The organism is Streptomyces sp. NPDC025833, assembly GCF_055558055.1.
Genome location: NZ_JBVHNF010000015.1, coordinates 1 through 111,188 on the forward strand (window position 1 = coordinate 1; position 111,188 = coordinate 111,188).

Consider the following 111,188-nt stretch of genomic DNA (forward strand, 5'->3'; position numbering starts at 1 on the left):
GGTCCGGCAAGACCGCCCCTGACGTTCCAGCAGCCCACTACACTCCCGGCGATGCCTGTGACCAGGCAAGATAGCGAAACGCTGCTGGAGTACTAATCCGGGGCCTCATCGGACTGCTGGACGGAGCTGGTGAACAGCAGCGAAGCCCACGCGATGTCATGGCCGGATCTGGAACAGGCACTGCTGCAGGCTGGCACCCCGCGCCGAGCCGGAACGGCTCGCAACGGGCGGCTGGTGGGGGCCTTCGGGCGAGTGGCTGAATTGCCACGATCTGGAAGCAACTCCCCGAAGGCCCCGTCCGTTATCGTCCCGGCGTTGGCCCAGCAGGAGTCCCAGTCGCCGTCTACGTTCGTCCAGTGCCCGTAGACCTTCGCGAAGTCCTCCCTCGTACCGCAGGAGACGCGGTCGATCGCGGAGGCCTGCGGTACGGAGACGGCGGCGAGCGAGACCGCCGCTGCGGTGGCGGTCAGGGCGGACAGTGCCACCCGCTTGAGTACCCTCCCCGTCCCGCCCACGCCGCGGCCCGGCCCCTTCAGGCCCGGAACTGACCGCCTCCGAACAGCGCACTTTCTTCGCCGACATGCGCCGGACGCCGTCGACCACACGGTCCGATGGCCCCCCGTCAGCGGCTCCTTCCCCGGTTGTGGGTTCCCGTGGATCGCGGTGAGGGGGTGGGGGTTCGTGTGACGAGGAGGGCGATGTCGTCGGTGTGGTCGCTGCCCATGCCGGCGAGGAGTTCGTCGCAGAACGTGTCGGGGTCTTCGCGGGCGAGGGCGGCGGCGTGCTGTCGTAGGCGGGTCAGGCCGTGTTGGAGGTCTTCGCCGCGGCGTTCGATGAGCCCGTCGGTGTACATGAGCACGGTGGAGCGGGCGGGCAGGGTTTCCGTGGCGTGATGGCGCGGGAGGGTGGGGTCGACGCCGAGCAGGAGGCCGCGGCCGCCTTTGAGGTAGCGGGTGTCGCCTTCATGGGTGACCAGCAGGGGCGGTGGGTGCCCGGCGCTGGAGTAGGTGATCGTCCACCCTCCCCGGTCGTCCTCGTCGAGGAGGGCGTACAGACAGGTGGCCGTGGCTTGCGGATAGAGGGCGTCGTGCGCAAGATCGAGGCGGTGCAGGACTTGCCCCGGCGGCTCCTGGCGGTCGCAGCCGATCCCGCGGAGCATGTTGCGCAGCTGGCTCATGGTGATCGCGGCGCGCAGGTCATGCCCGGTGACGTCCCCCATGATCATGGTGGTGCTGCCGTCGGGCAGGAGGAAGCTGTCGTACCAGTCGCCGCCGACTTCTGCGGTCGTGGCGGCGGGTGCGTAGCGCGCGGCCATCCGCAGCGGACCGGTCTGGGGAAGGGTGGGCAGCAGGGAGCGCTGGAGGCGTTCGGCGATGTGCTGGGTCTCGCGGTGCAGCCGGGCGTTGTCCACGCCCAGGGCGATGCGGTGGGTCAGGTCCTCCACCATGGCGAGGTCGTCGTGGGTGAGTGGGTTGCGGTCGGCGGAGCGGGCGATGGTCAGGGCGCCGAGGACTTGCCGGCGGGCGCGTACGGGGGCGACCACGGCGGTGTGGGTGCCGAGCTGGTCGAACAGTTCGAGCTGACGGGCGTGCAACGGGTCGGCAGCCTTGTCGGGGCTGGGGATGTCGGCTTCGGTCACCAGCAGGGGGCCTGCGCCGGCGAGCGCGCGTGCGAGTGGGCCGACCGGTTCTTCGGGGACGTCGGGCAGCAGGCCGGTCAGACCGCCGACCGGCAGTATGTTCGGATTGCGGTGGACGACGCTGATCCTGCGGGGTCGGCCGTCGTCGTCGAGCAGGTCGACCGCACACCAGTCGGCCAGTTGCGGCACCAGGATGCGGCACACCCGGCGGACGGCAGCATAGGAATCGAGCGTGCTGGTCATGGCGGTGGTGGTCTCCGCCAGGAGTGTCAGCCGGTCCAGGGCCCGCTGAACCACCTGGTCCACCTCGAAATCGTCCATCCCCCCTTCCTTCCCTCCAGGCCCGCGACGAAGGGCCCGAGACGGCTGCGGCTTCCCCCGACGCCCCTGACGGTTTCCTCCACGGGGACCACACGGGGGCTACGCCGGCCACGGCTTGCGCCGGCCCTGCACGGCGATCTCGGGCCACTGGCCCGGCACCCCGGTTCGACCAGCAGCCGGCCGCTGCCGTCTGTCCGAGACCGAGCGGAATGCCGGGCGGCTCCCCGAGGGCGCCGGGCCGTCACCGTCACAAAGTGCTGTAGGTGCAGGAGCCCAGGGTCAACTTGCCTGCGCTGTCTTCGCTGATGGTGCCGCAGGTCGCTCTCACGTTGTACCAGAGGAGGATGCGGGGCTGGCCGAGGGGTTCGGGGGTCAGAACGCCGAGGACGTCGAAGTCGAAGGTGTATGGGCTTCCACTGTTGGTGTAGCCGGGACACGCACTGCGACTCGTCATGACAGTGGGGGCGGGAGGCAGCCCGGCAGCGAGGGTCAACGTGTTACCACTCGAGCAGTGCACGCTGGTTGCCGCACTGGCCTCGGGAGCCGCGACAGCGACAGCGGAGGCGGCCACGAGAGCGCAGACACCTGAGGCGGCCGCCTTGCGTAGAGCCTTCGTGATCATCAGTACTCCGTCCTTCGGGATTGTTGCACCGAACCCGAGATCCTCCTGTACACGTCAAAAATTCACCAGGTGACGCCCTCCGAATACGACAAAGTCATTACGGCGCGCACCGGAGGCCCGACGGCCGGACGCAGCCCTAGGGCGCGCCATGCGGCAGCCGGCCGGTGCGCGCGGCGCGGCCCCGGCCGGCTGGGAAGCCGGCCGGGGCCGCGGACGGGCACGTGGTCGTGGAGGGCGGTCGCCTACGCGGCGAAAGGCACTGCAGGGCTTCAGCCGGACGATCGTCCCTGCAGGCGATAGGTGAGGCCCGGGGACACTGTCCCCTCCACAACCACGCCCTGCACAACACGGGCCGCCCGGCAGATGTTCCCGCCTCCTCCAACATCACCCGCCGGAGTGCCGAACCGCGCGCCGAGACGCGCGGCCGGCGTCGTCGCGCCGGTCGAGCTGGGCCCCGGGCGGACGTCCAGCCTCCGCAATCGGGTGTCAGGTGCTCACCGGCGGCCAGGAGGCTGCACGGTCGGCGGCCAGGACCTCGATGGTCTCGGGTTCCAGGCCGGTCGGCGATGGCCCGCAGAGCAGGCATCTTGACGGCACTCGGGATGGCCGGCGGTGACGGCGGCCCGGTTTGCCGCCCGTGCCCGCGGTCAAGCCACCGTCCTCCGGCCGTCTACCGGAGCGGGCGTCCGGATACGGCGCCGTCGGGGTCGTCGAGGAGGGCGATGCGGGTGGTGATGCGTTTGCCGGCCGTCGCGCGTTGTACGTCGAAGTGCTGGACGACGGCCATGACGATCTCCAGGCCGTGCTGCCCGATACGGCCGGCGTCCGCGGCCCGGGCGACGGGCAGGTGCGGGCTGGAGTCCCACACCACGACCTCGACCATGTCGCCGAGGATCCGCAGATCCAGCAGCACCGGTCCCGGAGCGTACTTGCGGACGTTGGTGACCAGCTCGCTGACCACCAGCCGGGTCAGCTCGACGGCGCGCTCGGAGACGGGCAGGCCGTGCTCGGCCTGGACGCGGGTGAGGAAGCCGGCGGCCAGGTCGCGGGCCCGGGCGATGTCGCCGCCGCCCCCGGCCAGGGCGACCGAGGTCTGCGGAGACCGCTCGTAGGGGGCGATGTCGTCTTCGCCCACGGGCACGGTCTCCATGGTGGCCGCCTTCACTGTCCGTTCATCCCGCATCCGTTTACCCCGTCACGACCAGCTGACGCCTGATCCGCCCGCATCGGTTGCGTCACACCGGGGCATCACCCGGAAAAAGCAGGGCGGTGATCCGGAGGGGAATCCGGTTGTGCCAGGATCACCGACATGGCTGAGAGACACGTGGCGGACGACAAGAACACCGGGCGGACGGCCGGGCTGTCAGTCGTGGCCGCCACCGCCCCCGACGGCACCCATGTGCTGACCGTGGCCGGGGAGATCGACCACCACACCGGCGACACCCTCCGCCAGGCCCTGAACGTCGCCGGCACCCCCCACGTCGTGCTGGACCTGCACCAGGTCCCGTTCATGGACTCCAGCGGCATCAACATCCTCATCGCCGCCCACCGCACCCTGAGCGGGGCCGGCGGCTGGCTGCGCCTGGCCAGCCCGGCAGACCCGGTGAAGCGCGTCCTGCAACTCGTCGGGGTCGACACCGTCATCGACTGCCACGACACCCTCGACCACGCCCTCGGCAACTGAGCAGCCGCCGCTCCCGACCAGACCGTCCCGTCGCATGCCACCGAGCACAGTCCCGAGCTGCAAAAAGCCAGGGACGGGTGACCCCACAGGGCGAACCCTGGCCTCAGCGCCCTCCACGGACTTGCCCGGGCGCGCCAGGCGGTCCGGCTTTCACTTCTCTGCGGAAGCGGAATCCTCTTCGGTTCGGTGCTCCGGCGGTGGGGGGAACAAGCGGTTCTCGAAGAGGTCCAGGGCAAACATCATCAGTGCCAGTGTCACCGGCACCAACAGGGCAAGGGCGATCACGATGCCTCCTGACCGAGTGGTGGGAAAGCGTCGCCGCTGCACAGAAGCAGAGCTCCAGCATGGGCCGAACGGGGGAACCTCGCATCTGCGGCACCGGGCACGCCCGGAGCCTTGTGCGGGGCCGTGAGAGGCGTGGGTCACGCCAGTGCGGCCGCCGACGCGAGGAGCCCGGCGCGAACGAGATCGGGCTCGCGGGTGAACACCTCGGCCCAGCAGTAGGCGCCCGGGGTGGCCGTCGCCTCGAAGCCCTCGTGGACGCCCGCCTGTCACACCCCGCACACGACCCCGCCGAGCGCCCGGGCCAGGCACATCGTGGCGAGGTCGGCGACCCGCATCGGCTCCATCGGCACCTCGCCGCCGTTCTGCCGGATCCGCCGCGCGGTGGCCGCGGCGTCCGGCGAGGCGAAGTACAGCCGGGACCGGCCCTCCTGGGCGGGCGCGGGCGGGACGATGGCCGCGACGGCCCGGCCGCCCGCGTACGCCTGCGTGCGGTCGCCGTACTCCGGCGACGACTCGCCGAACGTCCGAACGTCCAGCCGAGGACCTCGCCGTAGAATCTCTCGGCTCCCTCGACGTCACCGAACATCGCGTCGGCCCAGCAGCGCGTTCCCTCGGGGGACACCGCCATGGTCGACGCCCTCTCGCTCGGCCGGACCGTCCCGCCACCTCACGCTAGCCAGCCCGGGCGCGGGCCGCGCGCCGCATCCGGACCGCCGTAAACCCGGCCGCCCTGGGGCGCGGAGGCGCGACACCGGCGTGCGCTCCCCGCGCCCTCCGTCGGACACCCTCATCGCGGTGTTTACGCGACGCGGTGATCGAAACCGCCCCCTTCACGCTGTACCCGGAGATCACACGCCCTGTTTGGCTGGTCCGAGCGCACCCGCACCGTGCGCACCGCCGACCGTTCCACACCACCCCCGTCCGCCTCTCCGCAGGAGGGAACGTGTCCACTCCGGACATCGCCACCGGTTCCGCAGTCCACGAACCGGAATCCGGACCCCCGGCAGACGCCGCGCTCACCAGCCTGAGCACCCGGGCGGCCCGTCAGCTCGCCACGACCACCAAGTCCGAACCGCAGATGCAGGCCATCAGCTCGCGCTGGCTGCTGAAGACCCTGCCGTGGGTGGACGTCCGGGGCGGCACCTACCGGGTCAACCGGCGCCGGCAACTGCGCACCGGCCGCGGCCGGGTGCACTTCGAGCAGAACGGTGCCGACGACGTCCGGGTGGTCCCGGAGACGCTGACCGAGCTGCCCGTCCTGCGCGGTTACAACGACGTCGACGTGCTGCGGGAACTCGCCTCCCGCTTCCGGCAGCGGGAGGTGCGCCCGGGCCAGGTGCTGTTCGAGGCGGGGCAGCCGGTCACCGAGGCGTACCTGGTGGCGCACGGGCGCTTCACCCGCTACGCCGTCGGGAAGTACGGCGAGGAGGAGGTCGTCGGCGTCGTCACGGGCGGGGACCAGCTCGGCGACGAGGCGGTCGGCCAGTCCGATCCGCTGTGGCTGACCTCCGTCCGGGCGGAGACCGCCGGGGTGCTGCTGGCGCTGCCCTGGGAGACCGTGCGGGAGTTCACCGACCGGGTGCCCTCCCTGGCGGCCCACCTCGCGGCCTACACCGAACGGCAGGGCCGGCCGGTGAACCGCAGGGGCGAGGCGGAGCTGCCCCTCCAGGCGGGCCACGTGGGCGAGCCCACCCTGCCCGGCGGCTTCGTCGACTACGAGTTCGCCCCGCGCGAGTACGAGCTCTCCCTCACCCAGACCGTGCTGCGGGTGCACACCCGGGTGGCCGACCTCTACAACGAGCCGATGGACCAGACCGCCCAGCAGCTCCGGCTGACCGTCGAGGAGATCCGCGAGCGGCAGGAGTGGGAGCTGGTCAACAACCGGGAGTTCGGGCTGCTGCACAACGTCGACTACGGCCAGCGGATCAGCACCTTCACCGGACCGCCGACCCCGGACGACATGGACGAGCTGCTGGCGATGCGGCGCGGTACGAAGGTCTTCCTCGCCCACCCCAAGGCGATCGCGGCCTTCTTCCGGCAGTGCAACAAGCGGGGCCTGGTGCCCGGCACCGCGAGCGTCGGCGGCCACGAGGTACCCGCCTGGCGGGGCGTGCCGATCTACCCGTGCGGCAAGATCCCGGTCACCGGGAACAACACCAGCAGCATCATCGCGCTGCGCACCGGGGAGGCCGACCAGGGCGTGATCGGGCTCTACCGGACCGGCATCCCCGAGGAGCACCAGCCGGGGCTGAACGTCCGCTTCATGGGCATCGACGGCGCCTCGATCGTCAAGTACCTGGTCACGGCCTACTACTCGCTGGCCATCCTGGTGCCCGACGCGGCGGGGATCCTGGAGAACGTCCAGCTCGGCCGGACCGCCGAGTGACGGCCGGGCACGTCATGAGCGCACCGACCCCCGCCTACCGGCTGCCCGGACCGCCCGACGTGGCCGGGAGCCTGCGCAGGGACCGGCGCACCGGGACGATCCCCGGGCTGCGCCACCGCCCGGCCGCACCCGCCGACCCTGCGAAGGCCGCGGAGGTCGACCGCCGGCTGGAGACCTGGGCCCGGGGCCTCGACCTGTTCCCCGAGGCCTGGAAGGGGGACTTCTCCGGCTTCCGGTTCGGCCGGGCCGTCGTCCTCCAGCACCCCGGCGCCCTCGATCTGGAGCGCCTGACCGTCGCGGGGAAACTGCTGCTCGCCGAGAACGTCGTCGACTCCTGCTACTGCGAGGAGGACGAGGGCCGGGGCGGTGCGCGCAGCGGTCTGGGCGGCCGGCTGATCCTGGCCCAGTCGGCGATCGACGCCTACCACGGCATCCCGGAACTGGAGGAGGAGTGGCGCCAGGGCGTACGCGCCGACGGCCCGCTGCGCTCGTACCACTTCGCCCTGGCCGACTACGCCGCGTTCGCCACCCCGAGCCAGACCGGCCGGTTCGTGCACGACATCGCCCGGCTGCACCTGGGCTACCTGGCCGAGGCCGCCTGGGCCGAGACCCGGCACACGCCGCGGGTGTGGGAGTACCTGGTGATGCGGCAGTTCAACAACTTCCGGCCCTGTCTGTCGATCGTCGACGCGGTGGACGGCTACGAACTGCCCGAGCAGGTCTACGCCCGGCCGGAGATCCAGCGGATCACGGCCCTGGCCTGCAACGCGACGACCGTCGTCAACGACCTCTACTCCTTCACCAAGGAGCTGGCCAGCGACCCCACCCACCTCAACCTGCCGCAGGTGGTCGCCGCCAACGACCGCTGCGGCCTCAAGACCGCCTACCTGAGGTCCGTCGAGATCCACAACCGGATCATGGAGGCGTTCGAGGAGGAGTCCGCCCTCCTGGCCGGCACCTCCCCCCTCGTGGAGCGCTACGCCCGGGGGCTCGCCGCCTGGGTGTCCGGCAACCACGAGTGGCACGCCACCAACACCCACCGCTACCACCTGCCCGACTACTGGTGACCGCAGCACCGCCCAGGAACGACACACCGTCACCCGCGCAAGGAGGAGTCACCGTTGACGACCGTGCCCGCCGCCCGTACCGCCACCGTTTCCGTACCGGCCCAGTCCACCTACCAGAACCGCGTGGCCGACTACTGGAACGCCGAGGAGAACCCGGTCAACCTCGAACTCGGCAGGATCGACGACCTCTACCACCACCACTACGGGGTAGGGGCGGCCGACCGGTCGGTGCTCGACGAACCGGACGGCGCACGGCGCCGCGAGCGCGTCACGGCCGAACTGCACCGGCTGGAGCACGCCCAGGCCGAACTGCTCGCCTCGCACCTGGGACCGCTCTCCCCCGCCGACCGGGTCTTCGACGCCGGCTGCGGCCGCGGTGGCGGCAGCGTCGTGGCGCACCTGCGGTACGGCTGCCACGCCGACGGCGTCACCCTCTCCACGAAGCAGGCGGACTTCGCCAACGAGCAGGCCCGCGCACGGGGCATCGACGACAAGGTCCGCTACCACCACCGCAACATGCTCGACACCGGGTTCGAGACCGGGGCGTACGCGGCGTCCTGGAACAACGAGTCCACCATGTACGTCGAGCTGGACCTGCTGTTCGCCGAGCACGCCCGGCTGCTGCGCCGGGGCGGGCGCTACGTGGTGATCACCGGCTGCTACAACGACACCTACGGGCGCGCCTCCCGCGAGGTGTCCCTGATCAACGCGCACTACATCTGCGACATCCACCCTCGCTCGGAGTACTTCCGCGCGATGGCCCGCAACCGGCTGGTGCCGGTCCACGTCGAGGACCTGACCGAGGCGGCCATCCCGTACTGGGACCTGCGCAGGGAGGCGGACCACCTGGTCACGGGCATCGAGGACACGTTCCTGTCCGCGTACCGCAACGGCAGTTTCCAGTACCTGCTCATCGTGGCCGACCGGGTCTGACCCGGCGCGGGCGGCACCGGCCGGGAGCCGGTGCCGTCCCGCTACGCGCCGGCGTACGCCTGTTCCAGCGCGGCGGCGTCCAGCTTGCCCATGCCCAGCATGGCCCGGGTGGCGCGCGCGGCCTTCTCCGGGTCGGGGTCGCCGACCATGTCGACGAACGGGGCGTAGACGACCTGCCACGAGACGCCGTACCGGTCCTTGAGCCAGCCGCAGGAGCCGCCCTCGCCGCCGTCCTCGGTGAGCCTCGTCCAGTAGTGGTCGATCTCCCGCTGGTCGGCGCAGAGGATCTGGAAGGAGACTGCCTCGTTGAACGAGAATTGCGGGCCGCCGTTGAGCGCGACGAACCGCTGGCCGTTTGCCGTGAAGTCCACGGTGAGCACGGAGCCGGCCGACCCGGGCCCGTCCTCGGGCCACCGGACGACGCGCCCGATCCGGGAGTTCTCGAAGACCGACACGTAGAAGTGCGCGGCCTCCTCGGCCCGGCCGTCGAACCAGAGGCACGTGGTGAATCCGTCGGTGGTCATGAACGCCTCCCGGGGCGTGGAGCAGCGGGTGGAACACGGTCGTGGATGTCGACCGGTCCCGGGCGCGAAACTCATCGGTCCGGTCACCTGACCCACCGGACGGCCCAACCCCCGCCCGTTCCGGGTGCGCGCACGGCGGGCGGCCGGCTCCCAGCGGGGAGCCGGCCACTCGCACCGCGGTATCCGCCGGGCGGGTCAGGCGGCCAGGCAGAGCCCCCGGTGGGGGCGGTGCGGCGCGGCGGCGGGCAGGCGCCGTCCGGCCGTCCGCCGGGTCAGCTCGCCGTTCGCCAGCGACAGCAGGTCCCCGAGGCCGAGGCCGAGTGCGCGCGCGGCGGCGGCGAGGACCTCCGAGGACGCCTCCTTGCGGCCCCGTTCGATCTCCGACAGGTAGGGCAGCGAGATGCGGGCCGCGTCGGCCACGTCCTTGAGCGTGCGCTCCTGCGCCCGGCGCTCGCGGCGCAGCACCTCGCCGACCAGATCGCGCCACAGGGGTTCCCTGGGCGCGGATTCGGGTTCCGGGGCCGCCGGCCGGGCGGTCGCGGGCCGCAGGGGGATCACTCGTGCTTCGTCGCTCACCGGGTCGGTCATCCCGTCAGCCTAGGAGCGCGACGGCGGACCCGGGCAGGGCCGCCGCGTTCGCCCTGAGGGAACTCCCCCGGCGCCCCGCCCTCGAACGGCTGTTTTACGCCACCCCGGTGACCTGGACGCATGCGCCACGTCACCGGGGGTACCCGCCGGGTGAACGGTTCTGAACAGAGGTGGCATGACTCGCCGGACGGCGGGTATGCGCGGGAACGCGTCCCGCACGGGGGCGCGGGCAGAGAGGCCGTAGAGGCACACGCCGAACCGCGACTTTGGTGAGAGAGGGCCGAGAGGGAATGGAAACCGCCGCCGGGATCCGGCCGGAAACCGAGGCCGCCGAGCAGACCGAGCAGGGGTGGACGACGGGCGGGGACGCACTGCCCGGCATCGCGGACCCGGCATCCGTCGCCCCTCGCGACGCGCGGGCCCTGTCCCGGCAGTTCTTCCGCCGGCTGGCCGAGCTGGAGGAGGGCACGCACGAGTTCCAGTACGCGCGCAACACGCTCATCGAGATGAACATGTCGCTGGTGCGGTTCGCGGCCGGACGGTTCCGCGGGCGCGGCGACGACATGGAGGACATCGTCCAGACCGGCATGGTCGGCCTGATCAAGGCCATCGACCGGTTCGAGCTGGCGCGCGAGGTCGAGTTCACCTCCTTCGCCCTGCCGTACATCGTCGGGGAGATCAAGCGTTTCTTCCGGGACTCCACCTGGGCCGTGCACGTGCCGCGCCGCCTCCAGGAGCTGCGGGTGGAGCTGGCCAGGGCGCGCGAGGAGCTGTCCAGCCGGCTGGACCGGGACCCGACCGTCGCCGAGCTGGCCACGCTGATGAACCTGACCGAGCACGAGGTGGTCGAGGGCCAGCTCGCCTCCAACGGCTACAACTCCGCCTCCCTGGACGCCGCGCTCACGGGTGACGGCGGCGAGGACGGCGAGGCGGTGCTCGCCGACTTCATCGGAGTGGAGGAGGAGGGGCTGCGGCTCGTCGAGGACTTCCACGCGCTGGCCCCGCTGATGGCGGAGCTGAGCGACCGCGACCGGCAGATCATCCACCTGCGGTTCGTGGAGGAGGCCACCCAGGCGGAGATCGGGGAGCGCCTCGGCTGCTCCCAGATGCACGTCTCCCGGCTGATCAAGCGGATCATCACCCGGCTGCGGCAGGGGATGCTGGGCGAACTCGGCTGCGCCTGATCCGGCGGGCGGTGGGGCCCGGCGCCGTCAGCGGCCCAGGGGGAAGAGCGCCCGCACCCGTTTGCCCACGGGCACGCGCTCCACGGTGACCTCCGCGGCGAGGGCGTGCACGATCTCCAGGCCGTGCCGCCCGACGCGCTCGGGATCCTTCGGGAACCTGCGGGGCAGGGCGGTGCTGCTGTCGTAGACGGACACGGCGACCTCGGTGGCCGTGCCCTCCAGCTCCAGGATGTACGGGCCGCTGCTGTGCCGGTCGGCGTTGGTCACCAGTTCGCTCACCATGAGCAGCAGTTCCCCGTCGGCGCCGCGGTCCGCGGCGGCACACCATTCGGTCCGCAGCTGCTGGAGGAACTCCGCCGCGAAGGCCCGCGCCTCGGCGATGCATCCGGGTGCGCCGGTGTAGTGAGCCGCGCGCCGCAGCGGCTCCACGGGTACGTCGAAACCAGCCGGTATCACTGCCCCGCCCAGGTGCTCGGTCATGCTGTCTCTCTCGGAAGGCCCGGTCCACCGGTCACTGTTGCACCTGTCCTCGTACCCCGGGCCCGGCCCGGCAGTCCACCGAATGCGTTCGCCGAGCGCGCACGGTGACGATACTCACGGGGACGGCCCACCCGGCGGGCGGGGCGGCCTGCCGGTGCCTAGCGTGGCAGGGGTGAGCCCTCCGTCCGACTTCGTGCGGCCCGCCGCCCGCCACGGCTGGCCCCAGGCCGTGGCCGCCGTGCTGACCGGGCTGGCCGTGATGGTCCTGGTGGCGGGGCTGGGGCTGTGGGCGGCCGGTGCCGCGGACCTGCCGTCCGGCGCCTTCCCCCGGGTGGTGGCCGCGACCGTGGTGGCGGCGATCGGCGGCAGTGTGCGGCTCTCCGGCGACGCGGGGGTGTTCGCCCGGACGCAGGCCGCCGTCACCGTGCTGCCGCTCTCCGTGACGCTCGCCGGCGCCCTGGTGATCGGTGCCGGGTTCCTGCGGCCGCTCAGGCACCGGGCGGTCGCCTCGGCCGGGGAGCTGGCAGGCTGGGCGGGCCGTGTCGCGGTGCCGTGGCTGGTGGTGCTGGTCGGTCTGGCCTTCGCCGCCCGGCAGACGTTCGCCGTGGACATGGGCAGCGGCACGCTCAGCGACCTCACCGGCCTGTTCGGCATCCGGCCCCGGGTCGGGTTCACCACGGACGTGCCCGCGACGGTCCTGTTCGGGCTGCTGTGGCTGGCGGGCGTCCTGGTGCTCGCGCTGCTGGTCGCGCGGGGCGCGCCGCTGCCGGGACGGCTGCTGTGCCACCAGGAGTCGGTGCGTCCGGCGGCGCACGCGATGATCGAGCTGCTGCTGGCCTACGTCGTCGTCGGGCTCGTCGCCGCCGTGGTCACGGCCGTCACCCGCGGACACGTCGCCGCGGTCTGCGCGCTGGTCCTGCTCGGCCTGCCCAACCTGGCCTGGCCCGCCTTCACCATCGGTACGGGGGCGACCTGGGACGGCCGCGTGCAGGGCCCGTTCGGCCTGCCGATGCCCCATGTCCTGGACGCGGTCCTGCGGACCCCGGACGTCTCCGCGGTCAACCTGCGCTCGCTCACCGAGCACGACGGCCGGATGTGGTGGCTGGTGGTCGTGGACGTCGTCCTGCTGCTCGCCGTCGCCTTCCGGGCGGCCGTCCGCTCGCCGGCCCGGACCCGGCCGTGGCGGCACGCCGTGCGCCTGGCCGTGGCGACGGCCGCGACGGTGCTGATGATCTGCCTGACGGGCCGGATCTCGGCGCACTACGGGCTGTCGCTGCTCGGCATCGGCGACCTGGGCGGCGGGCTGTCCGGCGAGGTGTTCCTGCGGCCCCGGCTGTGGCAGGCGCTGGGTCTGGGCGCGCTGTGGGGGCTGGTGGCCGGCTTCCTGACCGGCCTGCTGGCGGGACCGGTGCGCCGCGCCGGCCCCGTGGAGGCGTCCCGGCCCCGGCACGACCGAGCGGCAGGCGCATAGCAGGACGGACCGGGCTACCGCCGCATCACGGCGGGTTCCTGCCGGCGCAGCAGCCGGGCCACCACGACGCCGTAGAACGCGGCCAGCACCACGAGCATGGCCACGTCGAGCAGCCAGACGCCCGTCTCGTGCCGGAACAGGGGGTCGGCGGACTGCTTGCCGGGCGCGATCCGGGACAGTCCGACGGTGCCCGCCATGGCGCCGAGCGCCCAGCGGGAGGGCACGAGCCACGAGAACTGTTCCAGGCCGGGCACCCCGTGCAGGCTGAGCAGGGCTCCGCAGAAGACGACCTGGACGACGGCGAGCAGCACCAGCAGCGGCATCGTCACCTCCTCCTTGCGCACCAGGGCGGAGACCAGCAGGCCGAGCATCATCGCCGTGAACGCGAGCAGGGCCACGGCCAGCGTGATCTCGACGAGCGGCGGCAGCAAAACGCCCCGCCCGCCCGGGGCGTTGAGGTCGACGCCGAGCAGGGCGACCAGGGTGAGGACGACGGCCTGGGCCACCGTGATCGTGCCGAGCACCACGACCTTGGAGGTCAGGTAACCGGATCTGGGCAGGCCGACGGCCCGTTCCCGCTGGTAGACGGCTCTTTCCTTGACCAGTTCGCGCACCGCGTTGGCGGCGCCGGTGAGCACGGCGCCGACGCACAGGATGAGCAGCGCGTTCATCGCCGTGTTCTGGGTGAGCGTGTCGCCCGCCAGGGCGCGGGCCATGGCACCCATCACGAACGGCAAGGCCACCATGATCAGCATGAAGGTGCGGTCGGCGCTCAGCACGGCCGTGTAGCGGTGGACCAGCGTGGCGACCTGGGCGCCCCAGTGGCGCGGGCGGGGCGGCGGCACCGGGGGGACGGGGACCGGGCCGGGGTGGTGGGGCTGGGTGGTGGCCTCGGTGACGTAGCGCCGGTGCAGCGGTGAGTCCCGGTACTCCCTGGCCCAGTCGCGGTCGCGGTCCCGGTCGAACGCCTCGAAGGCCTCCGGCCAGGCGTCGAAGCCGAAGAAGGCGAGGGTGTCGCCGGGCGGCCCGTAGTAGGCGACCTTGCCGCCGGGGGCGAGGACGAGGAGCCGGTCGCAGACGTCGAGGCTGAGCACGCTGTGGGTGACCACGACGACCGTGTGGCCGTCGTCGGCGAGGCCGCGCAGCATGTGCATCACCGAGCGGTCCATGCCGGGGTCGAGGCCGGAGGTGGGCTCGTCCAGGAAGAGCAGCGAGGGCTTGGTGAGCAGTTCGAGGGCGACGCTGACGCGTTTGCGCTGGCCGCCGGAGAGGGTGTGCACGGTCTGCTCGACGCACTCCTCCAGGTTCAGCTCGTGGACGACCTCGGCCGCCCGGGCGCGCCGCTCGGCCGGGGCGGTGTCCTCGGGGAAGCGCAGCTCGGCGGCGTAGGCGAGGGCGGCCCGCACGGTGAGCTGGGGGTGCAGGATGTCGTCCTGCGGGACGAGACCGATGCGCTGGCGCAGTTCGGGGTAGTCCCGGTAGAGGTCACGGCCGTCGTACAGGACGGTGCCGCGGTCGGCGGGCCGCTGCCCGGTGAGGGCGTTGAGCAGCGTGGACTTGCCGGCGCCGCTCGGTCCGATCACCGCGAGCAGGCACTTCTCCCGCACCGGGAAGGAGATGTTGTCCAGCAGGACCGCCCGGCCGCGGTCGGCGGTGACGGTGAGGTCCTGCACGTCGAGGCGGACCTCGCCGGTGTCGACGTACTCCTGGAGTTCGTCGCCGACCAGGCAGAACGCGGAGTGCCCGATGCCGATGATGTCGCCGGGCCCGACGAGGCCGAGGGTGACGGGCAGGCCGTTGAGGTAGGTGCCGTTGTGGCTGCCGAGGTCGGCGATCTCGTAGGTGCCGTCCGCGTGGGCGCGCAGCTCGGCGTGTTCGCGGGAGACCAGCAGGTCGTCGACGACGAGGTCGTTGTCGGGGGCGCGGCCGATCCGGACGGTCCGCGCGGGCAGCGGGCGGACGCTCGCGGGCCGGCGGAAGGTGCCGGTCAGCTCGGGCTGGGACACGGCGGCGGGCCGGTCCGCGGCCGGTTCCGGGGCGTCGGCCAGGACGGCGCGGGGGCCGTCGGCGGGATCGCCGAAGCGGATCACACTGCCGGGGTGGACCGTGCACCGCCGGACGCGCCGGCCGTCGGCGTACGTGCCGTTGACGCTGTCCCGGTCCTCCACGGTCCAGTGGCCCTCGGGGCAGCTCAGCAGGGCGTGGTGCCAGGAGACCCGGGCGTCGTCGAGGACGATGTCGCTCAGCGGGTCGCGTCCGACCAGGTACTCGTGGCTCGGGGTCATCACCGTGGCGCCCGTCTCGGTCTCCAGGACGAGCTCGGGTGCAGTCGGTAGGACCGGCCGCTCAGCCATGCCGGAAATTCTACCGATTCGTCCACCTGTGTGCGCCGCCCGGGGGTGGGGCCGCGGCCGCCGGTCAGGCGACGGGCAGGGCGAGGCCCGGGACGGTCCGCTGCATGCGCAGCGCGTCGACGGACTCGGCGAGCAGCTCGTACTCGGTGGTGTCGTCACGGGTGGCGATCCGCACCAGTCTGCCGGCGGCCAACTCGTCCGCGACCCGTTCCTGCTGCGCGGGATCGCCGCACCAGGCGCGCAGTACGGCCGGGACGTCGGGGACGGTGGCCGCGACCGGGACGAGCGACCTGGGCGGGAGGTGCCCGGTCCCGGGCTGCGGATCGAGGCGGTTCGCGATCCAGCTCGCGCGGTCGCGCAGCCACCACAGGGCGAGGGGCAGGGTGGGCGCCCGGTAGGTGCCGAGGGGGACTCCGACGCGCCGTCCGCCGCAGGTGCCGTACGCGGTGACATGGCACAGGAATTCGTCGTGCATGACGCCCACTCCCCGTCGTGCTCGTTCGCTCGCCGGCCGGCCTCGCTCTCGGTGCGGCTCATGTGCGGTGCGTGACCGGAACCTCGCTGGAAGTGAAGGCCTCACAGTCGAGTATGTTCATGGCTGAATCACTGTCACCACGTTTTTCCGGCCAGTCTGTTGGCATATTCCGGCGGCCGGCTGGCCGAAAGACCGCGCTCCGGCCCATGACCTCGGGGGTAATCGACCGGCGCCGCCGCACGGGGCAAGGTGGTCGCACCGGGTCACCGAGGACCGGAACCCGGATCCCGACAGGCACCGACCCCTCGATGGAGGCCGATCACCCATGTCCGAGAGCACCGACCGTTACGAGACCGCCGTCCGCCGTTACTTCGACGCCTGGAACGCCGCCGGGCCCGAGGAGCTGGCGAAGGCGGTGGCCGCCGCCTGGACCGAGGGCGGCGGGTACACCGACCCGCTCGTCGACGTCAGCGGACACGAGGCCGTCGCCGCCGTGATCGGCGCCGCCCACGAGCAGTTCCCCGGGTTCGTCTTCCGGCCCACCGGTTCCGTCGACGGCCACCACGACACGGCCCGCTTCTCCTGGGAACTGGTCGCCGAGGCCGACGGGTCCGCCCCGGTCGCCGGCTCGGACGTGCTCACGCTGGACGCGGACGGCCGCATCCGCTCCGTGCTCGGCTTCCTCGACCGGGTGCCCGCGCAAGCGTGAGGGCGCCCGGCACGGGTCCCCGCACCCGCCGGGCGTGCGGCCGACCGGTCGCCCGGCCGACGGTACGCGAGACCGGCCGCGGGGACCGGCCGTACGCAGCCGTCACCCGTGGCCGCAAGGCCGCCATGCGCCCGACGGGAACGGGACGGCCGCCGAAGCCGCCGGACGGTCGTCGGGAGCGGGGGGCGTCCGTAGGCCTTCGGCCCGGCGCCGTCCGGCGCCCCACGGCCCCCCGGCGGCGCCGGACGCTCCCCCGCGGCCGCGTCGGCGGGTCGGGCCGTCAGGCGCTCCGGCCCGCGCGCTCGCCCCGGGGACCACGCGGGGAGTCCCCGGGGCCGGCGCGTGTCTACGGCCTGACGATCGCGTCGATCCGGGCCAGTTCACCGGCGTCGAAGTCCAGGTTGCGGACGGCCGCGACGCTGTCCTCGATCTGCCGCGCGCTGCTCGCTCCGACCAGGGCGGACGTCACCCGCCCGCCGCGCAGCACCCAGGCCAGCGCGAGCTGTGCCAGGGTCTGGCCGCGGGACTCGGCGATCTCGTCGAGCGCGCGCAGCCGGGCCACCAGGTCCTCGGTGACGGCGTCCGAGTTCAGGAACGGGCTGTCGCTCGCCGCCCGGGAGTCCTCCGGGATGCCGTCGAGGTAGCGGCCGGTGAGCAGGCCCTGCTCCAGCGGCGAGTAGACGATGGAGCCCACCTGGAGTTCGTCCAGGGCGTCGAGCAGGCCCTCGTCCTCGGGGCGCCGGTCGAGCATCGAGTAGCGCGGCTGGTGGATGAGGAGCGGGGTGCCGAGGCCGGCGAGGATGCGGGCGGCCTCCCGGGTCTGCTCCGCCGAGTAGTTGGAGAGCCCCACGTAGAGGGCCTTGCCCTGCTGCACCGCCGAGTGCAGGGCGCCCATCGTCTCCTCCAGCGGAGTGTCCGGGTCGGGGCGGTGCGAGTAGAAGATGTCGACGTGGTCCAGGCCCATCCGGGCGAGGCTCTGGTCGAGCGAGGACAGCACGTACTTGCGCGAGCCCCATTCGCCGTACGGGCCGGGCCACATCAGGTAGCCGGCCTTGGTGGAGATCACCAGCTCGTCGCGGTGGCGGGTGAAGTCCGCCTTCAGCGCCTCGCCGAACGCGGACTCGGCGGCGCCGGGCGGCGGGCCGTAGTTGTTCGCCAGGTCGAAGTGGGTCACGCCGAGGTCGAAGGCGCGGCGGAGGATGGCCCGCTGGGTGTCGACGGGCCGGTCGGGCCCGAAGTTGTGCCAGAGGCCGAGCGACAGGGCGGGCAGCTTCAGTCCGCTGCGGCCGGTGCGCCGGTAGGGCATGTCGGCGTAGCGGTCGGGGTGTGCGGTGTACAACGCGACTCCAGAGGGGTGGGCACACGGTCTGCCCGTCCACTCTTCCCCCGGCCGCGCACAGTGGTCCAACAGGAGAATCCGATGGAATTCAGCGGATAGGCTTCTGAATCATGGAACTGCGCCATCTCCAGCACTTCGTCGCGGTCGCCGAGGACCAGCATTTCACCCGGGCCGCCGAACGCCTGATGGTGTCCCAGTCGGGGCTGTCGGCGTCCATCCGCGCGCTGGAGCGCGAACTGCGGGCGCCGCTGTTCGTCCGGACCACCCGCCGGGTGACGCTCACCGAGGCCGGGCGGGCGCTGCTGGCGGAGGCCGAACGGATCCTCGCGCAGGTGCGGGCGGCGCACGAGGCCGTCGCCGCGGTGCAGGGGGTGCTGCGCGGCACGCTCTCGCTCGGCACCGAGCAGTGCATCGCCGGGGTGCACGTGGCCCGGCTGCTCGCGGCGTTCCGGGGGCGGCACCCGGACGTGGAGATCCGCCTGCGGCAGGCGGGGTCGGGGGCACTGGCGGAAGAGGTCGCGGCCGGACGTCTCGACCTGGCCTTCGCCTACCGCACCCAGGCCGACACCGACCAGCTCAGATCGGTGTCGCTGGCCGGCGAGCCGATGACGGTGCTGTGCCATCCGAGCCACCGCCTCGCCTCGGCCCCGGCGGTGCTCGGGCCCGGCGACCTCGCCGGGGAGGTCTTCGTCGACTTCCACCCCGACTGGGGTCCGCGCCGCACCACGGACGCCGCGTTCGCCGCGGCCGGGGTCCGGCGCACGGTCGCGCTGGAGGTGAACGACGTGCACAGCCTGCTGGACCTGGTGGACGAGAACCTCGGGATCGCCGTCGTACCCCGGCACTTCCGGCACAAGCGGCCCTCGCTCACGGCGCTGCCGCTGAAGGCGGCGGCCGCGGTGGAGTACGAGACCGTGGCCCTGCTGCCGCCGGACCGCGCCACCAGCCCCGCCGCCCGGGCGCTCGTCACGCTGCTGGAGACGGAGGGCGGGACCGGGAACCCGGTACCGCCCCCGCAGCGGCCCGGAACACTGTGAGCCGGGGCGGGCCGGCGGCGTGGGCCGGCCCCTCGGGAGCCGGATTCCGGACGCGTGAGCGGCGCCGGTTTGCGATGGTGGACGGTATGCATGCCAAGGACATCCTCATCGAAGGCTTCGGCCGCATCCGGGAAGAAGTCCAGGCCGCCCTCGACGGCCTCGGCCCGGACGGACTGCACCACCGCCCGGCACCCGACGCCAACTCCGTCGCCTGGCTGGTCTGGCACCTCACCCGCGTCCAGGACGACCACGTCGCCGACGCCTTCGGCCTCGACCAGGTGTGGCTCGCGCAGGACTGGGCGAAGCGGTTCGGCCTCGACCTGCCCCGGCAGGACACCGGCTACGGGCACAGTCCGGCGGAGGTCGCGAAGGTCCGGGTGGAGTCGGCGGACCTGCTGACCCGGTACTACGACGCCGTCCACGAGCAGACCCTGGAAGCCCTGCGCTCACTGGCCGCCAAGGACCTCGAACGGGTCGTGGACGAACGCTGGGACCCGCCGGTCACACTGGGGGTCCGCCTGGTGAGCGTCCTGTCCGACGACCTTCAGCACGCCGGACAGGCCGCCTACCTCAAGGGACTGGTTCAGAGCGCGGCCGCGTAGGCCGGCAGGACGACGTCCTCGATGAGGGCCTTGCGCTCGTCGAACGGGATGAACGCGCTCTTGAGGGCGTTCACCGTGACCGTGCGCAGGTCCTCGACGCCCCAGCCCGCCTCCTCGACCAGCAGGGACATCTCCCGGGTCATCGTCGTCCCCGACACCAGGCGGTTGTCGGTGTTGAGGGTGACCCGGAAGCCGAGGTCCTTCAGCGCGGTGATCGGGTGCTCGGCGATCGAGGTGGCGCAGCCGGTCTGGAGGTTGGAGGTGGGGCACATCTCCAGGGCGATCCGGCGGTCGCGCACCCAGGAGGCGAGACGGCCGAGCTTGCCGTCCACGATGTCCTCGGTCAGCCGCACGCCGTGGCCGATGCGCTGGGCCCCGCACACCTGGAGCGCCTGGTGGATGCTGGGCAGGCCGTGCGCCTCGCCGGCGTGGATGGTGAACGGCACGCTCTCGCGGCGCAGGTGCTCGAAGGCGTCGAGGTGGTCGGCGGGCGGGAAGCCGTCCTCGGCACCGGCGATGTCGAAGCCGACGACGCCGGCGTCCCGGAAGGCGACCGCCAGGTCGGCGGCCTCGCGGACCCGGTCGAACATGCGCATGCCGCACAGCAGGGTACCGACCTGGACCGGCGTGCCGGCGGCGGCCGCCTTCGCCATGCCGGCGGCCAGGCCCTCCTGCACGGTCGCCACGACCTCGCTCGGCGACAGGCCGCCGTTGGTGTTCAGCTCGGGGGCGTAGCGCACCTCGGCGTAGACGACGCCGTCGGCGGCGAGGTCGAGGACGTACTCCTCGGCGGTGCGCAGCAGGCCCTCGCGGGTCTGCATGACGGCGAGGGTGTGCTCGAAGGTGGCGATGTAGCGGACCAGGTCACCCGAGTTGGCGGCCTCGACGTACCAGGCGGCCAGTTCGCCGGGGTCGGTGGTGGGCAGCCGGTGACCGACCGCGGCCGCGAGCTCGACGACGGTGGCGGGGCGCAGGCCGCCGTCGAGGTGGTCGTGCAGGACGGCCTTGGGGAGCCGGCGGAGGGTCTCGGTGTCGATGCGGCGGGGCGCGGTCATGGCAGGGCGTTCCTCGGCGGGTGGGTCGGGACGGGTGGTCCGGAAGTGGTCAGGCGGCGGGCTGCAGCAGGTCCCAGCGGTTGCCGTACAGGTCCTGGAAGACGGCGACCGTGCCGTACGGCTCGTGGCGCGGCTCCTCCAGGAAGGTGACGCCCGCGGCGGTCATCCTGGCGTGGTCGCGGGCGAAGTCGTCGGTGTGCAGGAAGAAGCCGACGCGCCCGCCGGTCTGGTCGCCGGCCCGGGCCCGCTGCTCCTCGCCCTTGGCGCGGGCCAGGAGCAGACCGGTGCCGTGGCCGTCGCCGGGCTCGACGACGACCCAGCGGGAGCCGTCGGGCCGCGGGACGTCCTCGGTGAGACGGAACCCGAGGGCCTCGGTGTAGAAGCGGATGGCCTCGTCGTAGTCGTGGACCACGAGCGCGACCAGGGCGACACGACGCATGGCGACCTTCCGGTGGAGCTGGTTAGCCGGTGAGGTTATACGTAAAACTCTCCGGACGCCAGTCCCGTTCTACGCGCGTCACATACGGGTGGGGCGGAAGGCGGCACCGGCCGTGCGGACGGGCGGGACCCGCGGGGGACGGCAGGCCTTTACGCGCCTTTCGCGCGGCCGACGGCGGCTCGGGAACAGGGGCGCGCGCACACCGCCGCTCCCCTGCGGCGAAAGGGGTCCGGTCCGGGTTTCGGGGGGACGCGATACTCCGCCGCCCCTCCCCCGTCAGCCCTTACGGCGCGGGCGGGCCCGCTCGCGCCTCACGGCCCGGCGTCGCCCTGCGCGACCTCGACGCGGTGGTGGGCGTCCACCGTCCCGGTGATCGCAGGACAGGGCGGCGCAGGCGACGAGGAGCAGGGCGGCCGGCGCGGGCGGCCCGCGGGGCGGCCAGCAGGGCCTGGACACGCTGCGGGACGGGGCCGGTGGTCGCCCCGGGCGCGAAGCCGGGGCGCGCGGAGCGGGCGTCCCGTCCGGCGAGGGCCGCGCGGGCGACGGCCCGGGCGGCCAGCCGCCGGTCGCCGCGAGCCGGATCGTCTCGCGGACCCGGCGCAGCGCGGGGTGGCAGTGGGCCGCGAGTTCGGCGGCGGCGAGGGCGTAGTGATGGCCGCCCGCGTTGTGCGCGCGCTCGTGGGCGAGCAGCACCCGCCGCTCGGGGCCGTCCAGGGCGCGGAGCATCGCGGTGGTCACGACGACCCGGTGCGGGCGGCCCGGCAGGGCGTACGCGTCGGGGCGCGGCGACTCCACCACGCACAGGTCACCGGCGGCGGGCCCGCGCCGAGCCTCCGCGCGGGCCGCGCGGAAGACGCGGGTCTGGTCCGCGACCGAGCGGACGAGGGTCCCCCCGCACACGGCGAGCGCACTGGCCGACGCGGCGGCGGCCGGGACCACGAAGAGGTCGGAGGCGGTGCGCAGCGGGTGGATCAGCTCGCCGAAGGCGGCGAAGAACGGCAGCTTCAGCAGACCGAGCAGCAGGAACACGCCGAGCGCGGTGGCCGAGCAGCCGGCGAGCAGCACCGTGCAGACGGTGACGGACCACAGGGCGACGACCGGGGTCAGCCGGTCCAGGGCCCGGCGGGCCAGGGACGGCAGCGCGAACGGCAGCAGCAGGGGGAGCAGGAGGAGCGCGGTCATCAGCCGTCGGTTTCGAGCAGGTGCCGCAGGACGCGCTCGTCGTCGGGGTTGAGCTGGGCGACGAAGCGGGCCAGAACCGTCTCGCGGTCGCTGTCCCGGTCCAGCTCGGTGTGCATCCGGCGGGCGGTGAGACCGTGGGCGTCCTGGACCTCCCGGACGGGGAAGTAGGCGTATCCCCGGCCCTGGCGGCGCCGGTCGACCACACCCTTGTCGTGCAGGCGGGTGAGGATGGTCGTCACCGTGGTGCGGGCGAGTTCCGTGCCGAGGCTCAGCTGGACCTGGCCGGGGGTCTGGGGCTCGGCGGCGGCCCAGAGCGCGGCCAGGACGCTCGCTTCGAGCTCACCGGCCGGCCGGCGTTCGTCCTTGGCGTCCGTCATGGGGACGTCCCTCACCCCGTCTCGTCTGCTGTCCGGGAGTACCCCGTCTACAGGATTGTAGTTGGCCGGGTGGGGAGGTACGGGCGGGGTGGGTACGGACGCCTGGCGGACCCGTCCGGGCGGGGTGGCTACGGACGCCTGGCGGACCCGTCCGGGCGGGCCCGAGCGCCGCACACCGAAGCCGCGCGGGCGGACCGGCGCTCACCGGCTCGGCGGAAGAACCGCGAGAATCCGCGGTATGACCCTCACCCCGCACCCGCTCGTCGCCACCGCCCGCCGGCTCGCCGCGGACCTGCTCGCCCCCGAGGCCGAACGGGTCGACCGGGAAGGCGTGCCCGCGAGCCACATCGAGGCGGTGAAGCGGTCGGGGCTGCTCGGGGTGGCCGCACCGGCGGACCACGGCGGCGCGGGCGCGCCGCCCGCCGTGCAGCGTGTCACCGCGGAGATCCTGGCCGGGGCGTGCTGCGCGACCTGGTTCGTGCAGACCCAGCACCACACGCCGGTGCAGACCCTGGCGCGGGGGGACGGCCCGGTGCGGGAGCGGCTGCTCGGCCCGCTGTCCCGCGGTGAGCTGCTGGCCGGGGTGGCGTACGCGCACCTGCGGTCGTACCCTCGCCGCCCGGTCCGGGTCAGCCGGGAGGGCGGCGGCCTGCGGTTCGACGGAACCGTCCCCTGGTACACCGGCTGGGGGCTGAACGACGTACTGCTGCTGGCCGGCGCGACCGACGCCGGCGAGGTGGTGTTCGCCTTCGTGGAGGCCCGCGAGCAGCCGGGGCTGCGGGCGTCGGAGCCCCTGCGGCTGGCGGCCCTCACCGCGTCGCGCACGGTGTCGCTGGAGCTGGACGGTCTGCGGGTGCCCGAGGAGGCGGTGGCGCTGCGCGCGCCGTACGAGCGGTGGGCCGCGGGCGACCGGGCCAGGACGGTGGGCACCGGCCCGGCGGTGTTCGGCGTGGCGGAGGCCGCCCTGTCCCTGCTGGACGGCGAGCCGGCCGACTCGCTGCGCGCCCGCCTCGCCGACGTCCGCAACCGGGCGTACGCCTTGGCCGACGAACCGGCACCGGACGGCGCCGGGGCGGGGCCGGAGTCGTTCGACGCGTGGGCGCGGGTACGGCTCGGCGTGCGCGCGGAGGCGTTCGAGGTGCTGCGCGCGGCCACCACGGCGGCGGTGGTGGCCGGCGGCGGCCGTGCGCTTGCCCTGACGAGCCGCGCCCAGCGGCTGGCCCGCGAGGCGCTGTTCCTGCTGGTGCAGGGCCAGACGGCCGAGTCACGCGCCGCCCACCTGGGGGTGCTGGCCGGGGCACAGACCGGTACGGGAGGACGCCACGGGTGAGACCGGTGGGACCGGCGGGCCCCAGGCGACGGCCCCGGTCACGCGGTCGGCGCACTCCGGGCGGGCGGCCGTGCCCCGGCCGGCCCGGGCGGCGACCGGTCGGGCCGGCGTCCAGCACGGGTGAGCACGAGCACGGACGGGTACGGCGCCCGCGTGACGCTCCGGGACGCGACGGCCGGGCTCAGGCGCGGCCGTCCTCCTCCTGGCCCTCGACCACCACCAGGAACGCGTCCGACGCCAGGTCCATCACCACGGTCGCCCGTTCCCCCTCGGCACGCCGGGCCGCCGCGAACTCCTCGGCAGGCCACGACCCGCGCGGGGCCCCGGCGGGAAAACGCTCCAACACCTTCGCACTCATGGCGGCGGCCACCTCCTGTGTCCCGGAACGCGGACGGAATGACGGAATGTACGTGTTGTGCTGATCCTGCTGCCCCCGATCGGCGCAGACATGTCACCGTCCGGGCCCCCGCTCCGCCGCCGTTCCGGTGAGGAGCGCATCCGGGGGCGCGTCCCGGCGGGAAGTCCTCCCCGAGGGGGGCCACCGACACGAAGGACCTGTTCTGCGATGAACCACGACGACTCGGCGGGCGGGCTCCGCTGCCTGGTGACCGGCGCCACCGGCTACATCGGCGGCCGGCTGGTGCCGGAGCTGCTGGAGGCCGGGCACCGGGTGCGCTGCCTCGCCCGCTCCCCCGGCAAGCTGCGCGACCACCCGTGGGCCGGGGACGTGGAGGTGGTGCGGGGCGACGTCACCGACGCCGGCTCGCTCGCCGATGCCATGCGGGACGTCGACGTGGCCTACTACCTGGTGCACGCGCTCGGCAGCGGCGGTGACTTCGAGGAGACGGACCGCCGGGCGGCCCGCGTCTTCGGGGAGCAGGCGAAGGCGGCCGGGGTGCGGCGCATCGTGTACCTCGGCGGTCTCGCGCCGGCAGCGCTGCCCGAGGAGCGGCTCTCCCCGCACCTCAGGTCCCGGGCGGAGGTCGGCCGCATCCTGCTGGCCTCGGGCGTGCCGACGGCCGTGCTGCGGGCCGCCGTCATCATCGGTTCCGGCTCGGCGTCCTTCGAGATGCTGCGGTACCTCACCGAACGCCTGCCGGTGATGGTCACCCCGAGCTGGGTGCGCACCCGCATCCAGCCCATCGCGGTGCGCGACGTACTGCGCCTCCTCGTCGGCAGCGCCGGTCTGCCGGACGACGTCAACCGCTCCTTCGACATCGGCGGGCCGGACATCCTGACGTACCGGGACATGATGGCCCGGTACGCGCGCGCGGCGGGCCTCCCCCGGCGGCTGATCGTGCCGGTGCCGGTCCTCACCCCGGGTCTCTCCAGCCACTGGGTGGGGCTCGTCACGCCCGTCCCGGCGTCCATCGCCCGGCCGCTGACGGAGTCGCTGCGGTACGAGGTGGTGTGCCGGGAGCACGACATCGCCCGGTACCTGCCCGATCCGCCGGGCCACCCGCTCGGTTTCGACCAGGCGGTACGGCTGGCCCTGCGCCGGGTGCGGGAGGCGACGGTGAGCACGCGCTGGTCGTCCGCGTCCGTGCCGGGCGCGCCCAGCGAGCCGTTGCCGACCGACCCCGACTGGGCGGGCGGCAGCCTGTACACCGACCTGCGCGAGACGACGGTGGACGCTCCCGTGCCCGCGCTGTGGCGGGTGATCGAGGGGGTCGGCGGGGAGCACGGCTGGTACTCCTTCCCGCTGGCCTGGAGCCTGCGCGGCTGGCTGGACCGGCTCGCCGGCGGGGTCGGCCTGCGCCGGGGCCGCCGGGACGCGGAGCGGCTGCGGGTGGGCGACTCGCTCGACTTCTGGCGGGTGGAGGAGATCGAGCCCGGCCGGCTGCTTCGGCTGCGGGCGGAGATGCGGCTGCCCGGTCTGGCCTGGCTGGAGATGTACGCCGAGCCGGACGGCGAGGGGCGCAGCCGGTACCGGCAGCGGGCCCTGTTCCACCCGCACGGGCTGCTCGGCCACGCGTACTGGTGGGCGGTGTCGCCCTTCCACGCGGTGGTCTTCGGCGGTATGGCCCGCAACATCGCCCGGGCGGCGGCCCGGGAGGCACCCGCGTCCGGCGGCTGAGCCGCAGGTCCCCGAACCGACCGCACCGCGGTCCCGGCGGACGCGCGCCCGCCGGGCCTGAACCGCCCGCAGCGGGCTCCCCACGGCACCGGCCCGCCGGAGCACGCCCGCCCGACCGACTCACCCGTCCGGCCCGCATCCGCCGCGCCCGTCGCGCCGGAACCGGTCAGCGTCCGCACCTCTCGCTCCGGAGCCACGCCATGTCCGTCTCGGTCGTCCTGTTCACCGCCGACCTGCGTCTGCACGACCACCCGCCGCTGCGGGCCGCACTGGAGGGCCGGCGCCAGGCCGTCCCGCTGTTCGTCCGCGACCGGGCGGTGGACGCCGCCGGCTTCGCGGTGCCCAACCGGCTGGCGTTCCTCGCCGACTGCCTGCGGGACCTGGACGCCGGGCTGCGCGAGCGCGGCGGGCGCCTGGTGGTGCGCCACGGCGGCCTCGTCGAGGAGGTGTGCAAGGTGGCCGCCGAGGCCGACGCCGACGAGGTGCACATGGCGGCCGACGCGAGCGGCTACGCCCACCTGCGGGAGCGGCGGCTGCGGCGCGCGCTGGAGGCCGACGGACGGCGGCTGTACGTCCACGACTCGGTCACGGCCGCGGTGGGCCCCGGCGTGGTGACCCCGGCCTCCTCGGACCACTTCGCCGTGTTCACGCCGTACTTCCGGCACTGGTCGGGGCAGCGGCTGCGGGACGTCCTCGACGCGCCCCGGTCGGTGCGGGTGCCGCCGGGCGTCGGGTCGGAGGCGCTGCCGTCCCGGGCCGGGCTGCCCGGCGTCTCGCCGGGGCTGGCGGAGGGCGGCGAGCGGGCGGGCCGGCGGCGGCTCACCGCGTGGCTCCGCTCCGGCCTCGCCGCGTACGAGGACCGGCACGACGACCTGGCCGGTGACGCGACCTCCCGGCTCTCGCCGCACCTGCACTTCGGCACGCTGTCCCCGGTCGAGCTGGTCCACCGGGCGCGCGGGGCGGACGGCCCGGGGGCGGAGGCGTTCGTACGGCAGATCGCCTGGCGGGACTTCCACCGGCAGGTGCTGGCCGCCCGGCCCGGCGCGGCGTGGACCGACTACCGCACCAAGCACGACCGCTGGCGGTCCGAACGCACGGCCCGGGACGACATCGAGGCGTGGCGGGCGGGCCGCACCGGCTACCCGGTGGTCGACGCCGGGATGCGCCAACTGCTGCACGAGGGCTGGATGCACAACCGGGCCCGCCTGCTCACGGCGAGCTTCCTGGCCAAGACGCTGTACGTGGACTGGCGGATCGGGGCCCGGCACTTCCTGGAACTGCTCGTCGACGGCGACCTGGCCAACAACCAGCTGAACTGGCAGTGGGTCGCGGGCACCGGCACCGACACCCGCCCCAACCGGGTGCTCAACCCGGTCACCCAGGGCAGGCGGCACGACCCCGAGGGCGCGTACGTCCGGCGCTGGGTGCCCGAACTGGCGGAGGTCGCCGGGGTCGCGGTGCACGAGCCGTGGCGGCTCGGAGCGGCGGACCGGGCGCGGGCCGGCGCGTACCCGGACCCGGTCGTCGACCTGGCCGAGGGGCTGGCCCGTTTCAAGCGGGCCCGCGACCGCGGCTGAACCGGCCCCGCCGTCAGCGGGGCCCGGCGGGCGGCGCGGCGCCGTGGGCGGCCGCCAGGAGGTCGACGGCCTCGGCGAGGGTGGCCGGGCGGAGCATGCCGGGGGCGGGCCGGCCCGACCAGCCGGGGCCGCCGAGCAGCATCAGCGGCCTGGCCCGGGCGCCCTTGACGCCCCACTCCACGGCGGTGACGTGCTCGGCGAGGGGCAGGCAGGCGGTGGAGCGGGCCTGCGACCACAGCACCACGGCGGCCGGGCCGAGCCGCCGTACCGCCGCGAGGAGCGCGTCGGCCGGGACGGCGGCGCCGAACATGCGGGCCGGGACGCCGAGCCGGCTCAGCGCGGCGTTGAGCGCCTCCAGCGGCAGGGTGTGCTGCTCGCCGGGGACGCAGGCCAGCAGCACGGGCGGGGCCCCCGGGGCCGCGGCGGGCGCGGGCGGCCGGGTGTGCCGGCGTAGCGCGGTGGACACGTGCCAGGACAGCAGGTGCTCCACCTCCACGTACCGGTCCTCGGACGAGGCCCACTTGCGGCCCACGGCGTGCAGGGTCGGCGCCATCACCTCCTGCCAGGCGACCACGAGCCCGTAGCGGGTCACGGCGGCCTCCAGCCGCTCCTCCAGTGCCACGGCGTCGAGCCGGACGGCCGCGCGGCCCAGCCCCCGGCCCTCCTGCCGGGCGGCTCCGAGGGACGGGGCGCCCGGGCCGCCCGGTGCCGGGCCGCCGACCGGTGCGGGACCGCCGGCTGGCGCGGGACCGCCGACCGGTGCGGGTCCGGCCGCCGGGCGGACCGGCACGGGCGCCGCCGCGGGCGCGTCCGACCACGTCACCGGGTACGCCCGCGCGGTCCGGGCGGCCTCGGCCGGCGGCACCCCGGACGCGGTCAGCCGGCACATCGTCTCCAGCACCGTCACGTCCTCGGGGGTCCAGCGCCGGTGCCGGCCGTCGGTGCGCGCGGCGGGGCCGATGCCGTAACGGCGGTCCCAGGAGCGGAGGGTGGTGGGCGAGACGCCCAGCCGGCGGGCCAGCCCACCGGTCGTCAACGCCGGTTCGGTCGGTCCGGGCCGGTGCTGCCCGGGAGCTTCGCGCACGTCCATGGAACGACAATACGACGCAGAAACGGTGCGAGTTGTCGCCGAGATGCCGTGGATCACACGATCGGAAGGACCGGGGCGAGGCCCGGCGGGCAGCGGTCCACCGGCCGGGCGGCCCGGGAAGGCGCCCGGGCGGGTCCCGGTCCGCCCGAGCGGCGGGCCCGACGGGGATGGCCGGCCCGCCGCGAGGGACGGGGTCCGCCGCGCCGGTGGGATCCGCGCCGCCCGGCCGGAGCCGCCCGTAGCGAAGGAGCCGCCGCGATGAGCCCGAACCCAACCGCCGTCGTCGAGACCCGCGCCGCGCTCCCGGCGAGCCGGTCCGGCGGGGCGCCGTCCCGGCCCGGCGCGGGGGAGCCGCCCACCGACGAGTACCTCATGCGGGAACTGGCGGCCGGCGACGACGCCTGCCTCGCCGCCGTCCACCGCCGCTGGTCCCGCATGGTGCACGGCCTGGCCTGGCGCACGCTGGGCGACGCCGCGGAGGCGGAGGACGTCACCCAGCAGGTGTTCCTCGGCGTCTGGCGCGGTTGCGGCGGCTACCGCTCCGAGCGCGGGACCGTGGCCGGATGGATCGCCGGCATCACCCGCCGCAGGATCGCCGACGCCCTCTCCGCCCGGACCCGCCGGGGCGAACTGGTCACCGCCGCCGGGGCGGTCCTGCCCCGGGAGGAGACGTCCCCCGGCCGCCCGGAGGCCGTCCTCGACCGGGTCCTCGTGCACCAGGCGCTGTCCCGGCTCCCCGCGCCCCAGCAGCGCGTGCTGCGCCTGGCCTACTACGAGGACCTGACGCAGACCCAGATCGCGGAGCGCACGGGGTGGCCGCTGGGCACGGTCAAGAGCCACGCGCGCCGGGGCCTGCGCCAGTTGCGCCACGACCTGGAACGGCAGACCGGAGCGTCCCCGCTCTACACATAAAGGTGAAATAAGAGCAAACTGGACTGTGCGGCGCTCACCGCGCACCGAAACCGGACGCGGTCCGATCCGCTCAGCCGAAGGAGACGACTCATGGCCAACCTGCACAGGGGTGACATAGCGAGCCACCCCGATGTCTCCGAAATGCGGGACCGGTACGCCCGCATGCTCGGCGGTCGCGACGTGGCGCTCGTGGACGGGCCGGTGTTCCTGCTCGGCCTGTACTGCGCCGCCTCCCCGTGGATCGTGCACTACTCGGCCGCCCAGCCCTCGCTCGCGGTCCACAACCTGATCATGGGCATCGCGATCGGTCTGCTGGCACTCGGCTTCACCCGGGCACCGGAGCGGATGTACGGCCTGAGCTGGGCCATGTGCGCCCTGGGCATCTGGATGATCATCGCTCCGTGGATCGTGGGCAGCGCGCCCGGCACGGGCGTGATCATCAACAACATCGTCATCGGCGCCCTGGCGCTGGTACTCGGGCTGGTCTGCGTTGGCACGGCGGCCAAGGCCGCCCCCCGGTCGTAGCGGCCGCGCCCCGGACCGCGGGGCGGCACCCAGGTCATGCGAGAGGAGACCGAGGAAGGGAAACAGGAGACGGCGGGCCGGTCCGTGCGGACCGGCCCGCCTCCCGCCCGCCGCGGCCCGGCGGCCGAACCGCCGGCGCACACAGCCTCACAGGGCCGACCGAGCCACCGGGTGACGGCGTGACCGGCCGACGCCGCCCCGAACGGCCGCGCACAGGTCAGGGAAGCCCGCCGCCCCGGCTCGGCTCCAGGAGCGGCGCGGCCGGACCGTACTCCTCGCTGACCTCCTTGGCGCCGAAGGGCCACACGCGCTCCCGCCGCGCCCAGACCAGGAACGCCACGCAGCCGAGGGCCAGCCAGGCCAGGGACCACTCGACGGGACGGCGGCCCGGGGAGTTCTCGTCGGCGTACCCGTAGATCACGCACCAGCCGGCGAAGGCGACGACGCTCGGCAGCGGGTAGAGCCACATGCGGTACGGGCGGGGCATCGTCGGCCGGCGGGCGCGCAGGACGGTGAGCGCGACGATCTGGGCGAGGGCCTGGACGAGGACCATCACCGTGGTGAGCAGCTGGATCAGTGTCGCGAGGTCGGTGTGGCGGCCGATCAGGAAGCCCACGGCGGTGATCACCCCCATGGTCGCCAGGCCCAGCACGGGGAAGCGGTGCCGGGGGTGCAGTCTCCCGTACGGCCGGAAGAAAACCCCGTCGCGGGCGGCGTCGCAGGGCACCCGGGAGCCGCCGAGCAGCCCGGCGAAGACCGAGGCGAAGGCGGTGACCAGGATCAGCACCGTCACCGTGGCGGCCCAGCCGCCGCCCCAGGTCTCCGCCAGCACCGCCGAGGCCACCGAGGTGGCGGCGATGTCCCCCGGGTCGGTCATCCGGTGCCAGTCGACGACCCCGAGGGTGCCGATCTGGAGCAGCAGGTAGATCGCCATGATGCCCAGGATCGAGAGGACGACGGAGCGCGGGAGGGTGCGGCCCGGGTCCTTGATCTCGGCACCCATGTAGGCGGTGGTGTTGTAGCCGAGGTAGTCGTAGACGCCGATCGTCAGGCCCGCGGCGAAGCCCTGCCAGAAGTGGCCGCTCGTCGGATCGAAGGCGTGCGCCGGGTAGGAGAAGGCCCGGTGGGGGCTGAAGCCGGTGGCCGCGGCGGCGATCACGAGCAGCACGGAGGCGATCATCACCGTCCACATCACGGCGGTGATCCGGGCGATGTGCTCGATGCCGCGCCGCAGCAGGAACACCACCAGCGCGATGACGCCGAGACCGGTCAGGTCGCCCGCGGTCCGCCCCAGGCCGGGCGCGAGGTAACCCAGGTACTGCACGAAGCCGACCACCCCCGTGGACATGATCAGCGGGATGAAGAGCATCGCCGTCCAGACGAACAGGAACGGCATCAGGCGGCCGGTGCGGTACTGGAAGGCCTGGCGGAGGTAGACGTAGCTGCCGCCGGAGCCGGGCATGGCGGCGCCCAGCTCGGCCCAGACCAGCCCGTCGCACAGCGCCAGCACCGCGCCCGCGACGAACCCGGCGACCGCCTGCGGGCCGCCGAACGCGGTGACCATCAGCGGGATCGTGACGAACGGGCCGATGCCGCACATCTGGCTCATGTTGATCGCGGTGGCCTGGAACAGGCCGACGCGGCGGACGAAACCACCCGCGGGTGGCGGACTTGCGGACATGGGGACTCCTGACGCGACGCTCCGCGGCACCGGACGGGGCCGGCAAGGCCGACCAGGCCAAGGAGCATTACCAGGGGCGTCAAGCATGCGCCGGCGACGCACGGGAATGGCGGAACACTCGCGAACGACGCCACCGAGCGGCCCGGCCGGCCCCGGAGCCGACGGCGGCCGCGCGGCGCCGACGAGCGGCTCCGCCGGACCGGCTGCGCGGTCCCGGCGCCGCCTCGCGCCCCCGACCGGCCCGGGACACGGGCCCGCCGAAGCCCACGGTCTCCAACGCCCTGGCCTCGACGGCGGCGGCCGGTCCGGTGCGCGAGGCCGGCACGGACCTCGTGGTGCTCGGCGGCGGGGCCGGGCAGGGCGTCGGCCCGCCGCCGCGGCCGGTGCGCGAGCACGTGCGCGCACCGGCCTCGCCGCGCCCCCCGGACAGCGCCGGGCCGACTGGGCGAGGACGCCGTCCCGCCGGGCGCGGTGGCCACCGTGCCGGACACGGCCCGCGACCTCGTGTTCGAGCGCCGGACGGCCGCAATCTGACGGACCGACAGGTCGGCCCGGCCACGGTCGTTGACACCGCATACGGCGGTCTCTAGCGTGACCGAATTGGTAAGGTTTCCTAACGTATCGCGGCTGGAGACCCCGTGTTCCCTCGCCCCCTCGCCCGCCGGTACACCACCACGGCCCTCGTCCTCGGCCTGATCATCACGCTGACCTCCGGCGCCTGGACCGGGGAACGGCGGCCGGCCGCGCCGGACGGGGTCACCGAGGCCACCCGCGTCCCCGGCACCCCGGGCGCGCGCACCCCGCTGGCCGGCTTCGCCGTCCGCTCCACGGCCGAGGTGGGCGACTCCGCGGCGGCGGTCTCCTCCCCCGGCTACCCGACGGCCGGCTGGCACCCGGCGGGCCCGCGGTCCACGGTCCTCGCCGCGCTGCTCGCCGACGGCGTCCACGCCGACCCGTTCCACTCCACGAACCTGCTGCGGATCCCGCGGAAGGACTTCGAGGTGCCCTGGTGGTACCGCTCGGACTTCACCGTGGAGGACACCGCCCGGCGCACCTTCCTCGACTTCAGCGGTGTGGTGTCGGCGGCGGACGTCTACGTCGACGGGCGGCGGGTCGCGTCCGCCGCGGACGTCAGGGGCGCATACACCCGCCACGAGCTGGACATCACCTCCCTGGTCCGGCCGGGCAGGAACACCGTGGCCTTCCGGATCCACCCCAACGACCCGGACCGGGACCTCACGATGGGCTGGCTCGACTGGCTCCAGCCGCCGCCCGACCGGAACATGGGCCTCGTCCGCGACGTGGTGGTCCGCCGGTCCGGTCCGGTCTCGCTGCACGACGCGCACGTGGTGACCGCGCTGGCCGTGCCCTCGCTCGCCACGGCGGACCTGACCGTGAAGGCCCGGGTCCGCAACGACACGGGCAAGCCGGTCACGGCGACCGTCGGCGGCGGCATCGGCGCGACACGGTTCCGCACGACCGTGCCGCTGGCCGCCCACGAGACGAGGACCGTCGCCTTCTCCCCCGCCGGCACCCCCGGCCTGCGGCTCACCGGGCCGAAGGTGTGGTGGCCGGCCGGGATGGGCGGACAGCCGCTGTACGGCCTCGACCTCACCGCCACGGTCGCCGGCGCCACCTCGGACACCGCGCACCGGACGTTCGGCATCCGCGACGTCCGGGCCCCGCTGAACTCCGACGGCGCCCGCCGGTACCAGGTCAACGGCCGCCCGCTGCTGGTCAAGGGCGGCGGCTGGTCACCCGACGAGTTCCTGCGCTGGGACCGCGGCTACGCCGAGGACCGCCTGCGGTACGCCGCCGACCTGGGCCTGAACACCCTCCGCCTGGAGGGCCACCTGGAGCCGGACGAGTTCTTCGACCTGGCCGACCGGTACGGCGTGCTCACGATGCCGGGCTGGGAGTGCTGCGACAAGTGGGAGGGCGAGGTCAACCCCAGCGGCTCCGGGAAGAAGTGGGACGCCGCCGACCACGCCGTGGCGCGCGCGTCCATGGCCGCCGAGGCCGCCCGGCTGCGCGACCACCCGAGCGTGCTGTCCTTCCTGATCGGCAGCGACGCCGCCCCCGACGCGGCGATCGAGAAGGGCTACCTGGACGCCCTTGACGCCGCCGACTGGCCCGCCCCCGTGCTCCCCGCCGCGTCCGACGCCTCCTCGCCGCGGCTCGGCGCCTCCGGCATGAAGATGACCGGCCCCTACGACTGGGTGCCGCCCGGCTACTGGTACGCCAAGCGCGAGGGCGGCGCCACCGGCTTCAACTCCGAGACCAGCGCGGGTCCGAGCATCCCCACCCTCGACACGCTGCGCCGCATGATGACCCCGGCCGAGCTGGACACCCTCTGGAAGGACCCGGACGCGCGGCAGTACCACCGCTCGCCGTCCGCCACCTTCGGCACGCTGCGGATCTACGACCGGGCCCTCGCCGCACGCTACGGTCCCCCGACGGGCCTCACCGACTACGTGCGCAAGGCGCAGCTCGCCCAGTACGAGAACGTGCGCGCCCAGTTCGAGGCGTACGGCCGCAACGCCACCGACCGGGACCGGCCCGCCACCGGGGTGGTCCACTGGATGTTCAACAGCGGCTGGACCTCCCTGCACTGGCAGCTCACGGACCGCTACCTGGACCAGAACGGCGCCTACTTCGGCGCCAAGAAGGCCAACGAGCCGCTGCACGTCCAGTACTCCTACGACGACCGCTCGGTCGTCGTGGTGAACAACCGGTCAGGCCCCGCGCGGGGCCTGACCGCACGGGCCACGCTGTTCGACCCCGACGGCACGCGGCGGTACGACCGGACCGTCACGGGCATGACGGTCGCGGGCGGCGGCGCCCACGGCCCGGCGCTCACCCTGCCGTCCTCGGTGGCCGGGCCGGCGCGCACCCACCTGCTCCGGCTGGTGCTGACGGACGCGGACGGCCGGGAGGTGAGCCGGAACGTGTACTGGCTCTCCACCGTCCCCGACACCCTCGACTGGAACGGCACCACCTGGTACTACACGCCGACGACCGGGTACGCCGACCTCACGGGTCTCGCCTCGATGGCCCGGACCCCGGTGTCGGCGGCCGCCGTCACCCGCTCGTCGGGCGGCACCTCCACGACGACGGTGACCCTGCGGCACGCCGGCCGCGGCAGGACCCCGGCGCTGCTCACCGACGTCCACCTCGTGGACACCCACGGCAGGCCCGTGCTGCCGGTGCGCTGGTCGGACAACGAGGTGAGCCTGTGGTCGGGCGAGTCGGTGACGCTGACGGCGACCTGGCGGACGGCCGACCTGCACGGCGGGGCGCCGGGGGTGCGGGTCTCCGGCTGGAACACACCGGAGCGGACGGTGCCGGCGGCCTGACCCGCCGTACGGCTGCGGGGGCGGGCCGGTGCGGCCCGCCCCCTCGGGGTTCGGCCGACGTCGGGCACCGTGTCGTCGAGTCGCCGCCCCGGTCCGCGGCCGCCGGTTCCCGCCGTGTGTCAGTTCCCGTACAGGTAGGGCGTCGTGGTGCCGAGCGCGTGGAAGCCGAGGCGCTCCAGGACGGGACGGCTCGTGGGCAGCGCGTCCACCTGGAGGTAGCGGTGGCCGTGGGCGGCGGCGACCCGGGCGCGATGGGCGACCAGGGCCCGGTAGACACCCCGGCCCCGCCAGGCGGGCACGATGCCGCCGCCCCACAGCCCGGCGAACGGGGTGCCGGGCACCAGTTCGACGCGGGCGGCACCGACCGGTTCGGTGCCGGCGAGCGCTACGACGGCGACGACCGTGCCGGGGGCGTCCGCCAGGCGGGCGAGCAGCCGGTGCCGCAGCGCGGTGCCGTCGGTGCCGAAGACCGTCTCGTGCACGCCCACGGCGAGGTCGACACCGGCCGGGTCGGCCGCCTGGACGAGGCGGACGCCGGGCGGGGGCCCGGTGCCGGACGCGATGCCGGCCGCCTCCGCGACCATCAGCGTCTCCGGCGGCTCGGCCCGGAAACCGGCGGCGCGCAGCCGGGCGCCGAGGTCCCCCGGCTCGTCGTGGGAGTGGAGCTTCCACTCGAACTCCCGCCCCAGGCCCGTGAAGTGGGCGATCTGCTCCTTGATCGCCCGGTCCGCGTCCCGCGCGTCCAGGGCGGACCAGAGCACCCCGTTCCAGCCCGGTGGGTCCGCGACCTGGCGCACCACGGCACCGGCCCGCTCGACCCGGGCGCCGGGGCCGTCGGGGCGGGCGCCTTCGCGCATCTCGCGGTCGTACAGGGCGAGGACGGTCGCGTGATCCATGGCTCCACTCCAGCACGGCCGGCCACGCGGGCCAAGGGGATTACGGCCGCGTCCGGTGGGGCCGGCCGGGGCCAGGCGGTCCGGGCGGCGGCGTCGGCACCCCTCGGGTCACGGCGGTCGCGGATGCCGGCCGCGGTTGCCGGACGAGCGGCGGTGCGGGTCCGGGAGCGGTCAGCGCCGCGGCAGCCCGGCGGGCCGCGACCCCCCTGGACCCGGGCCGGCGGCACGCCGTTGCCTCAGGGGCAAATCCGCTGGCCGAGTGGGGCCCGGTGGCCGTAACCTGCCCGGCCGGAGATCATGAAGCGCGGAGGTGGACCGATGGTACGGGACGACGAGCTGCGGTATCTGCGGCGCTGTGTGGAACTGGCGCAGGAGGCACTGGACGCCGGGGACGAGCCCTTCGGGTCCGTGCTCGTCTCGGGGGACGGCACGGTGCTGGCGGAGGACCGGAACCGGGTGGCGGACGGGGACCACACCCGGCACCCCGAGTTCGAGCTGGCCCGCTGGTCGGCCGGGCACCTCACACCCGAGGAGCGGGCGGCGGCCACCGTCTACACCTCCGGCGAGCACTGCCCGATGTGCGCGGCGGCGCACGCCTGGGTGGGGCTCGGCCGGATCGCGTACGCCGCCTCCTCGGAGCAGCTCACCGGCTGGCTGGCCGAGTGGGGCGTGCCCGCCCCGCCCGTGCGCACGCTGCCCGTACGGGAGGTCGCCCCGGGTGTGGCCGTGGCCGGACCGGTACCGGACCTTGCGGACGAGGTGCGGGAACTGTTCCGCCGCTGCTACGCGGGGCGTGCCGACCGGGCCTGAGCGTCAGCCGAGCTCCAGCGTGGTGACGCCGAAGACCCGTTCCCGGGCGTACGCGCGCACCGGGCCGGTGTACATGCGGGCGGTCTCGAACGAGGGCCGCAGGCCCGCCGCCTCGGCGATGGCGGTCGCGGCCTCGTTCGGCTCGGGCACGTCGATCGCGATCTCGCGGCCGGCCACGTCGGCGGTGAGCGCGGCGAAGAGGGCCCGGGCGTCCTCGGCGGTGTCCGCGAAGAGGGGGCCGATGCGCAGGGTGTCGTGTCCGGGGCGGATCACGCCGTAGCCGGTCACGCGCCCGCCGTCCTCGCGGACGACGGCGCGGTGGCCGGGTCCGGTGAGCCACTCGGCGAGGAACCGGGGGCGGTCGGCGGGGTGGCAGGCGCTGTCGTAGGCGGTGAGCGCGGTCAGATCGGCGGGCCCGGCCGGCCGGACACCGGCGGGTTTCCCGGTCGCGGGGGCGGCGCCGGTGAACCGGACGGTGCGGTGGGCGAGCCGGAAGCCGGACTGGCGGTAGTTGTCCTGCTGGGCGACGACGCCGTCCAGGCCGACGGTCCGGCTCCCGGCGTGGGCCAGGCCGGCCTTCCAGGTGGTGAGGCCGTGCCCGTGGCCGCGCAGGTCGGGGCGGACGAGGTAGCAGCCCAGGAAGGCGAAGTGGGAGCCGTGGTTGACGACCGAGACGGCCGAGACGGGTTCTCCGCCGATCCGGCCGAGGAAGAACCCGTCGGGGTCCTCGGCGAAGAACGCGGGCCCGTCGGACAGCCCGGGGTTCCAGCCCTCCGCCGCCGCCCATCCGCTGATCACCGGCCAGTCGGCGAGGGTGGCCCGGGTGACGACCAGGTCGTGGGGGGCAGCAGGGGTCATCGGTGCGCTCCGTTTCCGTCGGCTTCACTCGGGGTCGTGCCGTCGTGCCGTCGTGCCGTCGCACGGCCCCTGCGGCATCCTCGCGGATCGACGGGGGCCGTGCGAAGCCCGTAAGGCCGCAGGAGTACCGCGAAGTCCGTTCCCGGCCAGGTGAGTTCAGCACACCTTCGTGCCGACCGACCGCCCGCCCCGCACACACGGTTCCGCCGCCGGAACGGGCGTGCGTGGCCAGGCGGGCGGCTCGCGACGGGGGTGGCCGCAAGGAGGCGGCAGGCAGTCCTCCACGCCGGAGAATCCTGCGCGGGCCATCTCCCCGGCGCCCGTGGCCCAGTCCGGGAGGTTCTCCTGGCCGGGCCGGTGGCTGTGCACCCGCTCGGCGCCTGCGCGGGGTACGAGGTGTCGGCGCCGGTCCGTCGTACGGCGGGTCGGCCGGGCGCCGGCAGGCCGGGCGATGCGCCGGGCGGGGGTCGCCGGTGGGGCCGTCGTGCCGGACGATGCGCCAGGCGGGAATCGTGCCGACGGGACCGCCGGGACGACGGAGTGACGACCCCCGTGGAATGGCATCCCCGCCCGGTGGCCCGGCCCCTCCGGGTGACGGTCCGGTGGGGCCGGGCGGGGCCGGGTCAGTAGGTGCGGCCCGGGCGGACGCGGCGGTACAGCACCGCGCCCGTGAGCAGCAGCGCCGCGCTGCCGGCGAGGGCGGGGGCCGTGAGGCCGGCCCCGGTGTGGGCGAGTGTCGCCGTGGCCGGGTGTACGGCTTGGGGCCGGGGTCGCGGGTGGGAACGGGGGTGCTCCGGGGGCTTCGGGGCGCGGGGCTCCGTCACCGGGGTGCGCGGCGGCACGCGCGGGTGGTCCCGCGGCCCGTTGACCGACTGGTTGCCGAAGACCGGGTTTCCGACGCCCACCACGTTGACGCTGTTCCCGGTGACGTTCACCGGCACGTGCACCGGGGCCTGGACGGTGTTGCCCGAGAGCACCCCGGGCGAGCCCACCGCGCTGCCGTGGGCGTGGGCGCCGCTCTGCGCGGACGGTCCGCCGTTCTGCGCCGCGGCCTCCGCCCCGGCCCCGCCGGTGTTGGCGCAGGCGTTGCCCATGGCCGGGTTGAGCAGTCCGACGACGTCCACGGTGTTGCCGCAGACGTTCACCGGCACGTGCACCGGGACCTGGACGGTGTTGCCGGAGGCCACTCCGGGCGAGCCGGCCGCCACTCCCTCGGCACCGGCCCCGTCGGCCGCGAAGGCGGCGGACACCGGGAGCGCCACGACCATCGCGCCGGACGCCGCGGCGACGGCGATCACACCGTTTCGGGTAGCCCGTCTCATAGGTTCCCTGCCTTCCTCACTTCGTCGCGAGCATGTGCCCGCCACACGTAGAACGCGGGCGAACCGTGAGAGTTATGGCCTGTCGGGCCTTCACCCCATCGAGCGCATCGGGGTCGAACTGACTGTGAAGTCGTCGGATGATCACCATGGTTCCGGCGGCGGATGGTACGGCAGGCGGTGCCGGGCCGCTCGCCCGCGGGCGGGCCGTCCGGAGGCCGCTTATGGTGAGCCGAGGGCGCCGTCCCCGGTCCACGGCGGGCGTCCCGGGAGGCGATCGATGCTGACCATGCTGTCCACGCGGTCCGCCGTGCGGCGCTGCGCGGGTGTGTCGGCCCTGGCCCTGGCCCTGCTCGGCGCCGGGCTGCCCGCAGCCGCCGCCGACCGGCCGCAGCCGGAGCTGTCCCGCTTCTACCGGCAGCAGCCGGTCTGGGGTGCCTGCGCGGGGCCGGACATGCCGGAGGACCTCCAGTGCGCGAAGGTCACCGTCCCGCTCGACTACGCGCGGCCGGGCGCGGGCACCCTCGACCTCGCACTGGCCCGCTACCGTGCCACCGGCCCGTCCCGGGGTTCGGTCCTGCTGAACTTCGGCGGCCCGGGCGGCGCCGGCATACCCGGGCTGGCCGCCGAGGGCAGACGCTTCATGGACCTGACCAAAAGCTACGACGTGGTCACCTTCGACCCGCGCGGCGTCGGCCGCTCCTCCCCCGTGACCTGCGGTGAGGGCGACGACGCCGGGGCCACGGGCACACAGGCGCACGCCGACCTCGGCCACCCGCAGGAACTGCTCCGGCAGTTCCGCCGGGCCGCGGACCAGTGCGCCCGCCACTCCGGCCCGGTGCTGCCCCACATCGGCACCGTCAACGCCTCCCGCGACATGGACGTCATCCGCCAGGCGCTCGGCGACGACAAGCTGAACTACCTGGGCTTCTCCTACGGCACCCGGCTCGGGGCGGTGTACGCGGCGCAGTTCCCGGGCAAGGTCGGGCGGGTCGTCCTCGACGGCGTGGACACCCTGACCGAGTCCACGGCCGAGCAGGGGCTGGCGGGCGCCGAGGGGCAGCAGGCGGCGCTGGACGACTTCCTGGACTGGTGTACGACCGACCTCGGCTGCCCGTTCGGGCAGGACCGGCGCGCGGCCGGGGACGAGGTCGTACGGCTGGTGCGCGCGCTCGACGAGCACCCGCTGCCCACAGGCCTCGGCGGCTCGTTCACCGGTCAGGACCTGGTGGGCGCGATCGGGCAGGCCCTGTACGGCAGGGAGCTGTGGCCCTCGCTGGCACGCGCGCTCGGCTCGCTCGTCGAGGACGGTGACGCCCGGCGCGCCCTGGCCTTCGCCACGGGCGGCGTCGGTCTGCCCCGCGGCCGGCACCGGACGGACGGCGGGCTGGTCGACGCCGAGGACGTCCCGTCGGACAACCTGCCGGCCGCCCTGATGGCGATCAACTGCGCGGACGACCCGGACCGGCCCGACGCGGCACGGCTGTCCGGGGACCTGAAGGACCTGCGGGCCGCGTACGACCGGGCGTCACCGGTCTTCGGCCGCTACCGGCTCACCCAGTTGCCGAGTTGCTACGGCCGGCCCCGGGGCACCGACTTCATCCGCGACCGGGTGAAGGACGTGCACTCGGCGAAGATGCTCCTCGTGGGCACGCGCGGCGACCCGGCGACCCCCTACCGGTGGACCGTCGAGACCGCCGCCCGGCTCGGCCCGTCGGCGGTGGTGCTCGACAACAGGGGTGAGGGCCACACCGGTTACACCTCGTCCAGGTGCGTGCACCGCAAGGTCGACGACTTCCTGCTCTACGGCTCGCTGCCGCCGAACGGCAGCTCCTGCCCGGCGGACACGGACCGTGCGGGCCTCGCCCCGGACGGCGCCGGATGACCGTCCCGCCGCGTTTCCGCCCCACGGCGCGGACCGGTGCCGCGGTCCCGCCGGCCGGCCGCCCCGCGGCGTGCACCGCGCCGCGCACCGGTGATCCAAGTGGCGCGAACCGGATGACAGCCGCGAAACAGGGCAACCTCCCAGGCGTGCCGCCCGTCGCATCGGGCAGGCGCCCCGACGCAGCCGTAACCGTACGCGACCTCGACAGGGGGACACCCTCATGCGTTTCCGCGCCGCCATCGCCGTACCCACCGCCTCGGCCGCCGCGGCGGCCCTGCTGCTGACCGCGTCGCAGGGGCAGGCCGCCACCGGCCAGGCCCGCACCGCCCGCTGCGCCGAGCAGGCGCTCACGATGCGGGCGAAAGCCGCGGCCGGCGACCCCACGGTGCTGCGGGTCTCCGTCACCAACCGCGGCGCCCACGCCTGTACCGTCGACCGCGCGCCCACGGTGACCTTCGGGAACCTGGACGGGGCCGCGCTGCCCGTACCGCAGGGCACGGGCACCCACCGGCTGGCGGCGGGCGGCACCGCCCACGCCGACGTCCGGACCATCGCCGACCCGGCCGACCCCGAGGCCCGCCGGGTCGGCGCGGTCACGGTGGCGGCCTCGACCACGCACTGGGGCCGCTCCTTCACCGCCCGGCAGCTCGGCACCGGACGGCAGGTGTCCGTCTGGGAGCCGGTGACCACCAGGTGGCAGCCGTCGGCGGCGGCCGCGGACCGGGCCGCCGGCCTCGGCTGACACCCGGGCCGGGCGGGGCGGTTCAGCCGAGCGCCAGCTCGGGCGCGTACAGGTCCAGCCACCGGGCCAGGTCCAGGGTCCGTTCCAGGTCGCGCCGGGCCGCCTGCGTACTGACCGGCTCGGCGCGTTCGGCGGCCGCCCGGACCCGGTCCCGGTCGACCAGTTCGAAGACGGGGTGGTCGGGCCGCGTGAGCACCTCCTTGACCTGCGCCTGAAGGGCAAGGGCGTACCGCGGGTCCTGCGTGGACGGGTACGGGCTCTTCACCCGGTCGTACACCGACCGCGGCAGGACGTCCGCCGTCGCCTCCCTGAGCAGGCTCTTCTCCCGGCCGTCGAAGGACTTCAGGGCCCAGGGCGTGTTGTAGACGTACTCGACCAGCCGGTGGTCGCAGAACGGCACCCGGACCTCCAGGCCGACGGCCATGCTCATCCGGTCCTTGCGGTCGAGCAGCATGCGCACGAAGCGGGTCAGGTGCAGGTGGCTGATCTGCCGCATCCGGAACTCGAAGTCGCTCTCGCCGTCCAGCCGTTCGATGCCGGCGACGGCGGCGCGGTACCCCTCGGCGACGTAGCCCGCCAGGTCGAGGGACTTGGCGACGTCGGCGCGCAGCACGCCGGCGTCCTCGCCGAAGTGCCGGCCCATGGTCGTCAGCCAGGGGAAGGTGTCGGCGCGGCGCGCCTCCTCGTCGAAGAACTGGAGGTAGCCGCCGAACACCTCGTCGGCGGACTCGCCGGAGAGTGCCACCGTCGACTTCTCCCGGATGGCACGGAAGAGCAGCAGCAGCGAGGCGTCCATGTCGCCGAGGCCGGAGGGCAGGTCCCGGGCCCGGATAACCCGGTCGCGTACGGCGGGGTCGGCGAGCGCTTCGGAGTCGAGCACGATGTCCTGGTGGTCGGTGTGCGCGAGCCGGGCCACGTCGTGCACGAAGGGCGTGTCGGGGGTGCCGCGCAGCTCGTCGGCGACGAAGTGCTCGGCCTGGTCGGCGAAGTCGACGGCGAAGCTGCGCACCCGCTCGCCCTGTTCGGCGAGTTGGCGGGCGGCGATCGCGGTCATCGCGGAGGAGTCGAGCCCGCCGGAGAGCAGGGTGCAGCGCGGCACGTCGGCGACGAGCTGGCGGCGCACGATGTCGTCGAGGAGCGAGCGCACGGTGGCGATCGTGGTGTCGCGGTCGTCGGTGTGCGGGCGGGTCTCCAGCCGCCAGTACACACGGCTGGACAGGCCGGTGCGGTCGACGGTGACGACGGTGCCGGGCTCCACCTCGCGCATGCCGTCCCAGATGGCGTGCCCCGGAGTCTTGATCATGACGAACAGCTCGCGCAGGCCGTCCCGGGTGACGCGGGGCCGGACCAAGGGGTTGGCGAGGATCGCCTTGGGTTCGGAACCGAACAGGACGCCGTCGGGGGTCGGGTGGTAGTAGAACGGCTTGATGCCCATGCGGTCGCGGATCATCACCAGCTTGCCGTGCCGGCCGTCCCAGACGGCGAACGCGTACATGCCGTTGAGCCGCTCGGCGACCGCGTCACCCCACTCCAGGTAGCCGTGCAGCACGACCTCGGTGTCCGAGTCGGTGGTGAACCGGTGACCGCGGTCGGTCAGTTCCCGGCGCAGTTCGGTGAAGTTGTACGCCTCGCCCGAGTAGACCAGGGCGATGCTGCCCTCGGGGGTGGCCACGGACATCGGCTGCCGGCCGCCGGGGAGGTCGATGATCGCGAGCCGGCGGTGGCCGAGGGCCGCGGGGCCCTCGGTCCAGGTGCCGCGGTCGTCCGGGCCCCGGCAGGCCATCGTCTCGGTCATCGCGTGCAGGGCGGTGGTCTCGGCCGAGAGATCGCGGTCGAAGGAGACCCATCCGGTGATGCCGCACATGCGCTGCCTCCCGCCTCCGGCTGCCGACGGGTCCCCCGCCCACCTGCGGTTTCCCGATGGGCGGACGACCGGCCGCAAACCAGTTGTATCGAGCACCTATATGTCGAGCGTCCGCCAGGCACCCGGCCGAGTCAACGCGGCGGTGCCCCGGAAGGGCCGTACGCCCCACGGTTTCGGCCGTGTTTTGCCTCGGCGAAAGCCGTGGAGCGGCCCGCCACCGCGGCACCGGCGGCGGGAACCGGTCACGGGCAAAAACTTCGCCAAGCGGACCGTGTCCCACGGCACCGCGATCCGAAACGCGCCGGGCGCGCGGGCCGGCCCGGCCGCCACCTCGCGGCGCGTACGCGGCGACGGCACGCGAGCGCCCCGCCCGCCAGGCACACGCCAGCCTGGGGGAGGTGGCCGACGGCCCGAGTGCGCGCACCCGGGACGCCCCGGCCCGTGGGCCCCCGGGGCCCGCGCCCCGCACCCCGGCCGCGTCACGCTCCCAGCCCTCACGACCGGCCGACCGGCCGACCGGTCCCCGGTCCCCCATTCGGCCGACCCGCAGCCCTCGCACCCGGCCGCCCGCGGACTTCGCGCCCGACCGGCACGCGGGCCGGCACCCGCCGGACCCGACGGTCGGCGCGCCCTCCTGCCGGCCAGGGCGGATACGGCCGGACCAGCCCGCACCTCGCGGCGCGGAGCACCGTCCGGCAGGGGAGCGCGGCGGCCGGGACGAGAGGTCCGGATTACCCCGAATGCCGTAGTGGTGATTCCGCCCTATCGTTCTGTCATGGAGCACGCACTGAGTCCCGCGACCCTCGCCGAACTGCGGCGCCCGCGCCCTTACCCGGCGGTCTCCGTACTGACCCCGACGCACCGTCGGGAACGGGGAAACGGCCAGGATCCGGTCCGGCTGCGCAACGTGGTCACCGAGGCGCGCAGACGCCTGGAAGCCGACCCCGCCGTCACCCGCGAGCGGCGTACCGAGGTCGCCGCCCAACTCGACCGGGCGCTGGCCGAGGTGGACCTGACGCACGCCGAGGACGGCCTGGTGATCTTCGCCGCGCCGGGTGAGCACCAGGTGTGGTCCCTGGCCCGGACCGTCCCCGAGCGAGTGGTCCTGTCGGACACCTTCCTCACCCGCAACCTGGTCGCCGCGCAGGCCGCGGAGCGGCCGTTCTGGGTGCTGTCCGTCTCCGCGGACCGGGTCACCCTGTGGAGCGGCGGCGACGACCGCGTGGTGGAGGACCGTGCGGGCGGGTTCCCGCTGGAGCGCAGACAGGAGAACTTCGACGCGGAGCGCCAGATGCGGGTCGGCGACCAGCCGAGCACCTTCCGCGACGAGGGCACCCGCCAGTTCCTGCGCGAGGCGGACACCATGCTGAGCACGGTCCTGCGCGACCATCCCCGGCCCCTGTACGTGACCGGTGAACAGGCCGCGCTGTCCCTGCTGGACGAGGCCGGCACCGCGGCCAGGACCGCCGTCCAGGTCCCGCACGGCGGACTCGCCCACGCCGGTCCCGAGGCGGTCTGGCAGGCGCTGCGGCCCGTGCTGGAGGCCGAGTCCCGCAAGGACACCACGGCCGTGGTCGGGGAGCTGACCTCGGCGCGCGGTCACCGCACCTTCGCGGCCGGGCTGGACGAGCTGTGGCAGAACGCGCGCGAGGGCCGGGTGCGGCTGCTGGCGGTGGAGGAGAACTTCCGGGCCACCGTGCGCGACTTCGGCGAGCACCTCGTACCGGCCGACCCCGGCGACCTGGACGCCCGCGACGACATCGTGGACGAGATCGTCGAGCAGTGCCTGGAGACCGGCGCCGAGGTGCGCTTCGTGCCCGACGGCGCGCTGGGCGACGCGGACGGCATCGCCGGGGTGCTGCGCTACTGACCGTGACCAGGCTCCGGGTCCGGGCCCGGAGCCGGCCCGCGGTGCCGAGGCGGGCACCCGGGGCTCGGCCTCCCCCGGCGGCGTACGCTACGGCGTGATCGTCACCGGGCGGGAGCACGGCCGTGGGTGATCAGCTGGGTGTGGCGGTACTGGGTGCCGGGCACATGGGCGCCGACCACATACGGCGCCTCGGCCAGGTGGTGAGCGGCGCCCGGGTGGCCGCCGTGGCCGACCCCGACGTCGAGCGCGCGAAGGAGGCGGCGGCCGGGCTCGACGGCGTCCTCGTGCACACCGATCCCCCCGCCGCGCTCGACGCGCCCGGCGTCGCGGCGGTCCTGGTCGCCTCCCCCGGCCCGCCCACGAGGAGGCGCTCCTCGCGGCATTCCGCCGGGGCCTGCCCGTCCTGTGCGAGAAGCCCATGGTGCCGGACCCCGCCGGTGCGCTGCGGGTCGTGGAGGCGGAGGCGCGGCTCGGCCGCCGGCTGGTCCAGGTCGGCTTCATGCGCCGCTTCGACGCCGAGTACCGGCGGCTGAAGACCCTGCTCGACGGGGGCGGTCCGGGCCGGCCCCTGATGCTGCACCGCACCCACCGCAACGTCCCCTCGCCCCGCGACTTCACCAGCGCCATGCTGATCAGCAGTTCCGTCTCGCACGAGATCGACACGGCCCGCCGGCTGCTCGGGCAGGAGCTGACGGCGGTCACCGTGCTGCGCCCCGCGCCGTCCGCGGGCGCCCCCGACGGCCTGCTCGACCCGCAGTTCGTGCTGTTCGAGACCGCGGGCGGCGCGCTGGTCGACGTGGAGTCCTTCGTGAACTGCGGCTTCGGCTACCAGGTGCGCTGCGAGGCCGTGTGCGAGCGGGGCGGCGCGCGGATCGGCGACGGGCACACCATGGTGGTCACCACGGCGGGCCGGACCGGCGAGGAGGTGGCGCGCGACCATCTCGTCCGCTTCGCCGACGCCTACGACCGGGAGGTGCGGGCGTGGGTCGACGCGACCCGGCGGGGCGAGGTCACCGGCCCGGACGCCTGGGACGGGTACGCGGCCTCCGCCGTCGCCGAGGCGGGCCTCCGCGCGCTGGAGAGCGGCGTCCGGACGACGGTGGACCTCGCCCCGCGCCCGCGGCTGTACGCCGCGGCCGGCCGCTGACCCCGGCGCCCCGCCGGGCTCCCGCCCGCTCACACCCCGCCGAACAGGGCGCTCAGTCCGCGCTCCACCACCGCCGACACGTCCTCCTGGCCGCAGGGCACCGCTTCGTACGTGCGCACCAGGAAGCGGCCCAGCGTCGCGGTGCGGAACAGCAGCAGCGCCATGCCCTGCGGCGAATGGAACTCCAGTACCGTCCGCGTGCGTCCGTACGGCCATATCTGCACGTCCCCGTGCCCGGCCGGGGCCCGCAGTCCCTGGTCGAGCAGGGACCGCGCGAACGTCCAGGTGACCTCCTCGCCGTGCAGGGCCGCCTCGGCCGGGAAGTCCAGGAACACGGCCAGGGGGTCGCCCCCGGTGTAGCGCAGCGTCGCCTGCACCGGGACCTCCCGGGCCCCGGCACTGATCAGCCTGGCCAGAGTGGGTTGTTCGATGGTGATGTCCATGCTCATAAGGAGTGCGCGGGCACCTTTCGCATGCCGCGAATTCCGGTCAGAGTTGGGCAGGTACCGGCCGCTCCGCCGCACCATGGCACAGACATGCGTCGAACGTACGCCTGAACGCCCGGGCGGAGCGGGCCCGGACGCACCAACTCGTGTACTGCGCCTACGACTTGGCGGCACGTCCGGCTACGTCGTTCGTACCCCCGGATCACCCCGGGAAGACTCTGGCATATGCCCGAAGCACCACCGTATCGTGTGTTGCCAAATCCCTTACAGAGCGTCGCGGGCTGTGCAAGAGTCGTCACGGTCCCCCGCCGGTCCCGCCGTACCCACCCCCCCGTTTCGGAGTGCGTCATGCCGTCCCCAGTCTCCGCGGGCCGCCCGGCCGCCCAGCCGTCCGGACGCGGCTCGGTCGAGGCGCTGATCACGCAGACGCGGCGGCTCAAGGGCGACGTGGACGCCGTGCGGCGGGACGCGCGGAGCGACGCCGCGGACCCCCGGGAACGCTGGCAGCGCGCCCTGTGCGACCTCGCGCTCCACCAACTGGACGACATCGACGCCCACTTGGCCCAGTTACGGGACGGCCCGCCGCCCGCCCCGGCCGAGCCCGCGCCACCGGACGACCGCTCCGGACCGGCGGATGCCGCGGACGGCTCGCTCCTCAGCCGCGTCGGCAGCGCGGAGTGGAACCTGCTGACGGACGAGGCCACCTGGTCCTCGGAGCTGTACCGGATCCTGGGCCTAGACCCGGACGGCCCCGCCCTCACCCTGGACGAACTGCCCACCGTCGTCCTCGAGCAGGACCGGCCGGGACTCACCGCGATGGTGACGGACTGCCTGGTGGACGCCAAGCCGATCGACGGCGAGTTCCGCGTCGTGCGGCCGGACGGCGGCTCGCCGCGGACCGTGCACATGATGGGCGAACCGGTGCTCGGCGCCGACGGCGGCACGATCTCCATGTGGGCCGTGCTGCGCGACGTCAGCGAACTGCGCCGCAGCCAGCGGATGGTACGCGAGACCCGTGACTCGCTGCACCACCACCGCCGGCGGGAACAGACCGAGCACCGGATCGCGGCAGAGCTGCGGGAAGCCGTGCTACCGCCCTGGCACGGCTCCCTGCGGCTCCCGCACGAGGGGCCGGCGGCCCTGGAACTGGCCGCCCACCGCCTCCCGGCCACGAGCACCACCCCGATCGGCGGGGACTGGTACGACGCGCTCGAACTGGCCGACGGACACACCCTGCTCAGCGTGGGCGACCTCACCGGAGAGGGCATGGCCGTCGCGACCGCCACGGCGATGCTGCTGGGCGCCGTACGCGGCATGGCGATGGCCGGCCAGGAACCCGGTCAACTGCTCACCCTGCTCAACCGGTTGCTCGACAACGCCGTGCAGCCCGCGCTCGGCAGCGCCGTCTGCTGCCGCTACAGGCCCGACACCCGCGCCCTCGTCTGGGCGCAGGCGGGACACCCCGCCCCGCTGCTGTACCGCGACGGGACGGGGCACGTACTGGGCACCCCGGACGGCGTCCTCCTCGGCGCCTCCTCCGGTGCCGTCTACGCACAGTCCGCCGTCACCCTGCGACCGGGCGACCTGGTCCTGCTGCACACTGACGGACTCCACACGGACGGACCGCACATGGACGGACCGCACATGGACGAACCGCACACGGGCGGATGGCACATGGAGGGACCGCACACCGGCACACCCCCGGCGGGCCGCGACCGGACGGCGGCCGTGGACCTGCTGCTCGGCCTCGCCCCGCGGTTCGACACGTCGAGCACCGCCCGGGACTGCGCACGGACGGTCGTCGAGGAGCTGGGCGCGAGGGGGCGCGCGAACGACGCGTGCCTGCTCGTCGCCAAGGTAACCGCCTGACCCCGCCGGCCCGGAACAGCACGTGTCCGGACCCTCCGCAGCCATGCCCGGGCGAGCCCGCCCGACCGGAGTGCGCACGGACCCCTCAGGTCTGCGCGCTGTCGCCGCCCCCCTTGCCCCTCGGCCTCGGCAGCGCGAGCATGATCTCCTCCCGCAGCTCGTGGATCTTCGGGTACCCGGCGTACTCGGCGGTGAGCCGGTACATCTGCCGCAGCCGGTCCCAGGTACGGCGCGAGGAGTTCGAACCCATCGACATCAACGCCAGCCGGGCGTAGCGGTCGGCCTGTTCGGGATCGTCGGCGATGAAGCAGGCCGAGGCCATCGACAGGTGGTCGAAGATCTTCGACCGCTCCCGCCCGTCGACGCGCAGGGCGAGCGCCTTCTGAGCGTAGTGCTGGGCGTGCGCCGCCGCGGCCGGGTCGGACTCCGCCAGCGTGCGGTAGGCGAGCGCCTGCATGCCGTACAGGTCCTCGTCCTTGAAGGTCTGCATCCAGTCCGGCGGTTCCACGTCCTGCCGGTCGGAGACGAAGAGGTCCTCCGCCCGGCCGAGCGTGCGGCGCATCGCCTGGCCCTTGCCCATCGACGCCTGTGCCCAGGCCTCGATGGTGTGGAACATCGCCTTGGTGCGCGGCTGGAGCCGGTCGCCGGAACCGGACTGGGCGAGCTTCATCAGGTCCAGGGCGTCGTCCGGCCGGCCGAGGTGCACCATCTGGCGGGCCGCCCGGGACAGCGCCTCACCGGCGCGCGGCCGGTCACCGCCCTCTCTCGCGGCGTGGGCGGCGATGACGAAGTACTTCTGCGCCGTGGGCTCCAGGCCGACGTCGTGCGACATCCAGCCCGCGAGGACGGCGAGGTTGGCGGCGACGCCCCACAGGCGCCGCTGGAGGTGGGGTGGATGGTGGTAGGCGAGCATGCCGCCCACCTCGTTGAGCTGGCCCACGACCGCCTTGCGCTGCAGGCCGCCGCCACGGGCGGCGTCCCAGGCGCGGAACACCTCGACCGAGCGCTCCAGCTCCTCGATCTCCTGGGATCCGACGGGGGCGGCCTCGTACCGGTCGAAGCCGGCCGGGTCGGCGCGCAGGGGGTCGTCGAGGACAGGGGCGTCGGCCCGCAGGGCCGGGTCGGTGTGCAGCCAGTCGTGCATGGAGCTGCTGAGTGTGGATCCCGCGGCGAGCACGGCACCCGCGCCCACCAAGCCGCGTCGGTTGAGCATGAGGTCCATTCCCGTGAATTCGGTGAGGACCGCGGCGGTCCGCTCGGGCGGCCACGGCACGCCGTCGGGATGTTCCTCGATCCCGTCGCCCTGCCGTTTCCCCGCACGCCCGTGCCGCACCAGACCGAGGTCCTCCATGGTCACGACACGGCCGAGACGCTCGGTGAACAGAGCCGCCAGCACCCGCGGCACCGGATCGCGCGGGATCTCTCCCATGTCGATCCACCGCCGCACCCGGGAGGTGTCGGTCGAGAGCTGGGGGTGGCCCATGGCCGCCGCCTGCCGGTTGACCAGCCTCGCGAGTTCGCCCTTCGACCAGCCGGCCAGGCCGAACAGGTCCGCAAGGCGGGTGTTGGGTTGTCCGCTCACGTCAAGCCCCCAGGTTCTCGGCTGAGTTGACAGTAGCCCCGTGCAGGTTGCCGGGCGACTATTCGCCAGGGTTCGCCAGGGTCCGCCAGATGGTGTGCCACCGGCCATCGGGTGTCAGGTAGGAACGAGCCACCCCGACCCGGGCGCCGGCTCCATATGGCGGCCCCATAGCGGCATATGACGGGCACATTCCCCAGGGTGTGTCCGGGCGACCGGGCCGGGTGGGCGCACGCTCCGGAACCACGCCCGCGGGTCACGCACCCGCGAGCACGGGTTCGGAACGCGGACGTACAGGCAGGCACAGCAGGCACACGAAGGGATCTGTATCTCCCATGTACGCAGCATCATCCTCCGTGTCCGCCCCGCCCCGGCCGCTGCTCCCCCGCCCCGCGGGCGGTGGGCCGTACCTCGACCCGGCGGCGCGCCCGGGCGGTACCGTGCTCGGCGCGGGCCGGCCCCGGCGGATCCCCGGCCAGCCCGGGGCGCAACCGCTCAGCGGACGGCTCGACCTCTCCGGTCCCCAGGGCGCGCAGCTGCGCGCCGCGCTCGCCTCGGTGCACCGGATCTGCCCGGAGTTCGCCCCGGTCCAGGTCCTGCGGCGCAGCGGGCGGTCCGTCCTCCTGGTCGGGACGACGGGGCGCAGCACGGCCGTCGCGAAGTGTCTCCTGGACCACTCGGCGGTCCGGGCGGAGCGGAGCCGCCAGGAAATAGCCGCATACCGCTCGTTCGTCCGGCACCGGCCGCCGGTCCGGGTGCCGAGGCTGATCGCGGCGGACCCGGACAACTGCACCCTGGTGATCGAGCGGATGGCCGGCCGTACGGCTTCGTTCCAGCGGCACCCCACGGAGGCGCCGCCGCGCGCCGACATCCGGGCCGCGCTCGGCGCGGTCTGCCGGGTCAACGCCTGGCGGCCCCCGGCGGGCACCTTCGGCATGCCGCTGGACTACGCGGTCCGGATCTCCCGGTACCACGAGCTGGGCCTGCTCACCGACCGGGACCTCGGGGACCTGCGGAAGCTGCTGCACGGCATCGCCCACGAGGTGGGCCGGCAGGGGATGCTCCAGTTCTGCCACGGCGACGCACTGCTCTCGAACTTCCTGCTCTCACCGGCCGGTCCGGTGCTGGTGGACTGGGAGCACGCGGGCTGGTACCTGCCGGGGTACGACCTGGCGACGCTGTGGCTCGTCCTCGGGGACGCGCCGGTGGCCCGGCGGCAGATCAGCCAGATCGCCCAGTCGGCGGGCCCGGCCTCCCGGGACGCCTTCCTGGTGAACCTGATGCTCCTGCTGACCCGCGAGATCCGCACCTACGAGACGGCGGTGCAGCGGTCGATGCACGACACGGCCTCGGCGGCACCGGGGACGGCCCACCCGGGTGCCGTGCCGTCCGGCGAGGAACAGCGGCTGTTGCTTAGGCGGTTGCACGACGACTGCCAGATGGCCCGCAAGGCCGTCCGCGCGGCGGTCGGCACCCGCTGACGGGGACCACGGCCCGCGGTACGCCCCGGAGCGGCGGCGCACCGCGGGCCCCCGGGTGTCCGGGCCCCTTCCACCGGTGTCCGGCGAGGTCACTGGTGTACGCCTGTGACGCCGCGCAGGCCCGCGCGCCGGCGGCGCGAAACCCGCCGTGAAACCCTCCCTGACGTGGCAAATCCCTTTCGCGACAGCATCATTGACGGATCGTCGGCGAGCCGGTACCACTGACCCAGCTCCGCGCCGCACGCCCCGCCACGCTCCGCCCGTCACAGGAGGCCGCATTGCGAGGACCCGCCACCGACCCCACGTCCGCCACCGGCCCCGGACGACTGCGGCGCACCGCCGTGCCGCTCGCCTCCGCGGCCCTGCTGCTCCCCCTGCTCGGCACGACGCCGGCCCACCCCGCCCCGGACGCCTCCGCGCACCGCCTGCAGGACGCCTTCGCCACCGCGGCGGCCGACTACCACGTGCCGCAGAGTGTTCTGCTGGCCGTCTCCTACCTCCAGTCCCGCTGGGACCGGCACGCCGGCGCCCCGAGTGTGACCGGCGGCTACGGCCCGATGCACCTCACCGACGCCCGTACGGCCATCGCCGCGTCGGAGCACTTCGCCGACGGGACGGAGGACGCCCGCGGTGACACCGCCCGCCCCGCGCCGCGCCCCACCGCCGGGGTGCCGGCCGAGTCGGCGGTCCCGGCCCGGCTGCGGACCCTGCCGAGGGCCGCGGATCTGACCGGTCTCCCGGCCGACGCGCTGCGCACCGACCCGGCGGCGAACGTGGCGGGTGGCGCGGCGCTGCTCGCCGCCACCCAGAAGGAGCTGGGCGAGCCGCTGAGCACCGACCCGGCCGCCTGGTACGGCGCGGTGGCCCGGTTCTCCGGCGCCGACGACACGGCGACCGCCGCCGCGTACGCGAACGACGTGTACGAGGTGCTGCGCACCGGCGAGGAGCGCACCACGGACGACGGCCAGCGGGTGACCCTGGACGCCCGGCCGGGGCTCGCCGCCGACACCGGCACGCTGGGGCGGGCCGGGCTGCGCACCCTGCCCGCGGACGGCACCGAGTGCCCGAAGTCGGTCTCCTGCGAGTCCGTCCCGGCGCCCTACGCCGAGTTCGGGACCGACGACTACGGCAACCACGACCTCAGCGACCGTCCGGCGTCGCAGCGCATCAAGTACATCGTCATCCATGACACGGAGGGCGCCTGGGACGGGGTCATGAACCTGATCCAGGACCCCACCTATGTGTCGTGGAACTACACGATTCGCTCGACCGACGGTCTCATCGCCCAGCACGTCAAGGCGAAGGACGTGGCCTGGCACGCCGGCAACTGGGACGTCAACGCACGGTCCGTCGGCATCGAGCACGAGGGGTTCCTCGCCTCACCGGACGCCTGGTACACGGAGGCGATGTACCGCTCCTCGGCACGCCTGGTGAGGTACCTGGCCCGTACGTACGGCATCCCGCTGGACCGCCAGCACGTCCTGGGCCATGACAACGTCCCCGGCCCGACCGCGTCCACCGTCCCGGGCATGCACACGGACCCCGGCCCGTACTGGGACTGGCGGCACTACTTCCAGCTCCTCGGCCACCCGTTCCATCGGGCCGGCGGCAAGCACGCCGGGATGGTGACGGTCCTGCCGGACTACGCCGCGAACCGGCCGGTGTACACGGGCTGCGTCACCAAGGGGCGGCCGTGCGCGGAGCACGGCTCCGGCGAGGTGCGGCTGTACACGGACCACGACGTGACCGCGCCGCTGGTCAAGGACATCGGTCTGCGGACGGAACCGACCGACGGGGTGAACGACCTGTCCTCGCGGGTCTCGACCGGCCAGCAGTACGCGGTCGCCGGCCGCTGGGGGGACTGGACCGCCATCTGGTACCTCGGGCAGAAGGCGTGGTTCCGCAACCCGGCCGAGGAGCCGACGGCGGTGCCGGCGAAGGGCGTCCTGGTGACCCCGCGGCACGGTCTGGCGAGCATCCCGGTGTACGGCAGGGCCTACCCGGAGAAGGACGCCTACCCGGCGGGGGTGCCGGTCCAATCGGTGGTGCCGCTGCCGTACACGATCCCGGCCGGGCAGCGGTACGTGGCCGGTGACCTGATGCCGGGCGAGTACTACTACGCGGTCACCTTCACCCCCGACTCGCACCGGGTCGTGGTGGGCAAGGACCTGTACTACGAGATCCAGTACGGTCACCGGGTCGCCTTCGTCCGGGCGGCGGACGTGTCGTTCGGGGGCTCCGCCGGCTAGCGCGTCCCGGGGCTCAGCCCTGCTGGAAAAGCTCCGCCGGGAGCGGCTTCAGCAGGGCGTACAGGTCGTCGGTGATGGGGCGGTCCCAGGCCGCGATGGTCACGAGGACGCCGTCGCTGCGGTCGAACTGCACGCAGGAGATCCGGCTCTCGGAGAGCTTCAGCCGCCGCACGATCAGGAGGTTGTCGCCCTGGAGCACCGGCGTGTCCTCGGCGCCGACGACGGTGATCTCCTCGTCGTTCTCCAGTGCCAGCAGCAGCTGGCCCACCTCGAAGGGGATCTCACCCTCGGCGACCTCCCGGGCCGGGGAGCCCTCGGGGAGGTTGCCGATGATCATGGCGGGGCCGCGTCCGCCGAACAGGTCGTAGCGCAGGAAGACACCCTGGCAGGTGCCGTCGGGGGCGGGCAGCAGGCCCGCGCCGAGATTGCCCGGCCAGTCGCCCGGGTCCATGGCCAGCACGTCGAAGTCGGGTCCGGCAGGGGTCGCGCTGCGGCGGCGGAGGAACGACATGCGGCCATGGTACGTGCCCGTGCCCCGGTGGGTGACCTGCGGGCGACCGCTCAGCCCAGCGGGCAGTCGGCGAGCAGGGCCGCCGGGTCGGCGCCGGCCGGACGTGCCACCGTACGGTCCGCGGGCGGGCGGCCCGCCCCGGAGATCCAGCGTTCCAGGGCCGTGAACGCGGAGCGGTGGCAGGGCACCATCGGGCGGAGCCGGGCGGGGAAGACGTCCGCCAGGGAGTCGGTGTGGGTGCCGTCCTCGATGCGGTAGTGGCGCAGCAGGGAGCCGCGGCCGGCCCGGTGGACCATGCGGGCGTAGACGTCGGAGTCCTCGCCGATCGGCAGCAGCACGTCGAGGGTGCCCTGGAGGGTGATCAGGGGCTTGCCGATGCGTCCGGTGAGGCCGATGCGCTCGACCGCGCGGTGCACCGCGGCCGGACGGGCCGCGTAGTCGTAGTCGGCGTCGCAGGCGGGTGTGCCGGAGGCGCAGTACGGGGTGCCCGCCTCGGTCGCGCCGTCGTAGCCGGGGTCGACCTCCTCCCGGTAGATGCGCTGGGTGAGGTCCCAGTAGACCTGGTGGTGGTACGGCCACAGGAACTCGGATCCGGCCGGGAAGCCCGCCCGGTGCATGGCCGCCGCGGCCTCGGCGGCTCCCGGGCCGCCGGCGGCGTAGGCGGGGTAGTGGCGCAGGGCGGCCGGCAGGGGGGTCAGGAGGTTGGGGCCGTCGGCGCGCCAGAGGGTGCCCTCCCAGTCGACTCCGCCGTCGTACAGCTCCGGGTGGTGCTCCAGCTGCCAGCGCACCAGGTAGCCGCCGTTGGACATGCCGGTGGCGAGGGTGCGGGCCGGGGCACGGTGGTAGCGCTGGGTGACGACGGTGCGGGCGGCGCGGGTGAGCTGGGTGAGGCGGGTGTTCCATTCGGCGATGGCGTCGCCGGGCCGCCGGCCGTCACGGAAGAAGGCGGTGCCGGTGTTGCCCTTGTCGGTGGCGGCGTAGGCGTAGCCGCGGGCGAGCACCCAGTCGGCGATGGCCCGGTCGTTGGCGTACTGCTCGCGGTTGCCCGGGGTGCCTGCGACCACCAGGCCGCCGTTCCAGTGGTCGGGCAGCCGGATCACGAACTGGGAGTCGTGTTGCCAGCCGTGGTCGGTGTTGGTGGTGGAGGTGTCCGGGAAGTAGCCGTCGATCTGGATGCCGGGGACTCCGCTGGGCGTGGCCAGGTCCCTGGGGGTGAGTCCCGCGAAGTCGGCCGGGTCGGTGTGCCCGGAGGCCACGGTGCCGGCGGTGGTCAGTTCGTCCAGGCAGTCGGCCTGCTGGTGGGCGGCGCCCGGTACCCGCAGGCGCGCCTGTCCGGCGCAGTGGGCGTCCGGTGTCCCCGGGGCGGCGGGTGCCGCGGTGGCCGGGGTGACCAGGAGCGTGCACACGGTGGCGAGCGACAGCGCGCCGAGGGCGGCGCGCCGGGCCGGCCGGCCGGGCGGTGACGAGGGGCGGGGCGGGCGGTGGGACGGCATGCGGTTCCTCCGGCGGGTTGGGGACGCGCTGGAGGCTAGGGCGGATGTGGTAGCTCAGAACATGTGTGGGGCCGCCATGATGACGGCCCGTTAGTGGGTGTCGGCCACCATGGCGACCTGGTCCGGTGCCGATTCCGCGCCGTCCGCGCCGTCGGCGTCATCCGCGTCAGGGGCAGCTCGCGTCCGCGAGGGTGTAGTAGCCCGTGGGTGCTTCCTTGAGGGTGTGGGTGACGAACGTGTTGTACAGGCCCATGTTCTGGCCGGAGCCCTTGGCGTAGGTGTAGCCGCCGCTGGTGGTGGCCCGGCCCGCCTGCACATGGGCGTAGTTGTCGGCCGTCCAGCAGGCGGCGGTGCCGCCGCCCGGGCCGGGACCGCCCGGGTCGGTGGTGTCCAGGCCGAGGAACCGGGCGATCCAGCGGCTGGAGCAGATCGAGTCGAGGAAGTAGGGCGCGCCGGTGGCGCCGCAGTTCTCGCCGCCGGTGCCGGGGTCGACCGGGGTGCCGTGGCCGATGCCGGGAACGCGGTCGACCTCGACGGCGACCGTGCCGTCGGGGGCCAGGTACTGGTCCTGGCGGGTGGCGTCGGGCCCGATGGTGCGCGTGCGCGTGGGGGTCTGGGACAGGCCGTGCAGCGCCGTCCACTGGTCCCGCAGTTCGGTGGCGGCGCGCGGCACGACGGTGGTGTCCTGGTCGCCGTACCAGACGGCCGTCCGCGGCCACGGCCCGGTGTACGACGGGTAGGCGTCCCGCACCCGGCGGGCCCAGTCGGCCGGAGCCAGGTCGACGCCGGGGTTCATGCAGACGTAGGGGCTGTTGTCCCGGGTGCAGTCGTAGGGCAGGCCGGCGACGACCGCGCCCGCGGAGAAGACGTCGGGGTAGGCGGCGAGCACGACCGCGGTCATCGCGCCCCCGGCGGACAGACCGGTGACGTACACGCGCCGCGGATCGGCGCCGTAGGCGGTGACGGCGTGGTCCGCCATCTGCCGCACGGACAGCGCCTCACCCTGCCCGCGCCGGTTGTCGCCGGCCTGGAACCAGTTGAAGCACCTGCTCGCGTTGTTGGCGGTGCCGGTCTCGGCGAGCACCAGCAGGAAGCCGTCCTCGTCGGCCAGTTGCGGCAGCCCCGAGTTGTCGGCGTAGACCTGGGCGCTCTGGGTGCAGCCGTGCAGGGCCACCACCACCGCCGGGTGGGCCGGCAGGGTGGCGGGGCGGTACACGTACATGGTGAGGGCGCCCGGGTTGGTGCCGAAGTCGCCCACTCGGGTCAGCGCCGTGGCGGCACGGGCCGCCGGTACGGGGCCGGCGAGCACGGTGCCGAGGAGCACGGCGACGAGGGCGAGCAGGCGGGGCAGGAGACGGGGCCGGGGCGCCGGGCGGCGCGGCGGACCGGTGGGGGGCGGGGCTGCGGGTTGCTCGCTGGACGGCGGCTGCGGCATGGCGGCTCCTCGGATGGACACACGGGTCCCGGCCGCTCCGGAGACATGGCGCCGGGAGTGGCGGAACCTTAGGTTCGGGTGTGTCCGGGCACCATGGCGCGGCGCACCACAACCGACGGGGCGTCAGTCGGTCCCCGACGGATTGCGGAGTGCCGCGCGAGCTGCTAGCCGGCGTCGCCTTGGTCCTCCGCCGCGGCCGGCGGCACCACGGCGACCGGGCAGGCGGAGTGCAGCAGCACGGCCTGGGTGACCGAGCCCATCATGCGCGCCGGGGACAGCAGCCGCCGCCGGTGCCGGCCGACGACGACCAGTTCCGCCCCGCCGGAGGCGGCGACCAGGTGCCCGGCCGCGTCCCCGGGCAGCGCCTCGGCGTCGGCGCGGACGTCCGGGTGCCGCTCGCGGTGGGGGGCGAGGAAGCCGTCGGCGAGGGCGCGGGTCTCGTCGGCCACGGCGTCCTGGTCGACGGCGGGCGGCATCGGCTGGCCCAGCACGGACCAGGTCTGCACCGGCCACGGGTAGGCGGCGATCACCTGGAGCCGGGCGCCGCGCCGGGCTGCCTCGTCGAAGGCGAAGGCGAGGACGTCCTCGTCGGGGCTGTCGGCGTGCAGGCCGGCGACCACCCGCGGTCCGGGCTCGGCGGGCCCGTCCCCGTGGACCTCCCGGCCGGGCCGGGGCACGACCACGACCGGGCACTCGGCGTCCCGGGCGGCGGCGAGGCCGTTGGAGCCGAGCAGCAGGCTGGCGAAGCCGCCGCGGCCCCGGGAGCCCAGCACCAGCAGCCGGGCGTCGCGCCCCAGTTCGGGCAGGACGGCGCCCGGTACGCCCTCCAGGGCGACGTACTCCACGGCCGCTTCCCCGGTGCGCTCGCCGATCCGGGCCCGGGCCTCGTCGAGCACCGGGTCGCCCTCCGCCTCGGGCGGCGCGGCGACCAGCACGTCGGCCTGTCCCCAGGCGGCGTACTGCCGTACGTGCACGACGCGCAGCGGTGCCGCGCGGCGGCGGGCGGCGTCCACGGCCCAGTCCAGGGCGCGCAGGCTGTCCTCGGAACCGTCGACCGCGGCGATGACCGGCTCAGCGCTCATCCTTCTCACCTCCGGAACACGTTCTTCCCCTTGCCGGGGCCAGCCTCTCCCGGGCCCGGCCCCGGCAGGGCGCTGTCGATCTCGTGTCCGGAAATCCGCCCGCGACACCCCCGGTGCGGACGAGCCGGGTGCGGCCGGAGCACCCTAGGTGAGGTCGAACTCGCCCTCGCGCGCGCCGGAGACGAAGGCGCCCCATTCGGCGGGGGTGAAGATCAGGGAGGGGCTCTCCGGGCGGTCGCTGTTGCGCATCGCGATGAAGCCCTCGACGAAGGCGATCTGGACATCGCCCAGACCACGGCTGCTGGACTGCCACTCGGCCCTGCTGAGGTCCAGCTCGGGCTTGCCCCAGCCCATGAGCGGCTGCTGCTGGATGGTGCTCTCGGCCACGTCCGTGCTCCTCCCGGTTCGTCGTGCGCGGGCCAGCCTAGCGACCGGTTCCCACGGCGGACAGGGCACGCGGGGGGCGATCCTTCCGGCGGTCCGGCCGCCGCGTCCTCGGGCCGTCCGTCAGGCGCCTGGGGGTTCGCGGCCCGCGAGCCACATGGAGTGGAACCGCGAGCCGCCGCCGTGGGCGTGCCCGAGGACCCCGCGAGCCCGCTCCGGCCGGTGTTCCCCGGCCCGGCCCCGCACCCGGAGGGCGGCCCGGCGAAACGGATCACACCGGAGGCGCCGGTGGAGTCGGCGGACAGCACCCCGCCGGACCTGTCGACCGGCAGGTCACCGTCGAGTCGGGTCGCCCCGGATTCGGTTGCCCCGGTTTCTCCTGATGGGCGTGGGCCGGCAGCGCGACCTGGGACAGCGGGATGGCCAGTCTGGCGCCACGGCCGGCGCACGCGAAGACGAACAAACAGTCTCCACAAGACAAGCGGAGGGCATCGTCGCAGCCCGGCGGCGGACCGGCCAACGTGTTTCCCACCCGCCGCGCGACGCCTTGCCGGCGCCGACGGTGTCGGTGTCGGCCCCCGTCAACTCGGCGTGCCGGGGGGCCTACCGGTCGAGGAAGGCGAGCGTGCGGCCGACGAACCGTTCCGGATCGTCCAGCCAGGGGTAGTGGCCGGCGCCGGGCTGGACGGCCGGCTCGGCGTTCGGGAAGACCTCGGCGGTGCGGCGGGCGAGGGCGGGGGCCGGCTGGATGTCGAGGGCGCCCGCGTACACGAGGACCGGCGCACCGAACCCGGCGAGCGCCCGCCGGGTCTCCTCCGGGCGGAAGGCCCCCGCGGCGAAGTACCGCTCCCCCGCCGCCTCGTTGGTCTGTTCAAGCTCGGCGCGGGAGTGCGCACGGGCGGTGTCGTCCCAGCGGCCGTGGAAGAACGGCAGGAACACGTCGTCGAACTCCGCCTCGCCCGCCGCCCAGGCCCGGAAGGCGGGGAACGCCCCGGCGAACCAGGGCTCGTCCGCGCGCAGACGGGCCGCGGCCAGCCGGTCCTCGGCCGTGGCCCGCAGCCCCAGAGCGGCCGGGTTGGGGGTGATCAGCAGCAGCCGCCGTATCCGGTGGGGATGACGGGTGGCGTAGAGCATCGCCAGGGCGGCGCCCGCCGAGTGGGCGAGCAGATCCATGTGCTCCAGCCCCATGTGGGCCCGCCATGTCTCCACGTCCTCGACCATGCGGTCGCAGCGGTACGTCGCCGGGTCCGCGGGAACCTCCGATTCCCCGGTGCCCCGGAGGTCGAGCAGGGCCAGCCGGCGGTGCGCGGTCAGCCCGCCGAGGTCCCCGAGGTAGGCGGAGGCGCGCATGGGCCCGCCCGGCAGGACGGCGAGGGGCTCCCCGGTTCCACGCAGGTGGTAGGCGAGCCGGGTCCCGTCGGTCGCGGTGAAGGTCGGCATGCGGTGATCATCGCGGGCCGCGCCGCCGGGCCGCAACGGCTCTCGCACCGCTCCCGGGAAAATCCCGCACACCCCTTGCCCAGGGGCTCCACCGCCTGCGTTACTGGCCCTGAGCACGTCGACCGAATGATCGGTCGCCCGTAATGTAGGGATCGTAAGGAGGACGCCCCGATGGCGGACGCGACGGACCTGCTCGACGCGGGCGAACGGCTCGGGCCCGAGGAACTGCGGACCCTCCAGCTCGAACGGCTGCGCGCCTCGCTGCGGCGGGCGTACGAGCACGTGCCGTTCTACCGCGAGTCCTTCGACAAGGCCGGCGTGCGCCCCGAGGACTGCCGTTCGCTCGCCGACCTGGCCCGTTTCCCCTTCACGGTCAAGGCCGACCTCCGGGCGAACTACCCGTACGGCATGTTCGCCGTGCCCCGGGAGCGGATCCGCCGGCTGCACGCCTCCAGCGGCACCACGGGACACCCCACGGTGGTCGGCTATACGGACAACGACCTTTCCATGTGGTCCGACATGGTGGCGCGGTCGATCCGGGCGGCCGGCGGCCGGCCCGGCGACGTCGTACATGTGGCCTACGGGTACGGGCTGTTCACCGGCGGCCTGGGCGCCCACTACGGCGCCGAGCGGCTGGGCTGCACGGTCGTCCCGGCGTCCGGCGGCATGACCGCCCGGCAGGTCCGGCTGATCCAGGACCTGGGGCCGTCCGTCATCATGGTGACCCCCTCGTACATGCTCACGCTGCTGGACGAGTTCGAGCGGCAGGGCGTGGACCCGCGGGCCACCTCGCTGCGGGTGGGGGTGTTCGGCGCCGAGCCCTGGACCGAGCGGATGCGGCGGGAGATCGAGGAGCGGTTCGCGATCGACGCCGTCGACATCTACGGGCTGTCCGAGGTGATCGGCCCCGGTGTCGCCCAGGAGTGTGTGGAGGCCAAGGACGGCCTCCATGTGTGGGAGGACCACTTCTACCCGGAGATCGTGGACCCCGTCACGGGCGAGGTGCTGCCGGAGGGTGAGCGGGGCGAGCTGGTGTTCACCTCGCTGACCAAGGAGGCCATGCCGGTGGTGCGGTACCGGACGCGGGACCTCACGCGGCTGCTGCCGGGCACGGCCCGGGTGTTCCGGCGGATGGAGAAGATCACCGGGCGCAGCGACGACATGGTGATCCTGCGCGGGGTCAACCTCTTCCCCACCCAGATCGAGGAGATCGTGCTGCGCACGCCCGGGGTGGCGCCGCACTTCCAGCTGCGCCTCACCCGGCAGGGCCGCCTGGACGCGCTGACCGTCCGGGCCGAGGCCCGCCCGGACGCGCCGCCGGAGGTGCGTGAGGCCGCGGCCCGCGCCATCGTCGCCGGGGTCAGGGACGGCATCGGGGTGTCGGTGGAGGCGGAGATCGTGGAGCCGGAGTCGCTGGAGCGCTCGGTGGGCAAGATCCGCCGGATCGTGGACCTCCGCCCGCGGGAGGCCGGATAAGCCTCCGGGCAGGACCCCGGCAGGAGTGCCCCCGGCAGGGGCACCCGGCTACAGGCGGGTACGGCGCGGACACGCGAGAGCGGCGCGGACACGGACACCTTGATCCGAGGGCGAGCCATGGGGGCCACGCGGAGCCCGGGAGCCGAGTCCCCGAGCCGGGGCGGTGTGCCCGGCCGCACCAAGCACGCCCCACGCCTTACTTCACACGTGCCGCACGCCGTGACCGCCGACCCGATGCCGTCGTACACCCCGGCTGTCCCGCTCGGCCGAGCCCCGCCCCGCCTGCGGGTCGCTCAGCGTGGGACTGCCTCCGCCGCGGCGTCCGGCCGGGCGCCGAACCGGTCGCGCAACTCGCGCTTGAGGATCTTGCCGCTGGCGTTGCGCGGCAGCGCGGGCACGAACAGCACCCGCTTGGGCGCCTTGAACGGTGCCAGTCTCTCCCGCACGTGCGCGACGAGCTGTTCCTCCGTGACCTCCCCGCGCGCGACGACCACCGCCGTGACGGCCTCGATCCACCGGTCGTCGGGCAGGCCGATCACAGCGGCCTCGGCGACCGCCTCGTGGGTGTACAGGGCGTCCTCGACCTGGCGGGAAGCCACCAGCACGCCACCGGAGTTGATGACGTCCTTCACCCGGTCCACGATCGTGAAGTAGCCCTCGGTGTCCCGCACCGCGAGGTCGCCGGAGCGGAACCAGCCGTCGCGGAACGCCTGCGCGGTCTCCTCGGGCTTGTCCCAATAGCCCTCGCACAGCTGCGGTGAGCGGTAGACGATCTCGCCGGGGGTGCCGTCGGGCACCTCCTCGCCCTCCTCGTCCACCACCCGCGCCTCGACGAACAGGACGGGACGGCCGCAGGAGTCCATCCGGCCGTCATGTTCGCCGGGGGCGAGGACGGTGGCCAGCGGGCCGATCTCGCTCTGCCCGAAGCAGTTGTAGAAGCCGAGCCGCGGCAGCCGTTCGCGCAGCCGCCGGAGGACCGGCACCGGCATGACCGACGCGCCGTAGTACGCCTTGCGCAGCCCGGACAGGTCCCGGGTGGCGAGGTCGGGGCGGCCCGCCAGGGCGATCCAGACCGTCGGCGGGGCGAACAGGCTGTCCACGCGGCCCGCTTCGACCAGGTCGAGGAGCCGGTCGCCGTCGGGTCCGTCGAGGATCAGGTTGGTGGCGCCGACGGCCAGGTAGGGCAGCAGGAAGACGTGCAGCTGTGCGGAGTGGTACAGCGGCAGGGAGTGCGCGGGCCGGTCCTCCGCGGCGAGATCCAGTGCGGTGATCGCGCTCAGGTACTCGTGGACCAGTGCGCGGTGCGTCATCATCGCGCCCTTGGGAAGGGCGGTGGTTCCCGACGTGTAGAGGAGCTGCACCAGGTCCTCGGCGCGGGGCTCGGGGCCGTCGTGCACCGGCGCGGTCGCCAGCCGGGCCAGCAGGGAGTCCGCGGCGTCGCGCAGGGGAAGGGTGCGTACGTCAGCGGGGAGCCGGTCCGCCAGGCCGGGGTCGGTGAGGACCAGGGAGCTGCCGGACTGGCCGACGAGGTAGGCGAGGTCGTCGCCGGTCAGGTTGTGGTTGACCGGCACGTGCACGAGGCCGGCCCGGGCACAGGCCAGGAAGCCGATCAGACAGGCGTCCGAGTTGTGGCCGTAGGAAGCGACCCGGTCGCCGGCGGCGAGCCCCTGTGCGAGCAGGACGCTCGCCGCCCGGGATACGGCGTCGTCGAGTTCCGCGTACGTCCACACGCGGTCGGCGTACTCGACCGCGATCCGTGCCGGGGTGCGCCGGGCGCTGCGCCGCAGCATCCCGTCCACCGTGCTGCCCTGTCCGTGCGTCATGCCCCATGATCCTGGGCCCGTCGCCGGAACAGGTCAAGCGTCCGGACACCCCGGTCGCCCCATGCTTCCTCGTCCCAGCCGTCGTGGGGCATCGGACAGGAGGCCGAGGTGGTCCAGGAGCGCGCGCCGACCGCTCTCGGTGAGAGCGACGGCGCGGCCGGTGCCGATCCGAGTGATCCAACCGGAGCTGAAGGCGTGGTGGCACATGGCCGCACCGACGGCGCCGGCCAGGTGAGGGCGGCGTTCGGTCCAGTCCAGGCACGACCGGACGGGCGGACGCCGTGTGGCGGGTGGCAGCGCGATGCCGAGGTCGGCCAGCCAGGCGATCCCGTCGCCGGTGAGCGTCGGCGCCTGCTCCCAGTCCAGCAGCCCCCGGTCGGTCATCGCCTCGGTGATGGCGACCCCGAGAGCACCCGCGAGGTGGTCGTAGCACGTCCGGGCGCGGGCCAGCGCCCGGCTCCGGCTGACGGCGGGCAGTGAGCGTGGCGGAGTGACGCGGCGGGGCGCCATGGCGGCAAGGGTCTCGATCAGTCGGGCCGTCTCGGGATCGGCGAGGCGGACGTAACGATGCCGACCCTGACGCTCCTGGGCGAGCAAGCCTCCGCCGACCAGGAGGTTCAGGTGTTCGGTCGCGGTCGAGGCGGCCACCCCGGCATGGCGTGCCAGCTCGGTCGCGGTCCATGCCCGACCGTCCAGGAGGGCCAGGCAGAAGCTCGCGCGGGTGCCGTCCGCCAGGAGTCCGGCCAGAGCGGCCAGGTCCGGGCCTTCCGGGCACACATCATCGTTTCTCATCGTCGTCCATCATCCACCGACGATCCTTCGGCGACGGCCGAAGTGTCCTCACTCTACGGTCGGCTCTCATGAACACCGCGACACCCGGCATCACGCCCAGCAACACGTCGGCCGCCCATGTGGCCATCGAGCCCAGCGTCCTGTACTTCGGCACGCCGGTCGTGTTGCTCTCGACGGAGAACGACAACGGCTCCTTCAACCTGGCGCCGATGTCGTCGGCCTGGGCACTCGGCCAGGTCATCGTCCTCGGTCTGGGCACCGGGGGACAGACCGCGCGCAATCTCCTCAGCCGGCCCGATCTCGTGGTCAGCCTCCCCGCGCCTGCCCAGTGGCCGGCGGTTGAGCGGCTGGCGCCGCTGACCGGACGCACCCCGATACCCTTGGACAAGCGCGGCACCCACCGTTTCGAGCCGGACAAGTTCGCCGCTGCCGGCCTGCGGCCTGAACCCTCCGAGCTGGTCCGCCCACCCAGGGCCGCCGAATGCCCCATCCAGTTGGAGGCCCGCGCCGCACGGGTTCAACCCGATGCCTCCGGGGCGTTCCTCATCGTCGAAGCCCATGTGCTCAAGGTCCACGCCGACCCGCGTATCGTCGTCCCTGGCTCCCAGCACATCGACCCAGCCGCGTGGAGCCCGCTGATCTACAACTTCCGCCACTACTACGGACTGGGCCCTGAACTCGGCCACAGCTTCCGCTCCCAGACACCCCGGCAGAGCCACTGACCGGCCTCGCGGCCGGTAAACGGTCAGGACCCGCACCAGGTCCTGCTGCTGCCGCCGTCACCGGACGATTGGCCACCCGAAGATCACCTGGCCCGCCTCGTCGCCGACCTGGTGGACCAGGCGCTCGACCTCTCGCCGATCCTGGCGGGCCACACCGAGAAGCGCGACTTCCCGCCCTACGACCCGTGGCTGATGGTGCGCCGGGCTGATCCACGGCTACACCACCGGCGTCCGAGGCCAAGGTGCGGACCGCCGACGAGGCACCGGCACCAGGAGCAGCACCCCCGACCGCAGGGCTCCGCTTCTCTGTCCGTGACCCTCACACACCGACACCCGCCGTCTTCGACAGCTCCAGATGCTCGCCCCGGAACCGCCTGCGGAGTGCTCGGTCATGTGTGACCAGGATGACCGCGCCGGGGAACGCCGTCAGCGCCTCTTCGAGTTCTTCGACGAGCGCCGGTGACAGGTGGTTCGTCGGCTCGTCGAGCAGCAGGAGGTCGGCGGGCTCCGCGACCAGACGGGCCAGGTCCACGCGGCGGCGCTGGCCGTACGACAGCTCGCCCATGCGCAGTCCCAGTTGGGCGGGTCGGTAGAGCCCGAGGGCGAGCAGCGCGTCCGCGTGCTCGTCGGCGGACCCCACCCGGCCCGACCCGAACGCCTCGGCCACGGTCAGGTGCGGCGGCCACAGCGTCTGGTCCTGACGCAGATGCCCCACGCGGCCCTGCACCCGCACCGAGCCCTCGTCGGGCCGCAGTTCACCGGCGATCAGCTTCAGCAGCGTCGTCTTGCCGGCGCCGTTGGGGCCGGTGACGAGCAGTCGGCCGCCGCGACCGAGGACCAGGGAGGCCAGGTGCAGGCGGTCACCGACGCGGACGTCCGTCAGCTGCAGGGCGCACGGCGGTGCGGGAGTGGTCTCGGCGCTGTCCGCGACAGTTGCCGATGTCCCCAGTCGTGCCGTGAACGTCAACGGGGCCGGCGGTGGTGTCACCGGCTTCGCCGTCAGCCGTTCAACGCGCTCGCGGGCGTTGCGGATGCGGGCCATCGCGCCGTGCGCCCGGCCCCGGGCGCGGAAGCCGCCGTGGCCGAAGTTGGCCAGCGACGCCTTGCGCGGGATGGCGTCGAGACGGGCGGCGTGGCCGGCGGCCAGCCGCGCGTTCCGAGCCAGCTCGGACCTCCACTCCTCGTACTCCTGAAGCCGGCGGCGGCGCTGCGCCGCCTTCGCGATGCGGTAGCCGGTGTAGCCGTCGCCGTAACGGGTGACCTGCCCGGCCTCGACCTCCAGGACCGTGTCCGTCAGACGTTCCAGGAAGACTCGGTCGTGGGTGACCGCGAGCACCGTGCCGCGGTGCGCCCGCAGTTGCTCCTCAAGCCATTCGAGGGCCTGATCGTCCAGGTCGTTCGTGGGCTCGTCCAGGAGCAGCAGCTCCGGTCGGCCTGCGAGCACCCCGGCCAGGGCGAGGCGTGAGCGCTCGCCGCCGGAGAGTGCGCCCAGCCTGCGCTCGCGAGGGAGCGCGGGCAGGCCGAGGTGGTGCAGTGCGACGTCCACCCGGTGGTCGGCGTCGTAACCGCCACGGGCCTCGAAGCGCGCCAGAAGCGTCCCGTAGCGGGCAAGAGCCTCCGGATCCTCGTTGTCACCGAGCGCCTGCTCCGCCCGGTGCAACTCGGCCTCCAGAGCACGTAGATCGGCGAGGGCCAGGTCGACGGCGTCCTGGACGGAAGCGGTCGCAGGCAGGGGAAGGACCTGGGGCAAGTAGCCGACGCCGCCGGCCGCGGTCACGGCAACTTCACCGCTGTCCGGTCGCTCCTGCCCTGCGACGAGCCTGAGGAGCGTGGACTTGCCCGCACCGTTGTCCCCGATCAGTCCGGCCTTCTCGCCCGGCTTCAGCGTGAAGGAGACGTGGTCGAGAAGGACGCGTCCGGGGTAGCGCTTGGTGACGTGACTGAGGGTGATTTGTGAGGTGTGCATGATCAGGGTCCTCCTGGCCGTACAGGCATGAGCCCGGGCCGGATCGGGATGTACGGACGCACGGCTGGGCGCGGGGACGGCGGAGCGGTGCTCTACGCGGTCGGCGCCGGTGATGTCACAGGGAACCCATGGGCAGGACAGTACGCCGGCATGGGCACGATGACAAGACGATACGTCTCGCCTTGTTAAATGGGCGCGGTCCGTTGTCCTTCCGAAGATCCGTTGTCCTTTCGACGTGGTCCAGGCCCGTCGACGGCCATGACGTAGGACCAGCCTCGACCCTCCAGTGCGAGCCGAAAGGAGACACTGCGGCCGCAGCCGGCATCGGCCACGGTCACCGGCACCGCCAAGCCCTGTCCGGCCGGGCGATGCACCAGTCCCAGCGCTAGACGCGTCTTGGACACATGCCCGGCCTTCTTGGGGACCCCGGCCCGCAGGCGTCGACCGTCGCCGTGCGCCCATTCCCCGAGCAGAAACGGCTCCCACTCCAGCGGGCACGATGCCGTGTGGTGGCGGCCTGAAAGCTGACCACGGCCTGGCAGTAGTTGGCGGAGTTCGCCGGGCGACCGCCGCCCTGCATGCCGCCGGCGCACTGACCGGCTCCGGCGTCTCGGACGGACCGATGCCTTGGCGTCCCAGCGCGGCCAGGCCCCGCCGGGCCGGGCACAAAAGCGAGCCGGGCGGGAGCCGGGCCGGGGCTCCCGTGCAGAGTCGGGCGCGCTGCTCACGCCTTCCAGAGCGCCCCGGGCCGGACTCACGGGCGAGTCGGCCCCGATCCCGGTGGGGCTTCAGGTAGCAGTAGCAGTGAGAGAGGCTCGGCATGCATGTATTGCATCGCTCGATCCAAAACGGCTAGGGTGGCGCCATGGCCCGACCGCGGATGTTCAACGAGGACCGGGCCCTGGACGCGGCGATGCGTACGTTCTGGGAGAAGGGCTACGAGGCCACTTCCACCCAGGATCTGTGCGAAGCCACCGGGCTGGGGCGCAGCAGCATCTACAACACGTTCAAGAGCAAGCGCGACCTGTTCGAACGTGCGCTGGCCCACTACATCGACACCACGACCACCGCCCAGATGGTCCTCCTGGAGGACACTCGCCACAGTGCGGCCGATCGCATCCGCGCCCTGTTCGCCGTGATCATCGACGGCGAGACCGAGGGCCGGGCCGGCGGCCGCAGTCTGGGCTGCCTGACCGTGAACACCACGGTCGAACTGGCCGCCCACGACAGCCGGACGGCGGGACTGCTGGAGCGCGACACGGCCCGCAGGCTCTCGATGCTGCGCGCGGTGATCGAGGAGGGCCGCAGGGACGGCAGTATCACCTCCCGGCGGGACGCCGGAGCGCTCGCCCGCTTCATCAACGCGGCGATCGGCGGCATGCGCATCTCGAGCCAGGGCGGCGCCGACCGGACCGCGCTGGAGTCGATCGCCGAAGTCGCTCTCGACGCCCTGACCCACTGACCCGCCCTTCGCCCCACCCGGACGAAGCCTGTCCATGCCCACGTTTTGAACTGATCAATACATAACTCGTCGTCATCACGTCATCCGGCGCCCACGCCGGTCGGCGTCGACCCTCAAGGAGACGGAACCGTGCCTCGCGCCGTATACGTCCTGGCACTCGGCATCTTCGCCTTGGTGACCAGCGAGTTCGTGGTCGCCGGACTGATGCCCCAGATGGCCGACGGCCTGAACGCCACCGTTCCGCAGATCGGATACCTCATCACCGCGTTCGCGGTAGCCATGGCGGCCGGGGGGCCCGTCCTCGCCATGGCGCTCATGAGACTTCCGCCACGGACGGCGCTGATGGTGCTGTTCGCCATCTTCCTGGCGGGCAACGTCCTGGCTGCCACCGCGACCGGCTACGCCACGATGCTGGCCGCGCGGATCATCACCGGCATCGCCTCCCAGGCCTTCTTCGGCGTGGGCATCTCCCTGTGCGTCCAGATCACCCGCCCCGAGATCCGCGGCCGCGCGATCGCCGTCGCGATGAACGGCCTGATGCTCGGCACCCTTCTCGGACTGCCCCTCTCGACCCTGGTCGGCGAGCGGTACGGCTGGCGCGCGGCGTTCTGGACCATCACCGCCATCACCGCGATCGCCGCCGCGACCACCCTGTTCGGCGTGCCCCGCATCGAGGGCGCCGAGGGCGGCGGCGGCTTCCGGCAGGAGGCCGGCGTCTTCAGGAAGCCCAAGCTGTGGTTGGTTCTGTCGACCAGCACGCTCATCATCGGCGCCACCTTCTCCGCCTTCAGCTACCTCAACCCGATACTCACCGACCTCAGCGGCTTCTCGAGCGGCACCGTCCCCGTCCTGCTGATCGCGTACGGCGCCGCCACGGTCGTCGGCAACAACGTCGTCGGCCGCTTCGCCGACCGCCGCACCGTCCCGGTCCTCGCCATCGGCCTCGTCCTCAACACCGTGTTCCTGGCCGGCCTCGCCCTCCTCGCCGACCTGCCCGGACCGGCCGTCATCTGCATGATGGGCATCGGCCTGGTCGGCGTCACCATGAACCCGGCCATGGCGACCCGCGTCCAGCGCACCGGCAATGCCGGCCCGCTGGTCAACACGGTCCACTCCTCCTTCATCACACTCGGCGTCATCATCGGCTCCTCCGTCGGCGCCGTCGTGATCGACACCTGGGGCCTGCGCGCCCCGCTGTGGCTCGGTGCGGCCATGGCCGTGGCCGGCCTGGCCACCGTCCTGCCCGACCTCGGCCGCCGTTCCACCCCTCACGGCGTTGCCTCCGGAGGCTGCCCGAGCAAGGCGATGGTGAGGCCGGACAGGTGACGCAGGGGGCGGTTCACCCAGTAGGTGCTCGGGCAGGGCGGCTGGGACATGCGCGGCCGGTACGGAGAGGCCGACCGCGTACGGCCGCCGTACGATCACCGGTGTCTTCCCCGCAACCGGGTCATGTCAAGGGTTGGAGCTCCCGGGCACCCCGGCCGCGCCTTGCTCAGGGCTGAGCCCTTCCACAGCGAGGCGGAAGAGGCGGTCGGCCTGGGTGCCGGGGTCCTTGTGATGCTCGGTGGCCAGGGCGATGCCGACGGCGAGGGTCAGCAGGTCGTGAAAGGTGACGTGCGGTGCGACCGCCTTGTCGCGGATGGCCCGCTGGAGCAGAGGAGTTCCGGCCGCTTCGATTCTGCTGCCACAACTGTTCGGGGAGGGTTCTTCGGTGGGGGGCTCGTAGCTGAGGACATGGGCGAAACCGCGGGCCGAGACGGCGTAGCGGACGAAGGCGTGGAACCACTCCAGGAGTGCGGTGCGGCCGTCCTCGGCCGCACTCAGCCGGTGGGCGCGCTCGCACAGGCCCTCGATGCGCGCCTGGAAGACGGCTTCGAGCAGGGCCTGACGGGTGGGGAAGTGACGGCGCACGGTCGCGGAGCCGACGCCTGCGGTGCGGGCGATCTGCTCCTGGGATGCCTCGGCGCCGTGCGCGGCGACCTCGGCTTCGGCGACGGCGAGGATGCGCTGGTAGTTGCGTCGGGCGTCCGAGCGCTGACCGGTCATGATCTCCTCATTGCTAAACGGCGGGCCCCGCCATATCTTAGCGGCATACCAAAACGGCGGGCCCCGCCGTTTTGTCTCTCCGGTCTTCAGAGGAGCAGCAACCATGCCCGGCAGCAGCGATATCGTCCTGGTCACCGGCGCCACCGGCCGGCAAGGCGGGGCCACGGCTCGCGCGCTTCTGGCCGCCGGAGTGCCCGTACGTGCGCTCGTACGCGATCCGTGGTCGAAGCCCGCACGGGCGATCGAGGCGCTGGGCGCCGAACTGGTGCGGGCGGATCTTTCCGACCGGGCCTCCCTCGGCCCGGCGGTCGAGGGGGTCCGCGCGGTGTTCTCGGTGCAGATGCCGCCCATGACCGAGACCAGTGTGGACTTCGCGAGCGAACTCGCCCAGGCCACCAACCTGATGGAGGCGGCGAAGGCCGGAGGGGTACGGCAGTTCGTACAGTCCTCGACCAGTGGAGTCGGTGAACACACCCGGGTCGCCGGCTGGGCCGAGGGCCGCTGGGCGGCGATGGCGGACTACTTCCACACGAAGCAGGCGATCATGGAGGCGGTGCGTGGTGCGGGTTTCGCCCGCTGGACGGTGATCAAGCCCGCCTTCTTCATGGAGAACCTGCCCATGCTGGCGCCCAAGGGGCCCCGCGGGGGACTGCTGACAGTGCTGAAGCCGCGCACCGAACTGGCACTGGTGGCCGTGCGGGACATCGGCACGGCCGCGGCGCACGCCCTGCGAGATCCCGACCGGTTCCACCAGGTGGAGCTGGAACTGGCCGGTGACCTGCGCACGATGGAGCAGATCGTGCAGACCTTGTCCGCCGCCTGGCGCGTGCCCGTGACCGCGCCTTCCATGAACGTGGCAGAGGCCCTCGACGCGGGGATGCCGAAGTGGGCAGCCGGACACGAGTGGAACAACGTGGTCCTGCAGCCCGCCAGGCCCGAGTTCGCCCGGGAGTTGGGCATCCCGCTCACCACCTTCGCCGAGTGGGCGGATGAGCAGTTGACACCTGTGTCCGGCTAGGGGTGTCCGGCGCTGTCACCTTCGCCCGCGCCCGCCGGGGCCCGCGCCGTGGACGACCGGTTCCGGCTGGAGGTGAGGGGGCAGGAGCGGCGCCGGGCGGACCTGGACGACGACGCCACTCGGAACAGGACCGGAGCGGCACACAGCGGGTACCGGCCCGGGCACCCACCGGGGCGGCCGGCGGTGCGCCGGGCTCCGCGCGGTGGCGTCCGGGGACACCCACCCGGTACGGCTTTCGCACGGGCTGGTGGGCCGACCGGCCCAGTGCGGATCGTGGCCGCGCGGATCCCGGCGCACCATGGTGACCGAATTCCGGTGTGCCGCAGAAGGTGATCGTGTGACGACTTCCCCAGAGCCCGACCCGGGGTCCCGCTCCGGCTCGCACGTGATGGTGCGGCGGGGCCCGGGCTCGACGTGCTCGCGGACGGAGATGGCATGGATCGTGCTGGTGCTGCTCGCGACGGCGCTGCCGGTGGCCTGGTGCGGCTTCACGGACTTCCAGGAGGCCCTGACCTTTCCCGGCTGCGTCACCGGAGCGGCCCTCATGCTGGCGGCCCTCATCATGGTCGTGGGCGCCGCCGCGGTGGTGGACTGCTTCGTCCGGGGGCCGGTCTCCAACTTCGGCGTGGTCGCGCTGATCAGCACCGGCGTGGCCTTGCTGACGAACGTCCTGCTCGCTCTGCAGATCTGGAACGACGGCGAATTCCTGGTCTTCAAGATCCTGACCATCGTGCTCAGCGTCGCCTCGGCACTGACTGTCTTCCAGGTGTGGCGACGACTGGACGAGCTTCCCGCTCCCAAGCGGGTGGCCGCGGCACTCATCGTCTCCACGGTCGTGGCGGTCGGCAATTTCGGCTACCAGTACCTCTTCCAGCCGTACCGGCGGGATGCCGCCCCACTCGTGCAGCTGAACGTGGGGAAGGCGGTGCTCAGCGCGGACCGCAAGGCGTTCTCCGTGCCGGTGGACATCAAGCTCGTGAACCACAGCGACGTCAGCTTCTACGTGCTGGGCGCCGAATTCCATGCCATGGGCGAGGACGTGACGGTCCGCGGCACCGACGTGTCCCAGTCGAAGTGGCGGCAGGAGGTCGAGCAGTGGACCAAGTACCGGGAGAAACACCCGCTGACCCGCCGGGAGGTCTACCAGCCCGGCAAGCTGGTGGTGGCGCAGCCGTGGGTTCCCGCCGGCAACTGGGTGGAGGCGGGCGACGAGTCGCTCACGCGAACCGCTGTCCAGCTCCCCGTGAACACGGAGTTCGACAAGCTGACGTTCTACGCCACCCTGAGTCTCGCGCGCAAGGACCGGCTGGTCATGGGGACTTTCGGCAATCCGCAGTACTCCTGGCGTGGTGCCAGGCTTCCCGAGTGGGTGAGGAAGAACAAGAACGGATACGACACCATCGTCCAGCAGGCCGAGATGAAGGAGAACAATTCCGTCGACCGTTTCACGCGGAAGACACGCCGTGTCACCACCTATTGGCGCTTCGGTCCGCACGGTGTGGACGCGGCGCCGGTCATCGCGCCGGTGGGCGAGGAGGACCGCACGTTCTCCGAGGAGACGAACCGGGAGGTGCGCGGCCGCTACGGTCTCATCGACGTCCTGGCCGGCCCGGTCGAACAGACACTGGACGAGATCAGGAGCCGGCGCTGACCGGTCGCTCCAGCCGCACCACCAGGGCGAGGGAGCCGTTCACACGCTCCCGGGAGTACGGGTCGCCCAGGCCGGGCCGCCCCTCCCGCACGGCCCGGGCACAGCGGTGCGATCTGCCACCGAGGGCAGTAGGAGGTCAGACACGTCCTTGCCTCCAGCGCTTGGCGTGGCGCGGCTGGGAGTGGGTGCCGCGGGTGAAGGCGCAGGCCAGACCGAGGAATTGGAGCGCGGCGCAGACGATGATCGTCATGTGCAGGGTGTCGGGGCGCATGGTGGCCATGAGGATGCCGGCGACCGGGTAGGGCATGAGCAGGATCAGCACGGTGACGGACAGGGTGCTGCCGAACACCTCGGCGGGGATGAGGTGGGAGCGCAGGGTGCGCAGTACGACGGCCAGCACGCTGTCGCCGGCCATGAAGACGGCGATGAGGACGAGGTAGGCCGGGTAGGAGTCGGCGTACGCGACGAGGAAGCACGACACGATGGTCACGGCGGCGGCGCAGCGGCCCACTCCGGGCAGTCCCCAGCGGTCGATCGCTGCGCGGCTGGCGGCGACCGCCAGCAGTGAGGCCGCGGCCGCGCAGGACCACACCATGCCGACCGAGGCGCTGGACCGGCCGAGTCGCTGCACGACGATCACCGGGGTCGCCGCTTCCAGCAGGCCGAGCGCCAGGTTGGACAGGGCCAGTCCCGTCACCAGCCATGCGAGTGCCGGAAGTGTGCGCAGGGTCGTCCAGCCGGTGTGCCATCCCCGGGCGGCGGGCGTGGTCGACTCCCACGCCTGCGCGGGCGGTTGGCGCACGCGCGGGGTGATGGCGGCCGACAGCACCGACAGCGCGCCGATCGCGGTGAGCATGCCGCCGGCGCCGCCCCATTGCAGCAGGAGACCGCCTGCCGCGGGGCCGGCGAGGGTGGCTGTCTGGTCGACGCCCAGCAGGACGGACTGGACGCGGTGTGCCGCACGGCCGGCGTCCCGGCTGGCGACCGCGCCGGTGCTCTCGGCGGCGATGTAGCTGAACTGGGTCAGGCATCCCGCGCACGCCGCCAGGAGCATGACCAGGCCCGGGGTGGTCCTGTCGTCCGCCGCCGCCAAGGCGGGTACGGCGAGGGCGCAGACGAGGGCCCGCGCCGCGGCAGCCAGCCGGAAGACCCGAACGGGCCCGAATCGGTCGACGGCCAGGCCGGCCAGGGCGAACGTGCACAGCCGCGGCGCCCACGCCATGACGAAGGCGATTCCGGTCAGGGACGACGAGTGGGTCGCACCCAGTACCAGCAAGGGGATGCCGTAGGTGGCCATGGACGAGGCGAGGGCGTCTGCGAGGCGCGGCAGATAGACACCGCGGACCCGGCCGTGGGTCACGGTGCGGGCGTGCCGGGGCCCGACGGGCCGGACTTTCGTGGATGGCAAAGGAACGTGCTGTTTCTGTGAACCGTGGCGGCGGTCATGGCGACCCGGGCGGGAGGTGGCGCACGTGCCGACCGGGTAGGTCGGCCTGGATGAACTCCGTCCTGGGGAGACTGGGGTGGCGGGATGCCGTACGGAGGCGGCGGGCGGGGTCCGCACTCCGTTGGGTGGAAGCGGACCACCCGGCGCCAGGTGGTCCGCAACCAGCAAGCGGACCCGTCGCCTGACGCCGCGCCACCGGTCGGCACACTCCGATCAGCGTGATCGACTCACCAAACGTTACTCCGAGTAAGACGTGGTCACGTACGCCGAGTGGAAGGCGCCGGTGAAAGAAGCCACTGCGGGATGATTCCTCCCGCAGTGGCACCGGACCCGAGCCGCACCGCCCCGCTCCCGCACTCCCCCACACCGGCCAACCGCCGGGCACGACCGGCAGGCCGGTGAAGATCCCTTCGCCGGCCAACACCGTCGTACCGGCGGAAGTGGGCATCAACCATCGGCCAGCTGCTGGATGGCCTTCCGTGTCCGACCGGCTCCGTCCTCGGCCATCATGTGTTTCGCCGCCCTTGCGGCGGCTCGGCCGTGTGCCCGCTGCCTCACCACTCGGTCGATCTGACGCGGGAGCAGTTCCGGCGTGGTCAGACCGTCACCGCGGCCCGTGTCGTCGAGCGCCCGCCGGGCCCTCTGCCCCGTCGTCGGGAGGAGTACCTCCTGCTGCGTGAGCGCGTCGTCAGGCACCTCGGTCACCTTCCGGAGCCCTCCTGAGGGGGCTGGGACCGGCCCGGGGTGGCTCGGTGCGCCTGCCGCCGGGTCGTCGACCGTGTCGCCGAGGTCGGTCAGGTGCGCGGTGTCGCGGGCGTCGGCTCGCCGTCCGAGCGGGTGCTGGACGGCCTGCCGCACGCCCGCCGAGCTGGTCGAGGCGGTGCGTGCGGCCCACGCGGCCGGTGCCCGGGTGGCCTCGCTGTGCACGGGCGCCTTCATCCTGGGCGCGGCAGGACTGCTCGACGGGATGCGTGCCACCACGCACTGGGCCCACACGCGGGAACTGGCCCGGCGCCACCCGGCGGCCGCAGTCGATCCGGACGTCCTCTACGTCGACAACGGCGACGTCCTCACCTCCGCGGGCAAGGCCGCCGCCATGGATCTGTGCCTGCACCTGGTCCGCCTCGACCACGGCTCGGCCAACGCCAACAAGATCGCCCGGCGCCTGGTCGTCCCGCCCCACCGCGACGGCGGCCAGGCCCAGTTCATCGCCACCCCCCTCCCCGCCCCGGGCAACCACCCCCTGGGCGACCTCCTCCCCCTGGGCGCTGGAGCGGCTGGACCAGCCGCTGACCGTGGAGGACCTGGCCCGCCAGGCCCGCATGAGCTCACGTCACCTCGGCCGCCACTTCAAGCACCTCACCGGCACCACGCCCCTGCAATGGCTCCACGCCCAGCGCATTCGCCACGCCCAGGAGCTGCTGGAGACCACCGACGCCACCGTGGACACCATCGCCGCGGCCACCGGCATGGGAACCGCCACCACCCTGCGCCGCCACTTCCACCGCAGCGTCGGCGTCCCACCCGACACCTACCGCCGCACCTTCCGTCCCTGACGGAGTACCAGGGCCCCGGGGGCCGGTCGGACAGCGCCACGGCAGGTGCCGTACGAAGCGGTGGACGAACGCGGCCCGAACCCGGTTCGCACGCGGATGACGGCGCCGGCGAGCACGCCCGGCAAGCTCCGCCGGGCCCGCGTGTTCGGCCGTCGGCTCGGTGTCACCGGGGCAGTCGGTCCGGTGTGGTGACGAGGTCGTCCCAGTGCAGTGTGCGCTCGCACCAGCGTCGCAGGAGCACCTGGTCGTGGCCGACGGCGAGCAGTCCGGCGCCGGTGGCGGCGCGGTAGTCCTCGACGGCCGCCACCAGGGCGGCGGTGGTGGAGGCGTCCAGCATCGCGGTCATCTCGTCGCAGATCAGCCAGCGCGGGCGCAGGACCAGGGCGCGGGCCAGGCAGGCGCGTTGGAGCTGGCCGTCGCTGACCTCATGGGGGCGGCGGCCGAGGAGGTCCGGTGTGAGGCCGACGGCTGGGCCCAGCTCGGCCAGGCGCCGCGGTATCTCGTCCCGGCGACCGGTGGCACGCAGGGGCTCGGCAATCAGGTCGGTGAGCCGCAGCCGCGGGTCGGCGGAGAGGCGGGGCTGCTGGAAGACCACGCCGACGGCGGTGCGCTGAGCGCGTGGGGCGCGGTAGCGCCAGCCGCGTACGGGTTCGCCGTCGAGGGTCACGGTGCCGGCCTCGGGACGGTGGAGCAGGGCCGCGACCCGGGCGAGGGTGGACTTGCCGCAGCCGCTGGGGCCCAGCAGCCCGGCGCTCTCGCCAGGGTTGATGGCCAGGGTGGCGTTGCGGACGACGGGGGCTCCCCTGTCGTATCCGGCGGTGATGTCGTGCAGTTCAAGCACGGAGGTCCTCCGGTACATGCGGGTGGTGGCAGGCGATGCCGTCGGCCGGCCGGGGAAGTGCGGTGCAGGCGGCGGTGGCCCGCTCGCAGCGTGGGGCGAAGGCGCAGCCGTCGGGGAGGTCGCCGAGTTCGGGCGGCATGCCGGGGATCGGGGTGAAGGCGCGGTCGGGGAGGGCTTGCAGGAGGCCGCGGCTGTAGGGGTGGCGGGGGCCGGACGAGCCGAAGAAAGCTTTCGCTTCGGTGAGTTCGACGATCCGGCCCGCGTACATCACGGCCACGCGGTCCGCGATGCGCTCGGCGGCGGCCAGGTCGTGGGTGATGACGAGCAGGGCCCGGTGGCCGGTGTCGACGTGGCGGCGTAGTTCGTCGACGGTGTGGTCGACCAGGTCGCGGTCGAGGCCGGTGGTGGGCTCGTCGGCCAGGAGCAGAGGCGCGTCGCCGACGAGGGCGAGGGCGGTGGCGGCGCGCTGCGCCAGGCCGCCGGAGAGTTCGTGCGGGTGGCGGTCGAGGTGGCCGACGGGGAAGGCGGCGCGTGCGGCGGCTGCCTCGGCCGCGGAACGTACGGCTGCCCGGCCTCGCGCACCGGTCAACGCGGCGACGGTCTCCTCCAGTTGGGAGCGGACGGTGCGCACGGGGGTGAGGTGCGCGGCGGGGCTCTGCGGGATGAGGCCGATCAGGCGGCCCCGTACCGTCCGCGCCAGTGTCCGTTCGCCGGCGGCGAGCAGGTCGAGGTCGCCGAGCCGGGCCCGGCCCGCGACCTGGGCGTTGGCGGGCAGCAGGCCGAGCAGGGCGGAGGCGAGGACGGACTTGCCGCAGCCGCTCTCGCCGATCAGGGCGAGACACTCGCCGGCCGCCACGTCGAAGTGCGCGTCGGTGACGGCGGCGATCCGCCGGCCGCCCGGCATGAGGAAGCGTGCGGACAGCCCGCGTACCGAGAGGACCGGGGTTCGGTCGGTCACAGCATCAGCTCCGATCGGCGGCGGGGGTTGATCCGCTCCCGCCAGGCTCCGGCGAGGCCGGCGATGGCGAGCGTGGGGACGATGACGAACAGGCCCGGGAAGAGGGTCGGCCACCACTGCCCGGCGAGCAGCGAGCCGCGCGCGCCTTGGATGAGGTTGCCGAGGCTGGCCATGTGGGTGGGCAGGCCGAGCCCGAGGAAGGACAGTGCGGATTCGTGCCACATGGCGTGCGGCACCATCAGCACGGCGGCCAGCGCGGCCTGGGGCAGCACGGCGGGCAGCAGGTGCCGTACCGCCACCCGCCACCGGGACGCGCCCCCGGAGACGGCGGCGTCGAGGTGGGGGCGCGAGCGCAGGGACAGCACCTCGGCGCGGACGATCCGGGCGGTGGACAGCCAGTGGGTGAGCGCGACGGACACGATCACCGGCCACACCCCGGGCCGGAACATGGCCACGATGAAGATGCCCAGCAACAGGTGCGGCACGGACGAGAACAAGTCGACGACCCGCATGAGACCGCGTTCGGCCCAGCCGCCCAGCGCCCCGGCGACCGCCCCGACGGCCGTGCCGATCACGGTCGCCGTGAGGGCCGCAGCGACCCCGACCAGCAGGGACACGCGCAGCCCGTAGACGCAGCGCAGGAGGAGATCGCGGCCGAGGTCGTCGGTGCCGAAGGGATGCTGCCAACTCGGTGCCAGCAGTTTCGAGGACAGGTCGACGGCCTGCTGGTCGAGCTGCACCAGCGGTGGCACGAGGAGCACGGCCAGGACGGTGGCGGCGGTCAGGGCCGCCGAGACGCGGATGCGTACGGTCCTGGTGGAGCGGCGGCTCGTGCCGTACGACCTCCAGCCGGGCCGGGCCGTCGATTCACCTGTCACGTCACCGGTGGCTTCACATGTCATCGAACTTCACCCTTGGGTCGAACAGGCCGTAGAGCAGGTCGGCGAGGAGGTTGCCGACGAGGACCGCGGCGGTGGCGAGCGTGGTGAGCGCGGCGAGTAGCGGGAAGTCGACGGCGGTGGCCGACTCCACGGTGGCCGCCGCGATACCGGGCCAGCTGAAGACGCTCTCCACCAGCAGGGCTCCGGTGATGAGTTCGGGGACGCGGGAGCCGATCAGGGTGAGGACGGGCAGCAGGCCGGAGCGCAGGGCGTGGTCGAGCAGGACCGTTCGCTCACTCAGACCCCGTGCGCGGGCTCCGCGTACCGGGTCCTCGGCGAGGGCGTCGCCGACGCCCTGGCGGACGTACAGGATGAACCAGGGCAGTTGGGAGACGGCGAGCACTGCGGCCGGCAGTACGAGGTGACCGGCGACCTGAGCGGCCGTGACCTGCTCGCTCGCGGTGTCGGTGAGACCGCCGGCCGGAAGCACGCGCAACTGCAGGGCGAACAGCCAGACGGCCAGCAGGGCCAGCCAGAAGACGGGCGCCGCCTCCAGCGAGTAGGCCAGCGAGGTCACGGCCCGGTCCAGTACCGATCCCGGGCGCCGGGCCGCCAGCACCCCCAGCACCGTGCCCGCCAGTACGGCCACCGCGAACGCGACCGCGCACAAGAGCGTTGTCCAGGCGAGGCGTTCGCCGATGACCTGGGCGACCGGCTGCCGCATCACGCTGGACCGGCCGAGGTCGCCGCCGAGCGCGGTTGTCAGCCAGTGCCACCAGCGGGAGGTGAACGGCTGGTCCACGCCCAGGTTCTCCCGTAGCCGCGCCAGCGTCTCGGCGTCCGCGCCGAGGGCGGCCGTGCCGGCGTACGCCTTGACCGGGTCGAAGGGTGAGGCGGCGGCGATCGCGAAGACGCCCAGGGTCACGACGAGCAGGATCGGGGCGGCGAACAGCAGCCGCCGCCCCGCCAGTCGTGCCATCGCCGTCCAGGGAAGGGAGGGGCTCACTTCTTCGGCTGCCAGGCTTCGAGGTTCCACCACGGGCCGGAGGCGAAGCCGTGCTCATGCGGCTCGGTCTGCGTGGTCAGGCCCTCCCAGCGGTCGGCGAGGACGTACACGTGGTCGATGTGGGTGAGGAAGGTGTAGCCGGGGTTCTTCACCAGTTCGCGCTGGAGGGTGTCGTAGGCGGCCTTGCGGGTCGCGGTGTCCGGGCTGCGGCGGCCGGTGTCGAGGGCCTTGTCCACGACCGGGTCGTCGTAGCGGGCCATGTTGTTGAAGCCGTTTCCGGCGAGGGAGGAGTGCAGGATGGTGTAGAGGGCGTAGTCGGGGTCGCCGCTGCTGCCGAACCCGGCCAGGACCGCGTCCGTCTTCATGCGCGGCTCGATGACCTCCCAGGTGGCGCTCTCCACCGTCACCTCGATACCGGCCTTCTTGGCGTCGGAGGCGTAGGCGAGGGCGTGGTCCTGGCGGACCTTGTCGCCGGAGGGGTAGAGGAGGGTGAACGAAGCCCGCTGCCCGTCCTTGGCCCGGATGCCGCCCTCGCCGCTCTTCCAGCCGGCCTCGTCCAGGATGCGCCTGGCCCCGGTGAGGTCCTGCCTGCGCTCGATGCCCTGGGCGAACCAGGGGTCGTCGACGGGCAGCGGCCCGTACGCCGGATGCCCGGCGCCGTCGAGGATCTTGTCGACCATGGCCTGCCGGTCCACGGCCGCGTCCAGGGCCCGGCGGACGGCGCGGTCGCCGGTGACCTCGTTCTCCTGGGGGAGGGCGACCGCGCGGAGGTCGTACGTCCTCGCGTCGTAGGTCTTCTTCGCCTTGTCGTTCTTGTAGGCGGCGGCGAGGTTGGGCGGCAGGACCGCGCCGTCGAGGTCGCCGGACCGCAGTCGGGTGGCCCGCACGTCGTCGTCCTTGACGATCGCCATGGTCACCTTCTTGACCTTCGGCGCACCGCCCCAGTAGTCCGGGTTGGCCTTGAAGGTGAGCTTCTCGCCCTTGCTCCAGGAGGCGAGCAGGTAGGGGCCGGTGCCGATCGGCTCGGTGTTGAAGGCGCCGGTGTTGGGGTCCTGCCCGCCCGCGACGTGTTCGGGGACGATGGGCAGCACCGTGCGCCCGGCGAAGGGCGCGTACGGGTACTTGAGGGTGAAGACCACCTTGTCACTGCCGTCCGCCCGCACGTCCTTGATGGCGTCCAGCTCGCTGCGGTTGGTGTTGTTGGTCTTCGGGTCGAGGATCGTGTCGTACGTGAAGACGACGTCGGCCGAGGTCAACGGCTCCCCGTCGCTGAACTTCACGCCCTCGCGCAGGGTGTAGGTGTAGGTCAGGCCGTCGGCGGTGACCTCGGGCAGGGCCTTCGCCAGCGCCGGTCTCAGCCTCAGGTCGCTGTCGCGGGCGAGCAGGCCGTCGAAGACCTTCGAGTTGCCGTCCTTGCCGTATCCGAGCAGCGGACTGAACGTGTCCGGCTCGGTGGCCACCGCGATCACGACGGAGATGGCCCCGTTGCCGCCGCCTGTGCTGCTGCCGGGGGCCGAGCAGGCGGCGACACCCGTGAGCATCGCCGCCGTGGCGGCGGCTGTCCGTATCCGTCGAACCATCATGAACCTCACGCTCTTACTGCCACAGGATAGCTGTTGCATACTACTTGCAGTAAAGCTTCCCGGATTCGCTGAGCGGCCGTTGACGACTCCGGCAACCGATCGCTTGCCAGGGCAGTGCGCCCACGGCAGCCAGACTTCTGGGCGGACTTCCACGCCAACCCCCCACTCGAGATCCTCCGCTGCCGCGCCTGACGTCAACCGACCACACAGCGCGCCGGCCCGGCCTCTGGCACCAGCCCGGACAGGGATCGGGCACGCACCCGGTGCGCGAAGGTGAGCAGGCGGACGTGACGGCGTCCGTGGGCCGGCGGTTCGTCGACCGCGGCCCGCTGGTCGACCTGAGCGCGCACCCGGGCCACGGAGTGCTGCGGGTGCGGTAGCTCGGGTTCGAGATGCCCGCGTGTCTTCGGTGGTGGTGCCGCAGGTCACCGCAGGTTGCACCGAAGGCCCGTCAGGCCCTGGCGCGCACGGGTCGCGCACACGGGACGGTGCCCTGACAACTTCCTACAACTCCCTGTAACAATAAGGGAGTTGACTTGGTCGGGGCGGGGCTGGAATGAGACGGCACTGTGCCGGGCCGGTGAGGGCGGGGGACCCGATGAGCGAGCTGCACGTCTACTGGATGCTGTGCGCGGTGCTGGCGGTCGGCGCGGTGCTCTCCCCTGTGCTGCGCCCCCACGGCCGGGTCAGACCCTCCCTTGCCGTGGCTGTCGCCGTGCTGGGCGCGTCCACCATGCCCCAGTTCCTGGACGCCGGACACGTGTGGGCGATCGCCGGCTGGGCGGTGCTGAGCTGGTGGCTGTTGCGGGTCGTCGTACCCGTGGTCGGGAACATCCTGGCCGATCTGCTGCTGGTACCGCTGATCGGCCGGCGCCTGACACCCGAACAGCTACGGCAGTCCGCGGCCGCTTCACTGCCCAAGGCCGACGGGGTGCTGCTGGGCGTGTGGCCGAACCGGATGATCATTCTGACGTTCCTCGCACCGGCCCTGCCCCGCCACCGGCGGCCGGTGCTGCTGCGCTCCGGCTGCCAGCTCTGCTTCGTGGAGTGGATGCTGCACACCGCACTGGACGAGACGGACGCGGCACAGACGGTCCGCGCCTACCGCGAGACCCTCGCGGCGGGCGTCAACCGCCTGCTGGTCCTGACCCACGAGGTCACCAGCGGCCGTTGGAGCGCCTCACTGGAACCCGTCAGCGGCGTACAGGCGGCACCGAAGGTCGACTGCCCGGCACACCAGGTCGAACCGGTCACCTAGACGGCCCGTTGCCCGGAGGGCCGGTGGTCATAGCGGGTCGCGGGCCGCCGCCACTGCCTGCCGGACGTCTGGGTGACGGCGGGCGAGGCAGGCGTCCCGGCGGGCCCGCCGACCGCCCCCGGCAGCGGCTCGCGGTGGTCACGGCGGAAGCGCCAGGAGACGGGCCCGGCCGGGCCGTGTTCGCGTAGCTCCCCCTTACGCGTTTCCCAGGTTGAACAGCACGGTCGCGGCGGCCGGTGCGGCCCGGCGAGCCAAGTGGCGCATGCCGGAATCCCGTTACCGTTTCAGCACCCTCCTGGCCGGAGAGGTGAACCGCGGTCCGCTCTCGCGGGCGGCGGCGGACACCACCCCATCCCTGGATGCCCGGCCCGGCCGGTCGCGGAGCTCTCGTAGCCGGGCTGCACGGTCCCGCTCCACCGTCACGACGGCAGTGAGCCGGACGGCATCGTTCGAGGCGCCGACGGTCACAAGGCGGCGGTGGGCCGACCGGGCGGAAGGCGAACCGATTCGGCAATCCCTTTCGGAGGACAAAGCGCCTACTCCCCTCCCCAGCGGGGCATCACCGGCACTGACCTCAACCGTGACTCGACCGCGAGAAAGGTATCTCCGTGTCTCTTCGCTCCGCCACGGCGGCCATCGGTGCCGCCTGCAGTGCTCTCGCTCTGCTCCTGGCCGCACCCGGCTCGGCCTCCGCGGCAACCGGCCAGTTCCGCTACACCTACACCACCACCGAGGGGTACGAAGCCGTCGGCTTCCTGAACAGCCCTCCCAGTGGCAAGTGCGTCAACCTGCGGGGTCCGGCCTCCGAACCCGGTTCGGTCAGCCGGGCCCCCAAGAACCGCACCGACGCCACCGCCACGGTCTTCCTCGGCGCCGACTGCGAAGGCGACACCTTCTACACCCTGCCCCCGGGCGCGGGGGCATCCGACCGCCTGCTGCTGCGCTCCGTCGTCTTCTCCTGACCCCCCTCGCCACATGGCTCCGATCACCGCCTGAACGATCCGAGCCCGGCGCGGCGACCAGGCGACAGCTCGGCTCGCCGCGGTCGGGCCGGAGCGGCCCAGGCCTGGAGCGTCAACTTCGCTGGTGGCTGATTCACTCTGCACGAGGGCGAGCGAGGGAGCCGTGGCGGGGCCATTCGGCCATGCCGCGTCGGGTGGGAGTAACGCGCGGAGACGGATGTGGCATGGGCGGCACGCCGGTCCGGTGCGGGCAAAGGCATGCCGGGGCAAACCTGCTCCACGGGATTGACCGGTCCCAGGCCTCCGGCACTTTCCCGGTTCTCGCGCACGCGCTTTGCTACTGCCGTTCACGGCTCCGCCACGGCGCGCCTTACCGCGGCCTGTCGGCGGTGCGTTCCGGCGATGTCGACGCGAGGACGAACCATGGCCACACCTCCTGTTGTCCCGCTCAGGGTTGCCCTGGTCAACGGCGACTTCGAGCAGCCCGTCGTCAGCAACTGGGAGCTCCTGCCCGATGCCTCACAGACGCAGGCGCCCAGACGGGTTCCGGGCTGGCTCACCACGGCCCCCGACCACATCATCGAGCTGTGGCGGTCGGGCACCAACGGTGTGCCGGCAGCCGAGGGCGCCCAGTTCGCCGAGCTGAACGCCAACCACTTCTCCACGCTCTACCAGGACCTGCCGACCACGCCCGGAACCAAGGTGTACTGGCGGCTCCACCATCGCGGTGTCAGCGGGGAGGACACCATGGCGCTGGACATCGGCGCTCCGGGATCCGTGGTGGAGCAGAGGCGCTTCACGGACGGCCGCACCGCCTGGGGTCACTACACCGGCGCCTACACCGTCCCGGCAGGCCAGACACTGACGCGCTTCGCGTTCCGTTCCGTCTCGGCCGCCGGCGGCAGCCGCTTCACCGGCAACCTGCTGGACGGGGTCTTCCTCGACACAGCTCCCCACGTGCTGCTCGCCAAGACCGCGATCCCGGCGGGGCCGCTGGAGGTGGGCGACGTCCTCACCTACCGCATCACCGCGAAGAACGAAGGCGGCGGCGCGGCCGAGAACCTCGTACTGACCGACACCGTCCCGGAAGGTACGACGTTCCTGCCCGGTTCCCTGCGTATCGTCGACGGCCCGAACGCCGGACCGAAGAGTGACGCGAGAGGTGATGACCAGGCGTACTACGACGCCGCGGCGAACCGGGTCGTGTTCCACCTCGGCAACCGCGCCACCGCCGCGGCAGGCGGAAGCCTGCCCAGCACTCAGACCCAGCCCGCGGGGACCACGGTGGAGTACCGGGTCACCATCGACCGGGCCGGCGGCGGCAAGCAGATCAGCAACACCGCCACCGCCTCCTACGAGAACCGGCTCGGCGCCACGCCGGAGCCCGTCACGTCCACCTCGAACGAGCAGGTCACACAGGTGAGACCGGCTGCTGACCTGACCGTGGCGAAGGCAGCCGACACCACCACCGTCACCGTCGGCCAGACCGTGACCTACCGCATCACCGTCCTCAACACCGGCCCGAACGACGCCACCGGCGTCACCCTCACCGACCGGCTCCCCGACGGCCTCGTCTTCGTGTCCGCCGAGGGCACAGCCGGAAGTTACGACCCGGCCACCGGGCAGTGGGCCGTGGGCGACCTGGCCGCCGGCACCGCCGGCACCCTCGTGCTGCGGGCCAAGGCCACCACGGCCGGCCGGATCAGCAACACCGCCACCGCCACCGGCAACGAAAAGGACCCCGACACCGCCGACAACACCGACGCCGTCACCGTCTGCGTCGAGCCGGCCCCCTCGTGCTGCGACCCCTGCTCCACCGAGAAACAGCCCCCGGGTTCGTGCGACCCGCGCGTCGGACGCCCCTGACCGAGCTGGAGGACCACCGACGATCCCGGATCGCGCACCGATGAGTTTCCCGCACCGCGCCGGTCCATACGCCGGACGCCCACCGACGGAAGGCTGAGCCATGCGGAAACTGATCTACGGCATGAACCTGACCCTGGACGGCTACATCGCCGCGGCCGGCGACGACATCGGCTGGAGCGGACCGCCGAGCAGCGAGCTGTTCCAGTGGTGGCTCGCCCACGAGCGGGCGAGTGGCCTGTCGCTGTACGGGCGCAAGCTCTGGGAGGCGATGAGCTCCTACTGGCCGACAGGCGACCAGCAGCCCGACGCCACCCCTGCGGAGATCGAGTTCGCGCGGAACTGGCGGGCCACGCCGAAGGTGGTGTTCTCCTCGACGATCGACAAGGTCGACTGGAACGCCCGCCTGGTCACCGGCGACGCGGTCGCCGAGATCACCCGGCTCAAGGCCGAGGACGGCGGCCCGATGAACATCGGCGGCGCAACGCTCGCCGGGGCGGCCGTGCGCGCCGGGCTGATCGACGAGTACGTGATCGTCGCCCACCCGGTCCTGGTGGGCGGCGGCACGCCGTTCTTCACCGCGCTGGACGGCTGGGTGAACCTGCACCTGGTGGAGACGCGGACGTTTCCCGGCGGCGTGGTCATGACCAGGTACGAGACGAGGCGCTGAGCGGCTTCCCACCGTCTCATGGCCTGGATGGGTGTCTCCTCCCACCGCCGACGGCGGCCACCGGTGGCCCGGCTGAAGAGCCGAGCCGGCTTGGATCGGACAGATCTCGGGTAAGGACGGGGCGCCGAGGGCGAGCCCGGGGTCAGGGCGTCGCCGGTGCACGGCAGGTACCCGGGTGCAGGGTGTCCGAGTATCGACTGCGCTGTTCCTACGGCTCGTACGCGGTGGTGAGGAAGTCCCGGACGAGGGGGCCGGCCTGGGCGCGGAACTCCTCGAAGTAGGCGTGCCGGGCTCCGGGGATCAGATGGAGTCGGGCGTTGGGGATGCGGTCGGCGAGCAGGTGTGCGTTGGCGGTGGGGTTGAGCAGGTCGTCGCTTCCGTGGACGACCAGGGTGGGTGCGCTGATGTCCGGCAGGACGTCCCAGGCATCGTGCCGGTTGCTGGCCGCGAGGTGCTGGCGCCGGGCGTGGGCAGGCATATCGGGGTCGCCCAGGGTCTGGTGCGGGCCGGGATGGGAGGCGAGCCATCGGGGGGTGTACATCAGGTCCAGCAGGGCCTGTCGCGCGGCTCCGGGCTCGGGTCGCGCCAGTGCCTGGCGGACGTCGCTGCCCCGTTCGACGCTGTGCGGGCCGCCGGGTGAGGTGCAGCCGAGAACCAGGGCGCCCACCCGGTGGGGGTGGCGGGCCGCGAGCTGCTGGGCTACCCGTCCGCCCATGGACGTGCCGTAGACGTCGGCCCGGTCGATGCCGAGGTCGTCGAGAACGGCGATGACGTCCTGGGCGAACAGGACGGTGCTGTAGGGGGTGTCGGGCTTGTCGCTGTCGCCGGTGCCGCGGTAGTCGAGCGTGAGGGTGCTGCGAGCGGGATGGAAGTCGGCGCGAGACGCGTCCCACCAATGGTGGTTGTTGGCCTGGCCCGCCAGCAGGACCAGCGGCGTCCCCTGGCCCCGGAGCTGGTAGACGATGCAGGTTCCGTCCGGTGTCAGCACGTGTGTCATCGGCTTGCTCCCTCCCGCGTGGGAGCGGTGCGGTCTGGTGGGATCGTACCTCCGGGTGCCACCAGCGTCCGGTTTCCTCGATCAGCCGGAGAACGGACTGCATCACCGGTATCGGGTCCGGACGGTCTGTTGCCCGGAGGGCCGGTGGTCATAGCGGGTCGCTGCCACTGCCTGCCGGACGTGCCCGCCCTGTCCGTGACCGGCCGCCCGGACGCCGGATACGCCGCGCGTTCGCCGCCGAGGTCACATGCACGGACATCGCCATGGCACGGGATGCTGAATGACACCCCGTAGGCGGTCGTTGGGGTGCGCCGGCCTGGTCCGCCGGGGGGGGCGGCCACCCGGGCCGGTGCGGGATGAGCGCAGGGGTATCGCGACAGCCGCCGCCCAGTCACCCGGAGCGGTGAGCGTACCCGGTGCGTGCTCGTGAAGATGGAACACGGGCGCGGGATGCCTGAGTGGGCCGGCCGGACGACGGGAGACCCCGCGCTGATGCTCCGTCGGATCGCGCCCCGTTGACACGCCCCCCGTCCGACAGGAAAGTTTCACCCGCAGGGCAAGCCCCGAAAGATACTTTCAGGCGGGAGGCCGCGCATGACGGACGACCTGGCAGGCAGACGAGCGACCGGACCGACCCGCCGCCGGCTCGTGGTGGGCTCGCTGGCCGCGGGCGGCGCGCTCGCCCTCGGCGCGCTCCCGGCGGGACCGGCCGCCGCCGCGCCCACCGCCGGCCACCGCACCACGCTGCGGCACGGCTCGCCCGAGAGCGCCGGGCTGCTCCCCGGACAGCTGCGGCAACTCGTCGCGGACGCCGAGGCGTTCCTCGGCCCCTCCCCGAAGCACCCCTGGTACGCGGGTGCCGTCCTGCTCGCCGGGCGCGGCGGCACGGTGGCGCTGCACGAGCCGATCGGCATGGCGGTGCGCTACTCCGCGTACGACGAGAAGACCGACACCGCGGTGGAGTTCTCGCCCGGCCGGCAGCTCCCGGCCACCCGGGACACCGTCTTCGACCTGGCCTCGGTCTCCAAGCTGTTCACCTCGGTCCTCGCCGTGCAGCAGATCGAGCGGGGCGCGCTGGACCTCTCCGGGAGGGTCTGCGCGTACCTGCCGGACTTCGGCCGCGCGGGCAAGCAGGAGGTGACGGCCCGCCAGCTCCTGACGCACACGTCGGGGTTCCGGTCCTGGATCCCGCTGTACGACGCGCCGACGTACGAGGGGAAACTGGAACTCGTCTGGAACGAGCCGCCGCTGCACCCGCCGGGCACCGCCTACCTCTACTCCGACCTGAACCTGATCACCCTCCAGCTCCTGCTGGAGAAGATCACCGGCCGCGGGCTGGACACCCTGCTGCACGACGAGATCACCGGGCCGCTCGGCCTGGACAGCACCCGCTACAACCCGCCCGCCTCCTGGCAGCCGCGCATCGCGGCCACCGAGGACGCCCGGCGGCCCTGGTCGGGGCTGGACCGCGGGCTGGTGTGGGGCGAGGTGCACGACGAGAACGCCTACAGCCTGGGCGGTGTCGCGGGCCACGCCGGGGTGTTCTCCAGCGCCTGGGACCTGGCCGTGCTCGGCCGCACGCTGCTCAACGGCGGCGCCTACGGCCGGGCCCGGATCCTGCGGCCCGAGTCGGTGGAGCTCATGTTCACCGACTTCAACACGGCCTTCCCGGGCGACGAGCACGGTCTCGGCTTCGAGCTCTACCAGCACTGGTACATGGGCGCGATGGCCACCCCGCGCACGGCCGGCCACACCGGCTTCACCGGCACCTCGCTGGTGCTCGACCCCACGACCGACTCCTTCCTCGTCGTCCTCGGCAACTCGGTGCACCCGGTGCGCACCTGGCGATCCGGTTCGGCGCCCCGGGTCGCGGCCGGCAACCGTCTCGCCCGGGCCGTACCGGTCCGCCCGGCGCGCGGCCGTACGGCCTGGTTCGCGGGCATGGCCAATGCCACGGCCGGCACGCTCACCCTCCCGGCGCTGGACACCTCCCGCGGTCCGGCGCGCCTGCGCTGCGCGCTGTGGTGGGACACCGAGCCGGGGTCCGACCTGGTGGCCCTGGAGTCCTCGGCGGACGACGGCACCACCTGGCAGCCGGTGCCGTTCAGCACCGTCCGCGCCGGCGAGCACCCCGAGGACCGTCCGGCGGGGACGGTGACGGGCTGGTCGGGCCGGGTCTGGTACCGGGTCTCCGCCGCCCTGCCGGCCGCCCCCGGGCTGCTCCTGCGCTGGCGGTACGGCACCGACAAGCTGTACGTCGGCCGGGGCGCGTACGTCGACGCCCTGCGCGTCGAGGCGGGCGGTGCGGTGCTGTTCGACGGGGCACGCCCGGCGGACACGGCACGCGTCACGGCGGCGGGCTGGCAGCCCTCGGCCGACTGAGCCGGCGGGGGCGGCGGTCAGGTGTCCCGTTCCAGGACCGCCATCGCCGCGTTGTGCCCCGGCACCCCGCTCACCCCGCCCCCGCGCACCGCGCCCGCCCCGCACAGCAGGACCCGGGCGTGCCGCGTCTCCACCCCCCACGGGCCGTCGCCGGGCTCCGCGTACGGCCAGGACAGGGCCCGGTGGAAGATGTGGCCGCCGGGCAGCCGCAGGTCGCGTTCGAGGTCGAGCGGGGTCCTGGCCTCGATGCAGGGGCGGCCGTCGGCGTCGGTGGCCAGGCAGTCCGCGAGGGGCTCGGCGAGGTGGGTGTCGAGCTGGGCGAGGGTCGACTCCAGCAGCGTCTCGCGCACGCCGTCGTTGTCCCGGTCGAAGAGCCGGGCCGGGGTGTGCAGGCCGAAGAGGGTGAGCGTCTGGCAGCCGCGCCCGGCGAGTTCGGGGCCGAGGACGGTGGGGTCGGTCAGGGTGTGGCAGTAGATCTCCGACGGCGGCACGGCGGGGAGCCGGCCGGCGGCGGCCTGGGCGTGCGCGGTGGCCAGTTCCTGGTAGCCCTCGGCGATGTGGAAGGTGCCGGCGAACGCCTCGCGCGGGTCGGTGCCGGTGTCGCGCAGCCGGGGCAGCCGCTCCAGCAGCATGTTGACCTTGAACTGCGCGCCCTCGGCGGGTTCGGGCGCAGGGTCGCCGGTGAGGGCGGCCAGTTCGTGCGGGGAGGCGTTCACCAGGACGTACGGGGCGGCGGCGACGCCCTCGCCGTCGCGCGTGCGGTAGGCGACCTCGGCGTGGTGCCCGTCGGTGTCGATGCGGACGGCCTCGTGCCCGGTCGCGAGGACCGCCCCGGCCGCGCGGGCCGCCGCGGCCAGCGCGTCGGTCAGCGCGCCCATGCCGCCGACGGGCACGTCCCAGGCGCCGGTCCCGCCGCCGATGACGTGGTAGAGGAAGCAGCGGTTCTGCACCAGCGTGGGGTCGTGGGCGTCGGCGAAGGTGCCGATGAGCGCGTCGGTGAGGACGACGCCGCGGACCAGGTCGTCGGTGAACGCCTGCTCGACCGCGACGCCGAGGGGCTCCTCGAACAGCGCCCGCCAGGCGGCCTCGTCGTCGATGCGGCGGCGCAGTACGTCCCGGGTGGGCAGCGGTTCGGTGAGCGTCGGGAAGACGCGCTGCGCGATCCGGCCCGTCATGGCGTGGAAGCGCTGCCAGGCCGCGTACTCGCGGTCGCCGCCGGTCAGCCGGGCGAAGGCCTCCCGGGTCCGCCGCTCGCCGCCGCCGACCAGCAGCCCGGTGGCCCGGCCGCCCCGCTCGACCGGTGTGTACGAGGAGACGGTGCGGGAGCGGACCCGGAAGTCCAGCCCGAGATCGCGCACGATCTTCCGGGGCAGCAGGCTGACCAGGTAGGAGTACCGGGACAGGCGCGCGTCCAGTCCGGCGAAGGGGCGGGTGGAGACGGCGGCGCCGCCGGTGTGGTCCAGGCGCTCCAGCACCAGCACGGAGCGTCCGGCGCGGGCCAGGTAGGCGGCGGCGACCAGCCCGTTGTGGCCCCCGCCGACGATGACGGCGTCGTACCTTCGGGTTCCCTCGGTGGCAGACATGGTTCTTCGTAACACGTGCGGATGGGCCTGGGAAGCAGGGCGTCCGCAGGGTGCTCCGCCGGCCCTCCGGCGCGATCGGAGAGGCGGGTGTGCCGTGGGCGCCGCGCGCTACCGCGCCGGTCCCGGTGGTGCCGGCCGCGTGTCCGGGCCGAGCCGCGCCATCGCGCGCAGGATGTGTTTCGGCGGGAGCTGCCAGCGCAGCCGGGCCGGTACCGCGCGCAGCAGGGTGCCCGTGGCGCGCAGTCTCCGGGTGACGGCGGCCGGCGCGGGGGCGGGCCTGCCGTACAGCTCGTGGGCGTACGGCGGCAAGGCGGCGTACGCGAGCCGGGCCACCCGGCGCCACAGCAGGGCGCGCGCCGGCAGCAGGAGGGGGTGCGTGGGCGGGCGGAGCAGGAAGTCGTCCACCGTGCGGGCCCCGGCGCCCGCGGCCAGGTCCGGCCGGACGCGCTCGAAGTACGCGGCGAGCGCGGCGCGGTCCGCGGGCACGGCCCCGGGGTCGAGACCCACGAGCCGGGCGCTGACGCGGTGTTCGGCCACGTACCGGTCGGCCTGGGCGTCGGTGAGCGGGTAGCCGGAGCGGCGCACGACGTGCAGGTAGGAGTCGATCTCCGCGCAGTGCACCCACAGCAGCAGGCCGGGCTCGTCGACGCCGTAGCGTTCGCCGGTGTCCGGGTCGGTGGCGCCGAGCATGCTGTGGATCTTCCGGACCCGGGCGCCGGCGCGCTCGGCGGCCTCCGCCGTGCCGTACGTGGTCGTGCCGACGAAGTCCGCGGTGCGCAGCAGCCGCCCCCAGGCGTCGCGCCGGAAGTCGGAGTTCTGCAGCACCCCGCCGACCGCCCTCGGGTGCAGTGCCTGGAGGTACAGCGCGCGGATGCCGGCGACCCACATCATCGGGTCGCCGTGCATCTGCCACGTCACCGAGCCGGGGCCGAAGAGCCCCGGGTCACCACGCGTGCCCCTGTCGTCCACACCGGCAGTGTGGGCGGCCTCCCCGCCCACGGGCAAGGCCCGGGCCGCGCCGGCCGGTCAGCGGCGTGCCCGTGGCATGCCCGGGCCGAGCAGACCCCCACGAGTACGTCCGCACCCTCGGCACGGCACCCTCACCGCGCGGGCCTCATTCGAGCACCTCCAGGAAGAGCGCGCAGGCGCCGGCGCAGTCCCGGCAGGTGGCCGCGGCGGACTCCGCGCCCGGGTGCCCGTCGAAGGCGCGGGCGCACTCCAGGCAGACCGAGCGGCACCATTCCACCCGGACCCGCATCTGCTCCTCGTCCTGCCGGCTCTCCTCGCACAGCGACCGGCAGGTGGCGTCGCACACCTCGGCGCACATGATGCCGAGCCGGCGCACGCGCTCCTGGTGCTCGGTGCCGTCCGGGTCGACGAGGCTCGCCCGCACGGCGCAGGTCCGGGCGCACTCCGTGCACGCCTGGGCGCAGGCGAAGCGGTCTTCCAGGAACCGGTACAGCTCCTGCTGCGATGTCGGCGGTGTCACACCGTGCGGGTAGCCGGGGCGGGCGGGCACAAACCCGTCACCGTACCGCACATCCGACGAATCGTAATGTCCGGATTGGTACGATTTTAGAAGGGTATATCTGTTCTATGGACACCGCATCGATGCAGCTGGCCGCGGCGAGCGGCCTGATGAGCCTCGTTCTGTTCATCGTGGCCGTCGGCCTCCTCGCGCTGCTCGCCGGCGGCTTCTGGATGAACTCCCGCGTCAAGTACCGCGAGTCCCCCCGGCCCAAGCCCGAGGAGCAGACCAAGATGCCGCCGGGCGGCCCGGTCCGCGAGGTCCGGGAGAACAGGGAGTCCGCGGACGTACCGCAGGTGGAGAAGGGCGAACGCCCCCTGACCCCCTACGACCTGTCCAACATGGACTCCAGGCCGAGCGAGTCGACCGAGCGCCCGCGCTGGAGCAAGGGCTCCAGCGGCTCGTTCGGCGGCGGCGGACTCGGCGCCCACTGATCCCTCCCCGACCCCATCCGGCACCCCGGCCCGCGCCGGACCGCCGCACGCCCCTAGGAGATCTTCCGGGCGGCGTCCAGGCGGCCGACGCGGGCCACGTTCTGCCGGTCCTCGGGGTCCTGGCTGGGCCCGGCCGCGAACCATGCGTCGAGGATCTCCCGCAGCACCGGCTCGGAGGTCAGCCGCAGGCCCAGCGCGAGGACGTTGGCGTCGTTCCAGCGGCGCGCGCCGTCGGCCGTGACGGCGTCCGTGCACAGGGCCGCCCGCACGCCCGGCACCTTGTTGGCGGCGATGGACGCGCCGGTGCCGGTCCAGCAGCAGACCACCGCCTGGTCGGCCGCGCCCTCGGCCACCTCGCGGGCGGCGGCCTCGGAGCACACCGCCCACCGGGCGTCGGCCCCGGGGCACAGCGCGCCGTGCTCGCGGACCTCGTGGCCGAGGCGCCGCAGTTCCGCCACCAGCAGGCGGGCGACGGGTTCGTCCATGTCGGAGGAGACGGAGATCCGCATGCCCGGAGCGTAACCCCTGGCCGCCGGCGCGGGCAGACCACCCGGGCTTGCCGGACGGCCCCCGCGGGGACCGTCCGGCAGCGGCGATCACGACGGGACGGGGTCAGGGGTGGTCGGGCTGCTGTGCCGGAGGCACCCCGCCGCCCTCTCCCCCGCCCTTGGCGCCCTTGTCCGAGCCGTGCGGACGGGCACCGGCGCCCCGGCCGGGCGACTGGCGGGCCTTCAGCTCGCCGCTGTCCTGCGGGGTGGCGCCTCCCTTGTCACTGCGCCGCTGTTCGGGCTGCTGCGGATTGGACATGCGCCGGACTCCCTCCGGGTGGTGCGTGTTCCGTGCGGGGTCCGGGTTCCCAGGGCGGCGCGGGTGACGCACGCCGCGGCCGGTGCCCGCCCGCGGCACGGCCCGGCGGCCGGGTCAGCGCTCGCCGCGGGTCAGCGCCCGGTGCAGGTGCTCCAGGGCGTCCAGCAGCACCGAGCGGTGGTACCAGCTCAGCCAGGCCGCCGTGTCCGACGCCAGCCGGGCGAACGCCTCCGTCTGCGCCGCGCCCGGCCGGCGGCCCGCGTCGGGCCAGTGCAGGCTGATCACCCCGGTGCAGGAGCCGGCCGAGGAGACCACCGGGACGCTGTGCACGGCCCGGGCGCCGACGGTCAGCAGGGCCCGGCGGCACTCGTCGGAGAGCAGCGGGTCCGTGGCCACGTCGGCGACGCTCACCTGACGGCCCCGGGTGCGGGCCGCCGCGTCGGCGGTGCCCTCGCCCCGGCCGCGCACGAGGTGGTCGAGGAAGGTGTCGTCGCAGCCGTGGTGGGTCTCCAGCGTCAGCACGTTCACGGCCGGGTCCACGAACTGCGCGTACCCGGCGGGCGCCCGGCCGACGGCCAGCGCCTCGTACAGGACGGCGTCGAGCATCTGCCGCCGGCAGCGCGGGTCGCGGCCGGCACGGGCCAGGATCCCGAGCTGCGGCACGGGCAGGGTCCGGCGGCCCGGGAACCACACCTCGCCGCTCGGGGGCCGGGCCACCACCACGGCCGAGACCAGGACCCGCAGCGGCACGTTGAACCGCTGCGACGCCTCGCGCAGCACCCGGAACGCGCTGCCGGGGTCCGCCAGGCCGTAGCGGACCATGAGCGCGCCCTGCGCCATGCCGATCACCGGCGCGGTGCGCACCCGGGCCCGCAGGGCGAGGACCTCCTTGTGCAGGTCCTCGTACGTGGGGCGCAGCGGGTCCGCCATCTGCGAGCGCCAGGCGGGCAGTTCCTCGGCCCGGGAGGCGGCGCGGGCCAGCTCGCGCAGCGCCTCGTCCAGGGTGGCGTACAGGCGGACGCCGGACAGGCGGGCCAGGTGTACCGCCTCGCGGACCCCGGGCCGGGCGCGGACGATGATCAGGTCGGGGCGTCCGGTGCGGGCCCGGGTCGTCTCGCTGAGGGTGCGGAGCACGGCGGCGCCGCCGAGCTGCACGTGGGCCATGTCCAGCACGGGGTGCAGTCCGGCGCTGTCGGCCCGGGCCAGGTGGCCGCGGAGCTCCTCCGACCAGGCCTCGGCACCGTGCGCGTCGAGGCTGCCGGACATGCGCAGCAGCAGCGCGCCTTCGGCGGGCAGCCCCTCGACGACGGAGGACTCGATGAGGAGGGGAGCCGGTGCGGCCGGCCGGCCAGAGGAAGGTTTCATCGCATCACCAGACAGGACGTCCCGAAGAAGCGGCTCGGCCTCTTGCTGGCCTGTGCACCACCTTGCACGGTAGGCGCCCCGCCCTCAACCGCACCGTCCGCCGCGCGGGGTCGGACCGCCGGGATCCGCGGGCGCCGGTCCGGAGGCCGGCGCGGCGCGCAGGGCGGCCGCCAGGGAGGGGTGGACCTCGATGCCCGGCAGCGCGGCCGCGGCCAGGGCCTCCCGCACGTGCGGCCGGGGCTGTACGACGGCCAGTGCGCGGCCGCAGCCGGCGAGGCCGCCGGCGACCCGGCCGAGGAGGTCGGCGGCGGGGCAGGCGAGGTAGACCTCGGTGAGATCCAGCAGGGGGTGGGCGCCGGCTTCGGCGGCGTCCGCGAGGTGTGCGGCGAGGGCCTCGGTGAACCGCCCGGCGTTGGAGGCGTCGACGGTGCCGCGGGCCGTCAGGACGCTGGCGGCGCCGGACCCGGTGCGGTCCTCGCGCCGGGTCCGCAGGAGCAGGGGCGGCGGGCCGCCGGGGTGGTCGCGGGCAGGGGACGGCTGACCGGTTTCCATGGCGGAACGGCTTCCTGGGCGGTGGCGGGGGGATCGGCCGGCCGCTGCTCGACCGGGATGTCACTGTGCCTCCGGACGGTTGCCGGACGCAACGACGTGCCCGGGGCGTGTCGTACCGCCCGGTGGTCAGCCGACGTACCGCCGGGCGGGTGAGTCACGGCGGGCCCGTTCCAGCGCGGCGAGCCGGCGCTCCAGTTCGCGCGGGACCGGATCGCGCTGGCGCAGTACCCACGGGAGCCCGGCGGTGGCGTGCGCGAACGCGCGTGCCGAGGCGGCGTCCCGGGGCACGGTGCGGATGAGGTGCCCGGTGCGGCGCAGCGCCGGCAGCAGCGGGCGGCGCAGCCAGGTGAACCACAGCGTGTTGCGCAGGCCGAGGACGCGGCGGGCGGTGCTGTCGCGCAGCCGGGAGGCGTGGTGGTGGACGGTGAGGTCCTCCGCGTAGGCGAGCCACCAGCCCTGGCGCAGCAGGTCGCAGGCGAGCAGTTCCTCCTCGCCGCCGAGCCACAGGCCGGCGTGGAAGCCGCCGCCGGCCCGGAACGCCTCGGTGCGCAGCACCGTGGCGGCGGCGAGGAAGGAGCCGAGGGCCGGTCCGGGCAGCCAGCCGGGGCGGGGCAGGGGGGACTCGCGCAGTTCGCGGACGACCGGGTCCTCGGTGCCGCCGGGTTCGACGAGGATCCGCGCGGTGACGCCCGCCAGCCGGGGCCGGGTGTCCAGCAGGTCGGCGGCCCGGCCGAGGCTCCCGGGCGCCCACCAGGTGTCGTCGTCGCAGAAGGCGACATAGGGCGTGCGGACCCGCCGGACGGCGAGGTTGCGGCCGACGGCGCCCAGGTTGCGGCCCGGGCGCAGCAGGGTCATCTCGGGGAAGTCCCGGGCGACCGCCTCGGCGGTGCCGTCGGTGGAGGCGTTGTCCGTGACGATCACCGCGGGGCGTTCGGGCAGCCGGTGCAGCAGGGCGAGGGTGCGCAGCAGTTCGGCGCGGCGGTTGTGGGTGATCAGGACGACGGTCGTGCGCTCGTCGGGGCCGGTGCGGGTCGTCGTACGGGTCATCGTGCGGTGCCTCCTGGCGGGGGTGCGGCCGTCTCCCGGTCGAGCAGCCGGGCGGCGTGTTCGACGCGCGGGGGCAGTGTCCGGCGGTGGGCCAGGGCGGCCGGGAACCGCGCGACGGTCTCCCTGAGGGCGCGGCGCGCGCCGGGGCGGCCGGCCGCGGCGGCCCGTACGAGGCCGGCGCTGGCGCGCAGGACGACCGGCCAGGGGCGGCGCAGGCAGACGGTGAGGACGTGGTTGCGCCGGACGAGGAAGGAGCGGCCGCCGCGGCCGCGGTCCTCGGGGTGGTGGCGGGCGCTGAGGGCGGGTTCGTAGGCGACGCCCCAGCCGGCGGCGGCCAGGTCGTAGGCGAGGAGGGTCTCCTCGCCGCCGAAGAAGAGCAGCGGGTGGTAGCCGCCGGCGTCGAGGAAGGCCTCGCGGCGGACCACGCAGGCGCAGCCGAGGAAGCCGAGCACCGGGCGCCCGGGCAGGTCCGGTTCGCGGGGCAGGGGCGAGGCGGCGAGCACCGCGTTGAGGGGGTCCTCGGCCGCGTCGTCGCCGACCAGGGTGCGGGCGGCGAGCAGCCCGAGCCGGGGGTGCCGGTCGAGGAGGTCGGCGGCGCGGGCGAGGCTGCCGGGGTCCCACCAGGAGTCGTCGTCGCTGAAGGCCACGTAGGGGGTGCGGGCGTGCCGCACGGCCAGGTTGCGGCCGAGGGCCCCGGTGTTGCCGGCGGGCCGCAGCAGGCAGGTGAGCGCGGGGTGGCCGGCCACGGCGCGGCGGGTGGTGTCGTGGCGGGAGTTGTCGACCACGACGACCGGGGGCCGTTCGGGCAGCGCGGCCAGCGCGTCGAGGGTACGCAGCAGGCTGGCGCTGCGGTCGCGGGTGATGACGGCGACGGTGACCCGGGGGTCGCCCGGGGCGGTGGGCCTGCGGGTGCGGCCGGGCGCCTGCTCAGTGGGCATGCGCCACCTCCGGTCCGGCCGGCCGGCGGTGGCCGCGGTGGGTGCGCAGGAGCATCAGGCAGGCGGCGGCGACCTCGCCGGTGCGCAGGCGCAGCAGACGGGCGTCGGGGGTGCGGCCGTGCGGGTCGCCGGGCGGGCCGGGCTTCCACAGGGCCAGGTGGTCCGGGCCCGGGGGCGGCCCCCACAGGCGCGGGGAGACGGGCCCGAACAGGGTGACGGAGGGGGCGCCGTGGGCCACGGCGAGGTGGGCGATGCCGGTGTCGCCGCTGAGCACCAGGGACGCGTCGGCGACCAGCGCGGACAGCCGGGCGAGCGGCAGACCGCCGGTGAGCACGTCGCGGCCGGGCTGGCCGCTGTGTTCGGCGACCGAGCGGACCAGGGCGTCCTCGCCGGGGCCGCCGGTGAGGACCACGTGGTGGCCGGCGGCGCGCAGGCAGCGGACGACGGCGGCGAACCGCCGGACCGGCCAGCGGCGGGCGCCCGAGGCCGCGCCGGGGTGCACCACGACCGCGCCCGGAGCCGGGGACGGCGTGGCGGGCCGGGGCAGCCGCAGGTCCCGGGGGTCGGCCGGGATGCCGTAGGCCGCCAGGAAGGCGCACCAGCGGTCGCGTTCGTTGGCGTGGGCGGGCCAGGGCGGGCCGTCCGGGCAGGCGTGGGCGAGGAGCCGGCGCGGCCCCAGGACGGCCAGCGCGTCGCGGCTCTCGGGGCCGTTGCCGTGCAGGTCGACGGCGACGTCGGGCGGCGGCCCGGTCCAGTGGCCGAGGTCCGGCACCGCGCGGCCCGGCGCCTCGGCCGCGAGGACCGCGTCGACGGCGCCGGTGGCCAGGGCGGGTTCGGTGAGGCCGGGCGGCTGGGCGAGGACGATCCGGTGACCGGGGAACGCCCGGCGGATACCGCGCAGCGCGGGCACCCCGGCCAGCAGGTCGCCCAGCCCCAGGGCGCGCAGGACCAGGACGCACGGGGGGTCCGCGGACCGCCCCTCGGTCGCCGCGGGGGTCCCGCGGTGGGCCGGACGCGTGCGGGTCGGCGGCGAGCGGTGAGCACCGGCCGGACCGGAGGCGGCCCCGAGAGGCCGGGGGCGGGGCGTGCCGGGTGCCTTGTGCGGGGGGTCGGGGGTGCCGGTTGCGTGCGGGGCGAGTGGGGCGGGTGGGGTCGGTGGGGGCGTTGCGTGGGGGGCGGGTGGGGGCGCGAGCGGGACGGCCGGCACACACGAAGCGTGTGCGGGCGTAGGGCACGGGGCGAGTGCGGGCGTCGGGCCCGGGGCGAGTGCGGCTGCCGCATACCGGACAGGGACGGCCGTCGCATGCGGGACGGGTACGGCCGTCGCACACGAAGCCGGCGCGGGCGTCACGCACGCCACCGGTACGGCCGTCACGCACATAGCGGGCGCGGCCATCGGGTGCGAGGCGGATGTGGTCGTCGCACACATGGCAGGCGCGGGCGTCGTGCACCAAGCGGGCGCGGGCGTCACGCACGAAGCATGTGCGGGTGTCGAGCGCGAGGCGGGTGCAGCCACCGGGCGCGGGACGGGTGCGGCCGTCACGCACGCCACCGGTACGGCCGTCACGCACATAGCGGGTGCGGCCATCGGGCGCGAGGCGGATGTGGTCGTCGCACACATGACAGGCGCGGCCGTCGTGCACGTGCACGAAGCGGGTGCCGGCGTCGGGCGCGGGACGGGCGCTGGGGTGGTCTTCATTTCCGGCGTCCCGTGGCGGGGGCCGATGCCGCGCGCCGGGCGAGGTTGGTGGTGGAGCGGCCGTCGAGGTAGGGCAGCAGCAGGACCTGTCCGCCCCAGCTCTCCACCAGGGACTGTTCGGGCAGCCGGGTGCGGGCGTAGTCGCCGCCCTTGGCCCAGATGTGCGGCCGGAGTTCGCCGAGGATGCGTTCGGGGGTGTCCTCGGCGAAGACGGCGACCGCGTCGACGCATTCCAGGGCGCGCAGCACCCGCACCCGGTCGGCGGCCGGGACCAGGGGCCGTCCGCCGCCCTTGCGGCGGCGCACGGAGTCGTCGGAGTTGACGCAGACGACGAGGCAGTCGCCGGCCCGGCGGGCGGCCTGGAGCAGGGCGACGTGCCCGGCGTGCAGCAGGTCGAAGCAGCCGCCGGCCGCGACGACGGTGCCGCCGGCGGCCCGGACCCGGGCGGCGGTGCGCACGGCGTCGCCTGTGGTGTCGCCGCCATGAGCCGGCTCGGCGGCGGTCTCCGGCCGCTCGGCGACGGCGACGGCGCGGGCGCCGCCCTCGGCGACGTACCGGGTGGCGGCGTGCACGGCGGCCTGGACGGCGGCCTCGGTGAGGCCGCCGTCGGCGAGCAGACCGGCGGCTGCCGCGGCGAACCGGTCGCCGGCGCCGCAGGGGTCGCCCGTGGCGGCGGCCGGGGTCGGCACGAGCAGCGGTGTCTCGCCGTGCGAGAGCAGCGCGCCGCGGGCGCCGAGGGTGACCGCGACGGCCTGGGCCCGCCAGGCGCCGACGAGGGCGCGCGCGTCGCGGGCGGCGGTCCGCAGCCCGGCCGGGTCGCGCGTCTCGCCGCCGTCCTCCAGATAGCGGGCGAAGGCGCGGGCCTCCTGGGCCGAGGGGGTGGCCAGGCGGACGCCGGGGACCGGTGGCAGGCCGCGGACGTGGGGGTCCCAGACGACGGGGGCCGCGGTGTGGGCGAGCGCGTCGCGCAGGACGTCGGCGGTGCCCCGGCCGTAGTCGGCGACGAGCACGCCCGCCGCCGCCGCGACGGCGGCCACGGCCCGCGCGGTGGCCTCGCGGGCGCGGCCCTCGCCGTCGTCCAGGCGCAGCAGCGGGCGGTCCCCGGCCATGACCCGGGTCTTGCTGCTCAGGGTGCCCTCCAGCGGCACCTCGACCAGGCCGACCCGGCCGTCCAGCAGTTCCCTGAGGGTGTCGCTGGCGGCGTCGGCGCCGAGCGCGGTGACCAGGGTGACGGGACGTCCGTCGGCGGCCGCCAGGCAGGCGGTGAGTGCCGCGCCGCCGGGGCGGGAGCTGCGCCGGGTGCCGTGGACGACGGGGACCGGGGCGTCGGGGGCCAGTCGTTCGGCCCGGCCGCACAGGTCGTGGTCGAGCAGGGCGTCGCCCACCACGACCAGGGGTGTACGGGAGGCGGTCATGCGTGTCCCTTCCTCGGGGCGGTGGGCGTGCCGGGTGCGGCCCGGCCGACGGTGCGGGCACGGCCGACGAGCCGGCCGACGACACCGGGCCCGCCGTCGGCGGCCGGTCCACCACCGGCCGGTCCGCCGTCCGCTCGTCCACCGTCGGCCGATCCAGCGTCGGCCGGTCCGCCGTCGCCGGCCGGCGTGCCGTCGGCCCGGTGGCCGGCCGCACCGCGCGCCACGGCCCGGTCGAAGGCCTCGCACAGCATGTGCACGGCGACCAGGTGCAGTTCCTGGACGGTGGCGGCGACCGGGGCGTCCGCGCACAGCGCCTCGTCGGCGCCGAGCTGGAGCGGGTTGGGGGACCGTCCGGTCAGCGCCCAGACCGTCATACCGAGCCGGTGCGCACGGTCGGCGGCGGCCAGCAGGTTGGCGCTGGCGCCGCTCGTGGACAGCAGCAGGAGCACGTCCCCGGCGCGGCCGTGGGCGGCGGTCTGGCGTGCGAACACCTCCTGCACGCCGTAGTCGTTGGCGATCGCGGTGGTGGAGGAGGTGTCGGCGTGCAGGGCGACCGCGGAGAACGGCGGCCGGTCGTCGCGGTAGCGGCCGACGAGTTCGGCGGTGAGGTGCTGGGCCTGGGCGGCGCTGCCGCCGTTGCCCGCGACGAGCAGCCGGGCGCCCGAGCCGAGCCGCCGGGCGAGTTCGGCGCCCCAGCGCTCGACGAGCGGTCCGCTGTCCCGGAAGGTCTCCAGGGCCCGCACCAGGTCGTCGCAGTGGGTGGTGCCGGTGCCGGTGGTCGTGCGGCCGGTGCCGGTGACGGTCTTCATCGGACGACTCCCGAGAGCGAGCGGATCGAGGACACGCCGCCGTACACCCCGGCCACGCCGTCGGCCACCCGGTCCCAGGTGTAGTGGGTGAGGACCCGGGCGCGCCCGGCGGCTCCGTACCGGGCCAGCCGGCCGGGGTCGGCGAGCAGGGCCCGGACGGCCGCGCCGAGGTCGTAATCGTCGTCGTCGGCCGGGACCAGCAGGCCCGTGCTGCCGTCCACGACGGTGTCGAGCTGGCCGCCGACCGCGGTGGCGACGACCGGGGTGGCGCAGGCCATGGCCTCCAGCGGGACGATGCCGAAGGGCTCGTACCGGGGCAGCGACAGCACCAGGTCGGCGCTGGACATCAGCCGGGGCATGCGGGCCCGGCCGACCCCGCCGAGCAGGGTGACGCGGTCGCAGACGCCGTACTCGGCGGCGACGGCGTACAGGCGGGCCGCCTCGGGTTCGGCGCCGAGCAGGTCGGCCTCGGGGCCGCCGGCGATGAGGAGTTCGGCGTCGGGGACACCGGCCAGGGCCCGGATGGCGCGGTCGAAGCCCTTGCGCGGCACGAGCCGGCCGACGGCCAGCAGCCGTCTGCGGGCGCCGGGCGGGCGGACCGGGGCGACCGGCGCGAACTGGTCGGGGTCGACACCGCAGGGCACGACGCCGATCCGGTCCTCCGGCAGCCCCATCGCCTTCAGCTCGGCCACCTCGTCGCGGCAGGTGGCGATGATCCGGGCGCACTCGTGCCCGATGGCCTCCTCGACGGCGAGGCGCTGCGGCGGACTGGTGTCGGCGCCGCCCTGGTAGCGCCGCTTCACCGTGCCGAGGGCGTGGTAGGTCTGCACGACGGGGATGCCGAGGTCGCGGGCGCCGGACAGGGCGGCCAGTCCCGACATCCAGAAGTGGGCGTGCACCACGTCGGGCGGGACCGCCGCCCACTGCCGGGCCAGGAACTCGCCGAACTCCACCATGTGCGGCAGGAGTTCGTCCTTGGGGACGGGTTCGGGCGGGCCGGCGGGCACGTGCACCACCTGCACGCCGTCGATGAGGGTCACCCGGTCCGGCAGCCCCGCCGAGTCCCGCCGGGTGTACACCGTGACCCGGTACCCCGTTCTGGCGAGCTGCCGGGCGACCTGCGCCACGTACACGTTCTGGCCGCCCGCGTCCGGGCCGCCGAGCGCGGCCAGCGGGCTGGCGTGCTCGGAGACCATGGCGACGCGGCCGGCCGTGTGCGGAATGCGGCTCATCGGGTGACCTCCTTGATCAGGCGCTCCCAGTCGTCGAGGAAGCGCCGCTCTCCGTAGCGCGCCCGGGCGGCGGCCCGGGCCGCCGCGCCGGTGCGGCGAGCGAGCTCCGGCTCGGCGAGGAAGGCCCGTACGGCGTCCTCCAGCGCGTCGAGCCGGTTGGTGACCACGCCCGCGCCGTCGGGTACCGCCTCCCGGACCTCCGTGGTGTCCAGGGCGACCACGGGCATCCCGAGGAACATGGCCTCCAGCAGGGACAGGCCGAGCGAGGTCCAGCGCACGGGGTGCAGGTAGAGGCGGCAGCGGGCCATCTCGCGGTGCAGCTCGTGCTGCGGCAGGTCCCGGGAGCGGCAGCGTCCGGGCGGCAGGCCGAGGTGCTCGGCGAGGCCCTCGGTGCGCATCCCGAAGACGTCCAGGGGCGCGCACCGGGCGAATCGGGGCAGCAGGTCGGTGCCGGTGGTACGGCCCCTGCGCACGGGCTCGTTGACCACGACGGCCGCGCGCCGTTCGGTGCCGGTCCACAGCGGGCCGGGGTCGACGATGCCGTGCTCGACGACCTCGGCCGGGGCCCGGCCGGTGTCCCACATCAGCCGGTTGAAGTGGGTGACGTGCACGACCGGGATCGCCGACTGGTCCGCCAGCGGGTGCGGCTGGCGTTCGGGCGACCGGTCGGGGCTGTTGTGCTCGACGTACACGGCGGGCACGTCCACGCCGGGCCGGCGGCCGGTCCAGCGCAGGGCGAGACCGGGTTCGTGGGGACGCTGGAGGACCATGAGGTCGATGTCGGCGTGGCGCAGTTCCGCGGGCGTCAGTTCCCGGACGGACCGCGGCCAGTCCCAGGTCACCGCGCGGCCGAGGCCGTCGGGGCCGCGGTCGGCGGTGACCGGGACGAGGTAGGTGTGCGAGCCCCGCACGAAGGCGGTGAGCCAGGATCCGTGCACGTGCCAGACGAGGATGTTCATGACTGCCGCTCCCGGATGAGCTTGTGCACCGCGCGCACCACGTCCTGTCCGGTGACCTCGTCCAGGCAGGGGTGGCCGGGCACCGGACAGGTACGGGCCCGGGTGTCCGCGCACGGCGCCGACTGGTCGCCGAGCAGGATGACGGGGACGCCGTAGGGAGCCCAGCGGCCGGCCGGGACCACGGGCGCGAACAGCGACACGACCGGGGTGCCGACGGCGGCGGCGAGGTGGGCGGGGCCGGTGTTGGCGCTGATCACCACGTCGGCCATGCGCAGCACCCCGGCGAGGACGCGGGGGCTGGTCCGGCCGCCGAGGTCCACGGCCGTGTCCCCGCTGACCTGCCGGGTCAGCGCCGTCTCGCCGGGGCCGCCGGTGACGACCACGCGGTGCCCGGCGTCGGCGAGCAGGGTGACGGCCTCGGCGCAGCGGTGCGGGCTCCAGGCGCGGGCCGGGGCGCTGGCCCCCGGGTGCAGGACCACGTAGGGGCCGTTGCCGGTCAGGCCGCCGGTGTCGGGGGGCGGCAGGACGCGCAGGCGTCCGTCGTCGCCCGGGGGCGGCGGGAAGCCCAGGGCCGCGGCCGTGTCGAGGGCGGCCCGTGCCTCGTGCCGGCCGGCCGCGCGCCGGTGGCGCACGTCGAGGAGCCGGCCGGGGTGGTCGGCGCTGTCGGCGCCGATCCGGCCGATGCCGGCGAGCCGCAGCAGCAGGGCGGTGGGCAGCGGGCTCTGGTGGAAGGAGGTGAGCACGAGGGCGGTGTCGTAGGCCCCGGCGCGCAGCCGTCCGAGCAGGGCGCCGATGTCCGCCTCGGTGACGGGGGGCGGATCGAAGCCCTCCCAGGGCGCCTCCCACACCAGCACCTCGTCGACGCCGGGCAGCAGCCGGGCGGCGTCCGCGCCGCGGGGGCCGCAGAGCAGGGCGACGTGCGCGCTGCGGGCGGCGACGGCGCGTACGGCGGGGCCGGCGAGCAGCACGTCACCGAAGCTGTCGAGCCGGACGACGAGGCTCCTCACGGCGCCGCCCTCCCCGTCGCCCCGCCATCCGCGGGACCGCCTCCCTTGGGGTCACCGGGCGCGGGGCCACCGTTCGGGGGGACACCGGGCCCGGGGCCGCCGGCCGGGAGGCCGCCGGCCGGCGGGCCTTCGGGCGCGGGCAGGTTTCGCGCGGAGAGGTCTCGCGCGGAGAGGTTTCGCGCGGGCGGGCCGAGAGCGGTCCGTACGGCGGTGAGCACATCGGGGGCGCTCACACTGGAGAAACGTTCCGCCTCCACCGGCGCCGTGGCCGCGTTCGGCACGAGGACGCCCCGGGCGCCCGCGGCGCGGGCGGCCAGCACGTCGGCGGCGATGTCCCCGATCACCAGGCAGGCGGCGGCCGGCACGCCCAGCCGGGCGGCGGCGGCGCGGACCAGCCCGGGCCGGGGCTTGCGGCAGGGGCACCCGGCGTCCGGGGCGTGCGGGCAGAACACCCAGGTGTCCAGGCCGCCCAGCAGCGCGTCGGCGCGCGCGTCGACGGCGAGCACCTGCTCGACGGTGAGCAGTCCGCGCCCGATGCCGGACTGGTTGCTGACCACCCCGGTGGCCAGGCCGTGCGAGCGGGCCAGCGCGACCGCCTCCGCCGCGCCCGGCAGCAGCCGGACCCGGCCGGGATCGCCGTTGTACGGCACGTCCGCCACGAGGGTGCCGTCGCGGTCGAAGAGGACCGCCGCCACGCCGGTCATCCGGCACCTCCCAGCGGCCGGGCGTCGCGGTGGCGGACGACTCCGCGCACCCAGTGGCGCACCGCGAGCGGCGGGATGAGCACGCTGGTGCCGAGCATCCCGGCGATCTCCCGGCCGGTGCGCGGGCCGGGCAGGATGCGGGCGAGGGCGAACTCGGCGGTGCCGAGCGTCCACAGGGCCGCGCAGGCGGTCGCGGCCCGGCGCCGTCCGGCCAGGGCGCACAAGGCGGCGGCGAGGGCCGCGCCGGTGACCGCCAGGTGGCGGGGCAGCCGGCCGCGGGGCGCCTGCGCGCGGTCCCACCAGCCGCGGCCGTGCAGCCGGTTCATCAGGGCGTCGTCGGCGTTGCCGCGCTGCGCGGGCAGCGAGGCCCACCAGTGGGCCGGGCGGACCGGGTGCCGGGTGACCCGCGCGCCCCGGACCAGGGACCAGCCGGCCCGCCGCACGCGCAGGGCGAGGTCGGCGTCCTCGCGGAAGGCGCGGGGGAAGCGTTCGTCGAAGCCGCCGGTCCGCCGGAGCGCCTCGGTGCGGTAGGCCATGTCGGCGGTGGCCCAGGCCGCGTTCTCCAGGCCCTTGGTGGCACGTTCCCAGTCGGTGGGGCGGCGGTCCGGGGGCAGGGGGACGCGCAGCCGCCCCTGGACGCCGCCGACGCCGGGGCCGGCCCCGGCGAGGTCCTCGGCGAGCCGCCGGGACCAGTCCGGCAGCACCTGGACGTCGTCGTCCAGGAAGACCGTCCAGGGGGTGCGGACGGTCCGCCAGCCCGCGTTCCGGGCGGCGGCCGGTCCCCTGCCGCCGGTGCCCAGGGTGCGCACCCGGTCGAGCAGGTGCCCGGCCGCCCCCAGCGGCAGGCGGCCCTCGGGCGCGGGACGGTCGTCCACCACGATCACCTCGTGCGGCGGATGGCCGTCGGCCGCGGCCAGCGCGCGCAGGCACGCGGCGAGGCAGGGGCGGCCGATCGTCGGGACGACGACGGTGTAGCCGGGCGCGGCGCTCATGCGAACGCCTTCCCGCGGCGGACCGCGAACGGGCCCAGCACCAGCAGGTCCACGGGGGCCGAGCCGAAGCACTCCAGGGCGTCCCGGGGGTCGTCGACCATGGGCCGGCCGGCCGTGTTCAGGCTGGTGTTGACCACCACGGGCAGCCCGGTGCGCCGCTCGAAGCCTTCGATCAGCCGCGCCACCAGGGGCTCCTCGGCCCGGTCCACGGTCTGGACGCGGGCGGTGCCGTCGACGTGGACCACGGCCGGGATGCGCGCCCTCCATTCGGCGGCCACGTCGTGCACGAACAGCATGTGCGGGCTGGGCAGCGGGCCGTCGAAGATCTCGGCCGCGCGCTCGGCGAGCACCATCGGCGCCACCGGCCGGAACTCCTCGCGTCCCTTGACCGCGTTGAGCCGCTCCAGGTTGCCGGCGCGCCCGGGGTGGGCGAGCAGCGAGCGGTGGCCGAGGGCGCGCGGCCCGTACTCGCTGCGCCCCTGGAACCAGGCCACGATCCCGTCGGCGGCCAGCGCCTCGGCGGCCGTCTCGGCGATGTCGGCGGGCTCCTCGTACGGTACGGCGGCCCGGTCCAGCCAGGCGCGCAGTTCCTCGTCGCGCCAGCCGCGGCCGAGCGCGGCCGTGGGCATCGGCTCCAGGGCGTCCTTCTGGCCTGCCACGTGCGCCGCCGCGCCGAGGGCGGTGCCGGCGTCCCCGGCGGCGGGCTGCACCCAGATGTGCCGGAACCCGCTCTCCCGCCACAGCCTGGTGTTCGCGACGCAGTTGAGGGCGACGCCGCCGGCCAGGGTGAGCGCGTCCTCGCCGGTGCGTGCGCGCAGCCACCGCGCGAGGGCCAGCAGCGCCTCCTCCAGGCAGAGTTGGGCGCTGGCGGCGAGGTCGGCGTGGTCCTGGTTCCAGGCGCCGCCCGGCGGGCGCGGCGGGACGAGGTCGGCCCAGGGCACGGGCCGGGCCCGGAAGGAGCCCGCCTCGTCGGCGCGGACGTACGCGCGCAGCCGTTCGGCGAAGCGCGGGGTGCCGTAGGAGGCGAGCGCCATGACCTTGAACTCGTCGCTGCTGCGCAGGAAGCCGAGGTGCTGGGTGAGGTCCTCGTAGAACAGGCCGAGGGAGTCGGGCAGTTCCTGGGTGCCGAGGACGGTCAGCTCCCGGTCGGTGTACCGGCCGGCCAGGTGGGAGCCGCACTCGCCGCGGCCGTCCAGGACGAGGACGGCGCAGTCGGGGTACGGCGAGACGGGCCCGGCGGAGGCGGCGTGCGCGACGTGGTGCGGGACGAACCGCACCTTGGCGGGGTCGAGTCCGGGCAGCGCCTCGGCGAGGAACTCCGGGGCCCGGCGGGCGTACTCCTGGCGCAGGTGGTCCCAGGGGTCGTGCAGGCCCATCCGGTCCGCGGGGCGGGCCAGCGCGGGGTCGTAGGAGTAGGCGACGGCGTCCAGGCCGGACGGGGTGAGGCCCGCCTGTTCCAGGCACCAGCGGGCCGCCTGCTCGGGCAGTTCCCAGGCGGAGAAGGGCAGGGGCCGCTTGCCGTGCTTGCGGCGCGAGAACCGCTCCTCCTCCGCCGCCGCCACGGTCCGGCCATCGGTGATCAGGGCGGCCGCGGGGTCGTGGAAGAGTGCGTTGATACCGAGGACGTGCATGCGCTGTCTCCAGGGCCGGGGACGGGCGGGCGGACGGAAGGTCAGGGGCGCGGGGCCGGATCCGGCGGGTCCGGGGGCAGGGCCGAGAAGTGGGCGATGGTCTGCTTCAGGCCCTCCTCCCACGGGATCTGCGGGGTCCAGCCGAGCAGTTCGCGGGCGAGGGTGGTGTCGGGGCGGCGCCGCCCGGGGTCGTCGACGGGCCGGTCGACGAACGCGATCGGGGAGCGCGAGCCGGTGAGGGCGACCACCCGGCGGGCCAGGTCGGCGACCGTGATCTCGTCGCTGCCGCCGATGTTCACCGGCCGTACGGATCTGCTCGCGGCCACCCGCAGGATGCCGTCGACCGTGTCGTCCACGTAGCACAGCGAGCGGGTCTGACTGCCGTCACCGGCCACCGTGAGCGGCTCGCCGGCCAGGGCCTGGCAGATGAAGGTGGGCACGGCGCGGCCGTCGTGGGCCCGCATCCGCGGACCGTAGGTGTTGAACAGCCGCACGATCCCCGCGTCCGTCCCCCGGGTGCCGGCGTGCGCGGTGGTCAGGGCCTCCGCGAACCGCTTGGACTCGTCGTACACGCTGCGCGGTCCGACCGGGTTGACGTTGCCCCAGTAGCCCTCGTGCTGCGGGTGCACCTGCGGGTCGCCGTACACCTCGGAGGTGGAGGCGAGCAGGAAGCGGGCGCCGTCGCGGGCGGCGACCGAGAGGGCGTTGCGGGTGCCGAGGCTGCCCGCGTCCAGGGTCTCCAGCGGCATGCGGAGGTAGTCGGCGGGCGAGGCCGGGCAGGCGAAGTGCAGGACCAGGTCGTACGGGCCCGGCAGCCGGCCGGGGCAGTCGGGGGCGCAGACGTCGCAGCGCACGTACCGGAAGCCGGGCCGGTCCTCCAGGTGCGCGACGTTCTCGCGCCGCCCGCAGGCCAGGTTGTCGGCGCAGTCGACTTCGACGTCCGAATCCAGCAGCCGTTCGCACAGGTGGGAGCCGAGGAAGCCGGCACCGCCCGTCACGAGGGCGCGCCGCCAGGGAAACGGTGTGTCACCAGTCATGGGGGGCTCATCCCTTCGTCGTCCCTCGTCCACGCCGCCCGCGTCCGGGAAGGGGCCGCCCCCGTGCGCGGCAGGGCCGTGCGGTGGGCGTTCGACGCGTGGCGCGCCCGCGGTGCCGAGGGTGTCGGACCGCAGGGGGAGGAAGAGGACAGGGTTCGGGGTCCCGCTCGTCCGGAGGACCACCCGGTTGGGCCGCCACTGGCTGGACGGCACTGGCTGGCAGGGTTCCCGTGCCAGTTGGTTTCACACGTTGCATGCTTATTGTCCGGAATGCCGGGTGCTCGCGCGACCCGGCGGCTCTCTTACCACGGCGGGGGCATCCATGCACGACGACGTCTCGGCGGCCGTGCTGCACGAGCTGGCGGCGCCCGGCGGGCCCCCCGGCCGGTTGCTGCTGACCGGCTGGTTCAGCTTCCTGCACGGCGAGGCGACGGCCGGGGACGTGCTCGCCCAGCAGCGGATGTCCGCCGTGCTGACCGGGGCGGGCATCCCGCACGACACCGCGTGGAGCCCTGGGTTCCGGCCCGGGGCGCTGTCCCTGGAGACGGCCGACCCGGCGGGGTACGGGACGCTGCTCTTCGTGTGCGGACCGGTGCACGGGCCCCAAGTCGCCGCGCTGCATGAACGGTTCAGGTCCTGCAGACGACTGGCGGCCGGGGTCTCGGTGGTCGACCCGGCGGATCCGGCGGTCACCGGCTTCCACGCGGTCGTCGCCCGCGACGGCACCGCCGCCCCGGCCCGGCACGATCTTTCCGCGTCCGCACCGGTGGGTCCGCTGCCGCCGGTGGCCGGGGTGGCGCTCTCCCACGGGCAGGGGGAGTACGGGACGCGCCGGCGGCACGCGGAGGTGAACGAGCGGATCACCGGCTGGCTGGCCGGGAAGGACTGCGCGCGCGTACCGGTCGAGACCCGGCTGGCCACCGGCGACTGGCGGCTTTGCGCCACCGCCGAGCAGTTCCTGGCGCTCGTCGCCCGCCTCGACGTGGTCGTCACCACCCGGCTGCACGGCCTGGTGCTCGCGCTGCGCAGCGGCGTCCCGGTGATCGCCGTCGACCCGGTCGCGGGCGGCGCCAAGGTGAGCGCCCAGGCGCGTGCCGTGGGCTGGCCGGCCCTGGTGGCGGCGGACGCCGCGGCCCCGGAGCTGCTGGACCGCTGGTGGGAGTGGGCGCTGTCCGGGCGGGGCCGAACGGCCGCGGCCCGTCACTCGTTCCGCTGAACCGGGTGCGGCGGGCCGTGTGGCGCGCGGTGCCGGGGGCACTCGGCGGCGCGACGGCCGGCCGTGCACGGCTGCTGCCGCGTTCCACGCAGGAGGTAACACGATGGGTCATGGCGGAAACGTCGTCCAGGAGCTGACCACGGACCACCGCGAGGTCGAGGAGATCTTCGGCCGCATCGAGGCGCTGCCGCCCGGCTCCAGGGAACGCAAGG

96 protein-coding genes and 6 pseudogenes (1 of these 102 running past the window's edge) are annotated in these 111,188 nt (G+C 74.2%); 40 read left to right on the forward strand and 62 right to left on the reverse strand.

What is annotated here, in order from left to right; genetic code table 11:
- Positions 1-622 precede the first annotated feature (622 nt).
- From ACZ4K2_RS25835 to ACZ4K2_RS25845, 3 genes are all read right to left on the reverse strand, one after another.
- Positions 623-1,960, reverse strand: a complete 1,338-nt coding sequence (locus tag ACZ4K2_RS25835; RefSeq protein ID WP_467476572.1) for a PP2C family protein-serine/threonine phosphatase — start codon at positions 1,958-1,960, stop codon at positions 623-625.
- A 247-nt stretch (positions 1,961-2,207) separates the two neighbouring features.
- Positions 2,208-2,582 (reverse strand): hypothetical protein, encoded by a 375-nt coding sequence (locus ACZ4K2_RS25840; protein ID WP_467476571.1) that lies wholly within the window; start codon positions 2,580-2,582, stop codon positions 2,208-2,210.
- 670 nt (positions 2,583-3,252) lie between these two features.
- On the reverse strand, positions 3,253-3,732 hold the full coding sequence (locus tag ACZ4K2_RS25845; RefSeq protein WP_467476569.1) for an ATP-binding protein: 480 nt from the start codon (positions 3,730-3,732) through the stop codon (positions 3,253-3,255).
- A gap of 159 nt (positions 3,733-3,891) precedes the next feature.
- On the opposite strand from ACZ4K2_RS25845, the gene ACZ4K2_RS25850 reads away from it, so the two are divergent.
- Positions 3,892-4,266, forward strand: a complete 375-nt coding sequence (locus ACZ4K2_RS25850; protein ID WP_467476565.1) for an STAS domain-containing protein — start codon at positions 3,892-3,894, stop codon at positions 4,264-4,266.
- Positions 4,267-4,416: 150 nt separating this feature from the next.
- On the opposite strand, the gene ACZ4K2_RS25855 is transcribed toward ACZ4K2_RS25850, so the two are convergent.
- Positions 4,417-4,551 (reverse strand): hypothetical protein, encoded by a 135-nt coding sequence (locus ACZ4K2_RS25855; protein ID WP_467476563.1) that lies wholly within the window; start codon positions 4,549-4,551, stop codon positions 4,417-4,419.
- 182 nt (positions 4,552-4,733) lie between these two features.
- Positions 4,734-5,179, reverse strand: a pseudogene (locus ACZ4K2_RS25860) (VOC family protein); the annotation flags it as partial.
- A 315-nt stretch (positions 5,180-5,494) separates the two neighbouring features.
- Here ACZ4K2_RS25860 and ACZ4K2_RS25865 point away from each other — a divergent pair.
- Genes ACZ4K2_RS25865 through ACZ4K2_RS25875 form a run of 3 tightly spaced genes read left to right on the forward strand, consistent with a single transcriptional unit; the run spans position 5,495 to position 8,937 of the window.
- The gene (locus ACZ4K2_RS25865) at positions 5,495-6,937 is read left to right on the forward strand and encodes a family 2B encapsulin nanocompartment shell protein (RefSeq protein WP_467476561.1); all 1,443 of its coding nucleotides are present in this window, start codon (positions 5,495-5,497) and stop codon (positions 6,935-6,937) included.
- Between the two features lie 14 nt (positions 6,938-6,951).
- Positions 6,952-8,004: a family 2 encapsulin nanocompartment cargo protein terpene cyclase gene (locus ACZ4K2_RS25870; RefSeq protein WP_467476559.1), complete on the forward strand. Its 1,053-nt coding sequence runs from the start codon at positions 6,952-6,954 to the stop codon at positions 8,002-8,004.
- 54 nt (positions 8,005-8,058) lie between these two features.
- Positions 8,059-8,937, forward strand: a complete 879-nt coding sequence (locus tag ACZ4K2_RS25875) for a geranyl diphosphate 2-C-methyltransferase (RefSeq protein ID WP_467476556.1) — start codon at positions 8,059-8,061, stop codon at positions 8,935-8,937.
- Positions 8,938-8,978: 41 nt separating this feature from the next.
- Here the strand turns inward: ACZ4K2_RS25875 and ACZ4K2_RS25880 are convergent, their stop codons facing one another.
- Both ACZ4K2_RS25880 and ACZ4K2_RS25885 read right to left on the reverse strand, forming a co-directional pair.
- The gene (locus tag ACZ4K2_RS25880) at positions 8,979-9,461 is read right to left on the reverse strand and encodes a VOC family protein (RefSeq protein ID WP_467476554.1); all 483 of its coding nucleotides are present in this window, start codon (positions 9,459-9,461) and stop codon (positions 8,979-8,981) included.
- A gap of 195 nt (positions 9,462-9,656) precedes the next feature.
- Entirely contained in the window at positions 9,657-10,049 is a 393-nt protein-coding gene (locus ACZ4K2_RS25885) for a helix-turn-helix domain-containing protein (RefSeq protein WP_467476552.1), read from the reverse strand.
- A gap of 290 nt (positions 10,050-10,339) precedes the next feature.
- On the opposite strand from ACZ4K2_RS25885, the gene ACZ4K2_RS25890 reads away from it, so the two are divergent.
- Positions 10,340-11,233: an RNA polymerase sigma factor SigF gene (locus ACZ4K2_RS25890; protein WP_467476549.1), complete on the forward strand. Its 894-nt coding sequence runs from the start codon at positions 10,340-10,342 to the stop codon at positions 11,231-11,233.
- A gap of 27 nt (positions 11,234-11,260) precedes the next feature.
- Here the strand turns inward: ACZ4K2_RS25890 and ACZ4K2_RS25895 are convergent, their stop codons facing one another.
- A complete protein-coding gene (locus tag ACZ4K2_RS25895) occupies positions 11,261-11,713 on the reverse strand; it encodes an ATP-binding protein (protein ID WP_467476547.1) in 453 nt (150 codons plus the stop codon).
- A 172-nt stretch (positions 11,714-11,885) separates the two neighbouring features.
- On the opposite strand from ACZ4K2_RS25895, the gene ACZ4K2_RS25900 reads away from it, so the two are divergent.
- Positions 11,886-13,184 (forward strand): streptophobe family protein, encoded by a 1,299-nt coding sequence (locus ACZ4K2_RS25900; protein ID WP_467476545.1) that lies wholly within the window; start codon positions 11,886-11,888, stop codon positions 13,182-13,184.
- Positions 13,185-13,198: 14 nt separating this feature from the next.
- Here the strand turns inward: ACZ4K2_RS25900 and ACZ4K2_RS25905 are convergent, their stop codons facing one another.
- Both ACZ4K2_RS25905 and ACZ4K2_RS25910 read right to left on the reverse strand, forming a co-directional pair.
- Positions 13,199-15,538: an FHA domain-containing protein gene (locus ACZ4K2_RS25905; RefSeq protein ID WP_467476543.1), complete on the reverse strand. Its 2,340-nt coding sequence runs from the start codon at positions 15,536-15,538 to the stop codon at positions 13,199-13,201.
- Between the two features lie 64 nt (positions 15,539-15,602).
- Positions 15,603-16,013, reverse strand: coding sequence for a hypothetical protein (locus ACZ4K2_RS25910; protein ID WP_467476541.1), 411 nt, complete (start codon positions 16,011-16,013; stop codon positions 15,603-15,605).
- A gap of 325 nt (positions 16,014-16,338) precedes the next feature.
- On the opposite strand from ACZ4K2_RS25910, the gene ACZ4K2_RS25915 reads away from it, so the two are divergent.
- A complete protein-coding gene (locus ACZ4K2_RS25915) occupies positions 16,339-16,722 on the forward strand; it encodes a nuclear transport factor 2 family protein (protein ID WP_467476539.1) in 384 nt (127 codons plus the stop codon).
- A gap of 346 nt (positions 16,723-17,068) precedes the next feature.
- On the opposite strand, the gene mgrA is transcribed toward ACZ4K2_RS25915, so the two are convergent.
- On the reverse strand, positions 17,069-18,061 hold the full coding sequence (gene mgrA, locus ACZ4K2_RS25920; RefSeq protein ID WP_467476537.1) for an L-glyceraldehyde 3-phosphate reductase: 993 nt from the start codon (positions 18,059-18,061) through the stop codon (positions 17,069-17,071).
- Between the two features lie 110 nt (positions 18,062-18,171).
- Between mgrA and ACZ4K2_RS25925 the strand changes: the two genes are divergently transcribed.
- Together ACZ4K2_RS25925 and ACZ4K2_RS25930 are read left to right on the forward strand one after the other, a co-directional pair.
- Positions 18,172-19,098, forward strand: a complete 927-nt coding sequence (locus ACZ4K2_RS25925) for a LysR family transcriptional regulator (RefSeq protein WP_467476535.1) — start codon at positions 18,172-18,174, stop codon at positions 19,096-19,098.
- An 86-nt stretch (positions 19,099-19,184) separates the two neighbouring features.
- On the forward strand, positions 19,185-19,700 hold the full coding sequence (locus ACZ4K2_RS25930; RefSeq protein WP_467476534.1) for a mycothiol transferase: 516 nt from the start codon (positions 19,185-19,187) through the stop codon (positions 19,698-19,700).
- Here ACZ4K2_RS25930 and ACZ4K2_RS25935 read toward each other — a convergent pair.
- From ACZ4K2_RS25935 to ACZ4K2_RS25950, 4 genes and pseudogenes are all read right to left on the reverse strand, one after another.
- The gene (locus ACZ4K2_RS25935; RefSeq protein WP_467476532.1) at positions 19,682-20,755 is read right to left on the reverse strand and encodes an adenosine deaminase; all 1,074 of its coding nucleotides are present in this window, start codon (positions 20,753-20,755) and stop codon (positions 19,682-19,684) included. The two genes, ACZ4K2_RS25930 and ACZ4K2_RS25935, sit on opposite strands and share 19 nt — an antisense overlap.
- 49 nt (positions 20,756-20,804) lie before the next feature.
- Positions 20,805-21,194 carry a VOC family protein gene (locus ACZ4K2_RS25940; RefSeq protein ID WP_467476530.1) on the reverse strand — a complete coding sequence of 130 codons (390 nt, stop codon included), beginning with the start codon at positions 21,192-21,194 and terminating at the stop codon, positions 20,805-20,807.
- A gap of 311 nt (positions 21,195-21,505) precedes the next feature.
- A pseudogene (locus ACZ4K2_RS25945) lies at positions 21,506-22,376 on the reverse strand (M48 family metalloprotease).
- Entirely contained in the window at positions 22,376-22,753 is a 378-nt protein-coding gene (locus ACZ4K2_RS25950) for a BlaI/MecI/CopY family transcriptional regulator (RefSeq protein WP_467476528.1), read from the reverse strand. The pseudogene ACZ4K2_RS25945 and the gene ACZ4K2_RS25950 overlap by 1 nt, the downstream one beginning before the upstream one ends.
- Before the next feature lie 238 nt (positions 22,754-22,991).
- Here ACZ4K2_RS25950 and ACZ4K2_RS25955 point away from each other — a divergent pair, with 238 nt between their 5' ends.
- Entirely contained in the window at positions 22,992-24,083 is a 1,092-nt protein-coding gene (locus ACZ4K2_RS25955) for an acyl-CoA dehydrogenase family protein (RefSeq protein ID WP_467476526.1), read from the forward strand.
- Positions 24,084-24,264: 181 nt separating this feature from the next.
- Here the strand turns inward: ACZ4K2_RS25955 and ACZ4K2_RS25960 are convergent, their stop codons facing one another.
- Complete coding sequence (locus ACZ4K2_RS25960; RefSeq protein WP_467476524.1) at positions 24,265-24,441, reverse strand: hypothetical protein; 177 nt, start codon at positions 24,439-24,441, stop codon at positions 24,265-24,267.
- A 207-nt stretch (positions 24,442-24,648) separates the two neighbouring features.
- Here ACZ4K2_RS25960 and ACZ4K2_RS25965 point away from each other — a divergent pair, with 207 nt between their 5' ends.
- The gene (locus ACZ4K2_RS25965; RefSeq protein ID WP_467476521.1) at positions 24,649-26,160 is read left to right on the forward strand and encodes an SDR family oxidoreductase; all 1,512 of its coding nucleotides are present in this window, start codon (positions 24,649-24,651) and stop codon (positions 26,158-26,160) included.
- A gap of 200 nt (positions 26,161-26,360) precedes the next feature.
- The gene (locus ACZ4K2_RS25970) at positions 26,361-27,737 is read left to right on the forward strand and encodes a cryptochrome/photolyase family protein (protein WP_467476519.1); all 1,377 of its coding nucleotides are present in this window, start codon (positions 26,361-26,363) and stop codon (positions 27,735-27,737) included.
- A 13-nt stretch (positions 27,738-27,750) separates the two neighbouring features.
- Here the strand turns inward: ACZ4K2_RS25970 and ACZ4K2_RS25975 are convergent, their stop codons facing one another.
- Complete coding sequence (locus ACZ4K2_RS25975; protein WP_467476517.1) at positions 27,751-28,827, reverse strand: MerR family transcriptional regulator; 1,077 nt, start codon at positions 28,825-28,827, stop codon at positions 27,751-27,753.
- A 258-nt stretch (positions 28,828-29,085) separates the two neighbouring features.
- Here ACZ4K2_RS25975 and ACZ4K2_RS25980 point away from each other — a divergent pair, with 258 nt between their 5' ends.
- Complete coding sequence (locus tag ACZ4K2_RS25980; RefSeq protein ID WP_467476514.1) at positions 29,086-29,739, forward strand: sigma-70 family RNA polymerase sigma factor; 654 nt, start codon at positions 29,086-29,088, stop codon at positions 29,737-29,739.
- A gap of 90 nt (positions 29,740-29,829) precedes the next feature.
- Positions 29,830-30,264, forward strand: a complete 435-nt coding sequence (locus ACZ4K2_RS25985) for an SPW repeat protein (RefSeq protein WP_467476511.1) — start codon at positions 29,830-29,832, stop codon at positions 30,262-30,264.
- Positions 30,265-30,481: 217 nt separating this feature from the next.
- On the opposite strand, the gene ACZ4K2_RS25990 is transcribed toward ACZ4K2_RS25985, so the two are convergent.
- Positions 30,482-31,945, reverse strand: coding sequence for an APC family permease (locus ACZ4K2_RS25990; RefSeq protein WP_467476507.1), 1,464 nt, complete (start codon positions 31,943-31,945; stop codon positions 30,482-30,484).
- A 638-nt stretch (positions 31,946-32,583) separates the two neighbouring features.
- Between ACZ4K2_RS25990 and ACZ4K2_RS25995 the strand changes: the two genes are divergently transcribed.
- Positions 32,584-35,301 (forward strand): glycoside hydrolase family 2 protein, encoded by a 2,718-nt coding sequence (locus ACZ4K2_RS25995; protein ID WP_467476504.1) that lies wholly within the window; start codon positions 32,584-32,586, stop codon positions 35,299-35,301.
- Between the two features lie 119 nt (positions 35,302-35,420).
- On the opposite strand, the gene ACZ4K2_RS26000 is transcribed toward ACZ4K2_RS25995, so the two are convergent.
- Entirely contained in the window at positions 35,421-36,197 is a 777-nt protein-coding gene (locus ACZ4K2_RS26000; protein WP_467476502.1) for a GNAT family N-acetyltransferase, read from the reverse strand.
- A 318-nt stretch (positions 36,198-36,515) separates the two neighbouring features.
- Here ACZ4K2_RS26000 and ACZ4K2_RS26005 point away from each other — a divergent pair, with 318 nt between their 5' ends.
- Entirely contained in the window at positions 36,516-37,007 is a 492-nt protein-coding gene (locus tag ACZ4K2_RS26005) for a nucleoside deaminase (protein WP_467476500.1), read from the forward strand.
- A 3-nt stretch (positions 37,008-37,010) separates the two neighbouring features.
- Here ACZ4K2_RS26005 and ACZ4K2_RS26010 read toward each other — a convergent pair whose 3' ends face one another.
- Positions 37,011-37,865 (reverse strand): GNAT family N-acetyltransferase, encoded by an 855-nt coding sequence (locus ACZ4K2_RS26010; RefSeq protein ID WP_467476497.1) that lies wholly within the window; start codon positions 37,863-37,865, stop codon positions 37,011-37,013.
- Between the two features lie 623 nt (positions 37,866-38,488).
- Positions 38,489-39,187: a chaplin gene (locus ACZ4K2_RS26015; RefSeq protein WP_467769973.1), complete on the reverse strand. Its 699-nt coding sequence runs from the start codon at positions 39,185-39,187 to the stop codon at positions 38,489-38,491.
- A gap of 277 nt (positions 39,188-39,464) precedes the next feature.
- Here ACZ4K2_RS26015 and ACZ4K2_RS26020 point away from each other — a divergent pair, with 277 nt between their 5' ends.
- On the forward strand, positions 39,465-41,069 hold the full coding sequence (locus ACZ4K2_RS26020; RefSeq protein WP_467476490.1) for an alpha/beta hydrolase: 1,605 nt from the start codon (positions 39,465-39,467) through the stop codon (positions 41,067-41,069).
- A gap of 220 nt (positions 41,070-41,289) precedes the next feature.
- The gene (locus tag ACZ4K2_RS26025) at positions 41,290-41,811 is read left to right on the forward strand and encodes a DUF4232 domain-containing protein (protein ID WP_467476488.1); all 522 of its coding nucleotides are present in this window, start codon (positions 41,290-41,292) and stop codon (positions 41,809-41,811) included.
- Positions 41,812-41,833: 22 nt separating this feature from the next.
- Here ACZ4K2_RS26025 and asnB read toward each other — a convergent pair whose 3' ends face one another.
- A complete protein-coding gene (asnB, locus tag ACZ4K2_RS26030; protein ID WP_467476485.1) occupies positions 41,834-43,675 on the reverse strand; it encodes an asparagine synthase (glutamine-hydrolyzing) in 1,842 nt (613 codons plus the stop codon).
- Positions 43,676-44,450: 775 nt separating this feature from the next.
- Between asnB and ACZ4K2_RS26035 the strand changes: the two genes are divergently transcribed.
- Together ACZ4K2_RS26035 and ACZ4K2_RS26040 are read left to right on the forward strand one after the other, a co-directional pair.
- A complete protein-coding gene (locus tag ACZ4K2_RS26035; protein WP_467476483.1) occupies positions 44,451-45,545 on the forward strand; it encodes a baeRF3 domain-containing protein in 1,095 nt (364 codons plus the stop codon).
- Between the two features lie 122 nt (positions 45,546-45,667).
- Positions 45,668-46,692: pseudogene (locus tag ACZ4K2_RS26040) on the forward strand (Gfo/Idh/MocA family protein).
- 29 nt (positions 46,693-46,721) lie between these two features.
- On the opposite strand, the gene ACZ4K2_RS26045 reads toward ACZ4K2_RS26040, so the two are convergent.
- Entirely contained in the window at positions 46,722-47,135 is a 414-nt protein-coding gene (locus tag ACZ4K2_RS26045) for an SsgA family sporulation/cell division regulator (RefSeq protein ID WP_467476596.1), read from the reverse strand.
- Positions 47,136-47,486: 351 nt separating this feature from the next.
- On the opposite strand from ACZ4K2_RS26045, the gene ACZ4K2_RS26050 reads away from it, so the two are divergent.
- Entirely contained in the window at positions 47,487-49,007 is a 1,521-nt protein-coding gene (locus ACZ4K2_RS26050; RefSeq protein ID WP_467476481.1) for a PP2C family protein-serine/threonine phosphatase, read from the forward strand.
- 85 nt (positions 49,008-49,092) lie between these two features.
- On the opposite strand, the gene ACZ4K2_RS26055 is transcribed toward ACZ4K2_RS26050, so the two are convergent.
- Complete coding sequence (locus ACZ4K2_RS26055) at positions 49,093-50,589, reverse strand: DNA-binding protein NsdB (RefSeq protein ID WP_467476479.1); 1,497 nt, start codon at positions 50,587-50,589, stop codon at positions 49,093-49,095.
- A gap of 332 nt (positions 50,590-50,921) precedes the next feature.
- Between ACZ4K2_RS26055 and ACZ4K2_RS26060 the strand changes: the two genes are divergently transcribed.
- On the forward strand, positions 50,922-52,067 hold the full coding sequence (locus ACZ4K2_RS26060; RefSeq protein WP_467476475.1) for an aminoglycoside phosphotransferase family protein: 1,146 nt from the start codon (positions 50,922-50,924) through the stop codon (positions 52,065-52,067).
- A gap of 278 nt (positions 52,068-52,345) precedes the next feature.
- On the forward strand, positions 52,346-54,316 hold the full coding sequence (locus tag ACZ4K2_RS26065; protein ID WP_467476473.1) for an N-acetylmuramoyl-L-alanine amidase: 1,971 nt from the start codon (positions 52,346-52,348) through the stop codon (positions 54,314-54,316).
- A gap of 13 nt (positions 54,317-54,329) precedes the next feature.
- Here the strand turns inward: ACZ4K2_RS26065 and ACZ4K2_RS26070 are convergent, their stop codons facing one another.
- The 7 genes and pseudogenes from ACZ4K2_RS26070 to ACZ4K2_RS26100 all read right to left on the reverse strand — a co-directional run bounded on the left by ACZ4K2_RS26070 (position 54,330) and on the right by ACZ4K2_RS26100 (position 60,661).
- Positions 54,330-54,827, reverse strand: coding sequence for a hypothetical protein (locus tag ACZ4K2_RS26070; protein WP_467476471.1), 498 nt, complete (start codon positions 54,825-54,827; stop codon positions 54,330-54,332).
- Between the two features lie 50 nt (positions 54,828-54,877).
- Positions 54,878-56,320 (reverse strand): 3-hydroxybutyrate oligomer hydrolase family protein, encoded by a 1,443-nt coding sequence (locus tag ACZ4K2_RS26075; RefSeq protein WP_467476468.1) that lies wholly within the window; start codon positions 56,318-56,320, stop codon positions 54,878-54,880.
- Between the two features lie 166 nt (positions 56,321-56,486).
- Positions 56,487-57,755, reverse strand: a complete 1,269-nt coding sequence (locus ACZ4K2_RS26080; protein WP_467476465.1) for an extracellular catalytic domain type 1 short-chain-length polyhydroxyalkanoate depolymerase — start codon at positions 57,753-57,755, stop codon at positions 56,487-56,489.
- Between the two features lie 164 nt (positions 57,756-57,919).
- Positions 57,920-58,837 carry a universal stress protein gene (locus tag ACZ4K2_RS26085; RefSeq protein ID WP_467476462.1) on the reverse strand — a complete coding sequence of 306 codons (918 nt, stop codon included), beginning with the start codon at positions 58,835-58,837 and terminating at the stop codon, positions 57,920-57,922.
- Positions 58,838-58,981: 144 nt separating this feature from the next.
- Positions 58,982-59,224, reverse strand: a complete 243-nt coding sequence (locus ACZ4K2_RS26090; RefSeq protein WP_467476460.1) for a DUF397 domain-containing protein — start codon at positions 59,222-59,224, stop codon at positions 58,982-58,984.
- Between the two features lie 120 nt (positions 59,225-59,344).
- Positions 59,345-59,586 (reverse strand): annotated as a pseudogene (locus tag ACZ4K2_RS26095) (thiolase C-terminal domain-containing protein); the annotation flags it as partial.
- 238 nt (positions 59,587-59,824) lie between these two features.
- Positions 59,825-60,661 (reverse strand): alpha/beta fold hydrolase, encoded by an 837-nt coding sequence (locus ACZ4K2_RS26100; protein ID WP_467476457.1) that lies wholly within the window; start codon positions 60,659-60,661, stop codon positions 59,825-59,827.
- Positions 60,662-60,832: 171 nt separating this feature from the next.
- Between ACZ4K2_RS26100 and paaK the strand changes: the two genes are divergently transcribed.
- The gene (paaK, locus tag ACZ4K2_RS26105) at positions 60,833-62,137 is read left to right on the forward strand and encodes a phenylacetate--CoA ligase PaaK (RefSeq protein ID WP_467476455.1); all 1,305 of its coding nucleotides are present in this window, start codon (positions 60,833-60,835) and stop codon (positions 62,135-62,137) included.
- 293 nt (positions 62,138-62,430) lie between these two features.
- On the opposite strand, the gene ACZ4K2_RS26110 is transcribed toward paaK, so the two are convergent.
- Both ACZ4K2_RS26110 and ACZ4K2_RS26115 read right to left on the reverse strand, forming a co-directional pair.
- Entirely contained in the window at positions 62,431-63,960 is a 1,530-nt protein-coding gene (locus tag ACZ4K2_RS26110) for a fatty acyl-CoA synthetase (protein WP_467476453.1), read from the reverse strand.
- 33 nt (positions 63,961-63,993) lie between these two features.
- Complete coding sequence (locus tag ACZ4K2_RS26115; RefSeq protein WP_467476451.1) at positions 63,994-64,752, reverse strand: helix-turn-helix domain-containing protein; 759 nt, start codon at positions 64,750-64,752, stop codon at positions 63,994-63,996.
- A gap of 68 nt (positions 64,753-64,820) precedes the next feature.
- Here ACZ4K2_RS26115 and ACZ4K2_RS26120 point away from each other — a divergent pair, with 68 nt between their 5' ends.
- Complete coding sequence (locus ACZ4K2_RS26120) at positions 64,821-65,474, forward strand: flavin reductase family protein (protein WP_467476449.1); 654 nt, start codon at positions 64,821-64,823, stop codon at positions 65,472-65,474.
- A gap of 42 nt (positions 65,475-65,516) precedes the next feature.
- Positions 65,517-65,733 (forward strand): annotated as a pseudogene (locus tag ACZ4K2_RS26125) (transposase); the annotation flags it as partial.
- Positions 65,734-65,793: 60 nt separating this feature from the next.
- On the opposite strand, the gene ACZ4K2_RS26130 reads toward ACZ4K2_RS26125, so the two are convergent.
- A complete protein-coding gene (locus ACZ4K2_RS26130; RefSeq protein ID WP_467476447.1) occupies positions 65,794-67,440 on the reverse strand; it encodes a TlrC/CarA/OleB/SrmB family ABC-F type ribosomal protection protein in 1,647 nt (548 codons plus the stop codon).
- Positions 67,441-67,625: 185 nt separating this feature from the next.
- Positions 67,626-68,198 carry a transposase gene (locus ACZ4K2_RS26135; protein ID WP_467769974.1) on the reverse strand — a complete coding sequence of 191 codons (573 nt, stop codon included), beginning with the start codon at positions 68,196-68,198 and terminating at the stop codon, positions 67,626-67,628.
- 107 nt (positions 68,199-68,305) lie between these two features.
- On the opposite strand from ACZ4K2_RS26135, the gene ACZ4K2_RS26140 reads away from it, so the two are divergent.
- The gene (locus tag ACZ4K2_RS26140; protein ID WP_467476443.1) at positions 68,306-68,902 is read left to right on the forward strand and encodes a TetR/AcrR family transcriptional regulator; all 597 of its coding nucleotides are present in this window, start codon (positions 68,306-68,308) and stop codon (positions 68,900-68,902) included.
- A 129-nt stretch (positions 68,903-69,031) separates the two neighbouring features.
- Positions 69,032-70,228, forward strand: a complete 1,197-nt coding sequence (locus tag ACZ4K2_RS26145) for an MFS transporter (protein ID WP_467476440.1) — start codon at positions 69,032-69,034, stop codon at positions 70,226-70,228.
- A gap of 126 nt (positions 70,229-70,354) precedes the next feature.
- Here the strand turns inward: ACZ4K2_RS26145 and ACZ4K2_RS26150 are convergent, their stop codons facing one another.
- Positions 70,355-70,948: a TetR/AcrR family transcriptional regulator gene (locus ACZ4K2_RS26150; RefSeq protein WP_467476437.1), complete on the reverse strand. Its 594-nt coding sequence runs from the start codon at positions 70,946-70,948 to the stop codon at positions 70,355-70,357.
- A 103-nt stretch (positions 70,949-71,051) separates the two neighbouring features.
- On the opposite strand from ACZ4K2_RS26150, the gene ACZ4K2_RS26155 reads away from it, so the two are divergent.
- Both ACZ4K2_RS26155 and ACZ4K2_RS26160 read left to right on the forward strand, forming a co-directional pair.
- Positions 71,052-71,966, forward strand: a complete 915-nt coding sequence (locus ACZ4K2_RS26155) for an NmrA family NAD(P)-binding protein (protein ID WP_467476436.1) — start codon at positions 71,052-71,054, stop codon at positions 71,964-71,966.
- Between the two features lie 337 nt (positions 71,967-72,303).
- Positions 72,304-73,617: a hypothetical protein gene (locus ACZ4K2_RS26160; RefSeq protein ID WP_467476434.1), complete on the forward strand. Its 1,314-nt coding sequence runs from the start codon at positions 72,304-72,306 to the stop codon at positions 73,615-73,617.
- 136 nt (positions 73,618-73,753) lie between these two features.
- Here the strand turns inward: ACZ4K2_RS26160 and ACZ4K2_RS26165 are convergent, their stop codons facing one another.
- Positions 73,754-74,977 (reverse strand): MFS transporter, encoded by a 1,224-nt coding sequence (locus tag ACZ4K2_RS26165; protein WP_467476432.1) that lies wholly within the window; start codon positions 74,975-74,977, stop codon positions 73,754-73,756.
- A gap of 627 nt (positions 74,978-75,604) precedes the next feature.
- On the opposite strand from ACZ4K2_RS26165, the gene ACZ4K2_RS26170 reads away from it, so the two are divergent.
- Entirely contained in the window at positions 75,605-75,787 is a 183-nt protein-coding gene (locus ACZ4K2_RS26170; protein ID WP_467769975.1) for a YunG family protein, read from the forward strand.
- A gap of 136 nt (positions 75,788-75,923) precedes the next feature.
- Positions 75,924-76,620: pseudogene (locus tag ACZ4K2_RS26175) on the forward strand (helix-turn-helix domain-containing protein); the annotation flags it as partial.
- A gap of 163 nt (positions 76,621-76,783) precedes the next feature.
- Here ACZ4K2_RS26175 and ACZ4K2_RS26180 read toward each other — a convergent pair.
- Genes ACZ4K2_RS26180 through ACZ4K2_RS26200 form a run of 5 tightly spaced genes read right to left on the reverse strand, consistent with a single transcriptional unit; the run spans position 76,784 to position 81,889 of the window.
- On the reverse strand, positions 76,784-77,461 hold the full coding sequence (locus tag ACZ4K2_RS26180) for an ABC transporter ATP-binding protein (protein WP_467476425.1): 678 nt from the start codon (positions 77,459-77,461) through the stop codon (positions 76,784-76,786).
- Entirely contained in the window at positions 77,454-78,419 is a 966-nt protein-coding gene (locus ACZ4K2_RS26185) for an ABC transporter ATP-binding protein (RefSeq protein WP_467476423.1), read from the reverse strand. Before ACZ4K2_RS26185 ends, ACZ4K2_RS26180 begins: the two co-directional genes overlap by 8 nt.
- Positions 78,416-79,321: an ABC transporter permease gene (locus ACZ4K2_RS26190; protein ID WP_467476421.1), complete on the reverse strand. Its 906-nt coding sequence runs from the start codon at positions 79,319-79,321 to the stop codon at positions 78,416-78,418. The genes ACZ4K2_RS26185 and ACZ4K2_RS26190 overlap by 4 nt, the downstream gene beginning before the upstream one ends.
- The gene (locus tag ACZ4K2_RS26195) at positions 79,311-80,279 is read right to left on the reverse strand and encodes an ABC transporter permease (RefSeq protein WP_467476419.1); all 969 of its coding nucleotides are present in this window, start codon (positions 80,277-80,279) and stop codon (positions 79,311-79,313) included. The genes ACZ4K2_RS26190 and ACZ4K2_RS26195 overlap by 11 nt, the downstream gene beginning before the upstream one ends.
- 23 nt (positions 80,280-80,302) lie before the next feature.
- Positions 80,303-81,889, reverse strand: a complete 1,587-nt coding sequence (locus ACZ4K2_RS26200) for an ABC transporter substrate-binding protein (RefSeq protein WP_467476417.1) — start codon at positions 81,887-81,889, stop codon at positions 80,303-80,305.
- Between the two features lie 598 nt (positions 81,890-82,487).
- On the opposite strand from ACZ4K2_RS26200, the gene ACZ4K2_RS26205 reads away from it, so the two are divergent.
- The 4 genes from ACZ4K2_RS26205 (at position 82,488) to ACZ4K2_RS26220 (ending at position 86,642) form a co-directional block, all read left to right on the forward strand.
- On the forward strand, positions 82,488-83,147 hold the full coding sequence (locus tag ACZ4K2_RS26205) for a hypothetical protein (protein WP_467476415.1): 660 nt from the start codon (positions 82,488-82,490) through the stop codon (positions 83,145-83,147).
- Positions 83,148-83,755: 608 nt separating this feature from the next.
- On the forward strand, positions 83,756-84,109 hold the full coding sequence (locus ACZ4K2_RS26210; protein WP_467476412.1) for a hypothetical protein: 354 nt from the start codon (positions 83,756-83,758) through the stop codon (positions 84,107-84,109).
- Between the two features lie 423 nt (positions 84,110-84,532).
- Positions 84,533-85,975: an isopeptide-forming domain-containing fimbrial protein gene (locus ACZ4K2_RS26215; protein WP_467476410.1), complete on the forward strand. Its 1,443-nt coding sequence runs from the start codon at positions 84,533-84,535 to the stop codon at positions 85,973-85,975.
- Positions 85,976-86,075: 100 nt separating this feature from the next.
- Entirely contained in the window at positions 86,076-86,642 is a 567-nt protein-coding gene (locus tag ACZ4K2_RS26220) for a dihydrofolate reductase family protein (RefSeq protein WP_467476408.1), read from the forward strand.
- Positions 86,643-86,850: 208 nt separating this feature from the next.
- Here ACZ4K2_RS26220 and ACZ4K2_RS26225 read toward each other — a convergent pair whose 3' ends face one another.
- Entirely contained in the window at positions 86,851-87,639 is a 789-nt protein-coding gene (locus ACZ4K2_RS26225) for an alpha/beta fold hydrolase (RefSeq protein ID WP_467476406.1), read from the reverse strand.
- A gap of 594 nt (positions 87,640-88,233) precedes the next feature.
- Here ACZ4K2_RS26225 and ACZ4K2_RS26230 point away from each other — a divergent pair.
- Positions 88,234-90,021 carry a serine hydrolase domain-containing protein gene (locus ACZ4K2_RS26230; RefSeq protein WP_467476403.1) on the forward strand — a complete coding sequence of 596 codons (1,788 nt, stop codon included), beginning with the start codon at positions 88,234-88,236 and terminating at the stop codon, positions 90,019-90,021.
- Between the two features lie 17 nt (positions 90,022-90,038).
- Here ACZ4K2_RS26230 and ACZ4K2_RS26235 read toward each other — a convergent pair whose 3' ends face one another.
- From ACZ4K2_RS26235 to ACZ4K2_RS26245, 3 genes are all read right to left on the reverse strand, one after another.
- A complete protein-coding gene (locus tag ACZ4K2_RS26235) occupies positions 90,039-91,604 on the reverse strand; it encodes a phytoene desaturase family protein (RefSeq protein WP_467476399.1) in 1,566 nt (521 codons plus the stop codon).
- Positions 91,605-91,712: 108 nt separating this feature from the next.
- Positions 91,713-92,510 (reverse strand): oxygenase MpaB family protein, encoded by a 798-nt coding sequence (locus ACZ4K2_RS26240; protein WP_467476595.1) that lies wholly within the window; start codon positions 92,508-92,510, stop codon positions 91,713-91,715.
- 208 nt (positions 92,511-92,718) lie between these two features.
- Positions 92,719-93,093, reverse strand: coding sequence for a four-helix bundle copper-binding protein (locus ACZ4K2_RS26245; RefSeq protein WP_467476396.1), 375 nt, complete (start codon positions 93,091-93,093; stop codon positions 92,719-92,721).
- Positions 93,094-93,200: 107 nt separating this feature from the next.
- Here ACZ4K2_RS26245 and ACZ4K2_RS26250 point away from each other — a divergent pair, with 107 nt between their 5' ends.
- Entirely contained in the window at positions 93,201-93,566 is a 366-nt protein-coding gene (locus ACZ4K2_RS26250) for a DUF6479 family protein (RefSeq protein WP_467476394.1), read from the forward strand.
- A gap of 53 nt (positions 93,567-93,619) precedes the next feature.
- Here ACZ4K2_RS26250 and ACZ4K2_RS26255 read toward each other — a convergent pair whose 3' ends face one another.
- From ACZ4K2_RS26255 to ACZ4K2_RS26330, 16 genes are all read right to left on the reverse strand, one after another.
- Positions 93,620-94,075 (reverse strand): RpiB/LacA/LacB family sugar-phosphate isomerase, encoded by a 456-nt coding sequence (locus ACZ4K2_RS26255; RefSeq protein WP_467476391.1) that lies wholly within the window; start codon positions 94,073-94,075, stop codon positions 93,620-93,622.
- A gap of 103 nt (positions 94,076-94,178) precedes the next feature.
- The gene (locus ACZ4K2_RS26260; protein WP_467476388.1) at positions 94,179-94,373 is read right to left on the reverse strand and encodes a hypothetical protein; all 195 of its coding nucleotides are present in this window, start codon (positions 94,371-94,373) and stop codon (positions 94,179-94,181) included.
- A 114-nt stretch (positions 94,374-94,487) separates the two neighbouring features.
- Positions 94,488-95,738: an ANTAR domain-containing protein gene (locus ACZ4K2_RS26265; RefSeq protein WP_467476384.1), complete on the reverse strand. Its 1,251-nt coding sequence runs from the start codon at positions 95,736-95,738 to the stop codon at positions 94,488-94,490.
- A gap of 84 nt (positions 95,739-95,822) precedes the next feature.
- The gene (locus ACZ4K2_RS26270; RefSeq protein WP_467476381.1) at positions 95,823-96,290 is read right to left on the reverse strand and encodes an STAS domain-containing protein; all 468 of its coding nucleotides are present in this window, start codon (positions 96,288-96,290) and stop codon (positions 95,823-95,825) included.
- Between the two features lie 126 nt (positions 96,291-96,416).
- Positions 96,417-97,337: a glycosyltransferase family 2 protein gene (locus tag ACZ4K2_RS26275; RefSeq protein WP_467476379.1), complete on the reverse strand. Its 921-nt coding sequence runs from the start codon at positions 97,335-97,337 to the stop codon at positions 96,417-96,419.
- A complete protein-coding gene (locus ACZ4K2_RS26280; protein ID WP_467476377.1) occupies positions 97,334-98,275 on the reverse strand; it encodes a glycosyltransferase family 2 protein in 942 nt (313 codons plus the stop codon). The genes ACZ4K2_RS26275 and ACZ4K2_RS26280 overlap by 4 nt, the downstream gene beginning before the upstream one ends.
- Positions 98,265-99,185 (reverse strand): glycosyltransferase family 9 protein, encoded by a 921-nt coding sequence (locus ACZ4K2_RS26285; RefSeq protein WP_467476374.1) that lies wholly within the window; start codon positions 99,183-99,185, stop codon positions 98,265-98,267. Before ACZ4K2_RS26285 ends, ACZ4K2_RS26280 begins: the two co-directional genes overlap by 11 nt.
- A 785-nt stretch (positions 99,186-99,970) precedes the next feature.
- Positions 99,971-101,389 carry a PfkB family carbohydrate kinase gene (locus ACZ4K2_RS26290; protein WP_467476371.1) on the reverse strand — a complete coding sequence of 473 codons (1,419 nt, stop codon included), beginning with the start codon at positions 101,387-101,389 and terminating at the stop codon, positions 99,971-99,973.
- Positions 101,386-102,198, reverse strand: a complete 813-nt coding sequence (locus ACZ4K2_RS26295; protein ID WP_467476368.1) for a D-sedoheptulose-7-phosphate isomerase — start codon at positions 102,196-102,198, stop codon at positions 101,386-101,388. Before ACZ4K2_RS26295 ends, ACZ4K2_RS26290 begins: the two co-directional genes overlap by 4 nt.
- A complete protein-coding gene (locus tag ACZ4K2_RS26300; protein WP_467476366.1) occupies positions 102,195-103,430 on the reverse strand; it encodes a glycosyltransferase in 1,236 nt (411 codons plus the stop codon). Before ACZ4K2_RS26300 ends, ACZ4K2_RS26295 begins: the two co-directional genes overlap by 4 nt.
- Positions 103,427-104,389 (reverse strand): glycosyltransferase, encoded by a 963-nt coding sequence (locus ACZ4K2_RS26305; RefSeq protein ID WP_467476364.1) that lies wholly within the window; start codon positions 104,387-104,389, stop codon positions 103,427-103,429. The genes ACZ4K2_RS26300 and ACZ4K2_RS26305 overlap by 4 nt, the downstream gene beginning before the upstream one ends.
- A complete protein-coding gene (locus ACZ4K2_RS26310) occupies positions 104,386-105,396 on the reverse strand; it encodes a glycosyltransferase family 9 protein (RefSeq protein ID WP_467476362.1) in 1,011 nt (336 codons plus the stop codon). The genes ACZ4K2_RS26305 and ACZ4K2_RS26310 overlap by 4 nt, the downstream gene beginning before the upstream one ends.
- On the reverse strand, positions 105,393-106,100 hold the full coding sequence (locus tag ACZ4K2_RS26315) for a D-glycero-alpha-D-manno-heptose-1,7-bisphosphate 7-phosphatase (protein WP_467476360.1): 708 nt from the start codon (positions 106,098-106,100) through the stop codon (positions 105,393-105,395). The genes ACZ4K2_RS26310 and ACZ4K2_RS26315 overlap by 4 nt, the downstream gene beginning before the upstream one ends.
- Complete coding sequence (locus ACZ4K2_RS26320) at positions 106,097-107,092, reverse strand: glycosyltransferase family 2 protein (protein WP_467476359.1); 996 nt, start codon at positions 107,090-107,092, stop codon at positions 106,097-106,099. Before ACZ4K2_RS26320 ends, ACZ4K2_RS26315 begins: the two co-directional genes overlap by 4 nt.
- Positions 107,089-108,723, reverse strand: coding sequence for a carbamoyltransferase family protein (locus ACZ4K2_RS26325; RefSeq protein ID WP_467476357.1), 1,635 nt, complete (start codon positions 108,721-108,723; stop codon positions 107,089-107,091). The genes ACZ4K2_RS26320 and ACZ4K2_RS26325 overlap by 4 nt, the downstream gene beginning before the upstream one ends.
- A gap of 41 nt (positions 108,724-108,764) precedes the next feature.
- On the reverse strand, positions 108,765-109,760 hold the full coding sequence (locus ACZ4K2_RS26330) for an NAD-dependent epimerase/dehydratase family protein (protein ID WP_467476355.1): 996 nt from the start codon (positions 109,758-109,760) through the stop codon (positions 108,765-108,767).
- A 322-nt stretch (positions 109,761-110,082) separates the two neighbouring features.
- Here ACZ4K2_RS26330 and ACZ4K2_RS26335 point away from each other — a divergent pair, with 322 nt between their 5' ends.
- Both ACZ4K2_RS26335 and ACZ4K2_RS26340 read left to right on the forward strand, forming a co-directional pair.
- Complete coding sequence (locus tag ACZ4K2_RS26335; RefSeq protein ID WP_467476353.1) at positions 110,083-110,976, forward strand: polysaccharide pyruvyl transferase family protein; 894 nt, start codon at positions 110,083-110,085, stop codon at positions 110,974-110,976.
- Between the two features lie 103 nt (positions 110,977-111,079).
- On the forward strand, positions 111,080-111,188 hold the start of the coding sequence (locus ACZ4K2_RS26340; protein WP_467476351.1) for a hemerythrin domain-containing protein. 455 nt of this gene lie beyond the right edge of the window; the window shows 109 of its 564 coding nt (coding positions 1-109); it begins with the start codon at positions 111,080-111,082; the stop codon falls past the right edge of the window.

Excerpts from the sequence above, each read along its gene's own strand:
- ACZ4K2_RS26115 (WP_467476451.1), bottom strand. The coding sequence starts at position 64,752 with ATGAGAAACGATGATGTGTGCCCGGAAGGCCCGGACCTGGCCGCTCTG.
- ACZ4K2_RS26250 (WP_467476394.1), top strand. The coding sequence starts at position 93,201 with ATGGACACCGCATCGATGCAGCTGGCCGCGGCGAGCGGCCTGATGAGC.
- ACZ4K2_RS25850 (WP_467476565.1), top strand. The coding sequence starts at position 3,892 with ATGGCTGAGAGACACGTGGCGGACGACAAGAACACCGGGCGGACGGCC.
- ACZ4K2_RS26110 (WP_467476453.1), bottom strand. The coding sequence starts at position 63,960 with ATGACGCACGGACAGGGCAGCACGGTGGACGGGATGCTGCGGCGCAGC.
- ACZ4K2_RS25960 (WP_467476524.1), bottom strand. The coding sequence starts at position 24,441 with ATGAGTGCGAAGGTGTTGGAGCGTTTTCCCGCCGGGGCCCCGCGCGGG.
- ACZ4K2_RS26225 (WP_467476406.1), bottom strand. The coding sequence starts at position 87,639 with ATGACACACGTGCTGACACCGGACGGAACCTGCATCGTCTACCAGCTC.
- ACZ4K2_RS26035 (WP_467476483.1), top strand. The coding sequence starts at position 44,451 with ATGGAGCACGCACTGAGTCCCGCGACCCTCGCCGAACTGCGGCGCCCG.
- ACZ4K2_RS26070 (WP_467476471.1), bottom strand. The coding sequence starts at position 54,827 with ATGTCGTTCCTCCGCCGCCGCAGCGCGACCCCTGCCGGACCCGACTTC.
- ACZ4K2_RS26120 (WP_467476449.1), top strand. The coding sequence starts at position 64,821 with ATGAACACCGCGACACCCGGCATCACGCCCAGCAACACGTCGGCCGCC.
- asnB (WP_467476485.1), bottom strand. The coding sequence starts at position 43,675 with ATGTGCGGCATCACCGGATGGGTCTCCTTCGACCGCGATCTCTCGGCC.
- ACZ4K2_RS26315 (WP_467476360.1), bottom strand. The coding sequence starts at position 106,100 with ATGACCGGCGTGGCGGCGGTCCTCTTCGACCGCGACGGCACCCTCGTG.
- ACZ4K2_RS26005 (WP_467476500.1), top strand. The coding sequence starts at position 36,516 with ATGGTACGGGACGACGAGCTGCGGTATCTGCGGCGCTGTGTGGAACTG.
- ACZ4K2_RS26290 (WP_467476371.1), bottom strand. The coding sequence starts at position 101,389 with ATGACCGCCTCCCGTACACCCCTGGTCGTGGTGGGCGACGCCCTGCTC.
- ACZ4K2_RS26045 (WP_467476596.1), bottom strand. The coding sequence starts at position 47,135 with ATGGACATCACCATCGAACAACCCACTCTGGCCAGGCTGATCAGTGCC.
- ACZ4K2_RS26015 (WP_467769973.1), bottom strand. The coding sequence starts at position 39,187 with ATGAGACGGGCTACCCGAAACGGTGTGATCGCCGTCGCCGCGGCGTCC.
- ACZ4K2_RS26020 (WP_467476490.1), top strand. The coding sequence starts at position 39,465 with ATGCTGACCATGCTGTCCACGCGGTCCGCCGTGCGGCGCTGCGCGGGT.
- ACZ4K2_RS26235 (WP_467476399.1), bottom strand. The coding sequence starts at position 91,604 with ATGTCTGCCACCGAGGGAACCCGAAGGTACGACGCCGTCATCGTCGGC.
- ACZ4K2_RS25910 (WP_467476541.1), bottom strand. The coding sequence starts at position 16,013 with ATGCACGACGAATTCCTGTGCCATGTCACCGCGTACGGCACCTGCGGC.
- ACZ4K2_RS25955 (WP_467476526.1), top strand. The coding sequence starts at position 22,992 with ATGACCCTCACCCCGCACCCGCTCGTCGCCACCGCCCGCCGGCTCGCC.
- ACZ4K2_RS26100 (WP_467476457.1), bottom strand. The coding sequence starts at position 60,661 with ATGCCGACCTTCACCGCGACCGACGGGACCCGGCTCGCCTACCACCTG.
- ACZ4K2_RS26000 (WP_467476502.1), bottom strand. The coding sequence starts at position 36,197 with ATGGATCACGCGACCGTCCTCGCCCTGTACGACCGCGAGATGCGCGAA.
- ACZ4K2_RS26130 (WP_467476447.1), bottom strand. The coding sequence starts at position 67,440 with ATGCACACCTCACAAATCACCCTCAGTCACGTCACCAAGCGCTACCCC.
- ACZ4K2_RS26195 (WP_467476419.1), bottom strand. The coding sequence starts at position 80,279 with ATGGCACGACTGGCGGGGCGGCGGCTGCTGTTCGCCGCCCCGATCCTG.
- ACZ4K2_RS26305 (WP_467476364.1), bottom strand. The coding sequence starts at position 104,389 with ATGAACATCCTCGTCTGGCACGTGCACGGATCCTGGCTCACCGCCTTC.
- ACZ4K2_RS26240 (WP_467476595.1), bottom strand. The coding sequence starts at position 92,510 with ATGCACGGCGACCCGATGATGTGGGTCGCCGGCATCCGCGCGCTGTAC.
- ACZ4K2_RS26230 (WP_467476403.1), top strand. The coding sequence starts at position 88,234 with ATGACGGACGACCTGGCAGGCAGACGAGCGACCGGACCGACCCGCCGC.
- ACZ4K2_RS25980 (WP_467476514.1), top strand. The coding sequence starts at position 29,086 with ATGAGCCCGAACCCAACCGCCGTCGTCGAGACCCGCGCCGCGCTCCCG.
- paaK (WP_467476455.1), top strand. The coding sequence starts at position 60,833 with ATGGCGGACGCGACGGACCTGCTCGACGCGGGCGAACGGCTCGGGCCC.
- ACZ4K2_RS26075 (WP_467476468.1), bottom strand. The coding sequence starts at position 56,320 with ATGCCGTCCCACCGCCCGCCCCGCCCCTCGTCACCGCCCGGCCGGCCG.
- ACZ4K2_RS25915 (WP_467476539.1), top strand. The coding sequence starts at position 16,339 with ATGTCCGAGAGCACCGACCGTTACGAGACCGCCGTCCGCCGTTACTTC.
- ACZ4K2_RS25970 (WP_467476519.1), top strand. The coding sequence starts at position 26,361 with ATGTCCGTCTCGGTCGTCCTGTTCACCGCCGACCTGCGTCTGCACGAC.
- ACZ4K2_RS26085 (WP_467476462.1), bottom strand. The coding sequence starts at position 58,837 with ATGAGCGCTGAGCCGGTCATCGCCGCGGTCGACGGTTCCGAGGACAGC.
- ACZ4K2_RS26255 (WP_467476391.1), bottom strand. The coding sequence starts at position 94,075 with ATGCGGATCTCCGTCTCCTCCGACATGGACGAACCCGTCGCCCGCCTG.
- ACZ4K2_RS25940 (WP_467476530.1), bottom strand. The coding sequence starts at position 21,194 with ATGCGTCGTGTCGCCCTGGTCGCGCTCGTGGTCCACGACTACGACGAG.
- ACZ4K2_RS26025 (WP_467476488.1), top strand. The coding sequence starts at position 41,290 with ATGCGTTTCCGCGCCGCCATCGCCGTACCCACCGCCTCGGCCGCCGCG.
- ACZ4K2_RS25870 (WP_467476559.1), top strand. The coding sequence starts at position 6,952 with ATGAGCGCACCGACCCCCGCCTACCGGCTGCCCGGACCGCCCGACGTG.
- ACZ4K2_RS26215 (WP_467476410.1), top strand. The coding sequence starts at position 84,533 with ATGGCCACACCTCCTGTTGTCCCGCTCAGGGTTGCCCTGGTCAACGGC.
- ACZ4K2_RS25975 (WP_467476517.1), bottom strand. The coding sequence starts at position 28,827 with ATGGACGTGCGCGAAGCTCCCGGGCAGCACCGGCCCGGACCGACCGAA.
- ACZ4K2_RS26190 (WP_467476421.1), bottom strand. The coding sequence starts at position 79,321 with ATGACATGTGAAGCCACCGGTGACGTGACAGGTGAATCGACGGCCCGG.
- ACZ4K2_RS25985 (WP_467476511.1), top strand. The coding sequence starts at position 29,830 with ATGGCCAACCTGCACAGGGGTGACATAGCGAGCCACCCCGATGTCTCC.
- ACZ4K2_RS26275 (WP_467476379.1), bottom strand. The coding sequence starts at position 97,337 with ATGACCCGTACGACGACCCGCACCGGCCCCGACGAGCGCACGACCGTC.
- ACZ4K2_RS26325 (WP_467476357.1), bottom strand. The coding sequence starts at position 108,723 with ATGCACGTCCTCGGTATCAACGCACTCTTCCACGACCCCGCGGCCGCC.
- ACZ4K2_RS25925 (WP_467476535.1), top strand. The coding sequence starts at position 18,172 with ATGGAACTGCGCCATCTCCAGCACTTCGTCGCGGTCGCCGAGGACCAG.
- ACZ4K2_RS26335 (WP_467476353.1), top strand. The coding sequence starts at position 110,083 with ATGCACGACGACGTCTCGGCGGCCGTGCTGCACGAGCTGGCGGCGCCC.
- ACZ4K2_RS26320 (WP_467476359.1), bottom strand. The coding sequence starts at position 107,092 with ATGAGCGCCGCGCCCGGCTACACCGTCGTCGTCCCGACGATCGGCCGC.
- ACZ4K2_RS26260 (WP_467476388.1), bottom strand. The coding sequence starts at position 94,373 with ATGTCCAATCCGCAGCAGCCCGAACAGCGGCGCAGTGACAAGGGAGGC.
- ACZ4K2_RS26300 (WP_467476366.1), bottom strand. The coding sequence starts at position 103,430 with ATGAGCCGCATTCCGCACACGGCCGGCCGCGTCGCCATGGTCTCCGAG.
- ACZ4K2_RS26295 (WP_467476368.1), bottom strand. The coding sequence starts at position 102,198 with ATGAAGACCGTCACCGGCACCGGCCGCACGACCACCGGCACCGGCACC.
- ACZ4K2_RS26280 (WP_467476377.1), bottom strand. The coding sequence starts at position 98,275 with ATGCCCACTGAGCAGGCGCCCGGCCGCACCCGCAGGCCCACCGCCCCG.
- ACZ4K2_RS25990 (WP_467476507.1), bottom strand. The coding sequence starts at position 31,945 with ATGTCCGCAAGTCCGCCACCCGCGGGTGGTTTCGTCCGCCGCGTCGGC.
- ACZ4K2_RS25895 (WP_467476547.1), bottom strand. The coding sequence starts at position 11,713 with ATGACCGAGCACCTGGGCGGGGCAGTGATACCGGCTGGTTTCGACGTA.
- ACZ4K2_RS25840 (WP_467476571.1), bottom strand. The coding sequence starts at position 2,582 with ATGATCACGAAGGCTCTACGCAAGGCGGCCGCCTCAGGTGTCTGCGCT.
- ACZ4K2_RS26200 (WP_467476417.1), bottom strand. The coding sequence starts at position 81,889 with ATGATGGTTCGACGGATACGGACAGCCGCCGCCACGGCGGCGATGCTC.
- ACZ4K2_RS25885 (WP_467476552.1), bottom strand. The coding sequence starts at position 10,049 with ATGACCGACCCGGTGAGCGACGAAGCACGAGTGATCCCCCTGCGGCCC.
- ACZ4K2_RS26050 (WP_467476481.1), top strand. The coding sequence starts at position 47,487 with ATGCCGTCCCCAGTCTCCGCGGGCCGCCCGGCCGCCCAGCCGTCCGGA.
- ACZ4K2_RS26060 (WP_467476475.1), top strand. The coding sequence starts at position 50,922 with ATGTACGCAGCATCATCCTCCGTGTCCGCCCCGCCCCGGCCGCTGCTC.
- ACZ4K2_RS25930 (WP_467476534.1), top strand. The coding sequence starts at position 19,185 with ATGCATGCCAAGGACATCCTCATCGAAGGCTTCGGCCGCATCCGGGAA.
- ACZ4K2_RS26155 (WP_467476436.1), top strand. The coding sequence starts at position 71,052 with ATGCCCGGCAGCAGCGATATCGTCCTGGTCACCGGCGCCACCGGCCGG.
- ACZ4K2_RS26150 (WP_467476437.1), bottom strand. The coding sequence starts at position 70,948 with ATGACCGGTCAGCGCTCGGACGCCCGACGCAACTACCAGCGCATCCTC.
- ACZ4K2_RS25890 (WP_467476549.1), top strand. The coding sequence starts at position 10,340 with ATGGAAACCGCCGCCGGGATCCGGCCGGAAACCGAGGCCGCCGAGCAG.
- ACZ4K2_RS26205 (WP_467476415.1), top strand. The coding sequence starts at position 82,488 with ATGAGCGAGCTGCACGTCTACTGGATGCTGTGCGCGGTGCTGGCGGTC.
- ACZ4K2_RS26220 (WP_467476408.1), top strand. The coding sequence starts at position 86,076 with ATGCGGAAACTGATCTACGGCATGAACCTGACCCTGGACGGCTACATC.
- ACZ4K2_RS26330 (WP_467476355.1), bottom strand. The coding sequence starts at position 109,760 with ATGACTGGTGACACACCGTTTCCCTGGCGGCGCGCCCTCGTGACGGGC.
- ACZ4K2_RS25845 (WP_467476569.1), bottom strand. The coding sequence starts at position 3,732 with ATGGAGACCGTGCCCGTGGGCGAAGACGACATCGCCCCCTACGAGCGG.
- ACZ4K2_RS25950 (WP_467476528.1), bottom strand. The coding sequence starts at position 22,753 with ATGACGGACGCCAAGGACGAACGCCGGCCGGCCGGTGAGCTCGAAGCG.
- ACZ4K2_RS25935 (WP_467476532.1), bottom strand. The coding sequence starts at position 20,755 with ATGACCGCGCCCCGCCGCATCGACACCGAGACCCTCCGCCGGCTCCCC.
- ACZ4K2_RS25880 (WP_467476554.1), bottom strand. The coding sequence starts at position 9,461 with ATGACCACCGACGGATTCACCACGTGCCTCTGGTTCGACGGCCGGGCC.
- ACZ4K2_RS26270 (WP_467476381.1), bottom strand. The coding sequence starts at position 96,290 with ATGGAAACCGGTCAGCCGTCCCCTGCCCGCGACCACCCCGGCGGCCCG.
- ACZ4K2_RS26140 (WP_467476443.1), top strand. The coding sequence starts at position 68,306 with ATGGCCCGACCGCGGATGTTCAACGAGGACCGGGCCCTGGACGCGGCG.
- ACZ4K2_RS26265 (WP_467476384.1), bottom strand. The coding sequence starts at position 95,738 with ATGAAACCTTCCTCTGGCCGGCCGGCCGCACCGGCTCCCCTCCTCATC.
- ACZ4K2_RS25835 (WP_467476572.1), bottom strand. The coding sequence starts at position 1,960 with ATGGACGATTTCGAGGTGGACCAGGTGGTTCAGCGGGCCCTGGACCGG.
- ACZ4K2_RS26080 (WP_467476465.1), bottom strand. The coding sequence starts at position 57,755 with ATGCCGCAGCCGCCGTCCAGCGAGCAACCCGCAGCCCCGCCCCCCACC.
- ACZ4K2_RS26010 (WP_467476497.1), bottom strand. The coding sequence starts at position 37,865 with ATGACCCCTGCTGCCCCCCACGACCTGGTCGTCACCCGGGCCACCCTC.
- ACZ4K2_RS25905 (WP_467476543.1), bottom strand. The coding sequence starts at position 15,538 with ATGGCTGAGCGGCCGGTCCTACCGACTGCACCCGAGCTCGTCCTGGAG.
- ACZ4K2_RS25965 (WP_467476521.1), top strand. The coding sequence starts at position 24,649 with ATGAACCACGACGACTCGGCGGGCGGGCTCCGCTGCCTGGTGACCGGC.